Source organism: Algoriphagus confluentis, assembly GCF_036245625.1.
Lineage (GTDB): Bacteria > Bacteroidota > Bacteroidia > Cytophagales > Cyclobacteriaceae > Algoriphagus > Algoriphagus confluentis.
The window spans coordinates 340,010-455,352 of the sequence record NZ_BTPD01000001.1 but is presented as its reverse complement, the minus strand read 5'-3'; the positions used below and the strand labels follow the sequence as shown (position 1 = coordinate 455,352).

Genomic DNA, 115,343 nt, shown 5'->3' with positions numbered 1-115,343 from the left:
ATGGATACATTGGATTCCTCCTTTGTTTCCTCAGTGGGGGCCTACGTGGATTTGTCTGAGAAAATGATGGCTGATATCAGCCAGACAAAAAAAGCTGTTGCGGTGGTCAATGGAACGGCGGGATTACAAATAGCTCTTCAACTGGCAGGAGTGCAAAAAGGGGATGAAGTGCTTACCCAAGCGCTCACTTTTGTGGCCACTGCCAATGCTATTCATTATAACGGAGCAGAACCTGTATTTTTGGATGTGGATTATGATACCATGGGCCTGTCGCCAAAAGCAGTCTCGGATTTTTTGGAAGAGTTTGCGGAAAAAAGGGAGGCGGGTACTTACAATAAAAGAACAAATAAAAAGATCTCCGCCTGTGTGCCTATGCATACGTTTGGGTTTCCGGTCCATTTGGATAAAATGCTAGAAGTTTGTGAAAAATGGAACATCCCTGTGGTGGAAGATGCAGCAGAATCTCTGGGAAGCTACTATAAGGGAAAGCATACAGGTGGTTTCGGGCAACTTGGTGTTTTTTCCTTTAATGGAAATAAGTTAGTAACCTCTGGTGGAGGAGGAATGATCGTTTCAAATGATAACGATTTAGGAATAGTTGGCAAACATTTAACCACGACCGCTAAAGTTCCTCATCCTTATGAATTTTATCATGATCGGTTAGGCTATAATTTCAGGATGCCTAATTTGAATGCAGCACTAATTTGTGCTCAGCTAGAACAATTAAATAGCTTTTTGACCAATAAGAGACAGCTGGCTAATGATTATAAGGCGTTTTTTAAAACTCAAAGGATAATTTTCAGACAGGAACTTGAAAACACGAAGGCGAATTATTGGCTGATGTGTGTGGAACTTGATAGTCTAGAAGAACGGAATGTTTTTTTAGAAGCTACCAATGAAGCTAAAACGATGACTCGTCCCATATGGCAGCTGATGTATCGCTTACCCATGTATCAACATTGCTTTAAGGATGAACAGAAGAATGCCGAATATTTAGAAGAGAGGATAGTTAATATACCGAGCAGTGTCAGAGTCTAAATCTGTTTTTCTCTTTGGATACTCTGGTCACGCTTATGTGATTATAGAGTCACTTTTAGATGCTGGATATAGGATAAAAGGATATTTTGATTTTAATGAAACGAAACAAAATCCTTATGGCTTGGATTATTTTGGAAATGAAGATGAGGTAGATGTCAAAAAAATTGTGGGAGATAATCTCGTTTTTCCATCAGTAGGTGAAAATTCTATCAGAAAGAAATTGATCACTCTTTTTTACAAATATCAATTAACCCAATTTGTGATAGTAGATCCTAGTGCTAATGTCTCTAAAACATCCTTTATAAATTCATCAACTTACATAGGGAAAAATGTAGTGGTGAATGCACAATCTGAAATAGGGAAGGGTGTGATTTTAAATACAGGATGTATCATAGAACATGAATGTCAGATTTCAGATTACGTCCATATAGCCCCTGGAGCGATACTTTGTGGTAATGTTTCTGTTGGCGAAAATAGCTTTTTAGGTGCCAATTCTGTAGTCAGGCAGAATCTTACTATAAGTTCTGGGAATGTGATTGGAGCAGGAAGTGTGGTCATATCTGATGTTTTGGAAAAAGGAATTTGGGTTGGTAATAAACTGAGGAAATTATGAGTGCCAAATATGTGATGGTCATAGCCGAAGCAGGTGTCAATCACAATGGGGATATCAATAAGGCTTTAGAGTTAATTGATGTTGCAGCTGAAGCAGGTGCTGATTTTGTAAAGTTTCAGACATTTAAAGCGGAGAAAATAGTAAACCCCACTGCCCAGAAAGCTGCCTACCAAAAGAATAATATGAAAGATGATGAGGATAACCAATTCGGTATGCTCAAGAAGCTGGAAATGGGAGAGGATTGGTATCCGGTCTTGATTGAAAGGTGTCATCAGAAAGGAATAAACTTTCTATCTACAGGATTTGATACTGAGAGTGTTGATTTTTTGAATACATTGAAAATTCCGTTTTATAAGATTCCTTCGGGTGAAATCACCAATAAACCTTATCTGCAACATATTGCCAGAAAAGGGAAAGACATTATCCTCTCAACAGGAATGGCAAATTTGGATGAAGTAATTGCTGCCATAGAAGTAATTATCTATGAGGGAATAGAAAAGGATAGGATAACTGTGCTTCACTGCAATACGGAATATCCAACTCCTATGGAAGACGTGAATTTATTAGCCATGAAACACATTGGTAATGAACTTGGGGTTAAAGTGGGGTATTCAGACCATACGTTGGGAATAGAGGTGGCAGTAGCCGCGGTAGCCCTTGGAGCTTGTGTTATAGAAAAGCATTTTACTTTGGATAGAAACCTACCCGGTCCGGATCATGCAGCTTCCCTTGAGCCTTCTGAATTAATAGCTTTGGTTAAAGCGATTAGGAATATTGAAAAGGCAATATCTGGATCAGGGATTAAAGAGCCTAGTCAAAGCGAGCAGAAGAATATTGCGATCGCAAGAAAAAGTCTTCACTTGAAGCGTGATGTAAAGAAAGGTTACATCTTAAGTGAGGATGATTTTATTGCCCTTCGACCGGGAGATGGAATTTCACCCATGGATATTGAAAATGTTCTTGGGAAGGAACTACTATCAGATCTCTCAGTAGGAACAAAACTTTTATTCGAGCATTTAAAATGATCAGAGTAGGGGTGTTGACAAGTTCTAGGGCAGACTATGGAATCTATTTACCTTTGTTAAAGGCAATGGAGAAGGATGAGGATATTGATTTCAAGATTATTGTTTTTGGAACCCATTTGTCTAAGCTTCATGGTTATACCCTCAATCAAATTGAGTCCGATGGATTCAAAGCATTTCGGAAAATTGAGTCTCTATTGGTGGGTGATACACCTAATGCTCTTGCATCGGCTTATGCTATAACTGCCCTTAAATTCTCAGAATTTTGGGAAAACTACCATGGGGAATTTGATGTTGTTTTCGCTTTGGGAGATCGATTTGAAATGGCAGCTGCAGTTGCTGCCTCGATGCCTTATCAAGTGAAAATAGCTCATCTCCATGGAGGGGAAACTACTCTTGGGGCAATTGACAATATTTATAGGCACAGTATCTCGCTTTCCAGTAGCTTTCATTTTGTTTCGACTGAAGCTTTTAAAAAAAGGTTGATCCAATTATTGGACGACGATCAAGCTGAAATTTTTAATGTAGGCTCACTCAGTTTGGAGAATTTGGTTACCATACCTTTACTTACTATCGATGAGTTTTGGCAAAAATGGGGGATTGATCTTAACATTAACACCATCTTGGTAACGGTACATCCTGAAACGGTTGCTTTTAATCTTAATGATCACTATTGCAAGGAGGTTTGTTTGGCCTTAGAGCATTTGTCATCCAGCTTTCAAATTATAATTACTATGCCCAATCCAGATACTTCGGGTATGGTTTTTAGATTAGCTTTTGAACAGCTAGGTAAGCAGTACACAAATATCAAAGTGATTGAAAACTTCGGAACCCAATCATATTTCACCTGTATGAAGTATTCTAAATTGATGATTGGTAATACATCAAGTGGAATAGTAGAAGCAGCCACTTTTCGAAAGTTTGTTTTAAACTTGGGAGATAGGCAAAAGGGCAGATTAGCTGGAGAAAATGTAATCCATCTAGCTTTTGATTCTGATCAAATTGTTGAAAATGCAATGGCTTATTCCAAAAAGCAATTTGAAGGAGAAAATCTTTATTATAAGCATAATTCGTCTTCTACCATTCTAAGAACTCTAAAAGAAACGTATGCAAACTTTTCGTAGGCATATAACCGATATCAATACCCCTGTTAGGAAAGCCTTAAAGCAGCTTGACACATTAGCATCTGATGCTATTTTGTTTTTGATTGATGATGAAAATAAACTACTGGGTTCCTTAACAGATGGTGATTTGAGAAGAGGCTTCATCAAAGGACTGGGATTTGAAAATCATTTATCAGATTTTATCCAGCCCCACCCTAAATATATCGAACAAGGAAAGTATGACTTGTACGAGATTATTGAGTTAAGGAAAAAGCATTTTTCTGTTTTTCCTGTTGTAAATGCTCAGATGCAGATTATTAATGTAGTCAATTTTAAACATCAAAAGTCATATTTACCGGTCGATGCATTGATTATGGCTGGAGGAAGGGGAGAGAGATTAAAGCCATTGACTGATACGACTCCGAAGCCACTTCTGAAAATCGGAGATAAACCTATTATTGAGCATAATATTGATCGACTTGCGGCTTTTGGTGTGGATGATATCTGGCTATCCCTTAGATATCTAGGGCAACAGCTAGAAGAATATTTTGGAGATGGATCTAATAAGGGTATTCGTTTAAAATATGTTTGGGAGAAAGATCCTTTAGGAACAGCAGGAGCGTTGGGATTAGTAAATGATTTCGTTCATGATCATATTTTGATGATGAACTCTGATCTTTTAACAAATATAGATTTTGAAGATTTCTTTTTGTTTTTTCAAAAGGAAGAGGCTGACCTAGCAGTAGCCTGTATTCCTTATCAGGTTAATATTCCGTATGCTGTAATGGAAACAGAGAGTACCTTAGTTAAAGGATTAAAGGAAAAACCCACTTACACGCATTTTTCTAATGCAGGCATATATTTGATTAAAAAAGAGGTAATTGACTTTCTTCCTAAACAGAAACATTTCAATGCCACCGATTTGATGGAGTTATTAATTTCAGAAGGGAAAAAAGTGGTTGCATATCCTTTGATAGGCTATTGGCTGGATATTGGGAAGCATGAGGATTATCTGAAAGCTCAACACGATTTAAATCAGATTAAATTTTGAAGCCATTAGTTGTTATACCCGCTCGTGGTGGTTCAAAAGGTGTTCCTCGAAAGAATATTAAACTTTTAAATGGAAAACCTTTGATTCAGTATACCATTGATGCAGCAAGAGCTGTTTTTGATGATTCTGTTATTTGTGTATCCACAGATGATGAAGAGATCAAATCAGTTGTAGAATCGGTGGGGTTGAGCGTACCATTTATTAGACCAACAGCATTAGCTACTGATTCTGCTGGAACTTACGAGGTATTGTTACATGCTATTCAGTATTATGAAAACTCCGGTTACAATCCGGACACTTTAATCCTATTGCAAGCAACTTCACCTCTTAGAAATGCTCAACATATCAAGGAAGCAATGCAATTGTTTGATGATTCCTGTGAAATGGTCGTATCCGTAAAAGAAACAAAATCTAATCCTTACTTTGTTTTGAAAGAAGAAAATATATTAGGTTTTTTAGAAAATTCTAAGATAGGGAGTTTTAAAACTAGACAGGACTGTCCTAAAGTTTGGGAACTAAATGGAGCTATTTTTCTAATTGATGTTGAAATATTAAAAATTAAGAGAATTAGTGAATTCACTAAAGTAAAGAAATATGAAATGTCGCAAGAACATTCTATTGATATAGATGAGATGTTAGATTTTGAACTTGCAAGTTTAATATTGAATAAAAATAGACTATGATTAGCGCTTTTCAATCAAAGCTATTTAAAGAAACATCATTTTATACAAGTATAAATATTTTAGATAAAGTTATTCCATTTTTCTTAATGCCAATTTATACCCGGATCATTTCTAAAGAGGAGATCGGTTATTTTGTATTGTATCAAGCCCTTGTACAACTTTTTTTTCCAATTCTCACACTTTCGCTTCAAAATGCTGTTGTTTTAAATTTTTTTAATTTAAAGAGAAAGGAATTTTCAGAATATTTTACAAGTTCATTGTTCTTTTTTCTTATCGCATTTTTGATTATTTCATCACTTTTAATTTATTATTCAGATATATTCATTGCTCTTTCTGGTTTTGTGAAAATTGGTTTTTATTTCATTATTGTAATTATATTTCTCAAATACTTGACTGAATTGAGACAAGGTCTTTGGAGGAATCAGAAAAAGTTGAAGGAGTATGGTGTTTTTACAATCATTCAAACTATATTAAGAAGTTTATTTTCAATAGGGTTTGTTATTTACTTCAATTTGGGATGGGAAGGGATATTATTGGGATATTTCATTGGGTATCTACTTATGTCCATCTATTCATTACTTTCCTTTTTCAAAGATGGATATCTCAATTTCAATTCAGTGTTTTCAACGTCATATGTAAAAGACGCATTTAAAATATCATATCCCCTTTCACTACATAGTATTTCTGCGTGGAGCGGGACTACCATAAATAGGGTGATTATTAATAATGTAATGGGAGCTAAGTTTACGGCTGATTTTGGTGTGGCCTCTACTTATAATGTAATTTCAACTGTGCTATTTGATGCATTAAATAAGGCCTATGTCCCCAACTTATTTGAACGATTAAGTAGAGGATTTGATTTACCAAATCAACAGTTAAAAGGAATGATTCGTTTTTATAATTTTTCTATTATTGGAGTGACCTTGATCATTTCTTTTGCTGGATACTATTCTGTTGGTCTCCTTTTTGGAAAGGAATATTTGGACACAAGAATTTTTATATTTCCTTTAACCTTAGCTTCAGGATTTGTTGGTCTTTATAAGATTCATGTCAATTTCATTTTTTACTCAAAAAAAACACTTTATGTTACTTTAATTACTTTGATTACTGCAATTATAAATTTGCCTATCTCTTTATATCTTATTTTCAAATTTGGTTTATTAGGAGCTGCATATTCAATTTTATTAATTAATTTTTTGTATTTCATTTTGAGTTTATTAATTTCATTAAATTTGAGAAAAAAATATGGGTATTATTAGAGGACTTCTTAACAAAATAAAGACCAAATTTTGGACTCATTATGCTTTGAGAAAGGTCAAACAAAAGGGCGTTAATATTAAAGTAAATGGACCTACCTACTTTACAAACAAAACTGTTTTAGGTAATAATACTCATTTTAATGGATTCAAAGTTATTGGTTCTGGACTATGTAGGATTGGAGATAATTTTCATTCCGGATCTGGCTGTATAGTTATGACTCATTACCATAATTATGAAAGTGGATCTAAAATCCCATATGACAATTCTTATATTGTGAAAGATGTGGAAATTGGAGATAATGTTTGGTTTGGTCTAAATGTTATCGTTTTACCAGGGGTTAAAATTGGAGAGGGTTGCGTTGTTCAGGCAGGTAGTGTTGTAGTGAGTGATTTACCCCCTTTATCTATAGCTGGTGGACATCCTGCAAAAGTGTTTAAGTATAGAAATGAAGAAAGGTACTTTGATCTAAAAAATGAAAAAAAATTTTTCTGAATTGTCTTTTGAATTCCTGCTGGATTTAAATTACAATCTCAAACAAGAATTTAGGGTGTTGGAAAAATTCCCGAAAAGGAAGAAGTCTTTTATTTTATCTGGTATCGGTTTATTTTTTGCCGCATTGCTTAAGAGTTTATTCAATGGTCTTATAAGGTTTCCTGAATTTGATAAAGACGGTTTAATTGTGGCCAGTACTTCCAATAATTCGAAAGTTCTTTTTCCTATTTTTCAATCAAGAAATGATTGTAATTATCTTGGAAATGGATATCATTATCCAATCCCAAAATTTTGGGCGTATTATTTTGGTTTGCCGTATTTTTTTTATCTACTACGAATAATCCCTAATAAAGGTAATTATGAAAGAGAAGTTTATGTTTCCTTTTTTCATCTTTTTTGGCTTTCATACGGTTATTTGATCTTTTGGAGAAAAGCACTTGATAAATGGAAACCTAAATTTGTGATTGTATCTAATGATCACTTACTATTATACAGATCACTCCTTCATGTATGCAAAGAATTAGATATTCAAACAATATATGTTCAACATGCTGGTACTTCAATAAATTTCCCACCCCTTACCTTTACTTATGCGTTTTTGGATGGTCAGCAAACATATGATAATTATCTTTCTCATGGAGAAAAAAATACATCCAAAATATATTTGATTGGTTCTCCTAGGTTTGATAAACTTGTTAATATTAGGCAAAGTAGAAGGTACTCTAGTGTTAAGTGCATAGGTGTTAGTTTGAATTTATTAGATGATCTTGAGAAGGTTCAATATTTTCTTGAGCAGTTGGTTATTTTGAAACGGTTTCAAATTAAAGTTAGGTTTCATCCTGGTTTTAGTCAAATTAAATTGAAAAAATTTTACGATAAATTGACAAATATGGGGGTTCAAGTTAGTTTTCCTTATAAAGAGCCCTTAGATGTTTATTTCACAAAGATTGATTTTCATATTGCAGGTGTTAGTTTTATTCATTTTGAGGCGATATTATCTGGGATTAATTCAGTATTAGGTAGATTTCAAGATTTTAATGATGATCCGTATGCTTTTTCTAGTTCTGGTTTTATTACAGATTTCGATTTACAACAATTTATTAACGGTGAAATTCAATATTGTACTTCGGGACATCAGGAAGCTATATTAATGAATTATGTCTCAAATTATAATGAATTGCTGAAAGGTAAAAGTACATTAGCTTCCTATAATTCAATTATAAATAATATTAATTTTTGATCCCCTTTAGTATTTCAATTTTTGGTTTACTTTGGAGTCGTTTTGATGCGGTTCGATTACTTATTTATCTATTTCTTATTCAATTTTTTTTCCTTTGGCTTGTTTTAAAGTACTTCCCAAATTCATATAGTCTGATGGGGACTGCAAATACTGGTTTTATTTATCTATCAGCTTTGATTTTATTATTTAAGTATAAAAGAATTGTATTACGGTATTTTATTTTCTATTCAGTTTTTATTCTTAGTTTTGTTTTTCTCCTTTTTCTACAATCAAAATTTACGGGTGTGGATTTAAATGGCGGTTTAAGCTATTTTAGGAATTTTTTTCATTCCTTTTTAATTTTACCAATTATCTTGATCTGTGTTTATGAAAGTAATTTTAAATCCTTATTTAACTTCTTAGCCTTATTTTTTATCTTTATTTCAATTTTTTATTTTGTGCAAATTCTTTTTCCTAATATAAAAGATTTTTTCATAATCGAATCAATATATAGAGATGGAGAGTTTGTTACATTAGTTGCTAAACAAGTTGTTGAAGGTAATCCTGCAATAGGAACATTTATACGTCCAGCAAATTTAGGAAATGCTTTAGCTATTTTCTTGCCTTTTTGCTTTTTGTTGTATAAAAAAAATTTTCTGAATATTTCATATGTGTATTTTTGGATATTATATTCATTCGCCATAGTTGTTCTCTTGGGCACTGGAATTAGAACATCCTTTATTAGTTTTTCAGTTTTTCAGATTGGTGTCTTTTTGGTTTTTTATGACAAGAAGATTTTAGTACCTGTCCTTTTGTTATTTTTTGGATTGATTATTTTTTTCTTTTCCGATAGTATTGATGGTTATGATCGTTCTGATTTTTCTAACCCAATTCTTCGAGTATTTTATTTAGTTAATTATTTGGATAATTCTTCAACTCTTATTGAAAGTTCTACATTAAGTCGGTCATCTAATATTTTCTCATACTATAAGAATTTTTGGTTAGGAGCAGGAGTTTATTCAAGTGGTAAATATATTCAAGGTGTTTCTAGTATTACTGATCTTACACTGGCATTTATTTTTATTGAATTTGGTTTTATTGTTTTCATTTCTTCATTAGTTCTTTTTTCATTACCGATTTTACAATCATTTAGTAGAACTGGTTTTACATTGAATAATAAATTACTTTTTTTTGTTTTTCTATCAGTTTTTCTTCAGTCAATTACTGATCAAGGTTTTTTTACTAACTATTCAAGTTATCTTTACTTTGTTGTAGTTGGTTTTTTAATTTCTGAAAATTAGCGATAATATGAAATTCTGTGTGATTGTTCCAATTTATAATGAAGGAAAGTTTTTATTGACTTTCTTAAACTCTATTATTTCGCAAACCATTTTATTAGATAAGGTTATATGTGTAGATGACAATTCAACAGATAATTCGGCTGAAATTGTTAAAGAATTTTCCAAGCGTTTCTCCTTTATTCAATACTTATTTCACAAATCCGGCGACTACAAAGTTCAGGGAAAAAAAGTTATCAATGCATTTAATTTTGGTTTGAATACTATTGATTTGAATGAATTTGATACAATTACCAAGATGGATGCTGATTTAGAGTTGCCAGTAGATTATTTTGAAAAAATCTTTACTGCTTTTCAAATGGATAATAAAATTGGTGTTGCAGGTGGTAGAATTTTAGAGTTTAAAGATGGGGTCTGGTCTTCTACTGTTCAAGCAGATTATCATATCAGAGGGGCATTAAAGACTTATCGTGTTTCTTGTTTTAAAGAGATAGGGGGGCTACAGCCTGTATTAGGTTGGGATGGTTTAGATGAAATGAATGCCATGTACTTAGGGTGGAAAACCAGAATTATTGATTCTGATGTTAAACATTTCCGTCCAGCTTCCTCTGATTATAATAAATTTGATATGGCTTTTAAAATTGGGTATGCGAATTATGCTAATGGCTCCAATATTTCTTTAACTTTAATCCGTTTTTTGACAAAATCTTTTCGATTTAAAAGCTTTAGTTATGGTTTTTATTTTTTGAAAGGGTATTTTACATCCTACTATAGCAAATCTCCAAAAAATGTGGATAATGGTCTCGCTAAATTTATCAATAATTTTCACCTTAAACGCATTTTCAAGTTAAAATGAATTTTTTCATTGATATCAATCATCCTGCCCATGTTCATTATTTTAAAAATCTTATTTTTAAATTAAAGGAAGAAGGTCATTCTGTTTTTGTTAGTAATCGTAAGTCACAATTGATAGATTACTTGTTAGACGTCTATCAGATTGATCATTTTACTAGAACCTCTAGGCCTACTAAAAAATCCAGATTTGCATCACTTCTTTATCTTTTAAAAATGATAAGTGATGTTGGAAAGCTTTCATTTGGAAAGAAAATTGACATTTACCTTGGTTTTGCTTCTCCGGCTTGTGCTTTTTGGGGATGGGTGAGAAGGAAGCCAAGTATAATTTTAGATGATACTGAGCATAATCATTTGAATCACCGGATTTATTCTTCTTTTTGTACCGCTATTCTTACTCCTTTCTATTTTAAGAAAAATCTCGGACCTAAACAGATCTATTTTAAAGCTTACATTGAACAATTGTATCTTCATTCAAATTTTTTTAAGGTAGAGCACAATGAGGAGTTTGAACCCTATGCGCTTTGTAGATTTATTGCCTATGATGCAGCACATGATCGGAATGTACAAGGTCAGCTTTCAAGTGAACAGAAATTTTGCATTGTCGATTTGCTTTCGAAATATATAAAGGTGTTTGTATCTGAAGAATCTTATGAAAATAGAGATCCCAGATTCGATAAATTCCGACTTACTATTAATCCAGAAGATATTCATCAAGTAATTGCCAAGTCTTCACTTTTCATTTCAGAAGGCGCTACAATGGCTTCAGAAGCAGGTATATTGGGTACTAATTTTATTTATTGCAACCCTTTGCAAGTTGGTTATATACTTGAATTGGCTGATAATTTTCCAAATGCTAAAATTGGAACTTTTGATCAGATAGTAAATGTAATAGAAAATTTGGATTTTACATCAATGAATTTCTTTGTTCGTGAAACAATTGAGAATGAGACAATTAACCCCACAAAGTTTCTCCATTGGTATCTCACCACATATCCTGAAAGCCAAAAAATTATAAAAGAAAATCCTGACTATCAGTTCAATTTGCCGGATAATTTCTAATTTTAAAAAAAAATTTTTAAATCATGATTCATTTTTCCCTTGAAGAAGATCGGCAGAATGCTCTGATCTATGACAAGTTGGGTGTCGAACTTTCTGGATTTTGCGAAAAGTATGTCGACTTGTCTAGCTCTTCATTGCAAGTTCTTTCCACCAGTAATGTATTCAATTTGGAAATGCTTCCTTTGTCCGAGTATTCGGCAATTGTGAATCTGGCCAAGATGAATGATCCCAGGCGAATCAATGTCTTTTTGGAAATTTTGAATTCTAAACTTTATTCCAATGGGTATTTCATCGGGTGTGTAGAAACATATGCTAATCGAAGAAAGAAAATTTTTTCTAAGTTTATTCTACCTTTCAATTGGGTAATTTATTTGATGGATTCCATTATCCACAGATTTTTGCCAAAATTTGGACTAACCAAACGGTTTTATTTTTATTTAACTAAGGGTAAAGGAAGAATGGTGTCTCGGGCAGAAATGTTCGGTAGGCTCTATTCTTGTGGATTTGAAGTGATGGACCAAGTAAGTTTAAATAACAAACTTTATTTTGTAGCCAAAAAAATAGGTATTCCATCGTTTGATCATCAGGCTACCTATGGTCCTTTGATTAAGTTAAGGAGAGTTGGGAAAGATGGTAAAATATTTCGGGTCTATAAGCTAAGGACCATGTATCCTTATTCAGAATATTTGCAAGATTACGTTTTCAAGAACCACCAATTAGATGAAGGTGGTAAATTTAAAAATGATTTTAGAGTTTCTCCTTTAGGACGTTTCTTTAGAAAATTTTGGTTGGATGAAATTCCAATGATTTGGAATTTGCTTAAAGGGGACATGAAAATCATTGGTGTTAGGCCATTAAGCAACCAATACTTTAACCTTTACACAAAAGAGCTTCAAGAAAAAAGAATCAGGACTAAACCAGGTCTATTACCTCCTTTTTATGCGGATATGCCCAAAACATTGGAAGAGATAATGGCTTCAGAACTCAAATATCTTGAAGCCTATGAAAAATCTCCACTATCTACTGATTTGAAATATTTGTGGCTTATTCTCAAAAATATTCTTTTCAGAGGTGCTAGGAGCAAATAGTCAATAAATTATGATGTTTTAGTTTCAAAAATCCTGAGCAATCAGGATTTTTTGTTTAAAAGAAGTAGGCTAGTTTAATCTTTGAGGATGTTGAAAATTTGGATACTCCGTTTGCACCATCTAGTCTTTTAGTCATTGGATCTGAGTTTGGTATCCATAAATAATTGTTACTAGTTATCATTCTTATATCAGCAGAAACCATTAAGTTATTGTAAACTTTTTCTCCAAAGATTCCCAAGGATAAATCTACCCAAGGCTCAGCTCTTTGACCACCGTAAATTAAATTTGTGTAAAAGTTTTTTTCTCGTTCTATTCTTTCTAAAATAAAGCCCAAAGAATTAAATCCTTGGCTTTTCCTTATTTCTAAGGTAAGCTGATTTCCACTCTGGCCGATTGAACTGCCAAGAACTTCTCCTCGATGAGTTAATCCTTGATCGACTTGCCCATTGTAATATACTCCTATCCCATCACCTCCTGGCCTTACTATATTGTTAATTGGTGCTTGAGTATGGGTATATTCTGATCGAAAATACCAATAACCCCTGTCTGATTGCAAAATAGCTTTGCTAAATCCTATGAGGTAGGCTCTTGAATGTTCAGGATTCAAAATAAAATCTCTCCAATTTAAAGAATGGTCATTTCTAATATATTCAAAATAAAATTCTGTTTTAGCTTTTGGTATCACATACCTTGCAAATACTGAAAAGTGTTGATCTTCTCGAAGTAGTATATTTTCTATTACCCCTGTTCCCTGTTTCGGCAATGGATCTAGTAAAGGAAACCAAGCACGGAGATTGTTTTCCATATCCTCACGATAAATTTGAAAAGTTCTACTCACCCCAAAGAAAAATCCTTTTACCCATTTTGGGTTATAGGAAAATGATAGTCCTGTGAAATAGCGGTAGCTTTCTTCCTCTTTAATGGGTAATAAATTGATAGCAGTACTATCACTAAAATAAGGCCCACCATAGCCATCCAACCTTCCCATAAAATATTGCCCCTCAAAATTACCTAGGAATGTTTTTGCGGGCTTTGAAGTCCTGATTGTTCCATGAAAAAAACCGTTCGCATTGTCACTGATGTGTAGTTTATTAAACTGGCCTGGACCCCATGAAATATTTTCAGTAGAAATACCTGTCGCAAAAGAACCAAAATTAAAAAGCAAGTTAGAATTGCCAGGAAGAAAACGGAAAATCGGTTGATCTGCGAATCTAACAGGTTTTTCTGTACCTCTGACATCCCTCCTCAATATGCTGAAATATTGGGATGGAGCCTGCTCGGGATACTCTTCAAATGGAAGGTTTTGGGCATAGTGGATTTGGGGAGCAATTTGCATAGATAATTTCCCATACTTCAAAAAAAGTCCTCCGGATAAAAGGTTTTGAACACCTTTGGATGGTATAAGTGCTCCTGATCCACCTCTATAAGGAACTCCCGTATTGACCAATATTGTATTTTCAAGAGGTAAAAGGTCAATTTTGAATTTGGAGGAGGATTTAAATTTAATATTTTTTATTTTGCCTATTGAGTCTTCCTTTAACTCTAGAATTGAAAAAGGGAGAGGCAGATAGTTAAAACTCCAAGTTTCTAAGATATTGCCAAGAGCTTGCTCTCTTCTTACATAATCTTCAATTATTTCTAAACTAGTAGGTATATTTTGAGAAAAGGAATTAGTCGAAGAAACAAAATTTAAGACTACAAATAAGATTAGGATTGGCCTCATCAATGAATTAAGTGTATTATTTACGCAAAATCGACATTTTTTTAAATTTTCTTGGCAACTTTGAGCTAAGTTTTAAGAAATTATTTATTTCAAGTATATGCTTTTTGCTTTTGCAACCTCTTTTTCAATCGGGCTGCTCTTTTTCCCCCCTTTGATTAAGATTTTGAATTCATTGAATTTATCCGATGCCCCCGGAGGCCGGAAAATCCACAAGACCTTTACTCCCTCAATGGGTGGAATCGCATTTATGCTCTCCACCTTTATCGCCTTGGGCATTTGGGGGTGGCAGTATCCTCTTCCGGATATCCGATACCTGCTCGGTGCCATTGCTTTGATATTTTTTGTGGGTTTTCGGGACGATATGGTGGAGTTGAAAGCCAAGCACAAGATTTTGGGTCAGCTGGTGGCTGTGATTCTCGTGGTGGTCGTAGGGGATATCCGGATTCGGGATTTCCATGGATTTTTGGGAGTAGGTGAGCTTCATCTTTGGTTTAGCTATGGATTTACCGCCTTTGTTCTTTTGGCTTTGACCAATGCCTTTAATTTGATTGATGGCTTGGATGGCTTAGCCTCCACCGTCGGCCTGATTACTTTGGCACTGCTGGGTTCATGGTTTTATTTTCAGGGTTTGGATAGCTATGCCGTCTTGTGCTTTACTCTTTTTGGAGGCGTCTTGTCATTTTTGGTGTACAATTGGCATCCGGCCAAAATTTTCATGGGAGATACCGGTTCCCTGACCTTGGGTTTTGCCCTGGGAAGTTTGGTGGTTGCATTTATGGACTACAATGCTGCCCTGCCTGCTGGCGCACCTTTGAAATTTATGCCTTCCTTTACCATGGGTGTGGTTCTGTTGATTTATCCCCTTTACGATATGGCTAGGGTTTTCACCCGGAGAATCCGTAGGGGCAAGCATCCCATGATCGCAGACAAATCCCATATTCACCATTTTTTGATGAGAATGGGATTACGGCATGATCAAGTGGCTTTGATTTTGGGAGCAACCCAATTGGTGCTGATTGCAGCCGTTTTGGGAATGAGTGAATTATCTGACAATCTTGCCCTTCCGATTCTCTCCGGGGTCGTGCTTTTAATGGGATATAGGCTAGATAAGGTGACTCCCAAGTACATCAAAAAGAAGGTGCTTAAAAGTGCCCAAGAGCCTGAGAAGAAATTGGCGGAAAGAAGAAAGAGGCGAAAAATCAAGCTGGAAAAATCAGTCCTTGAACAGGATAAAATCAATCTCAATTGATTATTATTTTAAACTCATTTTTCTGTAGAATAAATACAGATAAATGTCTTTGAAATTTTAACCTTTGGAGGGGTTTTTGTTATGGTATTTTTATAACTTACCCCACATTCTGAACACCCACTGAATGGTATTTAAGATTCCACTTTCCTTTCCTGAGTTTTCTTTGATGGAAGGCCAATACCTGCAGCAAGCGCTTCAATCCGGTCAGCTCGCTACCAATGGTCCGTTTATCCATCAATTCGAAACCAAACTCTCCAAAAGGTTAAAAACCCATCAGGTGGTAGCCTTGAATTCAGGTACTTCGGCCCTGCATTTGGCCTTGGTCTTATTGGGAATCGGACCTGGAGATGAGGTCATTTGCCAATCCTTCACTTTTTGTGCTTCGGCCAACCCGATCGTCTACCTGGGTGCCAAACCCGTTTTCGTGGACAGCGAGTCGGAAACCTGGAATATTTCCCCTGAAATATTGGAAGATACCATCTTAAGTCGAATAGCTCTGGGTAAAAAGCCAAAGGCAATTGTCTGTGTCCATCTCTTTGGCCTACCGGCCAAAATGAAGGAGATTATGGATATCTCGGGCAAATACCAAATTCCTGTGATCGAAGATGCCGCTGAGGCTGTGGGTAGTACGCTCAATGGCCAGCTTTGTGGCACTTTCGGCACTCTGGGAATTTACTCTTTCAATGGAAACAAGATCATCACCAGTGGGGGAGGAGGAGCATTAATCGGACAGGATTCTTCCCTGATCGAAAAAGCAAGATATCTATCGACCCAAGCCCGGGAGGATTTGCCCTATTACCACCATCTGGACATTGGGTACAATTACAAAATGACCAATATGGCCGCTGCGGTGGGTTTGGCACAATTGGAACGCCTCGATGAGATTGTGATGCGGAGGAAGCATATCAATCAGCAATACAAGGAATTGATGGCGGATTTTCCGGGAATCAGCTTTCAGGAAAATTCAGGGGCCACTGATTCTAACTTCTGGTTAACCTCAATTTTGATTGATGAGGAAATTGCCGGATTTACCAATGACCGGTTGAGAGTCGTGCTGCTAAAAAACGGAATTGAAACCCGGTTTCTTTGGAAGCCTTTGCACTTGCAGCCGATTTATAGAGAAGTTCCGTTTTATGGCGGAAAAGTGGCCGAAAATCTCTTTCTCCGAGGACTTTGCCTACCAAGCTCTACGAGCTTATCCCGGGAGGACCAAGAGCATATTGTCAAATTGATTGAGAAAGAATATAAAAAAGTGGTGTAAAGTGATGTATCCCAACCATGGAAAAAGGGCTTTGGACCTGATTATTGCCTCCCTGATGCTTCTGCTCCTATCTCCTTTGTTTTTAATTCTTTTGGTGATCTTGAGTTTTCACCACAGGGGAACCCCCTTCTTCTACCAGGAGAGGCCGGGAATAAACTCCCGGATTTTTTACATTCTGAAGTTTAAGACCATGAGAGATGGCTTGGATGCGGAAGGGAATTCTTTGCCCGATGAAAAGCGGATTACCGAACTGGGAAAATTTGTGCGAAGAAGCTCTTTGGATGAGCTTCCCCAGTTGATCAATGTGATCAGAGGGGATATGAGTCTTGTCGGCCCCAGGCCCTTGCTCAAGGAATACCTCATTCTCTATTCTCAGGAGCAGTCCCGAAGGCATGCAGTCAGACCCGGAGTAACCGGTTGGGCTCAGATCAATGGAAGAAATGCCATTTCCTGGCAAAGAAAATTTGCTTACGACACTTGGTATGTGGATCATGTCTCTCTGACCTTAGACCTGAAGATCCTCTTCATCACGCTTTGGAATGTGATTAGGGGCAAGGGGGTGAGCCAACAAGGTCATGTAACGGTAGGAAGATTTACTGGAAACAATTGAAAATCAGGTAGTCAAATCAAAAGTCTTGCCTTGAGTTCACCAAATTTTATTTTAAATTTCCTTTTGTTTTCAGAAAAAAAAGAATTTTTTTAGTTAAAATTACGCCTATGTGTTTACATTTAGCTGTCACTCTATTGTCCTCGCGTTATTGCTAAGCACGTGGAATACATAAAATTACCCATCCTATGAGTTTTTTATCGAGGTTGAAGATCCTTCCTAGATGGATAATTGTTGTATTGGACTCCTTTATTCTCTTCCAGTGTTGCTTGTTTGGGTATTTGGTCAGATTCAATTTTGACCTAACGGCGGTTTCCAACTACAGCGCTTTTGCCGGTAGTCTTACCTTTATGCTGGGTGGCCTTTTGGTCATGCAGAATACCAAAAGCTATGAAGGGATTGTCAGGCATACAGGTTTCAGAGATGCTGCCAATATTTCAAAAACCATAGTGATAAACTTTGTCATCTTTTTGTTTTTGAACTTCTTCCATGGAAATTTTTTGAATGAGAAGTTTCTTCCTCCTTCCTCTGTTTTGGTCATTGCAAGTTTGGCTGCCTTGATCAGTCTGATTTTCTACCGCCTTTTGGTCAAAGAGATTTTTGTCTATTTAAGAAATGGGGTTTCGGAAAAGAAACTGAGGAATGTGATCATTTTTGGAGCGGGAGAAGCAGGCATAATTGCACAGGAAGCCATCAATCGGGACAGCAAAAGCTTATTGAATATCGTTGCCTTTTTCGATGATGATCCTAAAAAAGAAGGCAAAAATATTGACGGTAAGAGAATTTTTAAAGGCTTGGATCAATTGGAAAGGCTGTCCAATGAATTCAATATCAAAGACTTGATCATTGCAGTCCGATACTTATCCGTATCCCGAAAAAATCAGATTATTGACGAGTGTCTCAGGCTCAACGTGTCGGTTTCCATTGTACCTCCTGTAGATCAATGGATCAATGGAGGGCTTACTGCCGGGGAAATCCGGGAGATAAAAATTGAGGATTTGCTCAGTAGGGATCAGATTGTCTTGGACAATCCCAGAATAGAGGAGGAGTTGCGGGGAAAAGTGGTCTTGGTGACTGGGGCTGCCGGATCGATAGGCTCCGAACTCTGCAGGCAGATCAGCTATTATCATCCCAAGATGCTGGTTCTGTTGGATTTGGCTGAATCACCGCTTTACGATATTGAGCAGGAATTTAAACAAACCTACCCCGCCTGTCCCATCAAAATCATCCTGGGTGATGTGCGAAACAAAAGGAAGATGAAGGAGGTTTTTCGGGATATTAAACCTCAGGTGGTCTTCCATGCTGCTGCCTATAAGCATGTTCCCATGATGGAAAACTACCCTGAGGAGGCCATTCATGCCAATGTGATCGGCACAAAAATCCTTGCAGATTTAGCTGTTTTGGCCAAGGTAGAGAAGTTTGTGTTTGTCTCCACCGATAAGGCTGTCAATCCGACCAATGTCATGGGAGCAAGTAAAAGGGCTGCAGAAATGTATGTGCAGGCCCTCAATGAGTTTCTGGAAAAAAATCACGCAATAACCCACACCAAATTTATCACCACCCGTTTTGGGAATGTTTTGGGTTCCAATGGTTCGGTGATTCCTTTGTTCAAAAAGCAAAACGAACAGGGAGGACCCATTACGGTCACTCATCCGGACATCACCCGCTATTTCATGACCATTCCCGAAGCTTGTCAATTGGTCTTGGAGGCCGGTGTGATGGGAGAGGGAGGAGAAATCTATGTTTTTGATATGGGAGAACCAGTCAAAATCCTGGATTTGGCCAAGAAGATGATTCAGCTTTCAGGCAAAAAGGTGGATCAGGATATCAAGATAATTTTTACAGGACTCCGAGAAGGAGAGAAGCTTTTTGAGGAATTGCTCAATGATTTTGAGACCGTGAAAATCACCCACCATCCCAAAATAAAAATCGCCCAAGTCCTGCCTTCTTCCTTCAAAAAGATTGATGGGCAAATTGAATTGTTTCAGGAATTGATCACTAAAAACAACGAAACCGATATTGTCCGGCATCTGAAGGTTTTGGTTCCTGAATTCATTTCCAACTCTTCCCGCTTTGAGGTTTTGGATAGAATGAATTGAGATTTAAAGTATCAAGTTTCTGCTATCAAGTAGAATAATTTAGAATCAATTGAGCTGCAAGAGATTGCGGCTTTTTTTTTGCCAAAAAATCCGGCACCTTAATAGACCAAATTAACAATAACTGATGAACAATGAACAATGAACAATTACCAATTACCAATGATCAATGGCCAATGACCACCTAATTACCCCTAACTAAATAACGGACACCCAACAACCAATTTCCCGTTCTGCTTTTTACCTTTGCATCTCTTTAAGGATAAATACCTTACCCATGAAAAAAGAATTTTCCCTCAAGCTCAGCCCGGAGGAGGCTTACGATCCTGAGCTATTTCAGCAGACTCTTCTCAAAAGAGCGGGTTTAGCTTCCGATTTTCCTCAGGCTTTTGCCCGACAAACCCGAAGGTCCATAGATGCCAGAGGAAGAAAAGTCATAGTCAATGTGGAGGCAGAGCTTTTTATCCATGAAAAGCCAGGTTCTCTTCTTGATCATTCACCTGATTATCCCTTTGTGGGAAATGCAGAAGCATTGATTATTGTTGGGGCAGGTCCGGCAGGGATGTTCGCGGCCCTAAGAGCCATTGAACTTGGAATCAAGCCTATCCTAATCGAACGGGGAAAGGATGTTCGGGCACGCAGACGGGATTTGGCGGCAATCAACAAAGAGGGAATCGTGAATCCCGATTCCAATTACTGTTTCGGTGAGGGTGGGGCAGGTACCTATTCGGATGGAAAGCTTTATACCCGTTCTAAAAAGCGGGGAGACATTCGAAGAATCATGGAGATTTTGGTGGCTCATGGCGCTACGGAGGAGATTTTGGTGGATGCCCATCCCCATATTGGCACCAACAAATTGCCTGTTTTAGTTGCCAAGCTTCGGGAAAGCATCTTGGAAGCGGGTGGAGAGATTCATTTCGAGACCCGGGTGGAAGATTTGATCATCAAAGAAGACGAGATTAATGGGGTAGTCACCCAAGCGGGAGATCAAATCCATGGAATCGGGGTTATTTTGGCTACAGGCCATTCGGCAAGAGATATTTTTCAGCTTTTGGACAGAAAAAAGGTATTCATTGAAGCCAAGCCTTTTGCCCTTGGGGTACGCATAGAGCACGCTCAAAACCTAATTGACCGAATTCAATACCATTGTGAAGTGGATCGTGGGCCCTATTTGCCAGCCTCATCCTATTCTTTGGTTCATCAAACCCAGTTTCAAGGAAAGCAAAGAGGGGTATTTTCCTTCTGTATGTGTCCGGGAGGATTTATTGTTCCAGCTGCCACGGCCCCTGGAGAATTGGTAGTGAATGGGATGAGCCCTAGTAGGAGAGATTCCCGATTTGCCAATTCGGGCATGGTCGTATCGGTGGAGTTGGAGGATTTGCCCCAATATCGAAAATACGGCGCCTTGGCAGCCATGCACTTTCAGGCTGAAATCGAGCAGAAGGCATGGCAACTGGGCGGTAAAACCCAAACTGCACCTGCTCAACGCATGGTGGATTTTGTGAAGAAGCGGGTAAGTACTTCTCTTTTGGACACTTCCTATCAACCAGGTTTAAACTCGGTGGAAATGCGTGAAGTATTGCCCCCATTTATCGCCGAGCGCATGGCGATGGCTTTTACGGTTTTTGGGCAAAAGATGAAGGGCTATTTTACCAATGAAGCTCAAATCATCGGAGTGGAAAGCCGAACTTCCTCACCGGTAAGAATCCCGAGAGATCGGGAAACCTTCGAGCACCCACAAATCAAGCGGCTTTATCCTTGCGGAGAGGGGGCGGGCTATGCCGGAGGAATTGTCTCCGCAGCCATGGATGGAGAAAGATGCGCGGAGAAACTGATTGAGGCATACGCGAAGAAGTAGGAGAGCTTTGTCCAATGTCCGGTGTCCTATGTCCGATGTTTGGTGAGACGGATGGAGGTAGGATTTTAATGGAAAACTACCCAAAATAAGGGTTGAGGTCCTAGAATAGGTCGTAAATCGTAATTCGTAAATCCTAATTAAATGGGCTTCAAATGACACGAAAATCAAAAAAGGAAGACTGTCATTTTTCGTCAATTAATCCCCAATAAACAGACAAATCCCTACTTTTAGCCATGGAATTTGCCATTGTGGATATAGAGACTACGGGAGGTTCTCCAGCAGGAGGAGGCATTACTGAAATAGCCGTGGTTATTCATGATGGAAAAAAGATCGTGAAGGAGTTTCAGACTTTAATCAACCCTCAGCAGCCAATTCCTTCTTATATCACGGGCCTGACTGGCATAGACCAAAGCATGGTGCAGGAGGCCCCCACTTTTTCTGAAATCTCCGAAGAGCTTTGGAATTTGCTCGAAGACCGGGTGTTTGTAGCCCATCAAGTCAATTTCGACTTTGGGTTTATCCGCGCTGCTTTTCAAAAAGAAGGAAAAAGCCTGGCCAATGCCAAGCTTTGTACCGTCAGGTTGGCCAGAAAGGTATTTCCGGGTCTTCCATCTTATAGTTTGGGCAGGATTTGTGAAAATCAGCGCATCCCTATCCTTGCCCGCCATAGAGCTATGGGAGATGCCAAAGCTACTGCCATCTTGTTTGATCGTATGCTGCATCAGCAGGGAGAAGTGGTCTATTCCTCTTTGAAGAAAAAGGCGGGTGAAAACTACCTTCCTCCCAATTTTTCCTTTACCAGATATCAGGAAATCCCAGAAGCCTGTGGGGTCTACTACATGCTCAACTCCTCCGGAAAGGTGATTTACGTTGGAAAAGCCATTAACATCAAGGAAAGATTTAAGGGGCATTTTTCAGGAAATGTTCATCCTCATCTCAAGCAGCAATTAAAAGCCGAAATCACGGATCTGCGCTGGCAATTGACCGGATCGGAGATGATGGCTTTGCTTTTGGAGGCTTTGGAAATCAAAAAACTTTGGCCCAAGTATAATTCAGCTCTAAAGCTGCCTAAGACACTTTGGGGGATTTTTGATTATCAGGATTCTTCCGGGTATTTGCGGTTTCAGGTGGCCAAGGTGACCAAGAATCTCCGTCCTCTGGAAACCTTTTTTTCTTCAGAAGAAGCCCTTTCCTACCTCAAATCAGGCATTGAATCTTTTCAGCTCTGCAAAAAGCTCAGCGGTCTGCGAAGAGTAATATGTGAGACCGTTCAGGATGAAGTCTGTCAAGGTGCCTGCAAATCCGAAGAATCTCCAAAAAACTACAATGCTCGAGCCAGGGAGTTTATCGATTTGATTCGGAAAAGTAAATTGGACCTGATCATCGAGCTTCCGGGAAGAGAGATAGCAGAAAAGGCGGTTTGCTACTTCGAAAATGGCATGCTCAGCAGATTTGGCTTTCATCCTAATTGGGAAGGGGATATCCAGGCTTTGGAGGTGGTGCCCAAGATTCCCGAGACGTTTTATATTCTCAGGCAGTTTTTGCCCAAGCTCAATCAGGATTCCATTCGGATTTTGGAAGGGGAAGAGATCCCGGCAAAAGGCGAACCCCAACTTGGTTTTGGGTGGAATTGGTAAAATGGGATAAGAAATCAACGTTTTCTTATCCCAGTATTTGATTTCAACAATTATCCGGCTTTTCCTTCCAGTATGAGGAGAAAGGTGTACTCCAAAGCCAATTCTTTCAAAGCATTGAATCTTCCCGATGCTCCGCCATGGCCTGCTTCCATATTCGTGTGAAGGAGGAGGTGGTTGGAGTCGGTTTTCAATTCTCTGAGTTTGGCTACCCATTTGGTAGGTTCCCAATATTGTACTTGAGAATCATGCAGACCTGAGGTCACCAGCAGATGCGGATAAGCTTTGGCCTCTATATTGTCATAAGGAGAGTAGGAGAGCATATACTCGTAGTATTCCTTATTCTTCGGATTTCCCCATTCCTGAAATTCCCCAGTGGTCAAGGGTATACTTTCATCGAGCATGGTAGTGACCACATCCACAAAAGGCACATTAGCAATGACTCCGTGAAACAATTCCGGCCGCATATTGATCACCGCTCCCATCAGTAATCCCCCCGCACTACCTCCCATGGCATAGAGACGGGAAGTACTTGTTATCTTTTCTGCGATCAGCTTTTCTCCACAGGCAATAAAATCGGTAAAGGTATTTCGTTTTTTCAGCAGCTTGCCCTCCTCATACCACGGTCTCCCCAAGTCTTCTCCCCCTCGAATATGGGCTATCGCAAAGACAAAGCCCCTGTCCAGCAAGCTCAGTCGGTTACTGGAAAAATAAGCATCCATACTGAATCCATAGGAACCGTAGGCATAGAGGAGAAGAGGATTGCTTCCGTCCTGGGTGAAAAGGGATTTTTTATAAACTAAAGAAATGGGAACCTGAGCTCCATCCTCCGCAGTGGCCCAGATTCTATGGGCCTGATATCCCGAAGAGTCGTAGCCTCCGACGATTTCCTGCTGTTTGAGCAGGAGTTTTTTTCGGGAGGGCATGTGGTAGTCAAAGGTAGAGTTGGGTGTAGTCAGGGAAGTATACCCAAATCTCAGCATATCTGACTCAAACTCCGGATTGATGCTGATCCATGCGGTGTAGGTTTCCTCTTCAAAATCCAGAAAATGACCTTCCCCTTCCCAAGGTTTGATATGAATTCGTGTCAATCCATTGAATCTTTCCTGAGTGACCAAATAGCCGGAGAAAAGCTCGAAATTTTCGAAAAGGACATCGGATCTGTGCGGAATTTCATCCTGCCAATGAGCTTTTTCGGTCTGAGTGACTGGAGTCTTTACCAGTTTGAAATTAGTCGCCTGATCGTTGGTCCGAATCCAAAAATAATCTCCATAGTGGTCAGCTGCGTATTCCAGATGGGGGATACGAGCCTGCAATAGTTGGAATTCCCCGAAAGGATTATCCGATTTGAGGAATCGCATTTCGGAGGAAATGGTGCTGGAGGAGTGAATGAAAAGGTAGTCCTCCGATTTGGATTGGTGAACTGCACAGGTAAATTCCTCATCTTTTTCCTCAAAAATCAGCACATCTTCTTCAGGCTTTGTCCCTAAAACATGCCGATAGATCTGAAAGGAGCGAAGGGTTTGTGGATCCTGTTTGGAATAGAAGACGGTCTGATTATCCCCTGCCCAAGCCAAATTTCCAGTTACTTGAGGAATGGATTCCCGGAGGATTTCTCCTGTCTCCAGGTTTTTGAAGTGGATGGTGAAAATTCTTCTTCCCACTTCATCTGCTGCAAAGGCCAGCATTTTTTGATCAGGGGAGGCAGAGGTTCCCCCTACCTGGAAATAGGCCTTTCCTTTAGCCAATTCATTGACATCCAAAAGTACTTCTTCAGGGCCTTCCAAGCTTCCTGCCTTTCTGCAATAGATGGGATATTCTGCTCCTTGGGTATATCTCACGTACCAATAAAATCCCGATTTGAAATAGGGCACACTTTGATCCTCCTCTTTGATTCTGCCCTTCATTTCCTCAAAAAGCCGATTTTTGAATTCTTCTTTTGGCTTCATGAATTCTTTCAAAAATGAATTTTCTTCTTCCAGATAAGAAATGACTTCCGGATTTTCCCGCTCATTCATCCAATAGTAAGCATCCACTCGTTGGTGGCCGTGGATTTCCAGAATTTTCTCTTTTTTGTGGGCTTGAGGTACTTTCATTTGGGTGTTTTTTGGACTGCAAGGATAAGGAAAAATTCTACCCTGATGATGCGGTCAATCAGGAAAAAGGACCAATAATGGATAAAAATCAAAGCCAAACTTTTCTTCGGGATCAGATTGCTTCCAATTTCTTCTCTTTTTCTTCCTAAGCCTGGGAAAGGTGAGCAGCGAAGAAATTTCCTGTGTCTTCAAAACCTGATAGAAAGTGAAGTTTCGCTTTCGAATCGGGTAATTGGCCCTTACCCCAGCTATCGAAAGGATCCGTATCTATGATTGGAGTTTTTTTTCCATAATTGGGCAAGAGCCTGTTTATCAGGAAAATATAAATTCCGGAGTGGGTATATTTTCTGAGATCATGCAAAATGAAACGCATTTTTTTGTGGATGTCTGTTATTTAGCTATTTTCCCAATAATTAAACCATCATCAACCTAACCTTTCACCTTATGGGATTAATTAAAGAATTCAAGGAGTTTGCTGTCAAAGGCAATGTAATTGACCTGGCAGTCGGTGTGATTATCGGCGGGGCATTTGGAAAGATTGTATCCTCTTTTGTCAATGACATTATCATGCCTCCAATCGGCCTTTTGTTGGGCGGAGTGGATTTTAAGGATCTTAGTATGGTTCTCAAAGAAGCCACTACAGATGAAGCAGGAGAAGCAGTAGCAGCCGTGACGTTAAACTACGGGATGTTTATCCAAAATGTAGTTGATTTTGTCATCATCGCTTTTGTGATTTTTCTGGCGATCAAAGGAGTCAATCAAATGAATCGCAAGAAAGAGGAAGCACCTGCTCCACCTCCAGCACCTCCAGCACCTACACCTTCTGAGAAGCTTCTTGAAGAAATAAGGGACTTGCTCAAAAAACAGTAAAAAAATGGCCCTGAATAGAAATTCAGGGCCATTTTTTTATGGGCTATAGGGAATAAAAAAAATTATATCCCGATCAAGGTCTCCCACCTCCGCCTCTTTGCCTTTGGTAAAGTTGCCTCGTAAAATCCCTTGCAAGATTATTCAGCATCAGAATCTGTTTGGCGGAAAGTACTCCCGAGGCTTTCTGAACGAATGCCTGTTCCTCACTGAGCAGAACCTGTTGCAATTCAAATCTTCTTTTTATCCGGTCTTTGGCCTGTTCTTCTGAAATGGATTCCGTGTTTCGGTTGAGCTCGGCGATTTCCCTCATGGTAGCTTCCCTTTTGTCATTGTACTCATTGAAAATCGGCCAGAACTTTTCTGCTTGCTCAGGCTTTAAATCAATGCGCGTGGTAATGAAGGCAATTCGGGCAGCCTGAAGCTTTTCCGGGTCGATCTGACTTGGGCGCTGGGCAAAACTTTCCCAAGTGAGCAGAAGTAGGATCAGGGTGATGAGTATAGATTTTATTTTTTTCATTTTAGTTTCATTTAGCTTTTTGATCTCTTTCCTTCCGGATTTTTTTCTCCAACCATGAGTTTGGGTCTTGCCGGCTACGTACCTGATCAAGAGGCTATGTAGGCTTGGAGGGATCATTTTCAAGCAAGCTTGAATTTAAATTACTATTGTTTCTAGAACCAGTTTTCTTCTTCGTATTCAAACAGTCCTTCCAGAGGCATCTCTTCTTGGATGATTTGATCCAAAAGGGAGTTGGGGTCTTCTGCCATACTGAGGACGTCCTCTGCCGTCCACTGATTGCTCTCGATATAGAGTAAGGCTTCTTCCTCCAGGCTGAGTTGCTCATTCTGATTGGAAAGAGAGCCCAGCTGCCACCAACCCAAGGAGAGTATCAGAGCTGCGGCCGCGGCATATTTAATCCATGGATTGGATTTTTTAGCCGAGGTTTTTTCCAGAATTCGGTCCGGAAGCTGCTCAAAGTATCCCTCAGGTGCTTTGAATTCCTTGAATTTAGGTAACTGTTCCATCTTTTTTTAGACCCGTTTGGAGGCCATTGGTTTATTCTTGTAAGACAAAATGCTCAATTTTTTTTACTGCATGGTGAAAGCTCGCCTTCAATGCTCCGACACTTGTCCCGGTTATTTCGGAGATCTGCTCATAGCTGAGCTCCTCTTGATGCTTGAGGTTAAAGACCAAGCGTTGTTTTTCGGGAAGTTGGAGTAGGGCCTTTTGGAGTTTGAGTTGGATTTGATCTCCGCTGAAATTTCCCGGCTGATCCAGATAGGATTCCAGCTTTTCCTGATGGTCCTCAATTGAAAAAAAGAATCGCTTTTTCTTCTTTTCCAGGAAAGTGAGGGTTTCATTCGTGGCTATCCGGTAGAGCCAGGTAAAAAGAGAGGAATTCCTCTCGAATTTTTCCACATGCCGATAAGCTTTGATGAAGGTGTTTTGAGTGAGATCATCCGCATCCTCATGGATAAGGACCATTCGTCGAATGACGTGGTAGACTTTCCTTTGGTAAGTTTCGATCAGTAGCCGGAAACCCAGCTCTCGCGTAAACGGAGAATGAATTTGGTCCAAAATTTTTTGATCGATTTCTTTCATTGACCCCGTTTGGACTGCCTGTAGAAGCTAAGGTTTAATCTGAAAAAAAATGAGTCGAAATTTTCGACTCATGGAACTGGTTTCTATTTAGATCTCCAGAATATAATCCAGAATCCCTGCATTTTTTCCTTTGGGACGGGTGACAAGAAGAGGAAGACTGTCATTGTATTGGATCAGGCGCTCGGCCATACTGCCAATAAATAGGGCAGTGGCGGCTGTTCTCCCTTTGGCACCGATGATGATTCCATCCACATTCTGCTCCAAGGCCATATTTACGATTTCCTGCACCGGATCATCGTCATCGTCTTTGGTGTAAATGGGGATAATTTTCAAGCCTTTGGTATCGATCTTCCGGATAAACTTCTTGTAATTGATCTCGGCATGCATTCGCATGATCTCGGTGAATTCCTCATAGCTTTTGCCTGTGAAATGATATCCAGTGGGCACGCTGAATACATTTTGGCAGATAATCTCCGCATTTCCCCCGTGTTTTTCCACGATCATGATTGCCTCCTCGAGGGCATCTTTGGAGTATTCGGAGAAGTCACTCGGTACCAGCAGTCTGTTGATTTTTGGTTTGGAGCCTTCAGGTACAATCAGGAGGGAACAGCTTGCTCGTCTTGCCAATCGCTGAGAAGCCACTCCGGTACCCGGTAGCTCTACTTTTCTCCCGATCAGAATCATGTCTACAGACTTCTCTTCGGCAAGTTTCAGGATTTTCTTGGAAAGGTTTCCTTCCTTGACCACATAGCTGATGGAGATGCCTCTGAGCTTGGGAAAATGCTCCTCCACCATCTTTTCCATGGCTTCCTTTCTTTCGTTGACCATGTTTTCCACCAGATTGGGAAACTCCTCCAAAATCTCCTTGGGGATAGAAAGGTTTTTGATGACGTTGGTAAAGTAGATCTTTTTGGTTTGGTTGACTTTGGCGATGAATGCAGCATGTTCAATCAGCGTCTGGTCAAGCGGAGTTTGATCGAGGCAAACGATCATTTTTTTAATCAGGTACATGGCAAGCGTGGTTTTGCGATGCAAATTTACATTGACAAAGGGAATCTATTCAGAATTTGGCAAAATATTATTTTGAATTTTTCCTTTCATTTCCAGTCAGGGCCCATTTTTGGGATTTGAACAAGGTTTAAGAAAAAATAAAATTTGGCAGAAAGAAAAGCCACCTTCAGCAAGGGGAAGATTCAACCCCATTCTTTGCTTTAATTTCCATTTGATCCAACTCCTTCTGGTCAAAATCGTATATTTGCAGTATCCGGGCCGTCGACATGTTCGAACTTCACAATTTAAAAACAATTCCGAGTGAAGCCCTCTCCAAAAACAGGCCTCATCCCGCCTCTGCGGGACCTCGCACAAAAAGCAGGATAACAGTGGAAGTTTGCGGTTTTAAGGCAGCTCAAATCTTGTCAATAAAAGAGGTTTCGTAACACTCTAAGGCCCGGATTTTTTAAGCAGTTTTTTTAAATAGTCCCATTCCTCCCTGCCCACCTTCAAAGCCATGGACATCACTCCATAAATCCCCAGGATAAAAACGCTCTTCAAGAAGATATGGGTGACAGGGCCTACACTTTCTACCCCTTGACCGCTTAGGGAAAGAACCATGGATCCGATAAATAAAATCCGAAGTGTATCCCAGCTGAATGGATCCAAACCTAATTTCTGCTTCAGATATCCGTATTTAATCCCATTGAAAACAAGCATGACCAAAGCCGAGCCTATTGCTGCTCCATTTATGCCAAAGATCGGAATCAGCCAATAATTGACCCCGATGATCAATACACTCATGGCGATAGTCAAAATCAAATTGAATCGATAATAGTTGGAAAAGACCAGGATCTCAGAGTTGATGGAAAAACCCACATCGAAGATTTTTCCCAAAGCGATGTAGAAAACCACCCATTTTCCTGCCTGATAGATTTCCCGGTTAGGAACAAAGTGGTAAATCTGATCAATGTTTCCCCAAATCAGTGCAAAAATCAGCAGGCAGATGTACAGCTGTCGGTTGGATATCTGCCGGTAGAGACGGTTGATTTCTTCGATTCGGTCTTTGGCAAAATGATCCGCAATCACAGGCATAGCTACCTGAGATACCGCCCGCCGGGGCAATTCAATTACCAAGGCCATGTAAAAGGCAATCGAGTAAATGGCATTGGCTTCCAAACCCACCATGGCACTGACCATGATGCTGTCGATCTTCATGATAAGCGTAGAAGCAGCTGTAGCCAAAAAGGTGATCAGACTAAACTTTAGAAATGAGCTTCTGAATCCCGTGGGGAAGTTTTTCCATCGGAAATCCAAAACCAGGACTTTTCTCCAAACCAAAAAAATCAGAACACCAAGAAAAGCCAAACCATAGACCCCAATCAGGCCCAGCATCACCTGCTCAAAATCAATCCAATCTAACAGGTACAGGCAAACCAAAACCGAGGTCAAAAAGCGAAGGAAAACCTCACGAAAAAAGGTGGGGACAGCCACTTTCAGATAAGACCGGGCATAGGCATCCATCACGCTACCCAGCAGGGCAAATAGAGTGATCAGCAGGACTATTCCAAGAAAATCCACCACCTCTGGGGAATTGACCGCGAAAAGCTGTACAAGCTCCTCTTTAAACCCCAGAAAAACAGCTCCTACCACCAAGAAACCCATTAGGGAAAAGGCTAAGCCATAGCTCAAAAAAGCAGATTGCCGGGATTCGAGTTTGGGGAAATAACGGGTAATTCCATGCCCCACACCCAATTGGGCAAAGGGAACAAACAAAAGAGCTAAATCCTGAATGGTTCGGAAGATTCCCAGTTCGTTGGCATCAAGTGCGTAGGGATAAAGCCAAAGGACATTGACATAACCGATCAGGACACCCAAGTAAGAAAAAACGGCAGTGAGAATGCTTTGGCTGGCGATTTTGCCCATAGGCTAAATGTATCAAAAAAATCAGAACCTGGAAATTACCCCTTAGGGCTTGGCACACTTGTCACAGCCCGGTTGGGTTTTGGGTTTGACCAAAAACTTCCGCACCACAAATGCTGCCGCTGCTAAAACCAAGATTCCGACGATTATTTCCTGCCACATAGCTTAAGATAGGATTTGGTAGGTGATCAATGCCATCAGATAGGCCAATCCAGACATATAAATCGTCTGTAAGATAGGCCATCTCCAGCCTTTGGTTTCTCTTTTTACCACAGCCAGTGTACTCATGCACTGCATGGCAAAGACATAAAACACCATCAGGGAGAAGGAAGTTGCAACGGTGAAGGTTTTTTCGCCGGTATAGGAATTGACTTGCTGGGCAAGCTTCTCCCGTATCGTCAGTTCGTCTTCCACGTCTCCTTCAATGCTGTAAATGGTCGCTATCGTAGAAATAAAGACTTCTCTTGCCGCAAAAGAGGTGATCAATGCAATCCCGATTTTCCAGTCATATCCCAAAGGTCTAATTACAGGCTCAATGGTTCTACCCATGATTCCGATGAAGGAGTTTTCCAGAAGCAGAGAACTGGTCTCTGCTTCAATGGCGGTGATTTCTTCTTCTCCGCTTGCTTGTTCGAGCCTAGCTTCCCCTTCAGCCCTGATTTGGTCCATGGTGCTCGGAGGACCATAAGAGGCAAGGACCCAAAGCAGAATGGAAATGGCGAGAATTACTCTTCCTGCTTCAAAAACGAAGGTCTTGGACTTTTCGATCATGGTAAGCCCCACATCTGCCCATCTCGGTAGTCGGTAAGGGGGCAATTCGGAGAGAAGGAAGCTTTTTTCGTCGGTCTTCAAGATCAATTTAAGGAAGAAAGACGTGATCAAAACTCCAAAAATCCCAAGCAGATAAAGACTCAAGAGTGCCAAAGCCTGCAAATTGACAAAACCAAGTACTACCTCATCCGGTACGGTCAAGCCGATCAAAATGATATAGACCGGAAGTCTCGCAGAGCAGCTCATCAAAGGAGTCACCATAATGGTGATCATTTTCTCTTTCCAATTGGAAATATTCCGAGAAGCCATGATTCCCGGAATGGCACAGGCTACTCCCGAGACCAAGGGAACGATACTTTTGCCGTGAAGCCCAAAGGGTCTCATCCACCGATCCATCAAAAAGACTACTCGGGACATGTAGCCCGTATCTTCCAAAATGGCAAGAAAGCCAAAAAGTAGGGCGATTTGAGGGATGAAGATGACCACACCGCCTATACCTGGGACTATCCCTTCTGCCAATAAGCTGGTCAGCGGGCCTTCAGGAAGCCATCCTACCAAACGGGTGCTGATGTCTGCGAAAAATCCGTCTATCCAATCCATGGGATAGGATGCCCAAGTGAAAATCGCCTGGAAAATCAACAAGAGGATAAAGCCGAAAAGAACATAGCCCCAAACAGGATGTAGACTGAGCTGATCGAATTTCGATTTGGGTTTTACCTCGTTTTTCTTGGCTACAGCCTTGGTCACCAAATCGGTGATCTTCTTGTACCTCAGCTTGGTTTCCTCAAGTTGGGCTTCTTCCAGATTGAAATCGATTGCCTCCAGTAAATCGGAAATCCACTTTCTTTCCTCGAGAGGCATGGCTTTATCCTTGGACCCAAATCGAATCATCTGATAGGCCTGGTAGTCATTTTCCAACCCAAATCTCTGGGTAACCCGATCCAAAATCTCAGCAGGAAGCACCTGTCTGATATCCACAAAAGTGGAGGCTTTGGAGAAATTCTTTTCTCCGATCAACTGCTTGACCTGATCGAGCCCTTTTTGATTTCGAGCATCGGTGGAAACAATAGGTACACCGAGTGCTTTGAAAAGTTCATAGGTTTTGATTTCTATTTTCCGCTTTTCGGCCAAGTCAGCCATATTCAGAATCACGGCAAGATTGACCCCTAGGTCTATCAGCTGAGAAGCCAAAAACAATCCTCTTGAAAGTTGGGAAGAATCAATGACCATCAGCACAAAATCCGGCCGGTCTTCGATGCGGGTATGATTCAGTACCCGATGGGCGATGATTTCGTCTTCTGAATTGGGAAAAAGGCTATAGGTACCCGGTAGGTCGACAATCTCAAAGGTTCCCTGACTAAGGTGAAGTAGGCCTGTTTTTTTATCTACTGTCACTCCCGGATAGTTGCCGATTTTTTGATTGAGTCCGGTCAGGTAGTTGAAAATCGTGGATTTCCCTACGTTGGGATTCCCGATGATGGCTACCTTCTGTGTTCGGGTAGTGGAGGAAAGCAGGGCTTCAGACATGGGCTTCAGATCAGTTCGACTTGGATTAATGCAGCCTCTGATTTTCTGAGCGCTAGTAGGGTTTCTTCCATTCGGTAGGCTTTTGGGCCACCGGAAGGAGCTTCATGCTGCAGGGTGATGATTTTTCCGGGCAGAAATCCCAGCTCCATCAAATTCAATTTCAAGGGAGAAGGAAGAATTTCCACGATTTTTCCGGTTTGATCTATCCTGAGCTGATCAGCTGTCATTGGGTGATATTTGGGCTTAGTGCCGCAAAAGTAGGGGTATTTGGAATGAATCTAAAGAAAAACAAGGAAGATTTTTGTCAGTTTTTTGAACGAACGCTTAAAATCTCATTTGAGATTTGGAATGTCTCTCCATTTTCCAGCACTAGGTTAAAGCTGAGTTTTAGCTCAAGGCTTTTTCCGGGGTCTTTTATCAAGCCTACTTTTAGAAAATCTTCCAATATCAGGGTCAATCCTTCTCCTAGGAACTCGTCAATTGGAACCAGCGAGGAACTGAAAAAACTATTCATCCCAAAGAATTCTGAAAGTTCCTGACCTACTTCCCATCGGGTTCCATCCCCAAGGATTACCTCCTCCTGATTGATGATCCGTAGGTCGATCAGCTGCTTGTCTACCGTAATCGGAGGAGGGCTGCATGCATAGGCTACTCCAAGATTCCAGTTGAAATTGGAAGACTTTTCAGCTGAAGAAATCAGGTCAAAATCCTTGATTCGAAATGCCTTTACCACTTGGTCGTATGGCTGATTTAGACTGGGAGTGATTTGCTGCCCACCGGTGGAAAATGTCAGAAGCTCGAAAGACCGGATTCTGGCACTCTGCTCGGGAAAAGTCGGATTGCATCCACAGGGATTGTTGCAGAGAATCCCACAACCTCCAGGGGCCAAGGCCAAGAATGCAAGCAGAAGAAGGGTCAATCCCGATTTTTTCGAAGCCATCTGTAAATCAGTAAGTAGGTAAAGATAACTTCCTCAAAGGCTTAAAGTTATATTAATACGAAAATTTCTTGAGCTTAGAATGAAGCCTTAAGACTTAAGGTAAAGTTCCTTCCTGGAGCCACGATTCCCGAACTGTATGGTCTGTAGCGCAGATTGCCTATATTTTCCACTCCTCCATTAATTTGCAAAAAGGAAAGGGCCTGATAGGAAGCATTAAGGCTAAAGATCGTCCAAGCCGGTGAAAAAGGATTGCCGTTTCCGTCTTGGGCATAGATGAAGGTCTTTGACTTTTCCTCCTCCGGCAGCTCTTCAAATGAGCGGGCAGCACTGTATTGGGAGGAGATTTCCACCCGTAATTCTTTATGGGAATAGGCCAATCGGGTCAAGCCAAAAGCAGGGGCAGCATGCCGGGAAGGACTCTGAGAAGCATCATCCAACTCCTCGGTTCCTTTTTGCCAGTTGTAGCGGGAAGTAAGTACCAAACGCTTGGATAAAGCCCATTCGAAGCCGGCTTGGAAACCCACGATTTCTGTAAAGGCTGCGTTTTGGATCGCCAATACCTCACTCAACTCGCCATCGTAGATGATCTCTGATTCTCCGTTGAGCTGGAAAGGTCTACGGACCATGGCATTGTCCAAATAGGTGATGAACCCGGTCAGGTCCAGTTTGAATTTGTTCTGGAAATGCTTATTGAGGTTAAGCTCAAAGTTGTAGGCATATTCAGGTTTCAGTTCGGGATTGGGGACAATCACCGCGCCGGGCTCCGAGTCAAAAATTTTCCCCAAATCATCGACATTGGGAGCTCTGAAACCGGTGGAAACCAGAGGAGAGATGGAAAAGGAGGGTTCCGGAAAGAAAATCAAACCGATGTTTCCGGTCACGGAATGGTTCTTTTGTGAACTGCGCTCAAAGGGTAGAGGGAAAAATCCGGTGTTGTTGCTGAAGTCAGCGTTTAGGCTGATGTAATTGTACCGCAAAGCAGTTTGGATTTTCCATCGGGAGGAGAGAACTCCGTGGAAATTCCCATAGGCAGCCCATGAGGTCCAATCGGAATTGGGGTATCGGGCAGAGGCTGCCTGAATGGCCTCACTTTCTATGTTTTTTTCCAAGCCTTCGGATTTCACCAGGTTGGTAACTCCTTCCACCCCGTAGGTGAAATAGTTTTCATTCTTCAAACTTTTGAAAAAGTCCGCATTGAGGGAATAGGCATAGACTTTTTCCTTTCTTTCAAACTCCTGCACATTCCCAAATCTCCGGTCGATTCTGCTTTCTTCAAAATACTGTTGAGCCACCACAACCTTTACTTGATCAAACCATCCGTGATTGGAGCGGTAGGTCCATTTCAGATTATTCATCATCCACACCTGAGGACCGTAATCCCAGCGGGCAAATCTCAACTGACCGTTTCTCTCTTCCAGCAAGCGGTCATACCTCGGGATATCAGAGATTTCGGAATAGTGAAAACCATAGTCCCAAGTAGATCGATCATTGGGTTTCCATTGGACTTTTTGCATGAGGTTCAGTTGCTGATATCCGCTCCCTACCTGCATCAATGGGTCAGGATTGGTGATTTCTACATCTTGTCCGTCAATCTGATCGGTATATTTGAGTCTGAGGTAAGAATCTGGACCTCCTGAATTTCCCATTTTTAGATCGCCATAGTCAAAATGGGTAGCACTGGTGACAAACTTCCACTTTTTACCTCCATAGGACAGGTCTGCATGGAATGTTTTTTCAGAATAGGCAGAGGAAAACCGGCTGACTATATTCCCTGAAAGTCCCTGAGTTTGGGGTTGGAGAGTTTCAAAATTCATCACTCCGCCGATGGCATCGGATCCATACATGACCGAACCGGGCCCAAAAAGAATCTCCGTATTGGCCAGGGAAAAAGGATCGAGGGAAATGACATTTTGAAGATTTCCGCTTCGGAAGATGGCGGTGTTCATTCGTACTCCATCCACGGCGTAGAGGAGACGGTTGGCAGAAAATCCCCGGATCATTGGGCTTCCTCCTCCCAGTTGACTTTTTTGTACAAATACCTCACCGGAAGAGCCCAGCCAATCGGCAGTGGTACTCGGAGCTCGGACAGTCAGATCCTGACTGTCCAATTGCCGTACTTTTCCGGGGATCTCTTGGCTGGATTGTTTCCACCTTGATGCGGCAATCACGGTGACATCCAAGGTGATTTGGCTGGGAGTCAGTTGAATTTCAAAATTGGAGGCGGAGAGACTTTTCCAGGAAAGGACTTTTGATTCGAACCCCAAAAGTTGGATCACAATGGACCTATGGTCTTTGAAGAGACTGATGTCCGCTTCTCCTTCAGATTCAGTGACTACGCTAAGTTGAGGCTCCTTGGAGTAGATCAATACACCTTTGAGCGGAAGTTGGCTTTCGGCATCGGTCACCCGAATCACTTGGGCAATCACAGCCTGTATTCCTGCCCCAAAGACAAGACCAAAGACCAGAAAAATGGTTCTCATACGATTCATTTCCTTACAAAGGTATGGGAAAGCCAAGAAAGAGATCCGACAGAAATTGATGAGCGGACAAGGTTATTATTTCAGGAAAGGACTCTTGATTATTTTTCACCTAAAAAATCCCCTCTAAATATTCTTTAATTCAAAGATTATCAAATAATTATGTTGGTCAATCGCTTGTTTGATACCTTGTCATTAATTAGCTTAGATAGCTATTTTCCGGTTTTCAATCGATTTCTGTGAGGTTTTTTTTGGGAGGAAGAAATCAATTCCTAATTGAAAATAGATTTCTCTAACCCATTACTTTTTTTCTCATGGAAAAAGACAGGATGAATTCCCTTCTTGCTGAAGTTTTCGGACATCTTCAGCTCAGCAAAACTCAAGACGCCAAGCTATGGAACGAAGAACTGCCCTTGTTGGCCCGAAACCTCCTGGCAGCAGAGGACCAAAGCGTTAAGCCGGAGTCCTTCAGTTTCGAACGCTCCCAAATATTTTCCAAAGAGCGGATCAAGCCTGAGCAAATGAAAAAGATTCAGGAATTGGCTGAAAAAGCACAGGTCAAGGATGATAGTCCCGAGCTCAAGCCTTTCATCAGGGAAGTGCCCGTCCGCTCCACGCAGATCAATCGGAGCGTACCGGGTTGGGCAGCCGGAGCAAAACTGGAAAGGACCATAGGACCGCTTACCCGGGATGATGGCAGAATTGTAGCGGTGGATTTGTATCGGGTAGTCAAGCTTTTGGGCATATATCAGCAAAACAGTCCTCTTCCCGTCATTCTGTTTCAGGCGGAATTGAGCGGAAAAAAGCAGCTTAATCTCCCAATAGAAGTAAAAAATAACTACAAAATTTACCCCGGAAGTGTCTGGGTGAGGTGCGATCTCTTGGCTTCCAATGCTCCTGCAGACCGCTATGCGGGCTTCAGTGTAAAAGCCGGAACTATCCAATTGAGTCAAAATCCGGTACTTCAAAACGGAAAGCTGGTGCTAGGGGCTCAGACGGGGGTTCAGGTATCTCTTTCCTTAAATCAAACTTCTGCTTCCTCATTCCCAAAAACAAAGTATGGAGAGGATGCTCGAAAATCAGTAACCCAAACCCCAGAAAGTTTTTCATTTTCTTTTACAGGAGTATCCAAAGCCCAAATTTTTACCCTGGGAAGTGGAGCCGCGAGTCTCTATGGTCAAAAATTTCTTTTTCAACAAATCAACAAGGCTCCAAGCTATTCCAACCAACTCAGCAGGCTGCTGATTCCCATGGCTGCCGATCAGTCCATGATCAACCCGGTGACAGTAGAAAGCAGCTTGGTGAAAATCACGGAAAGCGCTGGCTTAAAATCTGCCGCTTGGGCTATTCCTGCCGCTGAACTCGACGTCAACAACCCCCTTGAAGTAGGAGGTTCGGGAGGGTTTATGATCGAGGGAAAACCAGGTTTGAAGTTTTCCTGGAAAAACTTGGAGGCGAAAAATTTGAAGCTGAAAAATCCAATTTTTCTTGTGGATTCGGATAGGATAGGATTGACAGATTTGGAAGGCGAAGGAGAGGGAGCTTTTCAGGAGTTTGGGCACTGGATGGACGAGCTGAATACCCAAGGAACCAGCTTAAGTGTTTTTTTGGGCAAAAAGGCAGCGCTGATTTACAATTCACTGGCAGAAGGAGTGGAGATGGTAGTTTGCACAGTCAATGCTACCCATCATGTGGATCGTCCACTTTTGGTCAGCGGACTACCTGTTGAGATAAAAACGAAAGACAGCCTGCTGGTTCTGGCAGGGTCAGAGGAAAAAAATCTCCTTTATTTTATCGATGACAATATCCTTTGGGACAATAAACTGCCTTTCGAAAAAGTACCCAGCTTCAAAAGTATTGCCCTTGCTCTGGAAAATGCGCTTTTTACGCTTACACCAGTCAATGGGGCTATGATTTTTGGTGAATGTGATTCCGAGTGGAAGCGCATCGTGAAGGGTCAGACTTTTTTGGTTTTTGGATTGATGGGGTACTTGCCCACCCTTCCTGACCCTTATTTGGCAAATCTTGGGGTACTCAAAAGGCTAAGCGACAAGAAAGGAAAAAAGGGAATAGAGGGGATTATCAGCTGGTTAATTTGCCAGATTTCCCAGACGCCTACTGCTGAGGAGGTGGATAAGGTGAAAGTAAGCTTTCATTTTGGGCTTGGAAGTAATCAAGCCCAAAGCTCCAAGAACACGGAATGGGCGACAAGATCTATGTCCACTAGTATGGTTTCGGAAAGCGTTTTGTCTAGTGAAGTTGCCAAAAAAGCAGCCAAGAAAGCGGAGACTAACTCACCTCTGCCCAACTACGAAGAGCGGCTCGACCCTCATATTGCCAAGTATCAACACGATCATTTCGCGCTTTTGGATGTCAGTTCCAATGCCAATCAGATGGGGGTAAGCTTAGGGAGTCCAATGATGAGACGGGTGACAACCGGGGTAGCTGTAGGGCGTGGCAAAAATGAAGTGCACATCGAACCTTCAGAAAATCAACTTTTTGGAGTCGAAGGTATGGAAGTCGTGGTCAGGGGTTCTGCAGCACGACTATTTATGTTGCCTCAGGTGGCTTGGGAGCCTGTATTTAATTTGACTCCACCCGGAAACAATGTGCAGGGAGACCCTCCAGTTTTCTTCAATTACTACCCCAATGATGGAGGACCTACCCGGCTTGCCAACTACCATTCCGGTCATGTTCCTCTAGCCCCCAAGCCTTTGGTCCAATACACGCTGGAGGAATACAAAAAAGATATCAAGACCGCCGTAGATGCTTTATTTACCTTGCCTTTTGGCCTGAAAGCACTTGCAGAACTTACCCACGAGAAGATCCGAGAGTCAGAACCTCCCGAACTGAAACTGATCGAACCAAATTTCCCCAATAATTTGACGGGGGGAATTCAGATCCGGGCGATTGCAAAGGACTATGGGAAAGACGCAATCGTAGGGGCTGGACCGGATAGCCCAATGTTCAGAGGATTTACCGTGCAGCTGGCCAATATCCTGGGAATGAATGGAGTGCCCAACAATTCCAGTACCTTGGGAAGGAGCGTAACCAAAATTTTTAACGGAGAATTTTTCACAGATGAATCCACTCCGGAAATCCTGAAAAAACGGGGAGTTCCTTTGTCCCAAATAGATTTTACGGGATATGGAGCCAGTACTTTTAGTAATTGGCTAAGTCCCAGAGCGGCGATAGCAGAGACGAGTCAGGCGCGGTTTGACCTGATGCTCGGGAGAACCGGCCATGAGGTGATTCAGGTGAAAAGTATCCTTTACCCATGGGGGATCAGAGTGGTCCGTACGATTACGCTTTTCCGGACAGGTTCCGGATATGTATTCCGGACAGACAGTGGCTGGCAGGCAGAATCAGATGGGCTGTTTGATTTTACTTACAAATACATTGACAAGAGTAAGCCTACTCAGGGGGTCGATGAATCCGGAAATACGATTTACCACACCGAAACAGTGATCCCCTACAAGCTTCACACCGGCCCTATCCGAGGACTTTTCAATGTCACAAATATTCAGGAAGACGGAAATGTGGCTGAATACAACGAGCCCAAAGCGATCAGGATTCCCATCAATGAGTATTACGTGGACGAATTCGGGGAATGGGTCCAAAACAAAACCGGAGCGGAAGTCACCAAAGATGTCATCCTTGCTGCCGTATGGTTTGATGCTGACATCAAAATAGACCATCTTGTTCAAGGCCACAGAAATGGACTAACTCCTTCCAAAAAGATTTTGGGCTATGTGCAGCTTGGGCCGCAAGGGGTGACTATTCCGGAACTTAATTTCCAAGCCTTGCTGAATCTCCAGGGTGGCTCGATCGGAGGAGATGTGGACTGCGTCATGGATTTGAATCAATCCGGGCAGCTGATGCGAATTACCCGTTTTGATATATCTCCATCGGTATCCACAAGCAACAATCCCAATGAGCCCATTTTTGTGGCTGCTGCGAGAGGAAATGCGCTTTTGCCCAAAGATGGGAGTTGGTCGGTAGTTCAGCACGAAACGGGTACAGGAGAAGTGACTCCTCTTCCGACTTATATCCCCATCCCGATCATCAGAGAGGGATTGTGGAAGCCTGGAAACCCCTTGGAAAACGCTGTTCTCAATAATAAGCTTCTCCGAATAGCTCACCCAAAGGAAATTCTCCGTGATCCCGTAGAGGATACGATCAATTTTGGATTTCTTCAGACTACAGCCACTCAGAAGGCACTTTTCCTTACTCCAAGTTTTAGGTTTGGGGTTAAGAAATTATTGAGCAAGACTCCGCCTGCTTTTGCAGATGCCTACCGACTGATGAATAGCAGCAGTATTTTTCCCAACATAGGAGATGGGTACTCCAATCTGGGAAAAGCAGTGGCTTTGGTCAATGGCGTAGATGCGAATGGGGGAGCAGTGGCCGCTTTTCGAATGAATTCAATTTTGGACGGAGGAAGGGAGGTTTTTGAATTATTAGACCTCAAGGTCAAAGAGCAATCCGGTGAAATTGTGGACCGGGGTTTCAAATTGCTCACTGGAGAAGCCAATTCCCTTCTCAACAAGGCTATTGCATTTGACATACCCAATATTGACCCACTTTATTTGGTCAATATGGATTCTCTCAAAATCTATATTGAGTACAAGGCCAAGGAGACCAAGCCCAACAACAATACCTACATCGACTCCAAGTTGAATTTTGACGTGGATTCTTTTGCCAATGACCTTAAGGATACCTGGAAAAGCAGGGTAAATAACGTTGGCATGGTAGTCGATTTGGGCTCTTTTAAACGGTTGATGACTATCAAAGGAAACTTTGATGCCCAAAAAGGAAAGGAATCCGGCTACGAAGGTGGCCCGAATAACCCGAATAAGCTTCAGGGTTTGCCGACACCTGAGATTGAGTTTAGTGAAGATTTGCAGCCGGTTATTGACCTGTTGCAATTGCTGGCCTCCATGTCTACAGGCAACTATGCTGAGGTCCTGAAAAAGGGCCTTCAGATTGCTATGAGCAATGCCGGGGAAGTTTGGGAATACAAATTTGAGGCTACCAAGGAAATTCCATTGGTCAGGTTCCCACCTGAAGATAACCTCTATAACTCCCCTCAATGTCCGCTCAGACTGGAGGCGGGGCTTTCGCTTGGGGTATACTTCAATGCCGCCTTAAAAGTCACCACAGACCCGACTCAACTATTGCCTACCGCAGGAGCATTTATCCAGTTCAAAGGAGGCTTGGAGGTCATGTGTGTCACCGTGGGCGGTGCGACCATTTATGCCATTGGTGCAGTCGAGCTCAAACTGGCCTGCGATACCAAAATAGGACCGAGCCTTTTGATGAAGTTTGGCTTTGGAGCTTCCATTTCTGTGGGATTGCCGGTCATAGGCAATGTCAGTGTGACCTATATGGTAGGCTGCGAGATCTATGCCTCCTCTGAAGTAATTGCGGTCACTGCATTTATGCTCTTCAAAGGCCATGCTAGTCTGGCTGGGGGATTGGTCAGTGTGACCATTTACATCGAAGCCAGCGGCACCGTGAAGCGAATAGGCGGATCCAACGGAAAAACGGACTGTACCGCCTCGGTTACCTTCGGATTGGATATCAGCATCTGCTTTGTGATCAATATCAGTTTTGAAGAAACCTGGCAAGAAAGCCGACAAATCGCCTGATTTTTTTTTCTAAACAACTCAACTATGGAACCAAGAAGAATCCTAACCCTGATGACTTTCCCTCAGCGATTTGAAGGAAATAAATTGACTGTCAATATTGTCGTAGTTCCCCGAAATACCGATCCTTTTAAGCCTTGGCCCACAGGATTGGTTAATCCTTTTCCTACCCAGGTACCCGGATTTGCGAAGCTTCAGCCCAAATTCCAGCTGGCCATCGTCAGGGGGACGGACGACTTTCCTCTCAGCAATGCCCCGGCGGAAAGCCGAAAACCCATTCTCAGGCCAGTAGAAGTGATTCCTGCGACAAAAAAGGACGATTATATCCAATGGGTTGCCAAATCATTTAAAATGCCCATTACAGACGATACAGATCATCTCCCTCCGCCTGTCCATACAAAGGATGCTGGAAAGAGGGGAATCAAAAAATATCTTCCACTTTCCTACCGAGAGCGATTCAATTTTACGGTACCCAGACATCCCAATGCGGTCACGGATGATTCCTACGAATGTGCTGTTAGAGATAAGGTACAGGTAGACAATAATTACACTCCCAGAACTACCCTTTCTTGGGGAAGGGTTTTTGCGACCATTCTGAGACAACCCGTCCTCGCCAAAGTCTGCGGAATGATTTACGAAGTGACTTTGGAGGTAGAACCGGGCTGGTTTGACAATGGGGGATACCTGTATTGTGAAATTGCGGGAGAAAATTATGAATTGGCTCAGCAGGAATTGCTGAATAAAGCGGATGGCCCATTGGTCAAGCGTTATGCCGCAAAAATACCGCCATTGAAAATCGGTGAGAAAAGGCCCGTATTTGCCCCGGTATTATTTCCTGTCCTCTACCAAAAAGCCAGCGACCCAACAGAACCTATCCCTCCGGGACCCTGGGATGAGCTCTTTTTGGAAGCCCAGCTGTACAATGACGGTTTTGCAAAAATCGTCCACGCCAATCAGGCCAAAAGTGGGAACCTACTCAAGGAGAATCCAGATGGACTACCTCCCCAATCTGATTCAGGGATACGTTTGGGTTGGGACGATGAGCAGCTCTTGGTTTGGTATTTAAGGCAGATTATGGAAAATCCCGGGGACGTTCCCGGTTCAAACAAGAGACTCGATTCGGCTTTGGGAGTAATGGGCTACCACATCGATGTCAAAAAAGCCGATGCGATGAGTGAATGGGAAAGCCTGAATGTGGTCCATATCGATAAATCAGGTGATGCCTCCGAGCCCACTTTTGCCTCTCAGCGCGTGGAGCTTCCCTATCAAGTCTATCCTACCAAACTTGCCGGTCCTTTGAGTTCGAGGTATTGGCTGCCCATGTACTATGCATATTGGATTGGAAAAAGCCTGTCCACCGAAGACAAGGATGCGATGGCAATCTACAAAACTGACCAAAATCACGGCAAAGAGCAGAATGGAGCTGAAACCGGAAGGGTAAAACCCAATACTACTCTAGTACCGGGAGAGATCAAAACACTCCTCCGCTATGGCAATACCTACCGATTCAGAGTCCGGATGGCAGATATTTCCGGGGGAGGACCCGCTCTCCATGACGAACCGCTCAATGCTGCCCCAAGCCCTGAAGCCTCGGTGTCATTCAAGCGCTTTGTCAATCCGGGTATGTTACGAATTGATAAGCCTTTGATATTCAGGTCTAATCAGGCTAACTATTTCAACTCCTTGGATTCCGAAGACACAGTTTTTGGAGGAGATAGCGTGCTGCAGATTGAGCGGCCCTTATTGGAATATCCCGCTGTAGTATTTACAGATAAGTATCAGCAGAAAGGCATGGATCCTGTGGCCTTGTTGAAAGCATTAGATGTAGGTGAGGGACTCAAACCTGCGCTTCCCGATCCCGATGTGACAAAAATACAAGTGCTCGTGGAAGTGAAATCCCTGAGAATGGACACCCAGCTCAGTCGCTCCGGACAGGATAGTTACATTCCTCTTTATTCAAAAGAATGGGATTTTCCTGCTGATTTTAATGAGAAAATTGAGCTGCCTGTCAGATTTGTGGATGTACCCGTCCTCAATTTGGGAGAGCCGGCAGATCCTTTCTTGTCCCAAAAGCAACTGTTTGATGAGCTTTCAAAAAGCAACTTGGTGCTTCCTACCGGTCGGCACGTGCGGGTATCTCTAAGAGCGATAGCTACTACAGAGCAGGATGAAATTCAATATTTTGGAATTATTGACTCCGACGAAGAGAAAGACAGTCGATTTGGTAAGGTTCAACAGCTCATGTTCTACAAAGAGACCACCAGTGAGGCTGAACTTCTTTTGCCCTACAAAAACATCCCCCAATTGCAGGCCTTATACCTTAAGCCAGACCCGGTTCCTACCTTCAAGCAGATGACAATAGGAGCCCGGCTAAGGAGGAAATCTGAAAATGATCAGCCCGATGTAGTCAAGCGAATCGCAGATGCGCTGGGACTTGAATCCAAAGGATTAACCTTGATGGCCAGAAAAGGGGAGCGGGTGGCATTTGGATGCAGTTCGAGAATCAGACATTCCTTGGCCCCTGATGGAAGCAGCATCACTTTTGCTACCAAATCAGACCTTTATTATCATTGGGTGACTTGCCTGAGCTACCAGCTGAACAGAGATTGGACCTGGGATGGGCACGAAGATGTCGCATGGGTGATCCAAAGAAAGCATCGGTTTCGGCGAGAACCCAAATCGGAAGTCCGGGAAAATAATTACCTGGACGACATCGAGCTCAAACATACGGTCTCCTTTGAAGCTTTGCAGATGGATTCCTTCGATCGGGTGAACCGCAACTATACCCGGATCATTTACCTCGATGCTTTGGAACCGAAAAATGAACGTTTTCTCCCCAATTCTACTAACCCAAGGTACCCAGATGAGCTTTGGGCTGAATATACTTTGGTGCCAAAAATGAAGAAAGGGCATGCCAATGCAGAACCGGTAAAGACGGATTTGTTGAAACTACCCACAGTTTTGATACCAAACCAAACACCCAAGGTAGTCAGTGTGGGCTTGGCCTTTTCACCCTATGACCGGGCGGAAGATTACAGCAGTACGGAAGCGAGAAGGCGGTTTCTTTGGGTAGAATTTGAGGAACCAATACAGAATCCGGATGATGCTTATTTCTGCCGAATGCTGGCCAATGCTCCGGATCAGCTGATTTCAAATAATGATTGGGATTTGCAGCACATCCCAGAGGAAGCCTCCCTGAGCCTGGATCCTGAGGTGATCCGAAGGATTATTCCCGGGCAAAGCGATGATAAATCAGGTATCGATGCGATGCAGATGATGATCAAGTCCACCGATAGCAACCGACATTACTTACTGCCTCTGCCTCCCGGACTTCATTCGGAGAGTCCGGAAATGTTCGGCTTTTTTACTTATGAATTTAGAGTTGGACATGCCCATTTTATTGATCGGGAAAATGAAGATGCTGAATTGGCAGCAATGAATTTCCAATCGGTCGGCAACTTTATTTTTAACGGCACTGCACCAAAGGGAAATCTATGGTCCACGGCTCAAGCCAGGTTTGGGCGGGAATTGAGAGTCACGGGAATGCAGCATCCTGTCCCTACATTGCTTTGTTCTCTGAATCGCAACGAAAATCACATGTATGTTTCGGCTCCTTTTGCCAAGGCTGTTTTCAAGGGGAAAAATGTGACTTCCAAACCCCCAAGAACCAGCCTTTGGACCCTTCTTTATGCTCAGGTTCATCAGGCAGACGGGTTAGATCATCGAAATATCCTGATTGCCGAGCGAAAAATGCGGATTGATGTGAGAATCAATACGGATCCCAAAGAATTGAAACGGATCAATAATTTGACCCAGCAGACATATTTTCAGCCCAATTTGCAGAAATATTCAAAGGGTAAATTTGAAGTTAATCAAGGCCAGATCTCTTTGTCTGCCTTATTGGCCGAAATAAGGGAATCTCATCCGGTCGGTACAGCGGTCTTTACCTCTCAGGAGATAGCGGGATATTTATCCGATTTGGGACTTCCTGAAGATAGCTCCTTGAGCGTTTTGGTGGTAGAAGTATTTGGAAATATTACCCATATCCGCCAGCATATCAATAACTTGAATGTAAGAGGCCAAAATCAAGTATCCCCCGAATTCCAGGTGGCAGCCAGGCGGGCGATGGACAGTTCTACCTCCATTTCTCGGGACGATCGGGATCAGTTGGGAGATAATTTGGGGCAATTCCGGATTTTGAGGACTTCGCCTTTGACGAAGGTTCCATTTGTCTGCTGTCCTACCTGTGAGTGATAACAAAGAAAACCCATCCCGGGCATTTTTGCCCGGGATGGGTTGTTTTAAGCTTTTCCTCTAAGCATCAGATTCCAGTACATAAAGGGCAATCCGTACTTCTTGAGCAACCACATGCTGTACTGCTCTTTGGTAGTATCAACGAAGGTTGAGATCATTGGATCGCTATCCTTCACATTGTCGTATTTAAACTCGCAAAGTAGCATCTTTCCATAACCGGTGACGATAGGGCAGGAAGAGTATCCTTCATAGGATTTATTTCCTGCTTCCCCAGATTGGATGAGTCTCAGGAGGTTTTCTACAAGGACTGGGGCCTGCTTTCGGATGGCCGCTCCTGTTTTGGCCGTAGGCAGATGGGCCACGTCTCCAATAGAGAAAATATTCGGATATCGCTTGTGCTGCATGGTATGGATGTCCACATCGACCCAACCCTTTCCGGGGCCCTCCTGAATGGAGATTTTGGAATCGCGGATAAACTTTGGAGCGGCTTGGGGTGGGGCCAAATGCAGCATGTCGTAGTGTACTTTTATTTCTGTAGCCCCAGTTAATTCTTCCCCAAGTGGATTTCCTTCCATAAGGGTACAGTTACTTTCTCCAGGCTTGGAATACTGGAAGAAGATTTCCTGCTTTTCCGGATCAATGCGAATAGGGGCATAGAAGGGTTTGAAAATGATGTTCCGGTCGTGAATGATTTTGTTCAGGGTCTTGGCAAACTCCGGTACTCCAAAGATGACCGTTCCAGGGGTAGCAAAGAGGACATTGGTCTTATTACGGATTCCTTTTTTTCGGAAGTAATCCTCAGCCATATACATGATTTTCTGAGGAGCTCCCCCGCATTTGATAGGAGTGGTAGGCTGTGTAAATACTGCATTACCGCCTTTGAAGTTTTGAAGTACTTCCCAAGTATGTTCTGGATCCGTATAGTTGGAGCAGACCACCCCTTTGTCCATGGCCTCTGTAAGTCCGGGCAAAAGTTCCGGTGCCATGACCAAACCGGGAACAGGAATCAGGTAGTCATAAGTAAAGTCACCGGAATTGGCTGTGGACACTTGATTGAGATCTGGATCAATTGCAGTTGCCTCGCCTTTTATCCAATCCACACCTTTGGGGATGTAGTCTGCCTCATCTCTCTCTGTTTCTTTGAAATCGAAGGCACCGGCACCTACCAAGGTCCAGGCAGGCTGATAATAATGTTTTTCAGATGGTTCGATCAATCCAATATTCAGAGAGGAATCCTTTCTTTTCAGTTGGGCTGCGATAGTGATCCCGGCAGTTCCTCCGCCAATGATCAAAATTTGATAATGTTTCATTTGAATAGGGGGTTAGCAGGGTTTGTGCCGGATTTTGAATCGACTTTAGTTCTTCTTGAGTGGTCCGTTTACCACTGGAGTCCTTGAAGTCCGGTATTTTTCTGTTCAGAATTTACTTACTGGGAGTAAGGTACTTAGCCTGTCTTTCATATTTGGTGATAATTATCACCTTATAAAGTGATCTTTTGAATCGGATCCCAGATCTAAAGAATTGATCTTTGCAAGTGACATTTATCACTAAATTACTGATCAATCCTTGACCATTTTTGCAACAGGTATTTGATATGACACAGGAAAATCTCAGACTTGCGATCCCCGAACTGACCGATCCCAAACTCCTTCAGGCTATCCTGGAAAAGGGACAGGTGATGAATTTGCCTTCAGGAAAAATCCTGATGGAACCCGGGCAGTTTATCAAAGCTGTGCCTTTGGTAATCCAAGGCTCGATCAAGATCATGCGTATGGATGAGGATGGAAAGGAATTGTTTTTGTATTACTTGGAAGAAGGGCAGACCTGTGCGCTTTCTTTGACCTGCTGCTCTGCAGCCAAGCCCAGTGAAATCAAAGCGGTGGTGGAGGAAGATGCTACGCTGATATTTATCCCAGTCCAGATCCATGAGCAATGGGTGGATGAATTCAAGCAATGGAAAGATTTCGTTTCCAACACCTATCAGCAGCGGTTTAGGGAAATGCTGATCGCCTTGGATGCAGTAGCCTTTAAGCGAATGGATGAACGGCTGATGCGCTACATTGTCACCAAAATGAAGCAGCTAAAAGCCAATGAACTACACACTACTCACCAAGAAATCGCCAATGAACTTGGGACTTCCCGAGAGGTGATTTCACGCCTTCTCAAGCAGTTGGAAAAGAAAAAATGGATAGAATTGGGCAGAAACGTAATTTATATCCGGGATGATTTTGAGGAGTTGATCAGCAAATGATCAATGCATGATCAGCAAGGGGATATGGGTATGGTATGCCATGGCGATGGATTCACTTTTTTGAAGAATCTGCTTCCATAGATTTTTATGCTGATGACACATGACCAGCATGGTATTGTCATGTTCATCCAGGTAACTTTCCAGGCCTTCAGCCGCTGTTGAAGCATAAAAAGTGTGAATTTTCACCGGAAGTTGAGGGTATTTTTTTTCAAGATATTTCTCCAGTCCAAGGACAATCAGCTTATTCTGGAATTCTTTTTGGGTCTGGACATGCAAAAACTCCAGCCCTAATTGCCAACGCTGGGCCATTTCCACAAGCCAATCGATAAATGGCTCTTCATGGTTGGCAAACTCCAAAGCAAGTGTCACTTTTTGTAATGCCTTAAGCTGGGCCTTGGCTGGCACAATCAGAACAGGGCAATGTGCCTCTTTGATTACATTGACCGCAGTAGACCCGATCAGGATTTTATTGATTCCACTTGCCCCCTGGGTGCCCATGACGATCAGAGTGGCTTGTTCCTCTTCGGCAATTCTTGCAATGTTTACAGCGGGATTGCCTTCCATGAGCTGGTAGCTCATGTTCACTTCATGGGATGCGTAGTTCTGGATTAGGGCATTGAGTTGCTTTTCTCCATCCTTATACATGGACTCTATGGCTACAGCTGCCTGAGAGGCAAAATCATACACCAACTCAATCACGTGGACGAGTTTGATTTGTCCATGTTTTCTATCGGCAATCTGAATGGCCAATTCAAGCGCATTGATCGCATTGGACGAAAAATCGACAGGAACGATGATCTTCATGACTAGGTGGGATTGATCGGTATTAAATTAGGATTTATCCCTCGGTTTTCTCGTTCTTGAAATGAATTTTAACCGAAATTTCATGTCCATTTATTCTAGTACCGAATCGAGAAAAGGGATCGAGTCTTGATTTTCAAAGAGGGGGAGTATAGCTGAGGAACTAGGATCAAGAGCGAATTGGAGGCTAGAAGGATAAAAATGATGCCTGGGGGCTTTTGTTGTCTATCCCTCCAAAAATGGGTGGTTGAGGGCGTGATGTAACATTTGTCACCGCTTACCGACCTTCTTCCCATGTACTTTTGTGGACAGAATAAAATATAAACGACTATGGATTTTGTTGTCCTTATTGGATTTGCTGCCGCAATAGTAATTGGCGTGAGTTTGGGCCTTATCGGAGGGGGAGGATCGATCCTTACCGTTCCGGTTTTGGTCTATATTCTGGGTGTAGATCCGGTTTTGGCTACTGCCTATTCTTTGTTTGTGGTAGGATCGACCTCCTTGGTAGGAGCTGGTACCTACATGAAGAAGGGCTTGGTGAATTACAATACCGCTTTTGTTTTTGCAATTCCCTCCTTTATTACTGTATTTCTTACGCGAAAATTTCTGGTACCAGCTTTGCCGGATACCCTTTTCTCCATAGGTGATGCCGTTATTACCAAAAACATCGGAATTATGGTGTTTTTTGCAATCATCATGCTGGCAGCCTCGTATTCTATGATCCGCAGCAAAAAATGCGTGGATTGTGAAAAGGATGAAGAGATTAAGTTCAACTTTCCGATGATCGCACTGGAAGGTTCAGTAGTAGGACTCATCACAGGGATCGTCGGTGCAGGAGGGGGATTTTTGATTATCCCTGCCTTGGTACTTCTGGCACGATTGCCGATGAAAATGGCGGTGGGAACTTCCCTGCTTATCATAGCAGCCAAGTCCCTGATTGGATTTTTGGGGGACCTATCCACGCAAACCATTGACTGGAATATGCTTTTGATCTTCACCGGACTTTCCATTGTGGGGATTTTTATCGGGAGTGCGCTTTCCAAAAAAATCAATGAAAAAGCCTTGAAAAAGGGATTTGGGTGGTTTGTTCTAGTGATGGGAATCTACATCATAGCCAAGGAATTGATGAGTTTGTAGAGCCATGCTGAGGGACTATTTCACTATCATCTCGGATGGGTATTTGGGATATTGGAATTACTTCCAATCCGAAGTGTCCGATCCTTCCTGGCACAATTACTTTTATTGGCTGATTGGATTATCGCTTTTGGTTTGGGTACTGGAATTGGTTTTTCCCTGGAGGAAAAACCAACCTGCCTTCCGTAAGGATTTCTGGCTGGATGCCTTTTACATGTTTTTTAATTTTTTCCTATTCTCTTTAGTCGTCTACAATTCCCTTTCCAATGTGGCTGTGGAGGCTTTCAATGATTTTCTGGGCCTTTTTGGTGTCAGTAATCTGGTAGCGATTCAGGTAGCATCTTGGCCCGGTTGGGCTCAATTTCTCCTCATGTTTGTGGTAGCGGATTTTATCCAATGGAATGTGCACAGATGGCTGCACAGAAGTCCTTGGCTTTGGGAGTTTCACAAGGTCCACCACTCAGTCGAGCAAATGGGTTTTGCCGCTCACCTTCGCTATCATTGGATGGAAACGATTGTTTACAAATCTGTCCAATACATTCCTTTGGCTATGATTGGGTTTGGACTGGACGATTTCTTCATCCTTCACATATTCACCATTGCCATCGGTCATCTCAACCATGCCAATATCAAAATCACCTACGGCCCATTAAAATATGTCCTAAATAACCCAGTCATGCACCTTTGGCATCATGCCAAGCACTTGCCTGAAGGAAGCCATGGGGTGAATTATGGGATTTCATTAAGCCTTTGGGATTACCTCTTTGGTACTGCTTATATCCCAAATGAGAACGAGAACGAGCCTTTGGGTTTTGAGCATGTGGAGGAATTTCCCAAGACCTTTTGGCAGCAAATCACCTATCCGTGGAACAAAAAGAACTAAACCGAAAAGTCTTCTACAACAGTTGGAGCTTTGTCATCATCCTCTGCATTGCTTTGGGTTTGGCCCCAATTACTCAAGAGCCCCATATCTTGGGCAAGATCCGATGGGTAGCAGGAGGAGCTGTGGGAATGAAGCTGATCGATTGGGGAGACTTGTTGATGCACGGGTTTCCATGGGTATTATTGATTCGACTTTCTTTCTTGGACATAAAAAAGAAATTCTTTCCAGCCAAAGCCTGATTTTTTTTCAAGTGACTTTTATTACTGATAGTCAGTCGATAGGTGGATTAACTTTGAAGAAAAAATAAAACAACCATGTTTGACTTCTTCAAAACCACACCAAAGAATTACGAAGATATCCCCGCAGGTCCATTTCATGACCTGATGCTACAGCCAGACACTGTTATTCTGGATGTACGTACTGCAGGAGAATTTGCAGGAGGCAAAATCCGGGGTGCGAGAAATCTCGATATCATGTCCAGAGATTTTGTGAATCAGATCAAAAACCTTCCCAAAGACAAAACCTATCTCGTGTATTGCCGCAGCGGAAACCGAAGTGGGCAGGCTTGCGGAATAATGGCTGATTTGGGATTCAAAAACTTGAAAAATCTGGCAGGAGGCATCATGAGATGGCCTTTTGAGACAGTATAAATAAATAGGTTGATAGGTTTGGGTTAATGAAAAAGACCGGATCCCTAAGGGTTCGGTTTTTTTTATTTTGGTAAATCCAAAGGAATTATTCACTGCGTATCTGCGGAAAAACCAAAATACGCTTATGAAAAAACAGCTGAATTTTTCCTTGGGCTTGGCCCTTTGTCTAATGGTTGTGGGTTTCTCCTCCTGCGAGGATGGAAGTGACCCCATCGAAACCAATCCGGGGAATCCCCCTATGGTGGACTTGACTGTTTTGGGAGAGGGGAATCAATTGCTCTTTTTTGAAGGTGGTGAGATCAGTGTCCCTGCCAATTCAATTTCCATTACCGGTTTAGGTTCAGGAGAGCGGATGCTTTCCATTGATTACAGACCTGCCACGGGGCAATTGTACGGAGTCAGTTCGGCCAGTAGGCTCTACCTGATCAACGAAAATTCAGGTCTGGCAACACCTCTAGGGAGTCAGGCTTTTTCACCTGCCATAGAAGGATCTTTGGTCTCCCTGGATTTTAACCCCACCGTAGACAGGATCCGATTGGTCACCGAACAAGGCCAAAATCTGAGGCTGCACCCTGAATTGGGGACCGTGGTCGCTGTAGATGGCAGAATCAATGGAGGAATGAATCCGATGATTTCCGGTGCTGCTTACACCAACAGTGTTTCGGGTGCTACTTCCACGGTGCTTTATGACATAGATCTCACTCAGGACAAACTTTACATGCAGATGCCTCCCAACGATGGAGGTTTGGTCGAAGTAGGGAATTTGGGAGTAGATTTTGACGGCCCGACTTCCTTTGATATCAATCCGGACAATTCTATTGCTCTTGCAGTAAGTAAGCCCATGAATGAGGAGTTTAGACTATATCAGATCAATCTGGAATCCGGTCAGGCGACTTGGGTAGGGCGGTTTAGCCAATCTGTTTTGGGAATAGCTCTTAAAACCAATCCGATCGCTTATGGTGCCGACGCTCAGGGAAGATTGTACCGGTTCAATCCCATGAGCAATGATATGTCTATGGTCGATTTTCAAGGGTTGGAAATGGGCGAGGAGGTCGTCGGATTGGATTACCGGCCTGTCAACGGTCAGCTTTTGGCTGTCACCAACCGAAGCCAGCTCTATTCTGTCAATCCTTCCAATGGAACACTGACTAAAATCGGAATGCCTTTTTCACCAATGATTGACGGCATGAAAGTAGGGTTTGACTTCAATCCAACGGTTGATCGAATTCGGCTGGTAACGGAAAATGGGCAAAATCTTAGGCTCCATCCAGATTTGGGAACTGTAGTGGCTGTAGATGGAATGCTTAATCCAGGTATGCCTCAGGTCGACGCTGCGGCGTATACCAATTCTTTTGCAGGTACTACTTCCACTGTTCTATATGTGATCGATTATGCTACAGACATGGTCTACCAGCAAGCCCCTCCAAATGACGGAGTCTTGGTACCGGTTGGGTCCTTGGGGATTGACGTATTGGATGGAAACGGCTTCGATATCGGAGGAACATCTGACATGGCCTATGGCGTCTTCCGGGTAGGAAGTAATGTGGGGGTTTATTCCATAAACTTGACCACAGGACGTGCTACGAAAGTGAGAGACTTAAACTTCAATCCAACAGCCATGGCGCTGGGATTGGGTTTCTGATAGATGAATGGGTTGAGTAATTGGCAAAAAGGCAGATCGGGTGATCTGCCTTTTTTATTCGAACTGAAGTTGGATTATCGCTTGGATAGCTTATTCAAAGTGATGCTCTTTTGCATTCTCGATTTGAATGTGCTCATTTCCTCCGGAGCCTTTTTGGCGTGTTTGGTTGCTCTTCCCTGAACTCTTGCTCTCCACATCTTGAAAGAGCTTCTTTTCATGGTTTTCCGCATCAGGACTATGGTTTCACTTTCGCTGATACCAAATTGAGCCTGAATCGCATCGAAAGGTGTCCGGTCTTCCCAGGCCATCTCCACAATTCTATCCACCTCTTCCTCAGATAAATCTTTCAATTTCTTCATGAATCTCAAACTTTGCCCAGTCCTGAAAGTTTTCTGGTTGTGAAGAAAATCTCCCTGGTTTGGCTGAAAAGAGACCTACGACTGAGCGATCATGCGCCAATGGTGGATGCAATTGACTCCGGCTTACCCGTCCTGCTCGTTTACTGTTTCGAGCCCAGTCTCATTCAGGCACCCCAAAGTGATGACCGTCATTGGAGATTTGTCTGGGAAAGTCTTCAAGATCTTCAAATCCGCCTTAACCCTTACTCCACCCAAGTGGCCATTTTCCATAGAGAGGCTGAAGAAGTGTTTTCTTTCCTTTCCACAAAGTTTACCATTCAGGCCGTTTATTCCCATCAGGAAACGGGGATTGATTTGACCTACAAGCGGGATGTGAGTATGGCGGATTTTTTCAAAAGAAAAGGAATACTGTGGAAGGAATACCTTCAGCAAGGAGTGGAACGGGGAAGAAAAAACCGAAATCGATGGAATAATCTTTGGTTTGGCTTCATGAGCTCCGCCCTTTGCTATCCTAAACTGGATCAGGCATCTTGGGCCTATCTTCCTGAGGGGATTTGGGAAGAATTTCCCCAAAATCCCATCCCGGAGGCATGGAAGATTTCTCACCCTCAAATGCAGCCCGGAGGAGAGACCAAAGGGAGAAAGTACCTGCAAAGCTTTCTTACTCAGCGGGTCGAAGATTACAGCAAGTTTATCAGCAAACCTGAGCTGAGTAGAAAATCCTGCAGTAGGATGTCTCCTTATTTGGCTTGGGGCTGTTTATCCATGAGGGAGGTTTACCAGCTTTCTCAGATCCAGGCTAAAACAGGTAAACAAACACGTAATTGGACCAATTTCCAATCCCGGCTCAAATGGCACTGCCATTTTATCCAAAAGTTTGAAATGGAATCCCGTATGGAGTTTGAGCCGATCAATCGGGGATTTCTTCACCTTCCTCAGGAAAAAAACGAGGAATGGATCCAAGCCTGGGAAGAGGGAAGGACAGGAGTGCCCCTGGTAGATGCTTGCATGCGCTGTTTGAAAGAGACTGGATACCTTAATTTCCGGATGCGTGCTATGGTGGTTTCTTTTTTGACTCATCATTTGGGTCAAAACTGGAAATCGGGCTCCAATCATTTGGCGAGGATGTTTCTGGACTTTGAGCCCGGGATTCACTATCCACAGCTGCAGATGCAGGCTGGAGTCACAGGAATCAATACCGTTCGGATTTACAATCCGGTCAAGCAGTCCCTCGATCATGACCCGGATGGGGTGTTTATCCGAAAGTGGGTGCCGGAGCTCCGAAATTTGCCCAATTCTCTCATCCATACACCCTGGGTTCTCACGCCGTTGGAGCAAAGTGAGCTGAAGATCCAATTGGGAAAGGATTACCCATTTCCCTTGGTAGATTTGGAAAAAGCCGCGGCCCGGGCCAGAGAAATAATTTGGAGTGCGCAGAAGTATCCCGAAGTGCTCCAGGAAGCACAGCGGATTTTGGCCAGACATACCCTATCCAAACGATGGGCCTAGCCCTTTTTAAGAAAAAAGCTGTCAAAATCCCCTATTGATGAAAAAAGAAAATTTGCCTGCTAAAATGTGCCCGGTATGCTCCCGACCATTCACTTGGAGAAAGAAGTGGGAGAAAAACTGGGAAGAGGTCAAATACTGCTCCAAGCGATGCGCAGGAGAAGCCAAATCCCGAAGAAAAACCTAGCGGTAGGCTCCAATATAGAAGGCCAACCAAATAAAAAGAGGAAGAAAATAGGCCAATGCCACCACCACAGTGCTTTCGGACAAGCTCCTTCGGCTGATCATATGATAGCCGTAAACCCAAAAAACTCCATAGAGAATCTCAAATACATTCATCACAGAGAGCGCATAGTGGTACTTTTCATCAAGAGTATCCGGACCAACCAGCCAGAGGGCGGAGAGGGGTTCGAAATTTTGAATTTCCTGATAGGTAATATTGCCAGAGGGATTCATATAAGTCAGTAGGCGTAGGAGTTCGGGTAGAATGAAAATCACTTCTGCGACAAGGGCAAATCTCCACAAAGCTTTAAAATCTGCCTTGTACCCAATCATCAAGCCAATAGACCAAAACAAAAAGGCAATGACTGTAAATTTCCAAAGTAACGCGAAGGGAGTCCAGAGATAGTTCAGGGAGTTGAACAGATGAAAAAACATCAAGTCGCCTTTTCTTTCCAGATCTTCGTATCCCGGTATTGCCTCCAAAATCAAACTATTGGTCAAATAGCGGATCAAAAGAAAAATGAAGAGAAGCAGGAAAAAAAAGACGCGTTTGTCGAAATCAATCAGTTCGCTTAAACGTTGTGCCAAAGGGGAAGCGTGTTTTGCCATAGGAAATGCTAAATCCTCCTAAATCTAAGTGATTGTGGCCAATTCGCTTTAGTTTTGCGAAGAATACCAGTCTAGGATGAAAATAAGAATTATCGGATATATCTATTTCTTTATGTTGATTCTGGGGTGCAACAGACTTCAGGCCCAGCCGCAGCAGCCAATTAATCTGTCCTCCGATTCGGAGTACCTGCTTTTGGATAAGGGCTTGCAGTACCGGATAACCAAGGCGATCAACAGCATGTACAATTTTGACTTCCCTACCGCTGAGCGGGATTTTTTGGTCATCATGTACCAATACCCCGATCATCCACTTCCTGATTTCCTGATGGCCTTGGGTTATTGGTGGAGAATCGAAGTGGATGTGACCAATACCCGTTATGACAACATATTCGTACAGTATTTGGAAAGAGCCAATAAGAAGGCGGAGAAAATGTTTGATGCCAATCCTAAAAACAAAGAAGCCGCATTTTTCCTTGCAGCGGGATATGGATTTATGGGAAGGCTGTACAGCGAAAGAAAGAGTTGGACCAAAGCCACATTTGCAGGAAAAAATGCGTTGAAATACATGGAGCTCAGCAGGGGAGAGGAAGAATTTAACCCCGAACTGCTGTTGGGAGATGCCTTATTCAACTATTTCTCGGTTTGGATACCTGAAAATTACCCCCTGCTTCGTCCTGTGATGGCCCTTTTTCCCAAAGGAAACAAAGAACTGGGAATCCAGCAGCTCGAGACAGTGGCTAGCAATGCATTCTATACCCGGGTAGAGGCTCAATATTTTCTGTTTAGGCTGTATGCCTCCATGGAAAACCGACCTTACGACGCCTTGAGAATCTCCGAATATTTGCACCAAAAATTTCCCAACAATCCTTATTTCCATCGATCCTATGCTAGACATCTCTATTCGGTAGGCAGATGGTCCGACTCCGTCAGGGAGTCCTATGAGATTTTGGATAGGATTGACCAGAAGCAAGCTGGATATGAAGCCAATAGCGGGAGATATGCGGCCTTTTATGTGGCTGAGTATAATTTTAGATCAGGAAACAAAGCGGTAGCCAAGCAATACTACCAAAAAACGGTGGCTTACGGAGAGGAATCCGAATCCCAAGAAAGCGGGTACTACCTGCACGCCTTGATCCAGCTGGGAAAAATAGAGTCTCAGGCAGGCAATAAGGCCAAGGCGAAAGCGTATTTCAATCAGGTGAAGAAATATGCCAAACGAAAACACCCCGCCCACAAGGAAGCCCGAGATTTTATCAAAAAGAATAAACTTTAATTTCAGCCTTCCCGTTAGAACCACTCTAAGGCAAGAGATAATTTGAAATTTTCGCAAGTACCTTGCTGTTTGTAAGGAATTCATTGCCAAATACTCAGAAATACTTCCAAAAAATTTTGAATCCGTTCATCAAAAACAGATTAATCGATTTAAAATTTTAATCAATTATATTAACTTTGCGCCACAGAAAATTTTGTAAAGACGTAGAAACATGGACAATAGTGTAAGAATCAAATTTGATAAAATAGACCGTAGAATTCTGGAGATTCTTCAGGCCAATGCCAAGATTACCAATGCCCAATTGTCCAAGGACATCGGACTCTCTCCAGCACCAACTTTGGAGCGAGTAAAGAAGCTAGAGCAGTCTGGAATTATCAAAAGCTACCATGCAAAGCTGGACCCGGAGAAGATTGGTTTGGGCGTTAGTACCTTTGTTTTGGTTAGCCTGATCGGACACAATAAAGGCAACATTGATGCTTTCATGAAGGAAATCAATGACATTCATGAAGTCATCGAATGTCATCACATCACCGGTACGGGTGACTTTATCCTGAAGATCATTGCCAAAGACATCACCGCTTATCAAAAATTGATGCTGGAGAAAGTTTCCGAAATCAAGGAAGTGGATTCCATGCAGTCCATGGTAATTCTATCTACCTTTAAGGACTCAAAAGTTTTGCCTATTCCTGCCTAATCAGTACACTAATCATAGAAAGGGTGGCAAGTTGCTACCCTTTTTTTTTGAATTGCTATGGAATCAAACCCTTGGAAAACCCTCAAGAAGGAACTAGTCTATGAGAACCCCTGGATCCGGGTAGAGAATCATCAGGTTCTCAACCCGGCTGGGAAAGAAGGATTATATGGTAAAGTCCATTTTAAAAATAAGGCCTTGGCCATCATTCCTATTGATGAAAACCATACTACTTGGCTAGTCGGTCAGTACAGGTATACCTTGGACGAGTATGCTTGGGAAATCCCCATGGGTGGAGGCCTCATCGATCAGGATCCATTAGAATCTGCAAAAAGGGAGTTGAAGGAGGAAACAGGGATATTCGCTGCCAAATGGACCGAAATCATGAAAATCCACACCTCCAACTCAGTCACGGACGAAGTGGGATATATTTATTTGGCGGAAGACCTGAGTTTTGGTGCTACGGAATTTGATGAAACGGAAGTATTGAAGATTATACAACTCCCTTTCAGGGAAGCTTTGGAGTGGGTGATGTCAGGAAAAATCACAGATGCAATCAGTGTAGCCGGACTCCTCAAGGCTGCCCGCATTTTAGGTTATTAGTAAGTCATGACGATTAGGGATCATTTTAAAACGACTTTTATCCTTGCTTACCCGGTGATGCTCAGTCAGCTGGGGCAAGTGGCTGTGGGTGTCGCAGACAGCATGATGGTGGGGCAATTAGGCCCGGTTCCATTGGCAGCTTCCGCGCTGGCCAATAGTATTTTTTTTGTGATCATGATGTTTGGAATTGGGGTTTCCATGGGGATTACTCCCTTGGTCTCTGTTGCTGACGGTAAAAGTAGGCTTAAGCGTATTTCCAGACTTTTCAGTCATGGATTGTGGATCAATGTCACCGCCGGAATCCTTCTGATCGGAGTGATTTTGGGCTTGTCTCAAGGGCTTTCTTATCTGGAGCAGCCCGAGGAAGTGGTAGTTTTGGCTTTGCCTTACCTCTTTATCATTACGGCCTCCCTTCTTCCAATGATGGTCTTTCAGACCTTCAAGCAGCTAGCAGAAGGTCTTTCCCAAACCAAACAGGCCATGTACATTACCATATTCTGTAATCTGGTCAATGTGTTTTTAAACTGGGTCTTCATTTGGGGAAAGTTTGGTTTCCCTGAAATGGGCTTGAATGGGGCAGGCTTGGCCACCTTGATCTCCAGAATTTTGATGATGCTGATGATGGGAGGCTATATTCTTACCTCTTCCCGATACAAAAAGTATCATCTGAAACTGCGCAACCCCCATGCTAGCTTTCCAATGCTCACTCGAATACTGAAAATCGGCATTCCAACCGGCTTTCAGTATATTTTTGAAGTATCCGCCTTTGGAACCGCAGCGATCATGATGGGTTGGATCGGAGTCAATGCCTTGGCGGGACATCAGATTGCGCTTAATCTGGCTTCTATCAGCTACATGATGGCTACTGGGCTATCTACAGCAGGAATGATCCGAGTCAGCAATCAAATTGGCAAAGGCAATTTTAAAGCGATGAGAGAGGCTGGAATGGTGGTGTTTGGGTTGGTGATGGCCTTTATGTTTGGCTGTGCAGTAATCTTTGTGGTTTTCAGGAATTTCTTACCCGAACTCTACATCGACGATCCGGAAGTAATTGCGCTTTCCTCTTCCTTATTGATCATCGCCGGCCTATTCCAGCTGAGTGATGGAGTACAGGTGGTGGGTTTGGGTGTTTTGAGAGGTTTGGAAGATGTGAAAATTCCAACTTTGGTCACACTGATGGCTTATTGGGTTTTGGGTCTTCCTCTGGGCTATGTGCTTGCCTTTGAGTTTGGATTTGACGAAAAAGGGATTTGGTATGGATTGTTGATCGGGTTGAGTATCACTGCGGTGCTACTGTTTTTCAGATTCAATACCCTGAGCAAGAAGAAAATCAGTTCTTCCTTGGCTTCCCATTCTCCGGCTTCGATGGCGGAATAATTGCTTTCCTTTTCGCTCCAATCTCTTATCTTGGAGCTGAAAAACCGCCATTCTTATGAGATTAATGCTTCTTTCGATCCTATGGATCGCTTTTGTTTTTTCTTCTTTAGCCCAAGAACCGGCTGTCCTTACGCAAAGGGAACAGTCTCGGGTTATTGATCAATGGCTGGAAGACAGAATCGGGAATCTCCTTCCCAGCCTGATGACAGAAACCGGCATAGATATGTGGATCGTCATGTCCCGAGAGTACAATGAAGATCCCGTCATCCGTACCCTTCTTCCATCCACTTGGCATGCTGCGCGAAGAAGAACCATCTTGGTGATGTATCAGCCCTCTCCCAATGCTCCTGTTGAATCCTTTGCGATAGCCCGATACGATGTGGGCAAATCCTTCAAAAAAGCCTGGGACCCGGAAGCCCAGCCCGATCAATGGAATGCCTTGATGGAGATCATCCAGGCAAAAAATCCCAAGAAAATAGGGTTAAACTATGCCAAAGACTACGGCCATGCCGATGGACTTACCCATTTTGACTATGAGGAGTTTATGAACCGACTCCCTGATTCATTTCAGAACAAAGTGGTCTCTGCCCAAACCCTGGCGGTCCGTTGGCTGGAAACCCGCACTGCCTCTGAGATGGCAGCATACAAGCACATCCAAGAATTAGCTCACTTCATCATTGCAGAGGGGCTTTCTGATCGGGTGATCACTCCGGGGGTCACTACTACAGATGATGTGGTGTGGTTTTATCGGGAAAAAATAAAAGAGATGAAACTGGACACTTGGTTTCACCCTACAGTGGATATTCAGCGACCTGATCCCGAATCCAATGAAGCTAATCGTTCTTTTGCCGTAAGACCTGATGTGGCAGTCATTATGCCAGGAGACTTGCTCCATATTGATTTTGGGATTACCTATCTGAGACTCAATACAGACACCCAGCAGCTGGCCTATGTCCTCAAAGCAGGGGAAACCGAGGTGCCTGCCTATTTGCAGGATGCTTTGAAGGTCGGCAATCGCCTTCAGGATATTCTCACCTCCAACTATGTGGAGGGTAGAACAGGTAATGAAATTCTCCGGGCCTCCCGTAAGCAGATGGAGGCAGAAGGAATACGGGGAAGCATTTATACCCATCCGCTTGGGTTTTATGGCCATTCTGCCGGACCGACTATTGGTATGTGGGACAATCAGGGTGATACGCCCGGTGCTGGTGATTTTCCGCTTCATGTCAATACCGGCTATGCCATCGAGCTCAATGCCGTAGTCTTTGTCAAGGAATGGAACAAAGACGTACGGATTATGCTGGAAGAAGGGGCCTTTTTTGACGGAGAAAAGGTGACCTACTACAATGGTCGCCAAAAGTCCATTTTGGCTATTCCAAGGGTAAGCAACTACTTGGGCTATTGATGTTGGCTGAATTTTCGATCTCTTTTGGTAAAAATCAAGATCAGAAAGGATAGAAAAGCAAAACCAGCGGCTGTCAGGAAGACCAGTTTGAAATTGGAGGAAGAATTGGCATAGAGCCACCCGGAGACGAGTGCGCCTACACCAATTCCGCTTTCCAAAAAGATATACATGGTAGCCAAGGCCCTGCCCCGGAATTTGTCGAGAGACAAGTCCACCACCCAGGCTGTAGTAGTAGGGCTATACATGCCTACAGCTGCACCAAATAGAACTCCGGAGGCGAGCAAAACCACCTTAGTTTCAGAAAAGGATATGGCAGTCATGGCAGCAACCATGCATAGACTAGCCACCCGCATCACGACTACCCGGCCATATTTGTCTGAGGTACGGCCGGCAATCAATCGGATTCCCAAGCTGGAAAGGGTAAAAACAGCAAAAAATAGTCCCTTATTTTGGATACCCAAATGAGTGGAAAAATCCGGAATGATCGTCAATACCACACCAAATGAAAAAACGGATAAAAACAGAACCACTGAGGGGAGCAGTACTCTTTTTTCAATAATTTCCTCTCGATTCAGCTTAAACAGTCTGGGAGTAAGTTTTTCTCGCTCTACCAAGGTCTCCTTGAGCTTGATCAGAATCAAAATGGAAAAGATAGCCGTGAAAGCTGAGCAGTAGAAAATCCAATCTATACTCCAAAACCCGGCTAACCAGCCTCCTACAGCCGGTCCCGCAGCCATGCCCAAGGAACCAAAAAGAGATTGGATTCCCATGGCTTCCCCTCTTTTCTGGAAAGGGACAATGTCCGCGACATAAGCGGATGCGCCTGTGGGAGTAAACCCTGCCGAGAATCCATGGGCAAATCGGAGAAATAAAAACCCGGAGACAAAGGTGAGCAAAGGGTACAAAAGACCTACTACAAAGCAGACGGATGCTCCAAACATCATCACCGGAATTCGGCCGACTTTATCAGCCAATTTCCCGCTAAATGGCCTGGAAAGCCCGGCCGAAAGGGTGAAAAGGGCAATGATCAAGCCTTTGTAGTCCTCTCCACCCAAAGAGCTCAAGTAGGCAGGAAGCTCCGGTATAATCATATTGAAGCTGGAGAAAAAAAGGAAATTGCTTAAGCAAAGCAGAAAAAAATCAAAGGTGAAAAAGGAGGGTTTGATGGCCATATATCGAAAATTCGAAAAAAGGCCGGAAAATCTCCGGCCTTTGTTATTTACTCTTTATTGGCTTCTTCTTCGCTTTGGGCGAGTAGGAAGGCTTTCATAAACTCATTTAAGCCACCATCCAAGACGCTTTGTGCATCTGAGGTTTCATGTCCTGTTCTGTTGTCCTTGACCAGTTTGTAAGGGTGGAGGACATAGTTTCGGATTTGAGAACCGAAGTCCACTCGGAGTTTGGAAGATTCGATTTTGGCGATTTCCGCGTTTCGCTTTTCCAATTCCATCTGGTAGAGGCGGGATTTAAGCATCTGCATTGCTTTTTCCCGGTTGGCAAGCTGAGAGCGCTCCACTTGGCAGACGACCACGATTCCTGTTGGCTTGTGCGTCAGCTGAACCTTGGTTTCCACCTTGTTCACGTTCTGTCCACCTGCGCCACCGGATCGAGAGGTGTGCAATTCCACATCAGCAGGGTTAATTTCGATTTCGATGGAATCATCTACCTCCGGATAGGCATATACCGAGGCAAATGAGGTATGCCTTCTTCCGCCCGAATCAAAAGGAGAGATTCTCACCAAACGGTGTACCCCGGTTTCGGACTTCAGGAAACCATAGGCCAAAGGCCCTTCAAATTCAAGGGTTGCTGATTTAATTCCAGCCACTTCACCGGGCTGCACATCCACCTCACGGACTTTGAATCCGTTTTTCTCTCCCCACATGATGTACATTCGCATCAGGATGGAAGCCCAATCGTTACTTTCTGTTCCACCTGCACCGGGGTTGATTTCCAGTACCGCATTGAGCTGATCTTCTTCAGCAGAGAGCATCTTTTTGAGCTCCAGCTCCTCTACAGCAATCTTTGCCTTGGTGTATTCTGATTTGATTTCTTCCTCGCTTACCTCTTCCATGCTGTAGAAGTCATACAATACTTCCAGGTCTTGGATGGTCTTGTCGAGGTTTTCAAAATCACTGGTCCAGGTCTTTCTCGCCTGGATTTGTTTCATGGTTTTTTCTGCCTCTTCGGGGTTGTTCCAGAAGTCAGGCTGGGCCGAAACGGCCTCGAGATCTTGGATTTCTAATTTCTTCCGATCGTAGTCAAAGGTACCTCCTCAAAGCCGAAGTGCGGGCTTTCAAGTCTTTCAGTTGTTCTGAAGTCATCTGTCTAAGTTAAAATTTCGGTTGCAAAAGTCTGAAAAAAATCGGGCATATACCAGCAAAGTCCGATTAATCCATACGCATAATGATAATCTGAATCCGATTGTCTCCTTCGTTTTTGAACGTCTTGTACCGTAAAGGCAAAAGTACCAATCCCGTTCCTACCAAAACGCCGGAGAGAGCGGCCACTCCCGAATCAATCTCAAAGGCTTCGTCTTGGTAAAGACTATTCACTGTTTCCACAGAGATCAATAAAACACCAGCTCCCAAGAACAAGCCGGTTAGATTTCTTAGGGTCCCGTTTCTTTTGTCTTTTTGCCTGATGTCGATTTCTTCGATGTCGTTTGGGCTAAGGATATTCTCGGATAGGAAAATAAACTCATCATCCAGTCGCTCGATCTTATCGGTGATAAAATAGCCCAGCTTTTTGCTTTTGTAGGTGATGGTTTCTCCGGGATAATAGCGGATTTGACTTTTTTGATTGCTTCCTCGCTTCAGCAGGATAAAATCTTTGGTTGGGGTCTGTGCATGGCCCAAAGAAGAAAAAAGGAAGAGTAGGAGGATGCAAAGCCGTGCGATCATAAGCGGAAAAAAGAGAGACTGAATCCAGAGTGGAGAAAAACTCTCTTCCTCTCATGGATTCAGCCTCATAGAATTAGATTTTGATGATCCATTGGTGAGGATCAGAGATTTCACCGTATTTGATGCCATCCAATTCCCGAAGAATTCGATTGGAAAAGGCATCACTTCCTTTTTCAGGCAAAGTGTAGGTTTTTCCATTGACTTGGATTTTGGCAATATGGGCAATGGTAGCGGCAGTGCCTACCCCGAAAGCCTCCTCAAGAGTCCCGTTTTCCAAGGCTTCCTGAAGCTCACTGACATTCAAAAAGCGTTCTTCCAAGGGTTCTGACCAATCTTTTGCGAGCTGAATCACGGAATCTCTGGTGATTCCTTTAAGAATAGTCCCCGTATGGGTGGGAGCGGTAATCAATGTATCCTTGATTTTAAACATCACGTTCATGGTACCGCTCTCTTCGATTTTGCTATGGGATTTCCCATCAGTCCAAAGCAGCTGATCAAAGCCTTCTTTTTGTGCCTGAAGGGCTGGGTAGAGGGAGGCTGCATAATTTCCGGCTGTTTTTGCGGCACCGGTGCCTCCTTCTGTAGCTCGGGTCCAGTAGGTTTCTACCTTCACATTGACCGGCTTGCTGTAGTAAGCCCCCACAGGACAAGTGAAAATGATGAATCTATACGTATCAGATGGCTTGACCCCGATGTAGTTGTCCATAGCAAACATAAAAGGCCGGATGTATAAGCTGGAACCCTTTGCGGAGGGTACCCAATTTTTATCCAAGTCAATCAGTTGAGTTAAGCCTTCCATGAAAATCTCTTCAGGCAATGCAGGCATGCACATTCTTGACGCAGATTCATTTAAACGTCTCGCATTGGCATCTGCCCTGAATACCAAAACTTCACCTTTGTCATTTCGGTAAGCCTTCAAGCCTTCAAAAATGGACTGTCCATAATGCAAGGCTGCATTGGCAGGACTCAATTCCAAGGGTGCATAAGGTTCAATTCGAAGGTCTGTCCATTCTCCGTTTCTGTAATCTGCCACAAACATGTGGTCTGAAATTACCCTCCCAAAGGCCAAATTGGAAAAATCGATTTCTGGCAATCGGGATTGCTCGATTTGGGTTACCGGGATAGCTAATGAAGTTTTCATACTCTTGTTGTTTTTGGGTTTGGGAAACCCGGGTCAATTTATTTTGAAAAACTGGCTAAATGAATTAAGATCTGGGTTTCCACGTCACTTCATCCACTTCCAGTTCGGCTGCCATTTTTCGGCCTAATACGAATAGATAGTCGGAAAGTCGGTTGAGATATTGGATCACCAATGGATTGACCTGCTCATACGAAGCGAGTTCTACTACGATTCGTTCTGTTCTTCTGCAGACTGTCCTTGCCAGGTGGCAAAAGGAAACCGATTGATGACCACCCGGGAGAATAAAGGCTGTAAGCTGAGGCAACTCTAGGTCCATTCGGTCCATTTCTTCTTCCAACTGCTCGATGTCTTCCGCATGGAGGTCTGGCTTTTTCACCTTGTCCTTGCCGGGTGCTGTGGCCAAATCTGCTCCTATGGTAAAGAGCCGGTCCTGAATCTCTTTGAGAAAATCGGTTCTTTTCCCGTTGATTTCCTGATCTCTCAAGAGGCCTAGGTAGGAATTGAGCTCATCCACCGTTCCATAGGCATCTATTCTGAGGTCAGATTTTGGTACTCTCAAACCACCCAATAGAGAGGTAATGCCTTCGTCACCGGTCTTGGTATAGATTTTCATTTCAGCCGCTTTTCTAACTCAGGCAAAAATAGCATTCTATTTCGATTTCTTGGGAAAATCAGGCATGAACGGCCATTCCTCGGGTTGGATTGGGGTTTATTTTGTCTGACTCTACTAGTCCGTCTCTGAGTCGGACGATTCGGTGGGCATAGTGTGCGATATCATCTTCGTGCGTTACCATAATTATGGTATTGCCTTTGGAATGCAGCTCATGAAAAAGCTCCATGATGTCGTAGGAGGTTTTGGAGTCCAGGTTACCTGTAGGCTCATCCGCCAGGATAATGCTGGGATTATTGACCAAAGCCCTTGCGATGGCCACTCTCTGACGCTGACCTCCGGAAAGTTCGTTGGGTCGGTGCTTCGTCCGATCTCCTAACCCTACATTTTCGAGGGCTTTGAACGCCATTTCTTCCCGCTCGGATCTGCTGTACCCTGCATAGACGAGAGGTAGGGCGACGTTTTCCAGGCAAGAGGCTCTGGGAAGAAGGTTGAAAGTTTGGAAGACGAAGCCAATTTCTTTGTTTCTGATATCAGCGAGCTCATTTTCGCTCATGTCACTCACATCTTTTCCTGCCAAAATATAGGTCCCTGATGTAGGGGAATCCAAACAGCCGATGATATTCATCAAGGTAGACTTTCCGGAACCGGATGGACCCATAAAAGCAACATATTCTCCTTGCTCTACGCTGATACTTATAGATTTGAGGGCTTGAATGATTTCGGAGCCCATTTTATAGGTTTTGTTGATTTCATGGGTTTCAATGACTCTGCTCATGGTGTACGTGTTAGTTTAGGTTAGTGGTTTAGGTTTTCTTTTTCCAGTTGCTCAAATTACGTGAAAATCGACTAATAGTTAGCCATTTGAAGTTTTTCTATTTCGTCCCAAGTCATCCAGCTGCTCATCTCCTGTATGGCCGCAGCAGCGTAATGATCCAAACCAAGTCTTTTTGCGGCCTGAACTTTCCTCATCCAGAGAAGCGGATCCCTGTTAAACTCACTGCTGGCCTGGAGAATTTCATACTGATTAAGAGGGTCTGGAATCCGGTCTGCGGCACTCAAGATCAAAGGTGTGAGGTAGGGATTCGATGCCAAATCCTCACCCAGATTAAGAAACTTCATGAGGGAGCCTAGAGACTCTGTATTTGCCCAGTCCGGATTGGCTAGGAAAGCCTGCAGAGATTCTGAATAGGGTGTGTTTTCCTCCAAATAGCTGCCTAATTCCTGAATTTGGGCTCTTTTCAGGCCATGGGACTTTTGGGCGATGAGGCGGAACGCCAGGTCTTTCTTCAAATCCGAGCTGGAAAGGTTTTTCCAGTTTTCCCATGCTTTCTCAGCGAGCCACTCATTGAATTGTGGAAGCATAGCTCCATATTCAGGGGAAAGGGTTTGATCCTCAACCTGAAATTTCCGTTCAATTGAATATGCTTGGGATTCCTGTCCTCCATACCTTAAAATGCTCAAATGGTAAGGAGCAAAAGCCCGAAATCCTTTTTCTTCGGCCACGATCAAATCTTTGGCAGCCTTGACGAAATCCAGATTTTGTGCCTGAATCATTGCTGTAAGTTGCAGATAGTAGGCAGCATCTCCGGGATTTCTAAAGGCCAATCCGTTCAGGTTTTTGACCGCCTCCATGATTCGGTCTGCCGCAAGGCTCCGGAGAACGGCCGTCTCCTGTAGGTCAAAGAAGTAATCCAAAAACTCTTCTTTTTTAGAAAGAGAATCCAGAAGTGCCAAGTCCTCCAAAGGATCTTCGATCGTTTTTTCTGTAACCAAATTCCTCCAACCTGCATGAATGAGCAGGGGGGAAGTCTCTCTTTTCAGGTTTTGCCGGATGGACTTGATCAAATCTTCTTCCGGAGTTTTTCCGCTTTTGCGGATGGCAGCAAGGGCATTGATTTGGGTGATCAAATCCACCTTGCCATCTGGAAAGCTGACTTCCTGATTCAGTTTGGTCTGCAGCGCGATGCTGTTGGATCGGGTAACGGGGTGGTTGGAAGAGTGGCTTTCTAAAAGTAGTTGAGCTTTTTCATGCTGTTGGGTAAGCGTGTAATATAGGGCCAGGTTGTTCAACAGGTAGGGGTTCTCAGGAAATCTTTTCAGCCCGTTTTCCAGATAGAAAATGACCTCAAAGGGTTTATTTTCCCGATTGAGCCTTTCGCAAAGCAACAGGATATTGTCCAGCTGAGGTGCTTCCGAAAAGCTTTGCTCTAGATGCTCTTTTGCCAAGCTGGGCTGATTCAGATCAAACAAAAGCTGAGCCGTCAGAAACTTGGCCTTGGGATTTTTACGGTAGCTATCCCAACTGTTTTCATAGAGAATACTGGCTTCCAGTTTTTGTCCGGTCTGGTAATAATAATCTCCCATAATATTGCTGGTCAGGGAATTGAATTGAGCAGCTACCACTGCCTCCATATAGACCATGATGACAAGAATCGCTATCAATCCACCTATCCTAAGATGGTAATAGGGGAGGGAAAAGGGTTTGAACAAGATTCGCTCCACGGCTTTTCCCGAATTCATTACCCCAAGGAAGTTGGTCATCAAATAGACCATGAAAAACAGGGTGAATCCTGCCTGAGTATAGGTCAAAATATGTTTTAAAAGCTCTTCGGCCGGTTGATTTCCCGCAAATCTGACTTTCCAGATCAGCAGTAAAATAAGTCCAAAACCCAGAAAATAGAGGGTTTTTAGAATCTTCGGCCGAGCTGCCAAATCTTCGCTCTGCTGTAGCTTTTCCCTGGTGGAAAACCATCCCAAAATCCCGATAGGAAACACAATCCATAGTGGGGAGAAGGAGTGAAACGGCAAGGTAACCGTACCTCTCAAATCTGCAAGTTGCCCGATCAAAATACCGAAATAGACCAAGGCCAAGATGGAAATCTGAATTGAGATTTTGGTGTTCAAATTTGTGTTGATCCGGGCAAGTACAACGTAGAGCCCGGAAATCACCCCGTGACCTTGCCAAAAGAGCCAAGCAACAGCAAATAGCAAAGCAGGCACCAAGGCCTGTTCGGCCAGGTACACAGCGGGATTAGAAATCGGGCTTGTATAGAGCAGTATCCCGACCGATGCACCAAAACCTAATCCAATCACCACACTTCGGATCAGGAAGGATGCCCGCTCCAACCAAACATGAAAGATCAAAGTGGGTACCAATGATCCCACAATCATTCCTATCAATGGAATATTGGAACTTGGAGCTCCGATATTCAGTCCGTTGACATTGGTCAGGGTAAGGAGCACGATCCACCCCAATCCTGCGCCCAAAAAAGGAAGCTTTTTGAAATGGCTGAATCCTGCCAAAGCTAAGACAGAGACCAAAAAAACAACTAAACCAAATGCCTTGCTTTCAGCAATTCCAAAAGGACTTGATATAGCTTTAAACTCCTGAAATACAATATAATTATCCAAGTAAATCGGAAGTTTTAAATCACCAAAAGATTGAGTGTGAAATGGGACTTCTACCGAATCCAGGAATCCAGCCGGTAAAAGCTGCCGATAAAATCCCTCTTCGTAGGCCAAACCCCAAACGGCAAAAAGCCCTGCCGCCACGAGAAGCAGAAGGGCTGGGATTTGGGATAATGCTTTCTTTTTATCCGAATACTTACTCATTGGATTCCAAAACCTTGGGTACGCGGAAATAATCGGAATCCCGCTGTGGGGCATTTTTAAGGGCTTCTTCATGACTGAGATGGGTTCCGACTTTGTCTTCCCGCATCACATTGACTTCAGAGGACATGGTAGTCAGAGGTTCCACACCTTCGGTATCCACTTCGTTGAGTTGCTCTACCCAATCGAGAATCTGAGACATGTCATTGGACATTTTTTCAGCAGAACTTTCGTCGAATTCCAATCGTGCCAAATGGGCTATTTTTTTGATGGTTTCCTTGTCTATTTTCACGCTTCGCTGGTTTTCAGTGACTTTTTTGGAGGATTATCCTGATGGAGTTGTTCTTGGATGATTTGGTAGCATTGCTCGGAAAGTTCATATTCTGAGCTGAAATTATTTGAGTCTAGTGCCTCGTGCAGGACCATTTTTGCAGGTTTCCAATGAAGCAGGAATTTTCCGTCCTCAGGCAAAATTAGATGATTATAAGATAAGGTGACAGGGATTATGGGGATTTGTTTCTCGACGGCCAATCGAAAAGCTCCGTATTTGAAGGGAACCATATGAGGAGGATTTTGGGTATAAATACCTCCTTCGGGAAACAAAACGATACCACTTCCTTTATCAATAGCTTCTCCGGCTCTGCGCATGGTTTCCGCCCTGCTTTTGACCCGACTTCTGTCTACGGCAATGTGAAGTTTTTTGAAATAGTAACCGAAAAGCGGGGCTTTGCGAATAGATGCTTTTCCCACAAAAAGCACATCTCCCGGTATAAATCCCATCATGGCCACATCCAGATAGCTGAAATGATTTGCCAGGAAAATATAAGGTTGATTCTTTTGAATGGTTCCCTTAATCTCAAGCCGGACAGGCAAGAAGATCAGGGAGAAGTAAACTTTTGCCCAATATCGGTTGATTTTTCGCCCGAACTTTTGCCATCCCGGAACCCAAATGCAGATCAGGAAAAATGGAAAGATCAGAAGAAAACTTATTACAAATAGTACTGCCGCATAGATGGAATAAATTCTGCTTAAAAATTTACTCATGGTTGATCATATGATTAGCCACTTTGATGAAGTACCCCATCATCAATTCCTTGACATTTTGTTCGGGTTCAATTTTATCCAGGGCAGTAAACATGGCATTCAGCCAATGGTCACGCATTTTGGCATCAATTTGCCAGTTGAAATGTCTCTTTCTCAATCTGGGATGACCTCTTTCTTCCGAATAGGTTTGAGGTCCTCCAAACACCTGAAGCAGAAAGAGAAAAAGTCTCCGTTCGGCGGGGGCCAAGTCTTTTTCCGGATAAAGTCTCCTCAGATTCTGATTTTCAGCTACCTCCTGATAAAAGTACGCGGTGAGTTCTTTGATTTTTTCTTCACCTATCAGTTGGTAGACAGACTGGAATGGATTCATGTCACAAACTTATCAAAATCCAGAGTTTAGCCTTCCCATTTTTTGACTTTTAGGCTAGTCCCTTCTGTGGAAATGACGATGATCGGCTCTCCTTGGTCCAAAAATTCCCCTCTGGAATAGGCATCGTAAATTTCTCCTTCGATTTCTACTTTTCCACTCGGTCTGAGTCTGGAATGCACGATTCCAGTCTTTCCCTTTAGGCTGTCTGCATAAAAACTTGACGTGTAGCCTTGTGTGCGTTCTTGTGTACTAGCCAAAGTGATAGTGCTGAAGGCTCCCCATTTGTTGACTTTTGGCGTCAGCCAAAAAACCAATCCCACTGAAGCCAAAGCAGCCAAAATCACGGTCAACAATGCTGCAAACAGCTCCGAGGCAGGGACAAAATCGAAGTTGAAGTCTTGGTTGGGAAGCATACCCAAGACCAGTCCTCCAAGAATAAACACAATGCCCAACACCCCAAAAATCCCGAAGCCCGGTATGACAAACAGCTCAACAGCGAGCAGAATGATTCCCAGGACAAAGACGATGATTTCCCAATTTTCAGCCAGACCGTTGAGGTAGTAAGGGATGAAATAAAGCAGAGTAGCGATAATGGCTGCTAAAAGAGGAAAGCCTACCCCTGGAGTTTGAAGCTCGAAATAAATACCACCGATAATGATGAGGATCAGAATTCCGCTGATGGCAGGGCTTAGGAAAAAGGAAATAATACTTTCTGTTGAGCTTTCTTCATAGGCAATCAATTCGGCATCGGTGAGTCCTTTTGCCTGCAGGATCGCGTCTATTGAGGAGAATTCACCATCACAGAACCCATACTTGATCGCTTCCGATACGGAAAAGGTAATCACCGAACCGGCAGCCGAAATCCCTTCGATTTCGATTTTTTCATCCACCATGGCCTCGGCAATTTTCGGGTCTCTTCCTTTGGCCTCTGCTGTGCTACGCATCATGGAGCGCATGTAGGATTGGTATTTGTCTGGTGCAGCGGCTCCATCGACTCCATTGACGACCGTGGCAGCTCCGATACTTGCTCCGGGTGCCATGTAGATGCTGTCACAGGCAATCGAAATCAAGGCTCCTGCAGATGCTGCATCCTTATTAATAAATACATAGACGGGAATATCAGATTCCAAAATCCGGGTTCGGATCTCATCCGCATCCGTGACCGCCCCGCCGTAGGTGTCCATTTCGATCAGGATGAGATCAGCACCTTTTTCATTGGCCTCTTCCAAAGCCATTTTTACCCGACGATTCATGGCTGGGTCGATGTCTTTATCGATTTTGAATGTGTAGACCTTTTCTGTTTTTTCCTGAGAAAAAACAAAACCGGAAATGAGTCCGAAGAAAAGGAGTAAGTATAGTTTGGATAGATTCATGATTGGGTTAAAAGAACGAAAAGATACTAAGCTAGGAGACAATTCACTAGAAATGACTTTTATTCTTTAAAGCTTCAGAAGTGATTTTTAGCATAATTATTGCCTAAAAGTAGTACAGGATTAGTCCTGAGTTTGTTCTAAAATTAATATCGACCCATGAATACCACTTTCTTCTCTGGCAAAACCCTTCTGGTTCTTTCATTTTTTGCATACTTTCTCACTTTTCAAGGTTCTCACGCTTCCGTTAGGATACTGGGAGATTCTGTCGGTGTGGAGCGAGTAGGAGACAAAACGTTTATCCTTCACCAGGTGACCGGAGGAGAGACCCTGTTTTCCATTTCCAGAAAATACCAAGCATCCGTAGGTGATATTCAAAATGCCAATGAATCCCTGAAGCAGGGCTTGAAAGCCGGACAGACTATCCGGGTTCCCTATATTTCCGCAGCCAAACTTCCTGAAGGGAATTCCCTTCATAAAGTAGCTCCCGGAGAAACCCTTTTCTCCATTTCCAAAAAATATGGAGTGACAGTGGATTCATTGAAGCAGTGGAATAAGTTATTGGGAAATGACTTGAGCGTCGGACAGGCCTTAATAGTCAAAGAGACCAACTCTTCACCCCTTGTGACTGCTAATCCAAGCATAGCTATTACCAATACCACTACCACTACTCCAGTACCTACTTCTACCACTCAGGAAAGTCCAAAATCTGAGCCAGCACCAAAGAAAGAGGAGCCCAAGAAGGAAATTCCTGCTTCAAAACCAGAACCATACAAGGCATCACCCACCGCTGTTTCTGTGGTAAATACTCCTACAACAGCACCGATTGTTCCCGGAGAGTGGATTTCCCATACTGTAAAGTCAGGAGAAACCCTCTTTTCTCTGTCCAATCAATACAATTCCAGTGTGGAAGACCTGATCCGATGGAATGGATTGACGTCCAATAATCTTCGTGCCGGCCAGAGCATCAAAGTAGGAAGAGCTCCTGAAGGTCCTTCCACTGTACCGGTGATAGGAGAACCAAAAATGGCTGTTTCGACTAGTGAAATGAATACTGAGAATACCATCGAAAATACCTCCGGTGGATTTAAAAACATTAAGGAAAATGGACAGGCTGAAGTAATTGAAGGCACTGGAGGCCACAAAAAATATTTGGTTTTGCATCGCACCGCGCCAGTTGGCAGCATTATGCGTGTAAAGAATGAAGAAAATGATATCACCATTTTTGCCAGGGTAGTAGGTACGCTGCCTGAAACAGGAGATAATTCCAAACTGGTGATCAAACTCTCCCAAGCGGCTTATGATCAGCTCAGGGCAGTGAACACTAGATTTCCTGTAGAGGTGTTGTACTAAGCATAAACAGGAAAGTAGTCTGGCTTTTCGAGGTGACTTTGGGATTCTAGTTGATCTGGGGTACCTTTACAGCTCAGTACTATTCCATGAACAAAGTCCAACTTTTCTTTCACCATCTGTTCAGATTTATCTGGAACGGGATTTTTATTATTTCTTATCCCATTCTTGCGAGTTTTGGATTGGTATTTATTGGGTTGACTTTTGTGTTTTCCAAACTTTCCCAGCTCTTGGCCAGCCTTCGACCTGAGGGAAAAAAAGTGGTGATCAAGGATTCGGATTGGGAAGTTTTACCTCATTCCAACGAGCTATTGGAAGCTAAACTTTACAAACAGATTTTATTCGGGCCGTCTGGTTTCCAAATGAGAAGAAAAGATGGGGTACCCTCTGTGCTCAATGATCATGTCTTTGGGAATAAAATCCGGGTCATTGAAGAAGGATTTATTCTGGAAAAATGGAACACCCTGGATTCGAAACATATGCCTGATTTTGATATTTGCCTGTACAATCCAGACGAAGATTCTCTTCGCTCATTAACTCAGATTAAGTCTTTTGATTGGCATGTGTCTGAAAAAGCCGAGAATGAGCTTTCTTTCAAATGGTTTGACGGCACTCAAGGCGGAGAGGTGAAAGTGGCCCTTTGAGCGCATGAATTCACTGAAAGATTTTTTAGAGGAAAAGTATCTTCAATACAATCAGCCGGGATTTATTCCCAATGATCCCATTTCTATTCCCCACCAGTATTCCAAAAAAGAGGATATTGAAATCACCGCGTTTTTTGCTTCGATTTTGGCTTGGGGACAGCGCAAAACCATCATCAACAAGTGCAATGAGCTATTCGGGTTGATGGACAAGGCTCCTCATGATTTTTTGATCCATCATCAGGAAAGCGATTTAAAGCCTTTTTTGAATTTCAAACATCGGACTTTCAATGCTACGGATACGCTTTATTTCATTCATTTTCTGGCAGGATATTATCAAACCCATTCCAGTCTGGAAGAAGCATTTCTAATCGGTCAAACTAACCAAGATGACGCCATGGAAAATATGCTGATCCGGTTTCATGACTATTTTTTCAGCTTGCCGGACGCACCCTCACGCACCCGAAAGCATATTGCTACGCCTGCCCGAAAGGCAGCCTGTAAGCGGATCAATATGTTTCTGCGATGGATGGTAAGAAAGGATAATAAGGGAGTGGATTTTGGAATTTGGCAAAAAATCCAACCTGCTCAGTTGATCTGCCCCTGTGATCTGCATGTAGATCGGGTAGCAAGAAAACTGGGTTTGATTCAGCGAAAGCAGACTGATTGGCTAACGGCCTTGGAATTGACTGATCGACTGAGAGAATTGGATGCTGAGGATCCTGTCAAATATGATTTTGCCCTGTTTGGATTGGGAATTGAGGAAAAATTTTAGGGTTTTTCGTCTCCCTTTTTGAAGTCCATGCTGACCGAATTGATGCAGTAGCGGATTCCCCCTTGATCTTTTGGTCCGTCGGGAAAGCGATGTCCCAAATGCCCGCCGCAGTTTCCACAAAGAATCTCCTCACGGATCATAAAATGGCTATAATCCATCTGCACGTCAATGGCTTCAGGACGAATCGGTTCAGTGAAACTGGGCCAACCACATCCACTGTCGTATTTCCTGGAGGAGTGGAAAATCTCATTTCCGCAGGCTTTGCATTCGTAGATTCCGGTATCCTTGTTGAGATAATATTGGCCTGTGAAAGGTCTTTCTGTTCCTTTTTCCCTCAGCACATGGTAGGATTGCGAATCCAGAATTTCCTGCCATTCTTCCTCTGCCTTTTGGACCGGATAGGCCTTCGCCTCTTTTTTACCTTTGTTTCGATTAAAAATTCCCATAGCAATAACTCAATAAGTCAACAAGTCAATAACACCACTCTAGTCGGCAGGGTTTAAAATCAGCTTGTTATCCGACTTCTTTTTTATCTTTTCCTCGTTCATTTCCTGAGGACGGTACTTTCCTTTGACAAAGAGTTCTTTTTGATCGGCATAGTGCTTACTGAAGCGATTTCCACTATTTCCTGTTGGCAACACAGAAACAGAGTTTTCCAAATCTCCAAAGTCGAGAATAATCCGGATCGCCGGTCCTGCAACTATTTGATAGGTACCGTCTGGCAAAGGTTTCAGCGTCAGCTTGTTTACTGCTTCTTCATTACCGGCAATTGGGCCAGCTTGAACATTGAAGAGTTTATCCAAAGGCTTTTGACTTCCCAAGGGATGAGGATGCTCCAAATGAACCACCTTTTCCCATTTCCAGTCTTTTGGGTTGCTACCCAACTGTTTGGAAAGCTCATCCAAGGAAAGGCTTAGCGCTTCGGACAGGATGTCTTTACGGGTTTCTTTTTCCGGAGAATTTTGTTTGTCCCACCATGGATTATCCGTTTTTGTGATGAAATGATGATTGCTGTTGACCATAACAAATGTCTGCAGAAATGCCTCGAAGCCCTCTTTTCCCAACTCATCTTCTATAGCCAGTCTCCAGGTGTGGATCAGCCATTTGTAGAAAAGAGTGGGCGCAGTTTTTTCAATTTGATGATCTCCATCCCAGGTTTCCAAACTTTCAAGAGCTGCCGAGAATTCCTGATAATCATCGCGGTTGACCTCACTAAGCATGAATTGGGCTAATTCGGGGAATACTTCATTTACGGTCTCCAATTGAAGGCTTTGGAGGGATTTCACATCCCAATCGGAGCGGGAGGAGATGGTTTTGGCTATTCTGTTCCAGCGATCTCCCGGGAAATAGTATCCGGGGAATAAGTGGCCCCCTCTGGTAGAGTCCGGTTGATTGTTTGCCGAGGCTACGAATCCGATGGGAGGATTGACGCTTTTTGGGTTTTCTTCGAAGGGATACCAGCCTTTGGGCTGGGCATTGGGATCCGATCCATCTGCAAAAATCTTGGAATGCACTTTGTCTCCCCGAATCGGAAGCTTGGCCGCTCCCCACCAGGCAATGTTGCCTTCTATATCTCCATACATGATATTCAGACCGGGGGCATGGATGAGGGCTGCCGCATCGGCTACCTCTTGCATGGATTGGGCATGATTCATTTTGTACACTGCCTCAAAGCTTTTGGCAGGTTCGAGTAAATAGACCCACCAAGAAGAGACAGGATTGGTGGTCAATGCTGCAATTTCCTTGACGACAGGATTGATAATGGGGCCGTGAGGAGTCTCTTGAATTTCCCATTCTACGGGTTCTCCACCTTTTACTTGGATGATTTCTTTTCTGGTTTGGATGGGATAAGCTTCCTCCCCAATTAGGATTTCATTCGGGTTTTTGGGGTTTAGTTTTTCTTCGAAAAAGTCCTGATCATCGTTTTCAAACATGGTCAGACCAATGGAATGGTGCCGGTTATTTCCCATAAATCCAAAGGGAATACCCGCCAAATGATTGCCATAAAAGCTAAATCCAGGATACTCTAAATGGGCTTCAAACCATACCGAAGGAGCAGAAAAACCAATGTGGGTATCGTTGCTGAAGACTACCTTTCCGGATTGGGTAAGACTGCCGGAAATCACCCAGGCGTTTGAGCCTTGCAGTTGGGGTACAAGGATTTTTTCTAAAAGAGCAGTTAAATTGGAATAGGTAGAAGCGCTCTGGGAAGAATCGGGATAATGAACAGGAATCATGTGGTGCTCAGGTAGTGTCTCCACTGCGAGAGCGCTGAGGTAGTCAGGACCTAAGTCTCTGGCGATTCGGGTCAGCAAAGGATCCGTTTTCACGGCCATGGCAAAGGTAAAGGACATGTAGCCGATGATGCTGTGCATGTCTTCCAAGGTGTAAAGTCGGGGCTTTTCACCTATAAGCAGATACTCAATGGGGAGTTTGCCATGGGCGATGAATTCGTTTACCCCCTCCACATAGGCTTCGGCAGCTATTCTCCAAGGAGTGTTTCCCTGAGCCAACAGAGCTGCGGTACTTTCCTTAGCATGCTTGGGAATCCCGAGGGTATGAAAAAACTGATCCACTTCTACAAGATCTTTTCCCAAAAATTCCGCCAAAGTACCCGAACCGACTCTTCGGAGCATTTCCAGCTGAAAAAGACGCTCTTTGGCATGGATGTAACCTAAAGCCCGGTAGGCGTCAGTCTCATTTTGGGCATATATATGAGGTATTCCAAACTGGTCAAAGTAGACTTCCACTTTATTTCCAAGGCAGCAGAGCTGGAGCTCTCCATCATAGCTGGGAGATTGCCAAGCGATAAAACCTAGGATTGAGAGCACTACCATCAGAAGAAGGGCTCCAAGGATACTTGCCAGTTTTTTCATTGTGCTTGAATTTTTGGAAAGTTAATGCAATCTAAGGATTTGCAAAAAGAAGGATTTGGTCAAAAAAAATCTCAGTTTGTATGGATGAAGCAGGAATTCACCTTTGCTTATCGGTTGATTTTGAAATAAAAAACAAAAGACCCTATGCCATAGCACAATATGTCCCAATAATCCCGAACATAGTGATCTGAATACCAAGGAAGAATCCCTTCGAAGACGAGAGAAACGTAAAGAAATGCTACGAAGACGTGCTCCTTCTTCAATCGGAAGGTCTCCCGCATTGGGTGGATCCAGCGGTAAATCTGCAAAGTGATTCCAAGAATAACAGGGAGAGCCAAAAGGTCGTCCAAATAGGAGTGGATCCAGGGAATGAAGATTCCAAAACCTTTTTCTAGAACCTGATTTCCTGCAAAAAACACCACAGGAATAAAAAAATAAGGATTTTTGATCACGTGCATTATCCAGGCAAAGCTGCGATAAGCCAAAGTATGAAGGAAACAATTGCCATGAAGATCGTGTAAAAAAAGTTTCCGATTTTCTTGAGGTTCGCCTTCCAAACCGGATCATTTTCATCGATGAAAAACATCCAGTTTTTTTCGTTAGCCTTGATGGTTTCTTCTCTTCGTTGCTGATTTTCAAGGTCTTTTCCACCCAAGGTTTTGCCGCAATGCTCGCAGAGATCGGTGAGACGCATCGTCCAGGTTGACCATTCTCCGCAATGCGGGCATTTTTTTTGTCCCATTTTTTTAGGATTTACGATTAGTTTAACCTGCTTCTCGAATAGCCTGAAGAATTATCTGACAGGCCTGTCTGATTTCTTCTTCGGTAATCACCAAGGGCGGAGCGATCCGCATGGAATCATCGCAGAACAGAAACCAGTCTGTAATCACGCCCAATTCGATGGCCCGGTCAATGATTTTTTTCAGGACTTCAAAAGATTCAAATTCTACGGCCATCATCAGTCCCTTGTTTCTAATGCCCTTGATTTTGGGATGGACCAGCAAGGATTTAATGAGATTCGCTTTTTGCTCTACCTGATCAATCAGCTTTTCTTCCTGGAGCGCCTGAATAGTGGCCAAAGATGCAGCTGCACTCACAGGATGTCCTCCGAAGGTAGTGATATGTCCCAAAATGGGGTTGTTTTTGAACACGCCCATGACTTCTTTGTTGGCGATAAAAGCACCGATAGGCATTCCTCCTCCCATGCCTTTGGCACAAACGAGAATATCCGGTACAATTTCAAAATGCTCGAAGGCCCAGAATTTCCCGGTTCTACCAAATCCAGCTTGGATTTCATCCAGAATCAGCAAGGTTCCTGTCTGGTCACAACGCTTTCTTAATGCCTGAAAGTATTCCCGGCAAGCGACCCGAATGCCTGCTTCACCCTGTATGGTTTCGATAATGACTGCTGCTGTCTCCTGGCTGATTTGTGCAAGGTCCGAGTAGCTTCCGTAAGTAATGTTTTTGATTCCGGGAAGAAGGGGCCGATAGGCTCTTTTGAAGACCTCATTTCCCCCTACGCTGAGCGACCCATGACTGCTGCCGTGGTAGGCGTTGACGCAGGAGATAATTTCCCGTCTCTGGGTATGGCGCTTGGCTAACTTCAAGGCTCCTTCCACTGCCTCCGAGCCGCTATTGACCAGATAGACATTATCCAAATTTGGCGGAAGAGTTTCTGCCAATGCCTTGGCCAGCCGGGTTTGAGGTGTCTGCACATATTCCCCGTACACCATGAGATGAAGGTATTTCTCCACCTGTGATTGGATGGCTTGAATGACCTTGGGGTGGCGATGACCTACATTGCTGACTCCGATTCCGGAGATGAGATCGATGTATTTTTCTCCATTCGGACCAAAGAGATAGATTCCTTCTGCCTTTTCCACCTCGATCATGAGCGGAAAATCAGTGGTCTGGGCTAAATGGGAGAGAAAAACCTGTCTGTTGTTCATCGAATTTACGCAGATCAATAGCTTGAAAACCGATAAAAAATCCCCAAAGGAAGCTTTTTGCCTTGTTTTTCCTCCAGGTACAGTTCGCCTTGCTCTGCGTTTTTCACGTTTCCAAAATTGGATTGGATCAAATTGGCGGCGATAAGGGAAGAAAAGCTCAGAGAGTACATATTGAGCAAAAGAAAATGATCCTTGGGATCCAAAATCGCGCGGCAGGTCTTCAGCATCTCGTTGATTTGCTCTTCCAAGATCCACTTTTCCCCATCAGGACCCCGTCCATAGGCAGGAGGATCCAGGATGATTCCCTGATACCTGTTGCCTCTGCGTTCTTCTCTTTTGATGAATTTCATCGCGTCGTCCACAATCCATCGGATGCCTTCGAGTCCGGATGATTCCATATTGTGCTTGGTCCAAGTGACCACTTGCTTGACGGAATCCAAGTGAGAAACTTCAGCACCAGCGGCTCTACAAGCTACACTTGCTGCTCCGGTATATCCAAAGAGGTTCAATACTTTTGGGCTTTTTCCGGGAAAAGCCTTTACTTTTTGGTACAGGTAGTCCCAATTCACTGCTTGTTCCGGGAAAAGGCCAATGTGCTTGAAGGAGGTTTGGGCCAGATTGAGCTTCATTTTGAGCCCCTCGGAATTGGCATATTGGATTTGCCAATGGTGAGGCATGGATTTCAGCTGTTGCCAGTGCCCTTTTTCAGGGTTGTTTTTTTCTTTGGCAAAATAAGCATGAGCCAGCTTTTTCCATTCCGAGTCGGGTAAGCTTTTGTCCCAGATGGCTTGGGGCTCGGGTCTGCTGAGGATGAATTTCCCGAAGCGCTCCAGCTTTTCAAATCCTCCGGTATCGATCAGTTCGTAGTCTTCCCAAGGGCCTGGGCATAGGGACAAGATGGTCTCTTTCATTGGGACAAAAATAGGGATTCTCGTCCAAGCCGCAATTCTTACTCAAGCGGAGTGTTCATTCGGAAGAATCAGGCCTCAAGTCCTGCAGTGTTTTGAGGCTGTAATTCCAAAGCTCCTCGGCAGGCTTTGGGTCTAAGGCAATCGCAGCGGGGGTTTTTGGCTTTTTTTTATCGAAATAGCCTCCGTTCTTGAGTTGGTCTTTGGGGCTCATCGCGAGAAAAATGCTGGTATTGGCACCTGCTTTAGGACTGATAAACAGGAGCTGGGTGGCTCGGATAATTGCCTTGGCGATCAAGGAAGTCTCTGATCCAAATGCCGTTTTTACCGCTCCCGGGTGAAGGGCATAGGCTTGAATTCCTTGGTCCTCATACCTTCTCTTCAGCTCTTTGGTGAAAAGGATGTTGTAAAGTTTCACCTTACCATAGGCATTAATCGTATTTCCTGCTTTTCTCAATCCCCAATCTGAGTTTAAGGAAGCAGCCAATCGATGGGCCTCGGAGCTGACGTTGATGATTTTTGCCTGTCCATTTTTCAACAAAGGAAGCAATTCCAAAGTCAGGAGGAAGTGACCGAGATGATTGGTGGCAAAAGTCAGGTCCAGTTTCTCCTCTGTGAGTTTGCCTCCGGGATACATGCCTCCAGCGTTGTTGATCAGGACGTGGACCTTATCGGTAGATTTCAAAATATGTTGAACCCCTTCCTGTACCGATTTCATCAAGCTCAGATCCATGGGGATCAGTTGGATCTTGTGTTTTTCGGTCAGAGGATGTATCATTTTTTTAGCTTTCTCCAGGTTCCTTACGGGAAGAAAAACATGGTCAAAATGAGGAAGGAGAGCCTTTAGGGTTTCCCACCCGATTCCGGAGGTACTGCCTGTGAGTACGAGGTTCATGGTAGTTTTTTTTTACATTACTCAAAAAACAGCCCCTTGGTTTTCAATACTCTAGGATTTGATTCTTGATTTGAAATCAGGGAAGGGGTATATTTTTGTAGTTTTAAGCCAAATTTCGGAGAAATTGTTGTTCCTCCTTGATAATTGCTCCCTGTTCATTTCACTCAATGATCAAAAAATACATCGACATCGAGAAAGCTATTGGTTCCAAAAATCCAAAGTTGCTGAGGTGGATGCCTGGCTTTTTGCTCCGCTACATCAAAAGGGTCACCCATGAACAGTGGATGAATGGAGTGATGAACAAAATTCATCATTTGAAGGGGTTGGATTTTGCAGATGCCTTGATTGATGAATTTGGGGTAAAAGTCAAGTTGGTTGGAGGTGAGCATATTCCCGAATCGGGAGGAGTGATTTTGGCAGCCAACCATCCGCTGGGAGGTTTGGACGGGATTGCACTCATTCATGGTGTGGGCAGAATCCGGCCGGATATTCGGTTTCTGGTCAATGATCTTCTTATGACTTTCGATAATTTTCAACCCATCTTTGTTCCGGTCAATAAGCATGGCAAAAACTCCAAGGAAGCCAATCTGAAAATCGAAGAAGCGTATTCCCAAGGGTATGCTGTCCTGATTTTCCCCGCGGGTCTGGTGTCCCGAAAACAGGAAGGAAAAATACGAGACCTGCAATGGAAAAAAAGCTTTGTAACCAAAGCTAGAAAATATAGCCTGGACATTCTTCCTTGTTTTATTCGAGGAAAAAATTCTGAGTTTTTTTACAATCTTGCTTCCTGGAGAAAGAAATTGGGCATTAAAGCCAATGTGGAAATGTTTTGGCTGGTGGATGAGATGTACAATCAGCGGGGAAAAGAAGTGGAAATTACCATTGGACTTCCTATTTCTGCTGCTGAGCTTTCTCAGGAGAAAAATGACGGAAAGTGGGCCGAAGAAATAAAGGAAAGGGTCTATAATTTGGGTGAACCCAAAAAAATGGAAGTATCTGAATAAGTAAGTTTGAGGAATTCTTTTCTCCAAAAAAGGTCAGAAACCCCTTAAAATTGTTTATTTCGTTAAATCCAGACAGTGATTGAATTAATTGGTATTGGAACATCAGATGAAAAAAGAATCAGAGATCATTCCCCCGGTGGATCGGGCTTTATTGAAGAAGGAGCTTTCGGAGGAAAGGTTTTTGAGATATACCAACAACGGGGATAATCTGGTCTATTTGGTCAATTATCATAATTCCCCCCATACTGTTCGGGAGATCGGAAGGCTGAGAGAGCTCACTTTCCGATCCGCAGGAGGAGGTACAGGTATGGAATTGGATCTGGACGAAAATGATACCTGCGAAAACTGCTACGATCAATTGATCACCTGGAATCCTGAAGACGAAGAGATTGTGGCGGGGTATCGATTGATCAAATGCAAAAATGCCATTCAGGAGGACGGTTCGTTGAATCTTTCTACCACCCATCTCTTTGATTTTTCTGAGAAATTTATTCGGGATTATATTCCCCAAACGCTTGAGTTGGGAAGGTCTTTTGTCCAGCCCAAGTACCAACCGAGTCTGGACAATCGAAAAGGAATATTCAGTTTGGATAATCTTTGGGATGGATTGGGAGCTGTGGTTTTGCTTAATCCTGATGTCAACTACCTCTTCGGGAAAGTAACCATGTATCCTCACTACCACAGAGAAGGAAGGGATTTGCTTCTCTTTTTCATGAATCATTATTTTCCTGATCGGGATCGCCTGGTGGTTCCTAAAGAAAAATTGAGCTTGACCTACGAGACGGATATTTTGTCTCTGCCCAATCCGTTTGAAGGATTGGAATATAAGGAAGGCTACAAGCTGCTAAATGGCAGAATAAGAGCCTTGGGAGAAAATATACCTCCGCTGATCAATACCTACATGAATCTTTCGCCTACCATGAGGACTTTTGGTACCGCGCTGAACGACGAGTTTGGAGAGGTGGAGGAGACGGGCATTATGATCACTCTTGCCGATATCTACGAAAGCAAAAAGCATCGGCACATGGACACTTTTGAGCGGGATCGAATCTATGGAAGCCGGCAGGTCTGAAATGAAAAAAACGCTGATTGTCGGAGCCACGGACAATCCCTCCCGGTATGCATTCTTGGCAGCAAGCATGTTTGAGGCGAGAGGGATGGATTTTGTGCCGATAGGGATCAAGAAAGGAAAAGTTTTTGGGCGTGACATCGTGGACTTACGAGAAAGACCTGAATTGGAGGACATACATACCATTACGCTTTACCTTGGCCCTGCAAATCAGCAAGAATGGATTGATTACCTCATCGGGCTTAAACCTCAACGGATCATTTTCAATCCCGGCTCGGAGAATCCCGTTTTTTTCAGCAAAGCAAAGGAAGCAGGGATTGAAGTCTTGCCTGCCTGCAATCTGGTTATGCTGAGTACGGGTCAGTTTTGAAAAATCGTACAAAGCGATCCATGTAGACTACGTGTGGAAAAGAAATCAGGGAAATCAGAATAAAGAAAAGCAATAGCAGCTCATTGGACTCCAAAAAGCGCTGCCCAAAATAGATCATTAAGGCCAATCCAAAAAGGCTGATCAATGAGAAGGGCAGGAGCTGCAGCGTGAATTTTTTCAGGGTATTGTATTTTGGAAAGTTTCTGAGAAAGTCGTATTCCAATTTCATGCTGGGGAAGGCATGCCAAAAGCCGAAATAAACAATAAAACTGATCAGCAAAGGAGAGAAATACAGGAGAGGAGCAAGGAGTAGCAAATCAATCCAAGTAGCGCGTTTGATTTTTTGAAAAACAAGTACTTCCAAAACCATAGACAGGACTAGAAATCCCATACTGATCCATGGTCCATACTCAGAGATGGCTCCTAATTCCAAGAGAGGATCGAGTATTTTCTGTGTCATGGAAAAGTCCCCAAACAATATCACAGCGATATAAAAAGCTCCTCTTGAAACAAATAGAGTGCTGTAAATGAGGGAGTAGGATTTGAGTTCGAAGAAGTGGGATTGGCCAAAGTGATAGGAAGAGAAAAGAAGGAAAAATGCCAAGGAAAGCACAGGGAAAAAAATCCAAAGGATCAGGTAAATGCCGATCATTCCCAAATATCGAAGGAGAAAAATAAGCAATCCTTTTCTGGTGGTGCTGGGTTCTGAGGTCAGATGATCGATGGCACCATGAGGAATTCCCAGGGTGATTAATATCAACCCAGCTATTGTCAGTTCAAGTGCAAGTGGATTTTGCGGAAGGCAAACAAACAGGACACAGATAAGCAGTCCGAATCCCTTCAGCCAAAACTCAGTGCTTTTCATAGTGCCAAAGACTTTTCAAAAAGGGATAAAAGCGAACTTTGCTCAACAGAGATAGCTCTTCCCAGACCCCGGTTTTAGCTTGTAGAAACTGAAGTACATGATCAGGAGAATTGCTGGTGAATAGATTGACAAAGACGTGTTCCAGTTGTTTGGGCCATTTTTTCACGATGTTGAGCAGGATATTGTCGTAGAAATAGTGTCTGCTTGGCATTTTTTTCTGGGTGACAGTTCCTGAAAATTCCAGTTCAGCAACCAATTCCCGGCAGTAATCCTGAATAAACTGAAAGGTAAACCCGGTGGAGGGACGGGACCATCCTGCCCGCGTGCCCAAATTGATCCATCTGGGATGGGGAGAATTCATTTTGAATTGGGTACTCATGGGGATTCTTCCTTTCTCTTCGAAGTAGGGAGTATAGGATATGCTCTCCAAGTGGGAATCCAAGTACTTTTTGAGCCTGTCTTCCAAGAGAGAATAAGGAATTTCTTTTTCAGAATAGCAGGTATATTCTACCAAGGCATGCTTGGTGTCGTAGGGCAGAATGTAGCCAAACGAGAATTGGTCATTTTCTGAAGAAAGAATGTCCATCCAGGTGACGGAGTCCGGATCGAAAAAGGAATAATCCAAGGAGATTTTCCACCCCACAAACTGCTGCTTCAAGACGTTTTGGTCCGTCCAGTCCGCAGACTCAGCACGGGAATCGAAAAAGTAGTCACCGGAGAATTGCTTTCCCCCTTCGCTAGTGACAATAAATCCGGATGTTGAGGTTTGGCAGGAAATTACTTTATCCTGGAAAAAGTTAATGTTGGGATTGCTGTCAAATTCCTCACGGAGATTTCTGAAAAAATCACTCGCTTGAATGTGGTAATAGGTTAATTTTTTGAGTTTTAGGAGCGTTTTTTCTTTTCCTCTTCCAAAAGAAAGTTGGTTCCACTGAACAAGTTGGTTGGGAGGATGGATTTCAAGAGGTTTTTCTGCCCAATAGCACCAGGTTTTTGATGGGTAAGAAGACCCTTGAGGATCAATCACCAAAATGGACTTAGTCTTCAGACTGCTTTTGTTCAGATAATAGATCAAACTAAAAGCAGCACAACCTCCTCCGGCAAATATGTAGTCATAGTGGGTCATTGTGAGATAGAAAAGAGAGGCTGTCTTTTGACCTTGTACTTCAGTCCGGTGAATCAATCGGCTGGTTTATTCAAGCCGGATTGTTCATTTACGATTGTTGAAGGGATTGGACCAAAAAGACAGCCTCAGGGGTGGAAATTATGCAGCAGCAGTTTTTCCTTTGCCTGACTCGGAGATGGCAACTGAATAAATCACCAATCCGAAACCGATTTTGTTGATGGCATCGGCCAAGTTGTAAAACAGGTCGATGGAGCTTACCTCAAATGCGCCTGAAAGCAAATTGCCTGGTAATACCATATATCCGATTGGATAAATGGACCATCCTAGAGTAATGAAGATTTTCAAAAGGAACATGGCTCTTCCTAAAGCCGGACTGTTGGAATCTTTAGCCAATTTGGCCACATCCCCGGCAAATACCTCATACACAATGTAGAGATAACCGATAGTAGAAATGACACCCCACATGATGTTGTTGTCGATTCCGGAGGTTTCTCCGATATATCCTGTCACCAGCATGAGTAAAGAGGCCACGATGAGCTTAAACAAAGTACCACCTTTGGCTCCAAATGGTTTGGTAAGCAGGTAGAATTCAACACACATCAACGGTACCGTGAGAGTCCAATCCACATATCTGAAGGCTGTGGGGCTGGAACCCGTCTGCAGGTAGAAATCCCTCATGTAGTAGTAGTGAACCGCTGCAATACCGGTGATCAACCCGGATACCAAAAGGGAAAGTTTCCACTTGCCGTCCACAGATCCTCTTTCCACAAAAAAGAAGACAGCAGAAGCAAACATGGCCATGTACCCGATAAAGAAGGTAATGGCCACGGGGTCAGAATTGATGATGCGATCTAGTCCCACTAGATCCGCGAGAAGGGTAAGTTTCATGGTAATTTGGTTTTATTGGTGATAGAAATGGTTTGATATTTAGCTAAAGAATAGAGGAGGAATAAAATTTGTTTAATAAAAAATTTAAAAGATTAAACAAAAATAAATGATCTACTGAAAATCAAGGATGTACGAATTCAAAACTGTCATGTATGGATTAAAAAAAATTTTTGTTAAACAAAACTTTACAGAATTTTATTTGGCGAAAAATAGGGTTTCCTCTATTCGGGATTTCTCGATTTGGCTTATAAAAAAATGTGGTTCAGGTCACTTTTTTTGACTAACTTGCGACATCTATCAAATCAGAAAAAATCACCTTTTTAGCCCCATTTTGAAGGGTTTTCTCCAAAAAATATGAGTGACGAAAAAGCAAAGAATCCAGCGGAGTACGGCGCTGGGAATATCCAGGTATTGGAAGGTCTTGAGGCAGTAAGGAAAAGACCGGCGATGTATATCGGTGATGTGGGGATCAAAGGTCTTCACCATTTGATATGGGAAGTAGTAGACAATTCGATCGATGAAGCCCTTGCAGGGCATTGCGACACAATTCATGTGACGGTCAATGAAGACAACTCCATCACCGTAGAAGACAACGGTCGTGGTATACCTACAGACATGCACCCGAAAGAGAAAAAATCAGCTCTGGAAGTCGTGCTGACAGTACTGCATGCCGGTGGGAAATTTGATAAGGACACCTACAAAGTGTCCGGTGGTCTTCATGGTGTGGGTGTTTCCTGTGTGAATGCACTTTCCACCTACCTCAAAGCTACTGTTCATAGAAATGGAGTAATCACAGAGCAGGAATTCAGCATCGGGATTCCAAAATATCCTGCCAGACAAATAGGAGATACGGACAAGAGAGGGACGATTATTCATTTCAAACCGGATGCTTCGATTTTCACCGTAACAGAATTCAAGTACGAGACGATTGCCAACCGATTGAGGGAAATGGCTTATCTCAATGCCGGAATTCGAATTTTCCTGAAAGATTTCCGTGAGCTGGAGGAGGATGGAAGTCCCAAGTCCAATGAATTTTATTCCGAAGGTGGATTGGTTGAGTTTGTCCAGTATTTGGATGAGACCAAAGAAAAAATCATCGAATCTCCCATCTATATCGAGTCGCTCAATCAGGAGGTTCCTGTGCAAGTGGCCATGAATTACAACAGTTCTTACAGCGAAAATGTGGTTTCTTATGTGAATACGATCAACACGTATGAGGGAGGAACACACGTGACGGGCTTTAGACGAGCTTTGACGCGGACCTTGAAAGCCTATGCTGATAAGTCTGGCATGCTGGAAAAAGTAAAAATCGAGGTTTCCGGTGACGACTTCAGAGAAGGCTTGACTGCCGTGATTTCGGTGAAAGTAGCTGAGCCTCAATTCGAGGGACAAACCAAAACCAAATTAGGAAATTCCGATGTAGTTGGTTTTGTGGATTCGGCAGTGTCTGAGGTTTTGCAAAGTTGGCTGGAAGAGCACCCTCGTGAGGCCAAAATTATCGTTGGAAAGGTCATTTTAGCTGCTCAGGCAAGACATGCTGCCAGAAAAGCCCGGGAAATGGTACAGCGCAAAAATGTGCTCGGTGGCGGAGGTCTACCGGGTAAGTTGGCAGATTGTGCCAATTCCGATCCTACCGTTTGCGAATTGTATCTGGTCGAAGGGGACTCAGCAGGCGGATCAGCCAAGCAGGGCAGAGACCGGGAGTTTCAGGCTATTTTGCCACTCAAGGGTAAAATCCTCAATGTGGAAAAGGCCCACGAGCACAAGATTTATGACAATGAGGAAATCAAGAATATCCTTACCGCCCTGGGTGTAAAATTTGGAACAGCTAATGACGACAAGGAATTGGACCTTTCGGGATTGAGATACCATAAAATCATCATCATGACTGATGCTGATATCGACGGTTCACATATCCGGACTTTGATTCTGACCCTGTTTTTCCGATACATGCGTTCCTTGATCGAAAACGGCTATGTCTACATTGCCCTACCTCCTCTTTATTTGCTCAAGAGAGGCAAAGATGAGCGGTATTGCTGGACTGAGGAGGAAAGAAAGCAACTGACGGCTGAAATGGCCAAAGACGGAAAAGAAGACAGTGTGGGGATTCAGCGCTACAAGGGTCTTGGAGAAATGAACCCGGAACAACTCTGGACGACTACCATGGATCCCAATGTGAGAACGATTAAGCAAGTTACGATCGACTCCGCCGCAGAGGCAGACCACCTCTTCAGTATGCTTATGGGGGATGAAGTGGCACCTCGAAGGGAATTTATCGAGCGAAATGCCAAATACGCCAAAATAGACACCTAAACCCAGGGAGCTTTTTTGGCTCCCTTTTTTTATTTTACATGCTTCCATTTGATCCCAGGAAATACAACTATTGACCCAGAATTAATTCAGAATCATGCGATCCACGATAGCCGATAGATACGAATCCACGATCCAAAAAAGTGATCTGGTAAGCCGAGACCTCAGTTGGGTAAAATTTAACGACCGGGTTCTCGATCAGTCCAAAAAGCCCCACCGTTCCATTTTTGAAAAACTCAAGTTTTTGGCAATTACGGCCTCCAACCTGGATGAGTTTTTTATGATCCGCGTGGGTTCCCTTTACAATTACCTGGATTACGACAAGCAGAGGGTGGATTATTCAGGACTGAGGGAAGAGCCCTTCAAGGAAAAGTTGATGGATGCCTGTCAGAATTTTCATCAGGATCAGCATCAGCATTTCACCCAAGTCATTCTGCAGGAAATGGTAGGGGAGGGGATTTCCCTCATCAACGTCAAAAAACTGAGTGAGGAAAATCGGGATAAAGTACGCGAGTACTTCATGAAGGCCATCTATCCCATGCTCACTCCCATGGTCTATGACGGATACCGGACTTTCCCTATCCTGATGAATAAGCTGCTGGTTTTTGGAGTGGTGACCACCAGCCCGGGAGAGCGAAAAGACATGCGGAAGATGAGTTTTGTGCAGATTCCGGCCAATATTCCCAGATTTTTTGAAATCGAGCAGGAAAACAGTCTGTTGTTGATTCCCATCGAGGAGGTCATTCGGGAAAACATTGTTTCCCTCTTCCGGAATGTAGACATTGAATCCATCAGCTTATTCCGGATTACCAGGAATGGAGATTTTACTTTAGAGGAAAGTGAAGACATGGACGCTAACTTTTTGGAAGAGGTGAAGCGAAAGCTCATGGAGCGCAAAACCGGCCGGGTGGTACGAATCGAGATCGAAGAAGGATACTCCAAATGGATGCTTAACTCCCTTTTGGAGCGATGGAGCCTGGGCAAAAACTCCGTGTTTCTGGTCAAAAGAGAAAGTATGATTGACTTTACCGGACTCTGGCAGATTGTGGGAAACAAGCGCTTCCGTGACCGGCTTCCGCAAATCCCCCAACCGGTCAATCCCATTTCTTATCCGGAGGAAGGGAGAGGGGATATTTTTGAAACGCTGAAGGAAAAAGACATTCTCCTGCATCATCCCTACAACAACATCGAGCCTATTCTGGACCTAATCGAAACTGCCGCTGAGGACCCGGATGTGATGGCGATCAAAATGACGATTTATCGTTTGGCCAAAGAAAGCCGTATTACCAAAGCTTTGCTCAAAGCAGCTGAAAATGGAAAGCACGTATCGGTGCTTTTTGAGGTCAAAGCGAGGTTTGATGAGGAAAACAATATCCGGGAAGCGAAAAGACTTCAAAAGGCGGGATGCTTTGTGATTTATGGAATTTCCAATCTGAAAACCCACACCAAGCTGCTTTTGATTGTCAAAAAAGACGCTTCCGAAATCACCCGCTTCGTCCATTTGGGTTCGGGAAACTACAACGAGGACACAGCTCGGCTCTACACAGATATTGGATTATTGACGACCAATGAGGTTTTGGCCAATGATGTTTCTGAGTTTTTCAATGTCATCACCGGGCATTCGGTGCCCAGTAATTACCGAAATCTCATCACCGCCCCCAGAGATATGCGCAATCAGTTGATTGAATTTATCGAGCAAGAGGCCGAAAATGCAAGAAATGGACTTCCCAGCGGGATTTTTATCAAAGTGAATTCTTTGGAGGACTCCGAAATAATCTATGCGCTCTACCGGGCCTCCCAATCCGGAGTCACCATCAAATTGATCGTAAGAGGGATTTGTTGCCTAAGGCCGGGAAGACCGGGTCTGAGTGAAAATATTGAGGTGATTTCTCTTGTGGGAGATTTTCTTGAGCATAGCCGGATTTACCATTTTCACAATAACGGAAATACCAGAACGTATTCCGGAAGTGCAGATATGATGGTGAGGAGCTTTGACAAGCGATTGGAATCTCTTTTCAAAATTGAATCCCCTCTCCTGGAAAAGCAACTGATGAACATTCTTCGGTACAACCTTTTGGACAACTCCAATGCCTACGTCATGCAGGAAAATGCCAGCTATGTGGCAAAAACCCCTCAGCCGGGAGAAGAAGAATTTAATGTGCACAGAAAATTCTTTGACATTACAGCCGAGGAGGTGTTAGAAGTCAAACTGGTAGACTGATCCTCCTACCAAACTCATGTGTCGTCTATCTGAAATGCAAACCTGACTGAGAGGTAATTCCTTTGGATCCAAGCGGTGAAAATGAAGATCTTGATGGCTGTCCTTGATTATTGTTTTCGATAGGTGGGATACCCGATACTGTCCGGTTGGAGGCGGTATTTGGGTGTACCTACCTGTAGTATGACTTGAACAAGGAAGGAAGGTACTTTTTTTAGTCCCCAAAAATCCCAGAACAGGGAAGTTTCCTGCCTGAGAGAGACACCCAAAGAACCGGTAGATCACATCTATCTCTCCATGGATGGGGGTATGACCACATCAAAATCAATTGAGCCTAAGATAGAAAGGCTATTTTTTCTTTTTGCTGACAAACAAAAGAACCACCCCGGCCATCATCACCACTCCTCCCGCATAGGCAGGCCATTCAATGCTTTTTTCTTTATCCGCTGATACTTGAATCGGCCCGGCGTCGATTACCTTTTCCTTGGTGGTAAAATCAAGACCATTTACAAAGAACATGGCTGCTCCGGCAATGATTAAAATAATTCCTAATGCTTTCATATGAGGGTTGAGTTGAGTTAGTCTTCTAGTTACACCTTAATTTTGAATTCAGAAAGGGAAAAAGACAGGGATTAATAGACTGGCCAAAATCCAAAACAGAATATTGAGCGGAGTTCCGACTTTTAGGTAATCCGAAAACCGGTAATTTCCAGGGTTGTAGATCATCGTATTGGTCTGATACCCCATGGGGGTCATGAAGCTTAGACTTGCGGCAAAAGTCACTGCCATCAAAAAGGGACGGGAATCCACCTCCATGGAAGCAGCAATGGAAATGGCAATAGGGGCTAAAAGAGCTGCAGTGGCATTGTTGGACATGACATTGGTGAGCAAAAAAGTAAGTGCAAACAAGGCACTTAATACGACTTTTGGGCCGTATTCTCCGAAGGTTTCCACCACGGCCCCACCGATCAAAACCGAGCCTCCTGTTTTTTCCAGTGCAGCTCCCATGGCCATTACTCCCGCCAGCATAAACACGACTTTCCAGTCAATGGCCTTGTAAGCCTCCTCCGGGGAAATTGATCCCAATAAAATCATGGCTACAGCTCCGGCAGTAGCAGAAAGAGGGATGGGAAGCAGCCCAAAGGCAGAAATCCCGATGACCATGGCCAGAATACCGATCGTGAGCCAAACTTGGGGTTTATTCAGCGATTTGGATTTTTTGGAAGAGACTAAAAGTAAGTCGTTGGATCGATCGATGGATTGAATGGATTCATCGGTAGCTCTGAGCAGGAGGACATCTCCGGGCTTGAGCGATACTTTGGAGAGCAGGTTCTCCAGAAGACCTGCCCGGTGACGGATGCCCAAAACCAAAACCTGTTCATGAAGCTGCCTGAAATTTACCTCTTTAAGGCTTTGATTGATCAGGGAGGAGTTGGGAGTCACTACCGCTTCAAAAATTTTATCTTCTTCGTCAGTAAGGCTGTCAACAGCCCAATCCAGTTCGGCTTTGATTTGGATGCCCTTTGTCTTTTTCAGCCTGTCGAGGTTTCCCTGATCTGTTATCAGTCGAATGGTGTCTCCAAGTAGAATAGGAGTGTTGGGGAATACACGAACCCGATTGCCTGTTTCCCGAATGATCTGAAGTGCTTTTAGAGAGGGATGCTTGAACAGGTCAGTTTTATGGATGGGTTGGTCCAGTTGGTCAAAATCATCCTGCACAGCCACCTCGATCAGGTAGTTGCCTAGGTCGATGGAGTCAGAAAAACCCTGTTTGGCTTCCCGGCTAGGATTGAGCCATTTTCCAATAGTAACCATATACACTGTACCTGCTACCAAAAAAACCAGGCCAAGGGCAGACATTTCAAAAATCCCAAAGGAAGGAAGTCCGGATTGTTCAGCAATTCCGCTGACCAGAATATTTGTGCTCGTGCCCAAAAGGGTACAGATACCTCCCATCAAAGCACCAAAAGAGAGAGGCATCAATAGTCTGGAAGGTGCGATTTGATTTTGTTTTCCCAATTGAATCACCGCAGGCATCAGTAAAGCGACCACAGCGGTATCATTGATAAAGGCCGACAGGAGTCCTGAAGACACCATCAATGTAAGGATAAGCCTGGATTCACTTTGCTTGGCCTGCCCTCCTAGGAATACACTAAATCGGTCAAGGATTCCGGTTTGAAAGATTGCCGTGGAAATGATAAACATCGCTGAAACCGTAATGGTGGCCGAATTGGAAAAGCCGGCCATTCCTTCTTTCACATCCAAGATTCCAAAGACCATAAACAAGACCATAGTGCCAATAGCTACGGTATCTACCGAATACTTCTCTGACAAAAAAAACAACATGGCAACTGCGATGATGCCAAAAACTAGACCTATTTCAAAAGTCATGGATTACATGGTTAAGTAGTTTCCCTTTTTGAGCCTCTTTCTTACCTTGAAGTAACTCAGAAAGCCAATAGCCAAGAAGGCAAAGCTCAAGCCAAAAGCCAAATACCCCAAGTCGCGAATGTGAGAAAGATTTTTCACCTCAAATAAGGCAGTCCCTGACACCAAAAAATAGAGGGCCGTTCGGATGTAAGAAAGCAAAGTACGGTCATTTGCCAAGGTAGTTCTTTGTCGAGCCAAATAGTCCCTGATAATTAGTTCTTGCTCTAGGTCCTTTTCCATGATTCTTTGTATATTTTTAGCTGTTCATTCTAAAACTAATGCTTATGAAAAGGATTTTTACAATTTTTCTTTTATTCCTTACTAGTGGCTTTGTGAAAGGTCAGGATACCGAGGTAGCCCCAAAGGATACAACCTATTGGTTGAAAGAGATTTCCGGAGGATTAAACCTCAATCAGGCTTCTTTTAGCGGCAACTGGAAAGGAGGAGGGGTGAATTCCATTGCTTTCAATGTCTATCTCCTCGGTAGGGCCAATTATGCCAAAGACAAGTGGTCTTGGGACAATACGCTCGACCTCCTTTACGGAGTGGTCAAAAATGACGGGGAAGACGGGAGAAAAGCCAACGACCGAATCTACTTGGATTCTAAAATCGGCTACAAAATAGCTCCCAAGTGGAATATTTATTTTGGGTTGAATTTTCTCAGCCAGTTTGCTCCCGGTTATGATTTCAGTACCGAACCCCGGACCCTTATTTCCAAATGGGCCAATCCCGCGTATCTGACTACAGGGATTGGAGCAGAATACAAGCCGAACGATGAATTTGTTCTCCGTCTTTCTCCCTTTGCACCCCGCTTTACATTTGTGACTGATACCAATCTGTACTTGGCTGTACCGGAAAATTACGGGGTAGAAATAGGCGAAACCGTCAGACAAGAATGGCTTGCCTTCAATCTTCTGGCAGAATGGAATAAAAAATTCACGGATCGGTTTTCTCTGTTGATGCGTTATCAGATGTATGCCAACTTGGAAACTTTAGCCTTTGACACGATTGACCATCGACTGGATTTAGGTTTTGTGGCCAAAGTTACTGAGGCCATCAATGTCAGCCTCACCTCTCTGACCATCTATGATATTGATCAGGACGAAAAAGTACAATTTAGCCAAGGCTTAGCTATCGGCTTAGCCTTCAAAAGAGGTAATTTCCCGGAGAAAAAATAATATTTAACAAATTTTTATTTGGGATTTTGATTTGTTTAGAATTGTATTATTTTTGAATTCATTGTGGTAGTTAAATAATAGTTGGTTTAGTTTTCAAATAAAGGGCAGGAGAAGTTCTCCTGCTTTTTTATTGTCCTGGAAATAAAAAAATGGATTTTTTTAAGATGTTTTGGACTGACTTTGATTTTTCCTCTCGGATAAAATTCAATTTATTTCCGGACCCGTCAGTCCTTAGACTCAGGAAGACTAGTGCTGATTTACCTTGGGTTTGCGGTCGAAAATTCTCAAAGACGGATCAGCAAAAGGCCAAAAATCGGCAACCGCTGGAGTCCTATTTATTTCTTCGATAAAAGTCTTTAACTGAAATCCATTTGCGGATTAAAAAAAGGAACGGTCTGCGGTAGCATCTTCTGCCATCTTGTGGGCAAGTTCTTTGCCCAAGTACCGATCGATCAAGCCATGTCCCAAGTAAAGCAGAGGGGTCAATAGAATCGCCACAGTAAACTTGTACACATAATTGATCAGCCCTACGGCAATAATCTGACTTAGACTCCAATTCCCAAAAACGTAGAAGGCAATTCCCAATACCACGAAAGAGTCAAAAAACTGGGAGACCAAAGTAGATCCGGTAGCTCTCAGCCAAATCATATTGGCCCCGGTGACAGCCCGAAGCCGATGAAAAACAAAAACATCCACCAATTGCCCAAGCAGAAATGCCGTCAAAGATCCGATAATGATCCCCAATCCCTGCCTGAAAATCGTATTGAATGCATAATTGATATCAAATGACTCTCCAGTTGGCGTTTGGGAATTTACTTCGATCCAAAAATCAGCAGGCACCAAGACGGTCACCAAACTGATAATGACGAAAACATAGGCGATTAAGGCTGCAGTCAGAAAGCTGATTTTGCGAACGCCTTTCTTTCCAAAATATTCATTGATGATATCTGTGGTAATAAATACAATCGGCCAAATCACTGCTCCGGCGGTAAGGTTGAAGTCAAGCACATATTCACCAAAAAAGCTCCAGTTGACCGGATCATAGCCTAATGTTTTTTCTCCGGAAAAGATCTTCACGCCGATGATCTCAGCGAGAATAGCATTGGTCAGGAATATGCTTCCCAGAATGATGAAAAGGTTGGTCTTTTTGCTTTCGTCAATTTGGCTCATAATGTGGCTGTATGGAATAGGTATCGCCTTCCTTACTTAAGACCGAACCTGGGAAAATGGTTTTTGCCTCTGCCAACATTTCATCCAAATTACCATATCTGGAGGAAAAATGGCCCAACAGCAGACTTTTTGCTCCGGAAATCCGGGCAATTTCCGCAGCTTGTTTTCCGGTGCTGTGGAAGGTCTCCGTAGCCCTCTTGGCGTCCGCTTCGGTGAAGGTGGATTCATGATAAAGCAGGTCCACTCCCTCAAGGAATCGAACCAAGTCCGGCTCAAACCGGGTATCCGAGCAGAAAGCATAACTTCTCAGAGGAGGAAGGGGATGGGCATAGTCTTCCACCCGGTATTGCTCTCCGGAAGGATCCGTAAAATCTCTTCCCTGACGGATCTCGTGAATGGCTTGCAAGGGGATTTTCTTCTCATGAAGTTTTTCTTTGATGAGATTCCTTAGCCCTTTCTTTTCTTGGATCAAAAAGCCGGTGGTAGGAAGTCGATGTACCAAAGGAAAACTTAAGACCTGAAATCTCGGGTGGTCCAGCAGGAGATGCTTCCCATCGGTTTGTGTTTCCACAAATTCCAAAGGATAGTCAATTTGTGTATTGCTCCAGCGAAAATGGGTAGTGATGATGTCATCCAAGCCTTTAGGTCCAAAGACCTTCAGCGGTTTTTTTCTTTTGGAGAGCTGGTAGCTGGAAAGCAATCCTACCAGCCCCAAGTAGTGGTCTCCATGCAGATGGGAGATAAAAATATGGGTAATCCGGGAGCTTTTGATTTTGTACTTTCGGAGCTGAATCTGCGTGCCTTCTCCGCAATCGAGCAGTAAACACTCCTGCCCAAATCTTACGACTTGGGCAGTGTGATTTCTTCCGTGTACCGGAATAGATGAGGTATTGCCTAGAATGGTAACTTCAAAATCCGGGATCAAGCTTCCTCCTCTTCTTCCCCTCCCTCGATTTCATGAATGAAAATGGCCTCTCCGGCTTCTTCCAGAGAATTGACCAAATTACCAAATTCAGCTTTTTGTCCAGCATGGAGATCTTGAGCAGCTTCATGACGTGCTCCTGTACTCCCGAGATGATAAATATCCCTCCATTTCTTCCAAATTCCCGGTCACCTACCAAAAGTGCACTGAGTCCGCTGGAATCCACATATTTTACATTGCTCAGATCCAGCACGATATTGGAATAGCCTTCGGCGTGAATGGTAAGCAGTTCGGATTTCAGTTTGGGGGCAAGAAGTGAGTCTATTTTTTCCTCCATGGGAGTGAAGACTACGTATTGTTCTTTTTTATCAATGGTGTATTTCATTGTGAGTTGGTTTTACTGGCCTAAATGGGCCATAATTGCTTTTTCTATTCTATTTTCGATTTGGCCGGTATCTGCTTTCACAAATGCCTGGCCGGTGATTTTTTCGAAGAGCTCAATATAGCGATCGGAAATGCTTTCTACAATTTCCTCCGTCATTTCAGGGACATGCTGTCCATCTTTTCCCTGAAAACCATTGGCAATCAACCATTGCCGGACAAACTCTTTGGAAAGCTGTTTTTGAGGCAGGCCTTTTTCCTGATTTTTCTCGTAGCCTTCTGCGTAAAAATAGCGGGAAGAGTCTGGGGTATGGATTTCATCTATCAATAAGATCTGATCACCGAACTTTCCAAATTCATACTTGGTATCCACCAAGATGAGCCCTTTTTCCTGGGCCATTTCCTGTCCTCTTTGGAAAAGCGCACGGGTATATTTCTCCAAAATCAGGTAATCCGCTTCACTGACAATTCCATGGGCCAAAATATCCTCTCTCGAGATATCTTCATCGTGACCCTCGGCTGCTTTGGTGGTGGGTGTGATGATGGGTTGGGGGAGGCGGTCATTTTCCTTCAGTCCTTCAGGAAGTGGTACCCCGCAAAGCAGCCGCTTTCCGGCTTTGTATTCTCGTGCGGCATGTCCTGCCAAATATCCCCTAATGACCATTTCTACTTTAAAAGGATCACATTTTTTTCCGATGGTGACATTGGGATCGGGAGTGGAAGTCACCCAATTGGGGACTAGGTCTGCAGTAGCCTTTAGAAAGCTGGCAGCTATCTGATTCAATACCTGGCCCTTGTAAGGAATGGCTTTTGGGAGTACTACATCAAATGCGGATATCCGGTCCGAGGCGACCACAACCAATTCTTGATCAAACATGTAAACGTCCCTGACTTTTCCTCTGTAAAATCCTTTTTGTCCGGGAAATTGATAGTGGGTTTCTTTGATCGCTTGGCTCATTCCTATTTGGTTTTGGCAAAAATAGGAAAAGCCTTTTTTCCTTGCCTTTCCGTGGGGATTTATTTCTTGATAATATTCCCGTTTTCATAAATTTCTGACAAGAGGAGTTTCCCGTCCGGATCGTATTCCTCACGGGGACCATGGAGTCTTCCCTTGAGATAGGTTCGGAGTTCTTTTAGATTGCCGTTTTCAAAATAGATTTTTACCTCTCCATCCAGCAAATCATTGGAATAAGTGAAGATAGACTGAAGATTTCCATCGGTGAAGTAGTTTTGTTCCCTGATTTTTTGTCCGGAAGAATTGAAAAAAACGCGTTGCCGAACTTCTCCATTTTCATAAAAATAGAGCGAAGGCTGGGAAGGAATACCCTTGGAATACTGGGATTGCATTCTTACAGCGCCATCCGAAAAATATTCCATCAGTTCACCTTCTGGACTCCCCTTTTTATAGGTTCCCTTTCGTTCTATCTGACCATTTGGATGGTAAAGGAGATATTGGCCATCCAAAGCACCGTTAGAAAAAATTCGTTTTGATTTGATGCTTCCCTCTTCGAAATAAGTGATTTCGGGGCCATTGAGGATGCCTTTGCTGTATTGGGATTGGTAGATGAGCTGACCTTGCTCATTGTATTCCCTGAAATCCCCATCGTACTGCCCTGCCAAAAAGTTGGCCTTGGTTCGGACTTGACCATTTTCATAAAAGGAAATAGCCTCTCCGCTGGGTTTATTGGATTTGAAAGTAGTCTGATCTTTGACTTGACCGTTTTCATAATAAGTGGTGACCAATCCCTCCAGCTGGTTGTTGACAAAGTGGGATTCTTGGCTGATTTGTCCATTGGGATAAAAGCTCCTGCTTGGCCCCTGTCGAAGGTTATCCACAAACTCCATGACTCGAAGGGTGTCCCCTGTTTCTGGATCCAAATCATAGAAATAGCCGTTTTTCTTATCATCCTTGAGGTAGCCGACCAAAATCAATTTCCCTTCAGGATCAAACAGCCTCACCGTACCTTGGGCCTTTCCGTTGACCTTGGTCAGGATTTCCTTCACCCTCAGATTTTCTTCATCGTAATACGTCCGCACGGTATCCTGAGCCAAAACAGGAGAAAAAAGCTTGAAAACCAAGGTCAAAAAGAAGATGCCAATCTTGGGATAAGGAGTACCGACCATAGAAAGTGGGAATAAATCGGGGTGCTGTGACTGAAGTTCTCGGAAAGTTAACAGCCCTGAGGGGCAAATTGTCTATTTTTGAACTCTAAAGTTAAAAATATGAAAAGATTTGTCGGGCTGTTTTTGGGAAGTGTATTGATCTTCGCTTCTTGCAAGGAAGAAGTTAAATACAAAGTCTATGAAGGGGAGGTATTTGGGACCTATTACCGGATTCAAGTCCAGGACCCTGGAAAAGACCTTCAGGCTCAATTTGATGCCGTTTTTGATCAAATCAATGCAGCTTCCAATTCTTACATTCAGGAATCGGAAGTTTCTGATTTCAACAATTCCGGTTACCTGAAGAATCCTTCTCCCACCTTTTTGGCTATGATGGATTCAGCCTACCGAATTCATGAGTTGACCGATGGGTATTTTGAACCGACTCTTTATCCCCTGATCAAAGCTTGGGGTTTTTCTTTTGACCAGCGGGAGCAGATGGATTCCCTCAAGGTGCTTGGTCTTATGGATTTAATGGGATTTGAGGATAAAATCATTAGAACGGATTCAGGGTTTTTGGCAGCAAAAGAGGGAGTTCAGCTGGACATCACCGGAATAGGAGAAGGCTTTGCTATCGATCTATTAGTAGAGGTTGTGGAGAAAAACCAAATCATAAATTACATGGTGGAAATCGGGGGTGAAATGCGGGCCCGAGGACTGAATTCACGGGGAGTGGAATGGACTGTTGGGGTAGAAGACCCGGTGCAGGCAGAATTGGGGATCACCAGCAGTATGCTTACCAAAGTGATGATGGACCAAAAGTCCCTGAGTAGTTCAGGTAATTACCGGAAGTTCTACATAGACGAGCAAGGCAACCGCCGGTCCCATATTCTGGATCCCAAAACAGGTTATCCAGTAAGCCACAATTTGGTTTCCGTTTCGGTATTGGCTCCTTCAGCCACTTTGGCGGACGGATTGGCTACGGCATTTATGGCCATGGGAGAGAAAAAGGGGGTGGAATTAGCCGAACGTCTTCCAGGTGTAGAGGCGATGTTTGTTTTGGGGGGAAAGGAAAAGTTGGAACTGGTGTTTACTTCTGGTTTTCCCCAACCGATAGCCACCGAATAAAATAAAAAAAGCAGGCATTTAACCTGCTTTTTTTATCCTGTATTTTTTCGTTTTACATCTTTTCAATCACCAATGCAGAAGCACCTCCGCCTCCGTTGCAAATACCCGCAACTCCGATTTGCCCGGATTTGTGTTGCAGCACCGAATTGAGGGTGGCTATGATTCTGGCACCGGATGCTCCCAAAGGATGGCCTAAAGAAACCGCCCCTCCAAACACATTGATTCGGTCATTGTCCAGCTTTAGCTCACGCTGATTGGCCAAGGCCACAGCAGAAAAGGCTTCGTTGATTTCATAATAAGAGACCTCATCGGAAGAAACTCCGGCGTGTTTCAGTGCTTTTGGAATGGCCAAAGCTGGTGCTGTCGTAAACCAAAGCGGGTCTGTAGCCGCATCGGCAAAGCCCCGGATTTTTGCCAAAGGCTTCAATCCCAGTTCTTCCGCTTTTTCCTTGCTTACCAAAACCAGTGCAGATGCACCGTCATTCATGGTAGATGCATTGGCGGCAGTCACGGTCCCGTTTTTGTCAAATACCGGGCGAAGGGTAGGAATTTTATCGAACATGACGTTTTTATACTCCTCGTCTTCTCCGATCAGGATCTTTTCTCCTTTTCTTCCGGTCATCTCTACGGGGATCACTTCGTCTTTGAACATGCCCTGGGACCAAGCCTCAGCCGCCCGTCTGTAAGATTGAATCGCATAGGCATCTTGATCTTCCCGGGAGATATTCATTTCCTTGGCGGTATTGTCGGCACAGTTGCCCATTGGAAACTTGTAGTAGACCTCAAAAAGTCCGTCTTTTACCAGACCATCAATCAGTTCTGCATTGCCGTATTTATAGCCAAATCTTGCCTTGGGCACATAGAAAGGCACATTGGACATGCTCTCCATCCCTCCGGCAACGACCACATCATTGATCCCGAGCATGATGGACTGCGCAGCAAACATGACAGCTTTCATTCCCGAAGCACATACCTTATTGATGGTGGTGCAGGGGACTTGATATCCAATTCCAGCTCCGATGGCAGCTTGCCTTGCGGGTGCCTGACCGAGATTGGCAGAAATCACATTTCCCATAAAAACCTCCTGTACCTGGTCGGTGGCTACTCCTGATTTGGTGAGGGCACCTTTGATGGCAGTACTTCCCAGTTCGACAGCGGTCATCCCGGATAGATTTCCTCCAAAGCTTCCAAGAGGTGTTCGGACGGCGGACACGATATATACTTCTTTGCTCATGTTTATTTGGGTTTAGTTTTGATCAAATCGTTGGCTTTTACCAATCCGGAAGGCCTCGGTTCGGTCTTTGGGTTGGTTTTTTCTTGTTTTGTTGGATATACCTTAGCTCAGCGGCATTGAGGGATTCCAAAATCTGTTTGGCCTGTTCGGGAGTGAGGTTTAAAGCTTTCAGCTTTTCTCTCATTTCATCCAGTTTTTGTTGACGATCGGCGAGGTTGGCATCCATCTGATCGTTGCTGTTTTCGCCTTGTTCTTCGGATTGTTGAGAAGGATTTTCTCCTTGCTGACCCTCTTTGGCTTTGTCTTCATCAGTTTGCTCCCCTTCTTTTTCCTGGGAGTTGTTTTGTCCCTGTTCTCCTTCGCTGTTCTGACTTTGGTTTTGTTGATTTTGCTGTTGTTGGTCTTGGGAGTTTTGCTGCTGTTCTTGTTCTTGCTCTTTTTCCAGTTTTTCCTTTAGCGCTTTTAGCTTAGCATCTTCAGGGTATTTGCTCAACCCGTTATTGACGGTCTCCAAGGCCTGATCTTTTTGGGTTTTTACATAGGATCTAGCAGCCCTGTTGAAAAAATCACCTGCGGACTGAGCCAGTACGGCACAGCTGATGCCCATGAAAAAAAGAAAGGACAGAATAATGCTTTTACTTTTCATTGATCTCTACTACCTCCTTTAGACTATTGATGAAATCCTGATACGCGGCCACTGTTTGATCTTGTGCCAACGCTTCTTCCATGACATTTAAAGCCTCAGAGAAGCGGAATTGTTCCACCATCCGGTCTGCTTCCGCTTTTTTCCGTTTGGCAAACTCGGAAGGTTCGGGTAGGTTGTTTTCCTGTTGTTTTCTTTCTTCGGCCCGTTGAAGCCACCTTGCCAAGAGCTCATAGTTGTACCGAGCCTCCTCGTTGGTGGGATCCTTGATGAGAGCGGTTTGAAATTTGCTCAACGCGGCCTGATATTCTTTTTTGTTACCCATGAGCACTCCGCTTTGATTGAAGGCGAAGGAAGAAAGCTTTTTGTCTGCGGCAACTGTGGTTTTATCATAAAAACCTGCCGCCACATCTGCCTGATTGGCATGGTGATGGGTGAGTCCCAAATTGAAATCCAAGTAGGGAGATGCAAGAGCAAATTCATTCAAAAGGATCAAATGATCTGTTATGGATTCTTCATACCGTGCTTCAGCATAGCTTTTTTCCGCTTTTTCAATGGCTTCATTTTGTCTGCTTACCTGTGTCCAAGAGGCAGGAATAAACAGGAAAAGGCCAACTATACTTTTACTCCAGCTCATCATAGTTTGATGGTCTTTACGGGTAATATCATGTCTACCAAGGCCAAAGCCAAAGCAGCAAGTAGGAAATAGAAATACTTATTGGAGCTGGTCTCTACCATACGGGTGTTGGATACCCCACCTTTCATCGTGCTTAGGGCAGAAATCAGACTTCCCATTTCTTTGGCCTGGTCAGAAATCTCAAAGTATTCTCCTCCGGTTTCAGCGGCGAGGTATTGAAGCGGAGTCCTGTTGAGTTGGGTCAAGGCCGGCTGCCCGGTTTTGGGGTCCATTACCAATCCGTTGCCCCTGGGCATTTGACCTCCTTCATCGGTTCCCACACCTAGGGAAAACACCCGAACTCCATATTCTTCCATTCGGTCGGCGATCGTTTCCAAGTCATCCCCGAAATGCTCCCCATCCGAGATGAGAATGACCGCTCTTGACTTTACTTCCTTGCTTTCATCCTTTTCAAACTTGTCCAAAGCCATCTTGAGAGGGGTAGTCAAGTCTGTACCCAGATTGGGTACCAGACCGATATTTAGCCCGTCAATGTAAAGATTGAGTACTGCCTGATCATACGTCAAGGGAAGCTGCATAAATGCCTCAGTACTGAAAATAATCAAGCCGATCCGGTCTGAAGGAAAAGACTTGAGCAGTTCTTTCAGCTCAAACTGGATTCTGGCCAGTCTATTGGGAAGGATGTCCGTGGCGACCATGGACTGGGAAAGGTCTACAGCGATAAAAATGTCTTTGCCTTCTTCCTGGATTTCCTTGAATGAATTGCCGATCGAAGGACCTGCCAAAGCGATCAGAAAAAGAATAAAATATAGGGTGCGGAGAATTAGCTTGGTAAACAGCCGTTGCTTCTGAACTTTCAGTCGACGGTTGATTATCCAATATCGGGTGATGTAAAAAAAGTACAACAGACCAAAGATGCCTGAAAGCAGAAGGAGGAGTTTGATGTCAGGATATGCCCAAATCATGGCCTGAAATTAGGAAATAAACCTAATTTTGAAAGCCGGGTTTTTGGGAGCGGTTCTCCAAAGGCACCAACTTTCCCAAGAATTAACAAACATTAAATCCATTTGTCCGTTCGGCAAGGATATCCTTTTCTTCAGATGCCCCTCATTTCTGTTTTCCGAGTCATCACCTTTTGGATCAGTTTTGCTCTGGCTTGGGGGGTTGCCCTTGGCCAATCTGCTCCCAAAATCCGAGGGGAAGTTTTTGATGCGCTGAGTTCTCAGCCACTCATAGGTGCCAATGTCTACTGGGAAGGCATTACAGCCACCGGAGTAGTGACGGGTTTGGATGGGGAATTTGAAATTTCTTCAGCCTTATTACCGGCAAAGTTGGTCATCTCATACATTGGGTATGAGCGCTCAGTGCGGGTCATTCAGCCTAAGGATGGGGAAAAAGGGCTTCGGTTTTTTCTGAAGCCTGAAGAAATGTCTTTGGAAGAGATCATCATCCGGGAAAGAAGGCCTGATGAGCAAATCAAGAATCTGGAAATGGGCAAAGCAAGTGTGCCCATCGAAACGATAAAAAATATTCCTGCACTTTTTGGTGAAGTGGATTTGTTCCGGTCTCTGCAACTTTTGCCCGGCGTGCAAACGGCCGGAGAAGGGACCACGGGGCTGTTTGTCCGGGGCGGTTCTGCTGACCAAAACCTCGTGCAGCTGGACGGAGCACCCGTCTATAATGCATCCCATTTCTTCGGGATTTTTTCTGTTTTCAATCCTGATGCCTTGAGCAAAGTGGACTTGTACAAAGGGAACATGCCGGCCTCGTTTGGCGGACGGGCTTCTTCTCTTATAGATGTCTCGCTTCAGGAAGGGAATAGGAATCAGATTCATGGGCAGGGAGGAATTGGGACCATTTCCTCTAGATTGACTTTGGACGGCCCTCTTTTTGGCAAAAACTCTTCCTTTATTGTGAGTGGTAGGAGGACCTATGCGGATTTGTTTCTGAAACTTTCCCGGGATGAAAACCTCAGAAACAATAAACTGAATTTTTATGACCTGAGCGGAAAATTTTCCTTCTTTTTAGGAGAAAAGGATAAGCTTTCCTTTAGCATCTATGAGGGTGCCGACTTTTTGGGATTGGATGATCAGTTTGGCTTGGGATGGACCAATTGGGTCAATTCTGTGAATTGGAATAGGGTCAATTCAGAGAATTCGTTTTTTGACCTTCAGGGGTATTTTTCCCGCTATCAATACAAAGTAGAAATCAATGATCCCGAAAACGGCTTCGAATGGACCAATCGGCTTTCCGAAACCGGAGTAAAGGCCAATTGGATCAGAATCCTGTCAGATAAGACCACGATCAACTGGGGGATTCATGTCCAGTTTTATCAATTCTCTCCGGTGGACCTCAGTCCTGACCCGGATAGTGGAATCGGTGAAATTGTGACTAATCCCAAAAATGGACTACTCAATAACCTCTTCGTTGGTTTGAACAAGGATTTTTCTCCCAAATTGAGCATGGAAGCAGGGCTGAGATGGGGAATATATTCCCAAGTGGGAAAAGGAGTGGAGTATCTTTACCCTGATGATAAGCCCGAACGGAATGAAGAAATAGGATCGGAAAGTTTTGATGCGTGGGAACCCATGCAATTTTATCAGGGTCTGGAGCCAAGATTGGCATTTCGATATCTGATCGATGAGCAATTTTCGTTCAAAGCAGCATACAATAGAAATTTTCAATACGTACAGATTGCCACCAACAGTTCTGCGGGACTTCCTATAGATCGATGGATGTTGGCAGATCGGTACACCCGCCCTATTCAGAGTGATCAGGTCTCTGCCGGGTTCTTCCGAAATTTTGACAATAACCGTTGGGAGCTGTCGGTAGAAGGGTATTACAAGGACTTGAGAAATGTGATTGATTTGAGAAATGGCGCACAGGTGCTCTTTACCGATCAGGTGGAGACAGAGATACTTTCGGGAGACGGATGGGCTTATGGAGTGGAGACTTTGCTTCGAAAAAACACAGGCAAAACCACCGGGTGGCTATCCTATACTTGGTCGAGGACCTGGAGACAAATCGAAGGAGTCAGCCTCAATCAGGCCTACAATCCCCGATTTGATCGGCCCCACGATGTGACTTTGGTTGTCAATCATGAATTTAATCCTAGATGGTCTGCCGGGTTAACCTTCGTCTACACTTCCGGCTTGGCGGTGACTTTTCCCGTAGGTTCCTATGTAGTGGACAATCAGAATGTCCCGCTTTATCCCGAATTAAGAAATCTGGACCGATTTCCGGATTACCACCGAATGGATGCTTCCATCACTTGGCGAAATGCCGACAAAGGGAGAAAGTGGAAGGGAAGCTGGAACTTCAGCGTTTACAACTTATATGGAAGGAAAAACCCATTTGCATACGAGTTTAGACAGATTTACAACAACGACATTAATTTCAATCCATCGGAGGATGGAGAGATTGTTAGTTCCAGACCCGGCGTAGTGATGACCTACCTGTTTACCGTTTTGCCTTCCATTACCTATAACTTTCAATTTTGATGAGATACACGCTGTTGGGCATATTGGTTTTTGGTCTTTTTTCCTGTCAGGAGGAGGTTGTTTTGCCTTTGGGCAGCAAAGAGGAAATGATTCCTACGATAGAAGCCTTTTGGACTGATCAGGGATCTTATAATGAGGTCAGAATATCCCTGTCCAAGGATTATTACGATTCCCTGCAGACGGAAATTATCCGAGATGCTGAGGTTATGATTACCGTCCAAGGCTCTGATAAGGTCATCCCTTTTCAATTTTTGCCTGGCTTGAATACCTACCGCCCTGTCAACCCTACCGAAAGAGCGGTAGTAGGCGAGCGGTATCAGCTTCAAGTCAAATGGGGTGGAAATATGTACCAATCGGAAGGGATTATGCTTGAGGCCCCGATTTTGGACAGCTTGACTTGGCAATTTGAAGAGGAGCGGATATTTAGAGAGGAGGGATATTACATTAAGGTATATGGAAGGGTGCCCTTTGAGGAGGACAACAATTATCGAATTCGGGTCATTGAAAATGATACCCTGAAAAACCAAAGGGAAGATTACCTGTTGTTTGATGACACTTTTGGTCTGCAGTTTTTTGAACAGGGATTAGAACTTGGATATACCTTTCAGGAAAACGACCGGGTCAGGCTGGAGCTGTTCCGACTCAATAGAGATGCCTACGATTACCTCAATGAGCTGGTCAATTTGCTTTTCAATGATGGGGGGCTTTTCAGTCCTCCCCCACAAAATCCGACTACCAACATCCGGGTAGTTCAGGGGAGACCTGAGGTGCTGGGGTATTTCATGGTTTCTCCGGTATTGGTAAGGACAGTGGTCATCCAGGCAAAGTACGATTAAGGATAGTGCTGACCGCCTAATTCAATCCACTGGACATAGACTCCCAAGAGAATGTGCCATACCAGGTAATGTCCCAACCGAAGCATAAGCGTTGCCAGAAACCCCGCCTGCCTGAAGTAAAGCGCCTGGATGAAATTCATCCCAAACCCGGAAAGCAAAGAATACCCGATAAACCAAGTTTCTCCACCCGGAAGCTGCTCGAGTGGCTCTCTCAAAGAGGATAGTAAAGCTATGACCCAAAAAGCCTGATTTAGGTATTTGCCATGATTGATCTGAGATACGATCAGTAAAGTCAAGGTAATTGGGATCAGTCGGTAAAAAATTTCGATTTCCAAGGCTCCCGAAAAATAGAGCAAAAGAGAATAGGGAAATGGTTGGAGAAAAGGAGGTAGCTCAGAATAGGGCTCAGGATGAAGCACCATTTTTATTATAAACACATCTAAAACGCCGAAAATCAAGCCGAGGCTCAGCGGTTTACAAATGCGGGTTCGAAGGCTAACATGGGGAGCCAAGAACTCGGGAATGTTCACCTTACCTTGAAAAAATACAAAAGGTAGTCCCAGTAAAATCCAAAAAATATTTTCCGCATTCCATACCCTCAGGTGAGGATAAGGATGTACCCAAAAGTGGCCAATCAAGGCTCCTAAAGCTGTTATCGTCACAAAAATCAGGAAGATATAGAGCGATTGAAGGCGGGTTTTCTTATCCATTTTTACTTTTTTTTCATAGGATGCAAAAAAAATATCCAAGTTGTATTGCATATTTTAAAATTAATTCATAGACTTACTAAATAATCGTAAATCTTTAAAACTTAACACCCAATTATGAAAGAATTAAATCAGCACGAAGAGCAGATCATGTCCATTTTCTGGAATCAGGGAGAGCTATTGATCCGTGATGTTCTTGAACTCTTGCCTGAACCGAAGCCGCCCTACACCACTTTGGCATCGACCATCAGGAATATTGAATCTAAGGGCTATCTCTCTCACCGAATGTACGGTACAGTGAACATCTACAAGCCGGCTATCAATCAGGAAGATTACAGCCGGAAAAGCCTGAACCGATTGGTCTCCAATTTCTTTGGAGGTTCGGTGGGTAATTTCCTTTCCTTCATGGTAAAGGAGAAAAATATCTCCCAGAAGGAGGTCAAAGAACTGAAGAAAATGATCGACCAAATGGAGGATAACAAGTAATGAACGAGGTGCTGCTATACCTCTTAAAAGTCAGTCTGGCTCTTGGAATCGGGCTGGGATTGTTCAGAGGATTTCTGAGCGGACTGACTTTTTTTTCCTGGAACAGAGCCGTTCTCCTGCTTATTTTGACGATTGCGCTAATCTTGCCTGCGATTGATTTTTCGTTATTCACGATAGAATCCGCAGGGGTTGGAGAGTTTGTTCTTCCGGTCTTTGAGGTAGGGCAAAATACCGTTCAGATTCAGGATTCAGGATATTCTTGGCTGGATTGGGTTTTTTATGTCTACCTGCTTGGGGTAGTGGTGATGGCCGCAAGAATGATTTTGGGCTTACTAACTGCCCAAAAACAGATCGGAGAAGCCAAACTGACCCAATTTGACAAAAATTGGGTGGCCATCCACCCCGATTTCTCTCCGGCTTCCTTTTTCAGCTACATTTTAATGCCTCATGTTGACTTGAAAGACCCCAAACAACGGCAGATTCTGGCTCACGAATCCATGCACGTTCGTTTGCTTCATAGTTGGGACTTGCTTCTAGTCAATGCAGCAAAAATACTTTTGTGGTTTAATCCAATGATTTACGCCTTTGAAAGTTCCCTGAGAGAAGTACATGAATATCAGGCAGATCAGGGAGTGACTCATCAGGTGTCAAGAAAAGAATATGCCACGCTTCTCCTTCATTTGGTGACAGCACGGCCTTCCTGGCAGTTCATGAACAACTTTAACCAATTTCAAACCAAAAAACGTATCCTTATGCTAACTAAAACCAACTCAACACCACACCAAAAGGCTCGGTTTCTGGCACTGATTCCGGCAGTAGCACTATTAGTTTCCGTTTTCTCCTGTGAAATCACTCCTGAAGAAGAAATGGACGGTCCTACCATGGTGGAAAAGACTGCTTCCATGTCACCTGCCAACTTGATGGCTCGGGTCAATGACCTCGGGAAAGACGGTAAGCAGATTTTTGACGTAGTGGAGAATCAGCCCAATCCAGAAGGAGGATTGGAGGGATGGAATCTGTATCTGTCCAAAAATCTTAGATATCCCGAAGAGGCTCGAAGAATGGGAATCGAAGGAACAGTCATCGTAGTATTTACCATCAATTCAGATGGTTCGATTTCCAATCCTGAAATCCTTCGAGGCATCGGTGGAGGAGCAGATGAAGAAGCACTTAGAGTGGTTTCTGAGGCTCCAAATTGGACTCCTGGATATCAAAAAGGAATTGCTGTGAATTGCAGAATGAGGTTGCCTATCCGATTCAAACTAGGAACTGGAAATCCTGTGTCTATCGAGACCAATTCCACCACTCAATTTGGAGAGGTGATAGAAGTACCAATCAATTCTGTTAAACCACAAGTTACGGTGGTTGGATATAATTAACTATTTGCGAGTTTATTGAAGTCACATGTGGTACCGGCATAATTTTATTCCCCAACCTTAAATTTTGTTGAGATATATTTATCTGTAAATCAAAATAATATGAAAAAACTAATTTTATATCGATTTTTGATCTTTTTGGGAATCCTATCATTGTATTTCCCTATAGATGGATTTTCACAGGAGATCAATAACAAATTTATTGTTGAAGGGAAAGTTGTAAATCCACAAGGTGAAAAAGCTGTGGGTGCTACAGTTGTGATCAAAGGAACTACTATCGGAACCGTCACAGATGTAGATGGTTTTTTCACCATTTCGATTCCTTCTGATGAAGCTACACTAATTATCCAGCATTATAGTACCTCGGAAGTTTGGGAGGACTCCTTTGAGGCTGGAAAGAAGTACATAATTAGACTTGTACCAGATGCTGCTTCGCCGATATATCCTGTTTTTGACCGAGTGGATGAACTTCCCAGACCTGCAATTGGTGACGACGGGTGGTACACCTTTTTGGCAAAAAACATGAAATATTCCAAACTTGACCGTGAAAATGGAGTGGAAGGTACCGTCATCATAGGGTTTGATGTAAGGGAGGATGGTTCACTTGATCGAGTGGCAATTTTGCGGGGTATTGGATGAGAGAGCGACAATGAAGCTCTGCGAGTCATTGAAAACGGTCCCAAATGGGAACCTGGAAAGATAGGTGGGGAGGTTGTGAATACCAGGATGAGTATGCCTGTTAGATTTGTAACTTATAATCCAGCTACAGGTGAATCTTTGAAAAAAAGTAGGGAGAAAATGATTGCTGATTTGTATGGGAGGCATTTAGTCGTTTTTGGATATCCATCGAAGGAAGGGCTTAAATAAACAATATCAGGTGTATTTAATTTTCTCAGTTCTTTCGATCCCATAAAAAATCTTAGATAGCTGCATTAAAATTTCTGATTGGCCATTATTTCCATAATACAAATTCCCCTTGCTCATTGGGAAAGGTGTATGATATGTGAAAACCTATTAAGTCAGATATTAGACCTTTTTCAAATATTTTAATTGGTAAAATATTATATGTGAAATATCTGGTATTCACTGCTAATAAAAATTTAAAACTAACTCAACTAATCATGATCAAACAAATTTCAAAAAAAATCATTCTTGGACTTACTCTTGTTTTAGGCTCTACGCTCTTTTCAATGAATGTATTGGCCCAAGAAACCGTCCACAAGCAAGTAGAGGAAATGCCTTCGCCTCCGGGAGGAATGCAGGGCTTTACCCAATATATGATTGATAACCTGAAATATCCCGAGGCGGCAAAGGAAGCGAATATTCAAGGGATGGTCATGGTAACTTTTGTGGTAAGAGCGGATGGCTCAGTCGACACTATTGAAGTGCTTCGCGGTATTGGGGGAGGATGTGACGAGGAGGCAGTTCGTGTAGTTGCAGAATCCGGAAAATGGACTCCTGGGAAGAAAGAAGGAAATGCAGTCCCAACTCAAATGACTTTGCCGGTACAATTTAAATTGTAAACTAAACCAACTAGATACCAAAAAACCGTCAGGCAGTTTGCTTGACGGTTTTTTTGAATAAAGAGGATTGATTCAGTCTATTTGCATAAATAAATGTGCGATAATTTCACATTTATGCACATTTAAATAGGCTAAAAATCATATTTTTGCATATTAAAAAGTGCAAAACATGGAAGAACTTCTTGAAATATCTAGCCAATTAATTCAAACTACACAGACGGGTTTTAAGCGCTATTTGTATTCCAAAATTGAATGGGACGAAAAATTAATCGGAATCAAAGGTGCTCGAGGTACCGGTAAAACCACACTTTTGCTTCAATATCTGAAGGAGGCACAGCTCCCTGAGTCTCATATCGCCTATTTTTCCTTGGATGAGATATATTTTCTTTCGCATAGTGTAGTAGAGGTAGTCAAAGCCTTTTATCAATCAGGAGGAAAAATTGTTGTTTTGGATGAGGTCCATAAGTATCCAAACTGGTCTCGGGAGATTAAAAATCTTCATGACCGATATAGGGATTTACAAGTCATTTTTACGGGATCATCCATCATTGATATTGCCAAAGAAGAGGGAGACCTGAGTCGTAGGGCTATTATTTATGAACTTCATGGGCTTTCTTACCGGGAATTCCTGAGTTTTCAAAAAGGGATAAACTTACCTATAGTCAAGTTGGAGGACCTGATAAATCCCGGTTTTTCACTTCGAAGCCATTTTCCATCTCATTTCTTGCCTTTAGCTCATTTTCAAGCTTATTTAAGAAGCGGTTATTTCCCTTTTTCAGGAGAGAGCGAGAGAATTTATTTTAAAAAACTTCGGCAGCTTATCCGGACTATTGTGGAATACGATATGGCTGAGATAAAAGGCTTTGACATCCGAAATGGGAAAAAACTTCTTCAACTTCTTTACTTAATCGCTCAGCTGGTTCCATTTAAACCCAACATTTCTGCGTTAGCTGAAAAAACGCTAATTCATCGAAATTCCATGGTTAATTACCTCATTTATCTGGCTGAGGCCCGCTTGATTGATCTTCAATATCCTGCAGGAATTAGTGTTGCTTTATTACAAAAACCTGAAAAAATCTTTTTGAATAATACGAATTATTTATTTGCATTAAGTGAAAATAAGCCGGAAGCAGGAACGGTTCGTGAAACTTTTTTCAACAGTCTGGTGAAAGTTACCCATAAAGTTCAATACTCAGCTTCTGTAGATTTTTTACTTGACGGTAAGTTTCATTTTGAAGTAGGAGGAAAGAATAAAAGCGGAAAGCAGGTTAAAGATGAAATGACTTGGATTGTCAAGGACGATTTGGAATACCCTGTAGGAAAAAGTCTTCCGCTTTGGGTTTTTGGCATGTTGTACTGAAAAATATAGAGTTTTTCAAAAAAAAGCCACTGAATCCCTGATCAAGTGGCTTTTTTTCAAATTCTTGTGCTGAGCTTAGTCAAAGCATCAAATCTCAAATTCCCTAATCCATGTTATCCCCATGGAAAAGGGCATTCAGGAATAGCTTGTTGGTACCGAACCAAGTGCCTCTGAAATTGGGACTGTCAAAGAAGTGAACGATCCGTCCTTGACCTGAGGAAGAAATGACCACTCCGGCACTTAGCTTGAGTTTTTCCAAGTTGGTTTTGGAAATGTATCCTCCCAAGTGAGGATTAGCGGTGTATTTGATCGGGGTCAAATACTTGTCAGCTGATGGCTTGATGAAAATATCCGTATTTCTGTACACGGGGAGATTTTTACGGTGATAGCCATAGGCGATCGGGTGCGTCAAATCCAACTCCGCTAGGTAAATACTTCCACCCACTTCTTTGGCTCCCTCGAAGTCATTTTGGGTATTGAATGGGAGGGAAGCCGGCTCTTTTTCCTCTTCCAACTTCACTGCTTCTTCTTTGGTGATGCCTACTCGGTTGAGCCAAAGGGAGGCGTTTTTCATGGAAATGATCGTTCCGTCACGATTTACCCAATCTTTGAGGTGATTGACCTGTCCCTCAGACAGGGAGTTATAATTTCCGGAAGGAAGAATCAGCGTGTTGTAATTGTGAAGATTCACTCGGCCAAACTGCTCCACGTTCACCTTGGTAATCGGCATACCTACCTGCTGATCGAGCAGATTCCAAATCTCCCCTGCTTCATAAGAATTTACGCCCGTACCCACCATCATCAAGACCTTGGGCTGCTGTACGGCAGAAACCAAATTAGAACCGAGATCAATCCCGCTCAGATTGAGCCCGGTCTGAACGGCGTACACCTGCTGATGGGTTTTGGCGGCGATTTCCTTGATTTTGGCACTGACTTCCTCTGCATTCATTTTCTGGAAGCCCATGGGAATCATCAGGGTTCCTGCCGGAAAATCCACTTTTCCATCCTGAGTTTGGGAGGAAAACGGTCGGTGAACCGATTCTACATGAATTCCCACTTTTTGGAGTTCAAAAAGCATCTTCGGAGCGTAGTAATCCGACCAATCAATCAGATAAGCATAGGCCTTTCCTTCAGGAAATACTAAAGTTGGAGCTTTGACCTCAGCTACTTGACTTCCTGCTTTGGCAGCAGGCGCTGCCGCAAAAGGCATCCCATAGGCGGCAGCCATGGTCCATGCTGAAGCATCGTAAAATACCGAATCGGCAAAATCTTTCACATATTCAAACATGGTCCGCACCATGCGATACTGAGGCTGATTGGTAGGAACTACCCAGGATTTTCCTTTCTTGAAGGATTGACCTCCAGCGCTGAGGTCAGCTGAGTTTTCATAGACCTTGATCTTGTGGTCCAAAAGGAATTGGACAAAAAGTCGGTTGCGGCTCTCATCAAATTCATCTCCGAAAACATAGTTTTTCGCAGGGTCTTTGGCTCCTTCCGTCACCGCACTATCGAAAAACTCTCTGAGGTACTCATGCATGTACTCCCGATTGTCTAAGGCAGCTTCCATAGTCGCTAGGGAGTTGACCACATGATTTCGGATGGTAAAAGCAAAGGTGATCGGTCCGCGTTGGCTATTTTGCACATGACCTCTGGAGCTGGCAGTCTCAAAAACCAAACCCAAGCCCCCGTGGATGTCTGGATAAGTCGATCCGTAGCCCGGATAGCTGTTG

General features: G+C 43.4%; 102 protein-coding genes and 1 pseudogene (2 of these 103 running past the window's edge). 52 read left to right on the top strand and 51 right to left on the bottom strand.

Annotated elements, in window-relative coordinates; translation table 11 throughout:
- The 13 genes from AAA943_RS02010 to AAA943_RS01950 all read left to right on the top strand — a co-directional run.
- A protein-coding gene (locus tag AAA943_RS02010; RefSeq protein WP_338222570.1) for a LegC family aminotransferase crosses the window boundary here: on the top strand, window positions 1–1,038 show its 3' portion. It extends 105 nt beyond the left edge of the window; only the last 1,038 of its 1,143 coding nucleotides appear in the window; its start codon lies beyond the left edge, outside the window; its stop codon occupies window positions 1,036–1,038.
- A complete protein-coding gene (locus AAA943_RS02005) occupies window positions 1,025–1,651 on the top strand; it encodes an acetyltransferase (RefSeq protein ID WP_338222569.1) in 627 nt (208 codons plus the stop codon). The genes AAA943_RS02010 and AAA943_RS02005 overlap by 14 nt, the downstream gene beginning before the upstream one ends.
- Window positions 1,648–2,676, top strand: coding sequence for an N-acetylneuraminate synthase (neuB, locus tag AAA943_RS02000; protein ID WP_338222568.1), 1,029 nt, complete (start codon window positions 1,648–1,650; stop codon window positions 2,674–2,676). Before AAA943_RS02005 ends, neuB begins: the two co-directional genes overlap by 4 nt.
- Entirely contained in the window at window positions 2,673–3,797 is a 1,125-nt protein-coding gene (gene neuC / locus AAA943_RS01995) for a UDP-N-acetylglucosamine 2-epimerase (RefSeq protein ID WP_338222567.1), read from the top strand. Before neuB ends, neuC begins: the two co-directional genes overlap by 4 nt.
- On the top strand, window positions 3,781–4,827 hold the full coding sequence (locus AAA943_RS01990) for a nucleotidyltransferase family protein (protein ID WP_338222566.1): 1,047 nt from the start codon (window positions 3,781–3,783) through the stop codon (window positions 4,825–4,827). Before neuC ends, AAA943_RS01990 begins: the two co-directional genes overlap by 17 nt.
- The gene (locus tag AAA943_RS01985; RefSeq protein WP_338222565.1) at window positions 4,824–5,510 is read left to right on the top strand and encodes an acylneuraminate cytidylyltransferase family protein; all 687 of its coding nucleotides are present in this window, start codon (window positions 4,824–4,826) and stop codon (window positions 5,508–5,510) included. Before AAA943_RS01990 ends, AAA943_RS01985 begins: the two co-directional genes overlap by 4 nt.
- A complete protein-coding gene (locus AAA943_RS01980) occupies window positions 5,507–6,769 on the top strand; it encodes an oligosaccharide flippase family protein (protein WP_338222564.1) in 1,263 nt (420 codons plus the stop codon). Before AAA943_RS01985 ends, AAA943_RS01980 begins: the two co-directional genes overlap by 4 nt.
- Window positions 6,756–7,262: an acyltransferase gene (locus AAA943_RS01975; protein WP_338222563.1), complete on the top strand. Its 507-nt coding sequence runs from the start codon at window positions 6,756–6,758 to the stop codon at window positions 7,260–7,262. The genes AAA943_RS01980 and AAA943_RS01975 overlap by 14 nt, the downstream gene beginning before the upstream one ends.
- Window positions 7,243–8,502, top strand: a complete 1,260-nt coding sequence (locus tag AAA943_RS01970) for a hypothetical protein (protein ID WP_338222562.1) — start codon at window positions 7,243–7,245, stop codon at window positions 8,500–8,502. Before AAA943_RS01975 ends, AAA943_RS01970 begins: the two co-directional genes overlap by 20 nt.
- 134 nt (window positions 8,503–8,636) lie before the next feature.
- A complete protein-coding gene (locus AAA943_RS01965) occupies window positions 8,637–9,782 on the top strand; it encodes a hypothetical protein (RefSeq protein ID WP_338222561.1) in 1,146 nt (381 codons plus the stop codon).
- Window positions 9,783–9,789: 7 nt separating this feature from the next.
- Window positions 9,790–10,635: a glycosyltransferase family 2 protein gene (locus tag AAA943_RS01960; RefSeq protein ID WP_338222560.1), complete on the top strand. Its 846-nt coding sequence runs from the start codon at window positions 9,790–9,792 to the stop codon at window positions 10,633–10,635.
- The gene (locus AAA943_RS01955) at window positions 10,632–11,693 is read left to right on the top strand and encodes a DUF354 domain-containing protein (RefSeq protein WP_338222559.1); all 1,062 of its coding nucleotides are present in this window, start codon (window positions 10,632–10,634) and stop codon (window positions 11,691–11,693) included. The genes AAA943_RS01960 and AAA943_RS01955 overlap by 4 nt, the downstream gene beginning before the upstream one ends.
- Window positions 11,694–11,716: 23 nt before the next feature.
- A complete protein-coding gene (locus tag AAA943_RS01950) occupies window positions 11,717–12,781 on the top strand; it encodes a sugar transferase (RefSeq protein ID WP_338222558.1) in 1,065 nt (354 codons plus the stop codon).
- Window positions 12,782–12,836: 55 nt separating this feature from the next.
- On the opposite strand, the gene AAA943_RS01945 is transcribed toward AAA943_RS01950, so the two are convergent.
- Window positions 12,837–14,504: a capsule assembly Wzi family protein gene (locus AAA943_RS01945; protein WP_338222557.1), complete on the bottom strand. Its 1,668-nt coding sequence runs from the start codon at window positions 14,502–14,504 to the stop codon at window positions 12,837–12,839.
- A gap of 163 nt (window positions 14,505–14,667) precedes the next feature.
- On the opposite strand from AAA943_RS01945, the gene AAA943_RS01940 reads away from it, so the two are divergent.
- The 6 genes from AAA943_RS01940 (at window position 14,668) to AAA943_RS01915 (ending at window position 23,212) form a co-directional block, all read left to right on the top strand.
- Window positions 14,668–15,753, top strand: a complete 1,086-nt coding sequence (locus AAA943_RS01940) for an MraY family glycosyltransferase (protein ID WP_338222556.1) — start codon at window positions 14,668–14,670, stop codon at window positions 15,751–15,753.
- A 124-nt stretch (window positions 15,754–15,877) separates the two neighbouring features.
- Window positions 15,878–17,014, top strand: coding sequence for a DegT/DnrJ/EryC1/StrS family aminotransferase (locus AAA943_RS01935; protein ID WP_338222555.1), 1,137 nt, complete (start codon window positions 15,878–15,880; stop codon window positions 17,012–17,014).
- Window positions 16,986–17,624 carry a sugar transferase gene (locus AAA943_RS01930; protein ID WP_338222554.1) on the top strand — a complete coding sequence of 213 codons (639 nt, stop codon included), beginning with the start codon at window positions 16,986–16,988 and terminating at the stop codon, window positions 17,622–17,624. Before AAA943_RS01935 ends, AAA943_RS01930 begins: the two co-directional genes overlap by 29 nt.
- A 185-nt stretch (window positions 17,625–17,809) precedes the next feature.
- Complete coding sequence (locus AAA943_RS01925; protein ID WP_338222553.1) at window positions 17,810–19,720, top strand: polysaccharide biosynthesis protein; 1,911 nt, start codon at window positions 17,810–17,812, stop codon at window positions 19,718–19,720.
- A gap of 274 nt (window positions 19,721–19,994) precedes the next feature.
- Window positions 19,995–21,575 carry an NAD(P)/FAD-dependent oxidoreductase gene (locus tag AAA943_RS01920; protein ID WP_338222552.1) on the top strand — a complete coding sequence of 527 codons (1,581 nt, stop codon included), beginning with the start codon at window positions 19,995–19,997 and terminating at the stop codon, window positions 21,573–21,575.
- Window positions 21,576–21,808: 233 nt separating this feature from the next.
- Window positions 21,809–23,212, top strand: a complete 1,404-nt coding sequence (locus AAA943_RS01915) for an exonuclease domain-containing protein (RefSeq protein WP_338222551.1) — start codon at window positions 21,809–21,811, stop codon at window positions 23,210–23,212.
- 50 nt (window positions 23,213–23,262) lie between these two features.
- Here AAA943_RS01915 and AAA943_RS01910 read toward each other — a convergent pair whose 3' ends face one another.
- Window positions 23,263–25,305, bottom strand: coding sequence for a S9 family peptidase (locus tag AAA943_RS01910; protein WP_338222550.1), 2,043 nt, complete (start codon window positions 25,303–25,305; stop codon window positions 23,263–23,265).
- A gap of 444 nt (window positions 25,306–25,749) precedes the next feature.
- Between AAA943_RS01910 and mscL the strand changes: the two genes are divergently transcribed.
- A complete protein-coding gene (gene mscL, locus AAA943_RS01905; RefSeq protein ID WP_338222549.1) occupies window positions 25,750–26,175 on the top strand; it encodes a large-conductance mechanosensitive channel protein MscL in 426 nt (141 codons plus the stop codon).
- Window positions 26,176–26,248: 73 nt separating this feature from the next.
- Here the strand turns inward: mscL and AAA943_RS01900 are convergent, their stop codons facing one another.
- The 10 genes from AAA943_RS01900 to AAA943_RS01855 all read right to left on the bottom strand — a co-directional run bounded on the left by AAA943_RS01900 (window position 26,249) and on the right by AAA943_RS01855 (window position 36,406).
- Window positions 26,249–26,692 (bottom strand): hypothetical protein, encoded by a 444-nt coding sequence (locus tag AAA943_RS01900; protein ID WP_338222548.1) that lies wholly within the window; start codon window positions 26,690–26,692, stop codon window positions 26,249–26,251.
- Window positions 26,693–26,844: 152 nt separating this feature from the next.
- Entirely contained in the window at window positions 26,845–27,198 is a 354-nt protein-coding gene (locus AAA943_RS01895) for a hypothetical protein (protein WP_338222547.1), read from the bottom strand.
- Window positions 27,199–27,229: 31 nt separating this feature from the next.
- Window positions 27,230–27,775: an RNA polymerase sigma factor gene (locus tag AAA943_RS01890; RefSeq protein WP_338222546.1), complete on the bottom strand. Its 546-nt coding sequence runs from the start codon at window positions 27,773–27,775 to the stop codon at window positions 27,230–27,232.
- 87 nt (window positions 27,776–27,862) lie between these two features.
- Entirely contained in the window at window positions 27,863–28,786 is a 924-nt protein-coding gene (locus AAA943_RS01885; protein WP_338222545.1) for a universal stress protein, read from the bottom strand.
- A 429-nt stretch (window positions 28,787–29,215) separates the two neighbouring features.
- On the bottom strand, window positions 29,216–30,691 hold the full coding sequence (locus AAA943_RS01880) for a lipopolysaccharide biosynthesis protein (protein ID WP_338222544.1): 1,476 nt from the start codon (window positions 30,689–30,691) through the stop codon (window positions 29,216–29,218).
- A 42-nt stretch (window positions 30,692–30,733) separates the two neighbouring features.
- Complete coding sequence (locus AAA943_RS01875; RefSeq protein ID WP_338222543.1) at window positions 30,734–30,850, bottom strand: FeoB-associated Cys-rich membrane protein; 117 nt, start codon at window positions 30,848–30,850, stop codon at window positions 30,734–30,736.
- Between the two features lie 3 nt (window positions 30,851–30,853).
- Complete coding sequence (feoB, locus tag AAA943_RS01870) at window positions 30,854–32,986, bottom strand: ferrous iron transport protein B (RefSeq protein ID WP_338222542.1); 2,133 nt, start codon at window positions 32,984–32,986, stop codon at window positions 30,854–30,856.
- 5 nt (window positions 32,987–32,991) lie between these two features.
- On the bottom strand, window positions 32,992–33,213 hold the full coding sequence (locus AAA943_RS01865; RefSeq protein WP_338222541.1) for a FeoA family protein: 222 nt from the start codon (window positions 33,211–33,213) through the stop codon (window positions 32,992–32,994).
- Window positions 33,214–33,290: 77 nt separating this feature from the next.
- Window positions 33,291–33,926 (bottom strand): hypothetical protein, encoded by a 636-nt coding sequence (locus AAA943_RS01860; protein ID WP_338222540.1) that lies wholly within the window; start codon window positions 33,924–33,926, stop codon window positions 33,291–33,293.
- 74 nt (window positions 33,927–34,000) lie between these two features.
- Window positions 34,001–36,406 (bottom strand): TonB-dependent receptor plug domain-containing protein, encoded by a 2,406-nt coding sequence (locus AAA943_RS01855; RefSeq protein ID WP_338222539.1) that lies wholly within the window; start codon window positions 36,404–36,406, stop codon window positions 34,001–34,003.
- A 311-nt stretch (window positions 36,407–36,717) separates the two neighbouring features.
- Here AAA943_RS01855 and AAA943_RS01850 point away from each other — a divergent pair, with 311 nt between their 5' ends.
- Both AAA943_RS01850 and AAA943_RS01845 read left to right on the top strand, forming a co-directional pair.
- Window positions 36,718–42,054, top strand: coding sequence for a hypothetical protein (locus AAA943_RS01850; RefSeq protein ID WP_338222538.1), 5,337 nt, complete (start codon window positions 36,718–36,720; stop codon window positions 42,052–42,054).
- Window positions 42,055–42,078: 24 nt separating this feature from the next.
- On the top strand, window positions 42,079–46,305 hold the full coding sequence (locus AAA943_RS01845; RefSeq protein ID WP_338222537.1) for a hypothetical protein: 4,227 nt from the start codon (window positions 42,079–42,081) through the stop codon (window positions 46,303–46,305).
- 47 nt (window positions 46,306–46,352) lie between these two features.
- Here the strand turns inward: AAA943_RS01845 and AAA943_RS01840 are convergent, their stop codons facing one another.
- A complete protein-coding gene (locus AAA943_RS01840) occupies window positions 46,353–47,615 on the bottom strand; it encodes an NAD(P)/FAD-dependent oxidoreductase (protein ID WP_338222536.1) in 1,263 nt (420 codons plus the stop codon).
- Between the two features lie 284 nt (window positions 47,616–47,899).
- Between AAA943_RS01840 and AAA943_RS01835 the strand changes: the two genes are divergently transcribed.
- Window positions 47,900–48,556, top strand: coding sequence for a Crp/Fnr family transcriptional regulator (locus AAA943_RS01835; protein WP_338222693.1), 657 nt, complete (start codon window positions 47,900–47,902; stop codon window positions 48,554–48,556).
- On the opposite strand, the gene AAA943_RS01830 is transcribed toward AAA943_RS01835, so the two are convergent.
- A complete protein-coding gene (locus AAA943_RS01830; protein ID WP_338222535.1) occupies window positions 48,557–49,360 on the bottom strand; it encodes a universal stress protein in 804 nt (267 codons plus the stop codon). It abuts the gene before it with no gap.
- Between the two features lie 327 nt (window positions 49,361–49,687).
- Between AAA943_RS01830 and AAA943_RS01825 the strand changes: the two genes are divergently transcribed.
- The 5 genes from AAA943_RS01825 to AAA943_RS01805 all read left to right on the top strand — a co-directional run bounded on the left by AAA943_RS01825 (window position 49,688) and on the right by AAA943_RS01805 (window position 53,666).
- Complete coding sequence (locus AAA943_RS01825; RefSeq protein ID WP_338222534.1) at window positions 49,688–50,494, top strand: sulfite exporter TauE/SafE family protein; 807 nt, start codon at window positions 49,688–49,690, stop codon at window positions 50,492–50,494.
- Between the two features lie 4 nt (window positions 50,495–50,498).
- Window positions 50,499–51,374 (top strand): sterol desaturase family protein, encoded by an 876-nt coding sequence (locus AAA943_RS01820; RefSeq protein ID WP_338222533.1) that lies wholly within the window; start codon window positions 50,499–50,501, stop codon window positions 51,372–51,374.
- Window positions 51,356–51,613 (top strand): hypothetical protein, encoded by a 258-nt coding sequence (locus tag AAA943_RS01815; RefSeq protein WP_338222532.1) that lies wholly within the window; start codon window positions 51,356–51,358, stop codon window positions 51,611–51,613. The genes AAA943_RS01820 and AAA943_RS01815 overlap by 19 nt, the downstream gene beginning before the upstream one ends.
- A 75-nt stretch (window positions 51,614–51,688) precedes the next feature.
- Window positions 51,689–52,024, top strand: a complete 336-nt coding sequence (locus AAA943_RS01810) for a rhodanese-like domain-containing protein (protein WP_338222531.1) — start codon at window positions 51,689–51,691, stop codon at window positions 52,022–52,024.
- A gap of 124 nt (window positions 52,025–52,148) precedes the next feature.
- On the top strand, window positions 52,149–53,666 hold the full coding sequence (locus AAA943_RS01805; RefSeq protein ID WP_338222530.1) for a DUF4394 domain-containing protein: 1,518 nt from the start codon (window positions 52,149–52,151) through the stop codon (window positions 53,664–53,666).
- A 74-nt stretch (window positions 53,667–53,740) separates the two neighbouring features.
- Here AAA943_RS01805 and AAA943_RS01800 read toward each other — a convergent pair whose 3' ends face one another.
- A complete protein-coding gene (locus tag AAA943_RS01800; RefSeq protein ID WP_338222529.1) occupies window positions 53,741–54,025 on the bottom strand; it encodes a TIGR03643 family protein in 285 nt (94 codons plus the stop codon).
- Between the two features lie 39 nt (window positions 54,026–54,064).
- On the opposite strand from AAA943_RS01800, the gene AAA943_RS01795 reads away from it, so the two are divergent.
- Together AAA943_RS01795 and AAA943_RS01790 are read left to right on the top strand one after the other, a co-directional pair.
- On the top strand, window positions 54,065–55,534 hold the full coding sequence (locus AAA943_RS01795; protein ID WP_338222528.1) for a cryptochrome/deoxyribodipyrimidine photo-lyase family protein: 1,470 nt from the start codon (window positions 54,065–54,067) through the stop codon (window positions 55,532–55,534).
- Between the two features lie 37 nt (window positions 55,535–55,571).
- A complete protein-coding gene (locus tag AAA943_RS01790; protein WP_338222527.1) occupies window positions 55,572–55,718 on the top strand; it encodes a DUF2256 domain-containing protein in 147 nt (48 codons plus the stop codon).
- Here the strand turns inward: AAA943_RS01790 and AAA943_RS01785 are convergent.
- On the bottom strand, window positions 55,715–56,362 hold the full coding sequence (locus AAA943_RS01785; RefSeq protein WP_338222526.1) for a sulfate ABC transporter permease: 648 nt from the start codon (window positions 56,360–56,362) through the stop codon (window positions 55,715–55,717). The two genes, AAA943_RS01790 and AAA943_RS01785, sit on opposite strands and share 4 nt — an antisense overlap.
- A gap of 76 nt (window positions 56,363–56,438) precedes the next feature.
- Between AAA943_RS01785 and AAA943_RS01780 the strand changes: the two genes are divergently transcribed.
- From AAA943_RS01780 to AAA943_RS01760, 5 genes are all read left to right on the top strand, one after another.
- Window positions 56,439–57,635, top strand: coding sequence for a tetratricopeptide repeat protein (locus AAA943_RS01780; protein WP_420915580.1), 1,197 nt, complete (start codon window positions 56,439–56,441; stop codon window positions 57,633–57,635).
- 211 nt (window positions 57,636–57,846) lie between these two features.
- The gene (locus AAA943_RS01775) at window positions 57,847–58,329 is read left to right on the top strand and encodes an Lrp/AsnC family transcriptional regulator (RefSeq protein ID WP_338222525.1); all 483 of its coding nucleotides are present in this window, start codon (window positions 57,847–57,849) and stop codon (window positions 58,327–58,329) included.
- A 57-nt stretch (window positions 58,330–58,386) separates the two neighbouring features.
- Window positions 58,387–58,929 carry an NUDIX domain-containing protein gene (locus AAA943_RS01770; RefSeq protein WP_338222524.1) on the top strand — a complete coding sequence of 181 codons (543 nt, stop codon included), beginning with the start codon at window positions 58,387–58,389 and terminating at the stop codon, window positions 58,927–58,929.
- Window positions 58,930–58,935: 6 nt separating this feature from the next.
- Window positions 58,936–60,306: an MATE family efflux transporter gene (locus AAA943_RS01765; RefSeq protein WP_338222523.1), complete on the top strand. Its 1,371-nt coding sequence runs from the start codon at window positions 58,936–58,938 to the stop codon at window positions 60,304–60,306.
- Between the two features lie 55 nt (window positions 60,307–60,361).
- Window positions 60,362–61,711: a M24 family metallopeptidase gene (locus AAA943_RS01760; RefSeq protein WP_420915579.1), complete on the top strand. Its 1,350-nt coding sequence runs from the start codon at window positions 60,362–60,364 to the stop codon at window positions 61,709–61,711.
- Here AAA943_RS01760 and AAA943_RS01755 read toward each other — a convergent pair.
- The 11 genes from AAA943_RS01755 to AAA943_RS01705 form a co-directional block, all read right to left on the bottom strand.
- Window positions 61,705–62,883, bottom strand: a complete 1,179-nt coding sequence (locus AAA943_RS01755) for an MFS transporter (RefSeq protein WP_338222522.1) — start codon at window positions 62,881–62,883, stop codon at window positions 61,705–61,707. The two genes, AAA943_RS01760 and AAA943_RS01755, sit on opposite strands and share 7 nt — an antisense overlap.
- A 47-nt stretch (window positions 62,884–62,930) precedes the next feature.
- Window positions 62,931–64,032, bottom strand: a protein-coding gene (gene prfB, locus AAA943_RS01750) for a peptide chain release factor 2 (protein WP_338222521.1) whose coding sequence is annotated in 2 segments (ribosomal slippage) — window positions 62,931–63,971 and window positions 63,973–64,032 — 1,101 coding nt in all. Because the reading frame shifts where the segments join, the coding sequence is not laid out codon by codon here.
- A gap of 66 nt (window positions 64,033–64,098) precedes the next feature.
- Window positions 64,099–64,611 carry a hypothetical protein gene (locus AAA943_RS01745; protein WP_338222520.1) on the bottom strand — a complete coding sequence of 171 codons (513 nt, stop codon included), beginning with the start codon at window positions 64,609–64,611 and terminating at the stop codon, window positions 64,099–64,101.
- A gap of 73 nt (window positions 64,612–64,684) precedes the next feature.
- Window positions 64,685–65,752: a branched-chain amino acid aminotransferase gene (locus tag AAA943_RS01740; protein WP_338222519.1), complete on the bottom strand. Its 1,068-nt coding sequence runs from the start codon at window positions 65,750–65,752 to the stop codon at window positions 64,685–64,687.
- Window positions 65,753–65,816: 64 nt separating this feature from the next.
- The gene (locus AAA943_RS01735) at window positions 65,817–66,365 is read right to left on the bottom strand and encodes a cob(I)yrinic acid a,c-diamide adenosyltransferase (RefSeq protein WP_338222518.1); all 549 of its coding nucleotides are present in this window, start codon (window positions 66,363–66,365) and stop codon (window positions 65,817–65,819) included.
- 58 nt (window positions 66,366–66,423) lie between these two features.
- On the bottom strand, window positions 66,424–67,140 hold the full coding sequence (locus AAA943_RS01730) for an ABC transporter ATP-binding protein (RefSeq protein ID WP_338222517.1): 717 nt from the start codon (window positions 67,138–67,140) through the stop codon (window positions 66,424–66,426).
- Between the two features lie 71 nt (window positions 67,141–67,211).
- Window positions 67,212–69,977 carry a tetratricopeptide repeat protein gene (locus tag AAA943_RS01725; RefSeq protein ID WP_338222516.1) on the bottom strand — a complete coding sequence of 922 codons (2,766 nt, stop codon included), beginning with the start codon at window positions 69,975–69,977 and terminating at the stop codon, window positions 67,212–67,214.
- A complete protein-coding gene (gene gatC, locus AAA943_RS01720) occupies window positions 69,970–70,266 on the bottom strand; it encodes an Asp-tRNA(Asn)/Glu-tRNA(Gln) amidotransferase subunit GatC (protein ID WP_338222515.1) in 297 nt (98 codons plus the stop codon). Before gatC ends, AAA943_RS01725 begins: the two co-directional genes overlap by 8 nt.
- A complete protein-coding gene (locus tag AAA943_RS01715; protein ID WP_338222514.1) occupies window positions 70,263–71,018 on the bottom strand; it encodes a lysophospholipid acyltransferase family protein in 756 nt (251 codons plus the stop codon). The genes gatC and AAA943_RS01715 overlap by 4 nt, the downstream gene beginning before the upstream one ends.
- The gene (locus AAA943_RS01710; RefSeq protein WP_338222513.1) at window positions 71,011–71,388 is read right to left on the bottom strand and encodes a globin domain-containing protein; all 378 of its coding nucleotides are present in this window, start codon (window positions 71,386–71,388) and stop codon (window positions 71,011–71,013) included. The genes AAA943_RS01715 and AAA943_RS01710 overlap by 8 nt, the downstream gene beginning before the upstream one ends.
- Before the next feature lie 26 nt (window positions 71,389–71,414).
- Window positions 71,415–72,761, bottom strand: coding sequence for an NfeD family protein (locus tag AAA943_RS01705; protein ID WP_338222512.1), 1,347 nt, complete (start codon window positions 72,759–72,761; stop codon window positions 71,415–71,417).
- 156 nt (window positions 72,762–72,917) lie between these two features.
- On the opposite strand from AAA943_RS01705, the gene AAA943_RS01700 reads away from it, so the two are divergent.
- From AAA943_RS01700 to AAA943_RS01690, 3 genes are all read left to right on the top strand, one after another.
- The gene (locus AAA943_RS01700; RefSeq protein WP_338222511.1) at window positions 72,918–74,111 is read left to right on the top strand and encodes a LysM peptidoglycan-binding domain-containing protein; all 1,194 of its coding nucleotides are present in this window, start codon (window positions 72,918–72,920) and stop codon (window positions 74,109–74,111) included.
- Window positions 74,112–74,197: 86 nt separating this feature from the next.
- Window positions 74,198–74,752 carry a hypothetical protein gene (locus AAA943_RS01695; protein ID WP_338222510.1) on the top strand — a complete coding sequence of 185 codons (555 nt, stop codon included), beginning with the start codon at window positions 74,198–74,200 and terminating at the stop codon, window positions 74,750–74,752.
- Between the two features lie 4 nt (window positions 74,753–74,756).
- Window positions 74,757–75,524, top strand: a complete 768-nt coding sequence (locus AAA943_RS01690; protein WP_338222509.1) for a TIGR02757 family protein — start codon at window positions 74,757–74,759, stop codon at window positions 75,522–75,524.
- Here the strand turns inward: AAA943_RS01690 and msrB are convergent.
- The 7 genes from msrB to AAA943_RS01655 all read right to left on the bottom strand — a co-directional run bounded on the left by msrB (window position 75,521) and on the right by AAA943_RS01655 (window position 82,152).
- Window positions 75,521–75,970, bottom strand: coding sequence for a peptide-methionine (R)-S-oxide reductase MsrB (msrB, locus tag AAA943_RS01685; protein ID WP_338222508.1), 450 nt, complete (start codon window positions 75,968–75,970; stop codon window positions 75,521–75,523). The two genes, AAA943_RS01690 and msrB, sit on opposite strands and share 4 nt — an antisense overlap.
- A gap of 39 nt (window positions 75,971–76,009) precedes the next feature.
- Window positions 76,010–78,400: a penicillin acylase family protein gene (locus AAA943_RS01680; RefSeq protein WP_338222507.1), complete on the bottom strand. Its 2,391-nt coding sequence runs from the start codon at window positions 78,398–78,400 to the stop codon at window positions 76,010–76,012.
- Between the two features lie 107 nt (window positions 78,401–78,507).
- Window positions 78,508–78,885, bottom strand: a complete 378-nt coding sequence (locus AAA943_RS01675) for a magnesium citrate secondary transporter (RefSeq protein ID WP_338222506.1) — start codon at window positions 78,883–78,885, stop codon at window positions 78,508–78,510.
- Window positions 78,858–79,142: a hypothetical protein gene (locus AAA943_RS01670; RefSeq protein ID WP_338222505.1), complete on the bottom strand. Its 285-nt coding sequence runs from the start codon at window positions 79,140–79,142 to the stop codon at window positions 78,858–78,860. Before AAA943_RS01670 ends, AAA943_RS01675 begins: the two co-directional genes overlap by 28 nt.
- Before the next feature lie 22 nt (window positions 79,143–79,164).
- Window positions 79,165–80,349, bottom strand: coding sequence for an aspartate aminotransferase family protein (locus AAA943_RS01665; RefSeq protein WP_338222504.1), 1,185 nt, complete (start codon window positions 80,347–80,349; stop codon window positions 79,165–79,167).
- A gap of 14 nt (window positions 80,350–80,363) precedes the next feature.
- Complete coding sequence (locus AAA943_RS01660; RefSeq protein WP_338222503.1) at window positions 80,364–81,260, bottom strand: class I SAM-dependent rRNA methyltransferase; 897 nt, start codon at window positions 81,258–81,260, stop codon at window positions 80,364–80,366.
- Window positions 81,261–81,315: 55 nt separating this feature from the next.
- The gene (locus AAA943_RS01655) at window positions 81,316–82,152 is read right to left on the bottom strand and encodes an SDR family NAD(P)-dependent oxidoreductase (protein ID WP_338222502.1); all 837 of its coding nucleotides are present in this window, start codon (window positions 82,150–82,152) and stop codon (window positions 81,316–81,318) included.
- A 167-nt stretch (window positions 82,153–82,319) separates the two neighbouring features.
- Between AAA943_RS01655 and glsA the strand changes: the two genes are divergently transcribed.
- The 3 genes from glsA (at window position 82,320) to AAA943_RS01640 (ending at window position 84,595) form a co-directional block, all read left to right on the top strand.
- Window positions 82,320–83,156, top strand: a complete 837-nt coding sequence (gene glsA, locus AAA943_RS01650) for a 1-acyl-sn-glycerol-3-phosphate acyltransferase (protein ID WP_338222501.1) — start codon at window positions 82,320–82,322, stop codon at window positions 83,154–83,156.
- A gap of 106 nt (window positions 83,157–83,262) precedes the next feature.
- Window positions 83,263–84,228, top strand: coding sequence for a glycine N(alpha)-acyltransferase GlsB (gene glsB, locus AAA943_RS01645; RefSeq protein WP_338222500.1), 966 nt, complete (start codon window positions 83,263–83,265; stop codon window positions 84,226–84,228).
- Between the two features lies 1 nt (window position 84,229).
- Complete coding sequence (locus AAA943_RS01640; protein ID WP_338222499.1) at window positions 84,230–84,595, top strand: CoA-binding protein; 366 nt, start codon at window positions 84,230–84,232, stop codon at window positions 84,593–84,595.
- Here AAA943_RS01640 and AAA943_RS01635 read toward each other — a convergent pair.
- The 3 genes from AAA943_RS01635 to AAA943_RS01625 form a co-directional block, all read right to left on the bottom strand.
- Window positions 84,570–85,460, bottom strand: coding sequence for a Brp/Blh family beta-carotene 15,15'-dioxygenase (locus AAA943_RS01635; RefSeq protein ID WP_338222498.1), 891 nt, complete (start codon window positions 85,458–85,460; stop codon window positions 84,570–84,572). The genes AAA943_RS01640 and AAA943_RS01635 overlap by 26 nt on opposite strands.
- On the bottom strand, window positions 85,447–86,643 hold the full coding sequence (locus AAA943_RS01630; RefSeq protein WP_338222497.1) for a lycopene cyclase family protein: 1,197 nt from the start codon (window positions 86,641–86,643) through the stop codon (window positions 85,447–85,449). The genes AAA943_RS01635 and AAA943_RS01630 overlap by 14 nt, the downstream gene beginning before the upstream one ends.
- An 81-nt stretch (window positions 86,644–86,724) precedes the next feature.
- Window positions 86,725–87,474: a bacteriorhodopsin gene (locus AAA943_RS01625; RefSeq protein WP_338222496.1), complete on the bottom strand. Its 750-nt coding sequence runs from the start codon at window positions 87,472–87,474 to the stop codon at window positions 86,725–86,727.
- Window positions 87,475–87,828: 354 nt separating this feature from the next.
- Here AAA943_RS01625 and gyrB point away from each other — a divergent pair, with 354 nt between their 5' ends.
- Together gyrB and ppk1 are read left to right on the top strand one after the other, a co-directional pair.
- On the top strand, window positions 87,829–89,787 hold the full coding sequence (gyrB, locus tag AAA943_RS01620) for a DNA topoisomerase (ATP-hydrolyzing) subunit B (protein ID WP_338222495.1): 1,959 nt from the start codon (window positions 87,829–87,831) through the stop codon (window positions 89,785–89,787).
- Window positions 89,788–89,881: 94 nt separating this feature from the next.
- Window positions 89,882–92,005, top strand: coding sequence for a polyphosphate kinase 1 (gene ppk1, locus AAA943_RS01615; protein WP_338222494.1), 2,124 nt, complete (start codon window positions 89,882–89,884; stop codon window positions 92,003–92,005).
- Between the two features lie 345 nt (window positions 92,006–92,350).
- Here ppk1 and AAA943_RS01610 read toward each other — a convergent pair whose 3' ends face one another.
- The 3 genes from AAA943_RS01610 to AAA943_RS01600 are packed head-to-tail and all read right to left on the bottom strand — an operon-like array spanning window position 92,351 to window position 94,672.
- Entirely contained in the window at window positions 92,351–92,563 is a 213-nt protein-coding gene (locus AAA943_RS01610; protein ID WP_338222493.1) for a hypothetical protein, read from the bottom strand.
- 48 nt (window positions 92,564–92,611) lie between these two features.
- On the bottom strand, window positions 92,612–94,393 hold the full coding sequence (locus tag AAA943_RS01605) for an SLC13 family permease (RefSeq protein ID WP_338222492.1): 1,782 nt from the start codon (window positions 94,391–94,393) through the stop codon (window positions 92,612–92,614).
- Window positions 94,394–94,396: 3 nt separating this feature from the next.
- Window positions 94,397–94,672, bottom strand: coding sequence for a YidH family protein (locus AAA943_RS01600; protein WP_338222491.1), 276 nt, complete (start codon window positions 94,670–94,672; stop codon window positions 94,397–94,399).
- A gap of 44 nt (window positions 94,673–94,716) precedes the next feature.
- Here AAA943_RS01600 and AAA943_RS01595 point away from each other — a divergent pair, with 44 nt between their 5' ends.
- On the top strand, window positions 94,717–95,610 hold the full coding sequence (locus AAA943_RS01595) for a DUF3078 domain-containing protein (RefSeq protein ID WP_338222490.1): 894 nt from the start codon (window positions 94,717–94,719) through the stop codon (window positions 95,608–95,610).
- Between the two features lie 378 nt (window positions 95,611–95,988).
- Here the strand turns inward: AAA943_RS01595 and AAA943_RS01590 are convergent, their stop codons facing one another.
- The 5 genes and pseudogenes from AAA943_RS01590 to AAA943_RS01570 form a co-directional block, all read right to left on the bottom strand.
- The gene (locus AAA943_RS01590; protein WP_338222489.1) at window positions 95,989–96,780 is read right to left on the bottom strand and encodes a queuosine precursor transporter; all 792 of its coding nucleotides are present in this window, start codon (window positions 96,778–96,780) and stop codon (window positions 95,989–95,991) included.
- Complete coding sequence (locus AAA943_RS01585; RefSeq protein ID WP_338222488.1) at window positions 96,767–97,705, bottom strand: ribonuclease Z; 939 nt, start codon at window positions 97,703–97,705, stop codon at window positions 96,767–96,769. Before AAA943_RS01585 ends, AAA943_RS01590 begins: the two co-directional genes overlap by 14 nt.
- A pseudogene (locus tag AAA943_RS01580) lies at window positions 97,702–98,087 on the bottom strand (STAS domain-containing protein). The gene AAA943_RS01585 and the pseudogene AAA943_RS01580 overlap by 4 nt, the downstream one beginning before the upstream one ends.
- A gap of 12 nt (window positions 98,088–98,099) precedes the next feature.
- Window positions 98,100–99,041 carry a phosphoribosylaminoimidazolesuccinocarboxamide synthase gene (locus AAA943_RS01575; protein ID WP_338222487.1) on the bottom strand — a complete coding sequence of 314 codons (942 nt, stop codon included), beginning with the start codon at window positions 99,039–99,041 and terminating at the stop codon, window positions 98,100–98,102.
- A gap of 59 nt (window positions 99,042–99,100) precedes the next feature.
- Window positions 99,101–100,207 carry a toxin-antitoxin system YwqK family antitoxin gene (locus AAA943_RS01570; RefSeq protein ID WP_338222486.1) on the bottom strand — a complete coding sequence of 369 codons (1,107 nt, stop codon included), beginning with the start codon at window positions 100,205–100,207 and terminating at the stop codon, window positions 99,101–99,103.
- 99 nt (window positions 100,208–100,306) lie between these two features.
- On the opposite strand from AAA943_RS01570, the gene AAA943_RS01565 reads away from it, so the two are divergent.
- Window positions 100,307–101,311, top strand: a complete 1,005-nt coding sequence (locus tag AAA943_RS01565) for an FAD:protein FMN transferase (protein WP_338222485.1) — start codon at window positions 100,307–100,309, stop codon at window positions 101,309–101,311.
- A gap of 52 nt (window positions 101,312–101,363) precedes the next feature.
- On the opposite strand, the gene AAA943_RS01560 is transcribed toward AAA943_RS01565, so the two are convergent.
- The 4 genes from AAA943_RS01560 to AAA943_RS01545 are packed head-to-tail and all read right to left on the bottom strand — an operon-like array spanning window position 101,364 to window position 104,790.
- Window positions 101,364–102,545: an acetyl-CoA C-acyltransferase gene (locus tag AAA943_RS01560; protein ID WP_338222484.1), complete on the bottom strand. Its 1,182-nt coding sequence runs from the start codon at window positions 102,543–102,545 to the stop codon at window positions 101,364–101,366.
- 37 nt (window positions 102,546–102,582) lie between these two features.
- Window positions 102,583–103,191, bottom strand: a complete 609-nt coding sequence (locus AAA943_RS01555) for a hypothetical protein (protein WP_338222483.1) — start codon at window positions 103,189–103,191, stop codon at window positions 102,583–102,585.
- Entirely contained in the window at window positions 103,181–103,828 is a 648-nt protein-coding gene (locus AAA943_RS01550; RefSeq protein ID WP_338222482.1) for a hypothetical protein, read from the bottom strand. Before AAA943_RS01550 ends, AAA943_RS01555 begins: the two co-directional genes overlap by 11 nt.
- On the bottom strand, window positions 103,825–104,790 hold the full coding sequence (locus AAA943_RS01545; RefSeq protein WP_338222481.1) for a VWA domain-containing protein: 966 nt from the start codon (window positions 104,788–104,790) through the stop codon (window positions 103,825–103,827). Before AAA943_RS01545 ends, AAA943_RS01550 begins: the two co-directional genes overlap by 4 nt.
- Window positions 104,791–104,925: 135 nt before the next feature.
- Between AAA943_RS01545 and AAA943_RS01540 the strand changes: the two genes are divergently transcribed.
- Together AAA943_RS01540 and AAA943_RS01535 are read left to right on the top strand one after the other, a co-directional pair.
- The gene (locus AAA943_RS01540) at window positions 104,926–107,325 is read left to right on the top strand and encodes a TonB-dependent receptor (protein ID WP_338222480.1); all 2,400 of its coding nucleotides are present in this window, start codon (window positions 104,926–104,928) and stop codon (window positions 107,323–107,325) included.
- Complete coding sequence (locus AAA943_RS01535) at window positions 107,325–108,161, top strand: DUF4249 family protein (RefSeq protein WP_338222479.1); 837 nt, start codon at window positions 107,325–107,327, stop codon at window positions 108,159–108,161. Before AAA943_RS01540 ends, AAA943_RS01535 begins: the two co-directional genes overlap by 1 nt.
- On the opposite strand, the gene AAA943_RS01530 is transcribed toward AAA943_RS01535, so the two are convergent.
- Window positions 108,158–108,922: a hypothetical protein gene (locus tag AAA943_RS01530; protein WP_338222478.1), complete on the bottom strand. Its 765-nt coding sequence runs from the start codon at window positions 108,920–108,922 to the stop codon at window positions 108,158–108,160. The two genes, AAA943_RS01535 and AAA943_RS01530, sit on opposite strands and share 4 nt — an antisense overlap.
- 63 nt (window positions 108,923–108,985) lie before the next feature.
- Between AAA943_RS01530 and AAA943_RS01525 the strand changes: the two genes are divergently transcribed.
- From AAA943_RS01525 to AAA943_RS01505, 5 genes are all read left to right on the top strand, one after another.
- A complete protein-coding gene (locus tag AAA943_RS01525) occupies window positions 108,986–109,354 on the top strand; it encodes a BlaI/MecI/CopY family transcriptional regulator (protein WP_338222477.1) in 369 nt (122 codons plus the stop codon).
- Window positions 109,354–110,733, top strand: coding sequence for a M56 family metallopeptidase (locus AAA943_RS01520; protein ID WP_338222476.1), 1,380 nt, complete (start codon window positions 109,354–109,356; stop codon window positions 110,731–110,733). Before AAA943_RS01525 ends, AAA943_RS01520 begins: the two co-directional genes overlap by 1 nt.
- Before the next feature lie 99 nt (window positions 110,734–110,832).
- On the top strand, window positions 110,833–111,369 hold the full coding sequence (locus AAA943_RS01515) for a carboxypeptidase-like regulatory domain-containing protein (protein ID WP_338222475.1): 537 nt from the start codon (window positions 110,833–110,835) through the stop codon (window positions 111,367–111,369).
- Window positions 111,370–111,851: 482 nt separating this feature from the next.
- Complete coding sequence (locus tag AAA943_RS01510) at window positions 111,852–112,253, top strand: energy transducer TonB (protein WP_338222474.1); 402 nt, start codon at window positions 111,852–111,854, stop codon at window positions 112,251–112,253.
- 169 nt (window positions 112,254–112,422) lie between these two features.
- Complete coding sequence (locus AAA943_RS01505; RefSeq protein ID WP_338222473.1) at window positions 112,423–113,613, top strand: ATP-binding protein; 1,191 nt, start codon at window positions 112,423–112,425, stop codon at window positions 113,611–113,613.
- A 103-nt stretch (window positions 113,614–113,716) separates the two neighbouring features.
- Here AAA943_RS01505 and AAA943_RS01500 read toward each other — a convergent pair whose 3' ends face one another.
- Window positions 113,717–115,343: the 3' portion of a M14 metallopeptidase family protein gene (locus AAA943_RS01500; RefSeq protein ID WP_338222472.1), read on the bottom strand. Its footprint extends 914 nt past the window's final position; 1,627 of the gene's 2,541 nt are visible here — the last part of the coding sequence; its start codon lies off the right edge, out of view — the gene reads right to left on this strand; the stop codon is at window positions 113,717–113,719.

Bases quoted from the DNA above. Each gene is read 5' to 3' on its own strand.
- AAA943_RS01955 (WP_338222559.1), top strand. From the start codon at position 10,632: ATGAATTTTTTCATTGATATCAATCATCCTGCCCATGTTCATTATTTT.
- AAA943_RS01550 (WP_338222482.1), bottom strand. From the start codon at position 103,828: ATGATGAGCTGGAGTAAAAGTATAGTTGGCCTTTTCCTGTTTATTCCT.
- AAA943_RS01700 (WP_338222511.1), top strand. From the start codon at position 72,918: ATGAATACCACTTTCTTCTCTGGCAAAACCCTTCTGGTTCTTTCATTT.
- AAA943_RS01520 (WP_338222476.1), top strand. From the start codon at position 109,354: ATGAACGAGGTGCTGCTATACCTCTTAAAAGTCAGTCTGGCTCTTGGA.
- AAA943_RS01800 (WP_338222529.1), bottom strand. From the start codon at position 54,025: ATGAAGAAATTGAAAGATTTATCTGAGGAAGAGGTGGATAGAATTGTG.
- AAA943_RS01895 (WP_338222547.1), bottom strand. From the start codon at position 27,198: ATGGAACAGTTACCTAAATTCAAGGAATTCAAAGCACCTGAGGGATAC.
- AAA943_RS01975 (WP_338222563.1), top strand. From the start codon at position 6,756: ATGGGTATTATTAGAGGACTTCTTAACAAAATAAAGACCAAATTTTGG.
- AAA943_RS01945 (WP_338222557.1), bottom strand. From the start codon at position 14,504: ATGAGGCCAATCCTAATCTTATTTGTAGTCTTAAATTTTGTTTCTTCG.
- AAA943_RS01560 (WP_338222484.1), bottom strand. From the start codon at position 102,545: ATGAGCAAAGAAGTATATATCGTGTCCGCCGTCCGAACACCTCTTGGA.
- AAA943_RS01845 (WP_338222537.1), top strand. From the start codon at position 42,079: ATGGAACCAAGAAGAATCCTAACCCTGATGACTTTCCCTCAGCGATTT.
- AAA943_RS01515 (WP_338222475.1), top strand. From the start codon at position 110,833: ATGAAAAAACTAATTTTATATCGATTTTTGATCTTTTTGGGAATCCTA.
- AAA943_RS01590 (WP_338222489.1), bottom strand. From the start codon at position 96,780: ATGAGCCAAATTGACGAAAGCAAAAAGACCAACCTTTTCATCATTCTG.
- glsA (WP_338222501.1), top strand. From the start codon at position 82,320: ATGATCAAAAAATACATCGACATCGAGAAAGCTATTGGTTCCAAAAAT.
- AAA943_RS01545 (WP_338222481.1), bottom strand. From the start codon at position 104,790: ATGATTTGGGCATATCCTGACATCAAACTCCTCCTTCTGCTTTCAGGC.
- AAA943_RS01900 (WP_338222548.1), bottom strand. From the start codon at position 26,692: ATGAAAAAAATAAAATCTATACTCATCACCCTGATCCTACTTCTGCTC.
- AAA943_RS01655 (WP_338222502.1), bottom strand. From the start codon at position 82,152: ATGAACCTCGTACTCACAGGCAGTACCTCCGGAATCGGGTGGGAAACC.
- AAA943_RS01505 (WP_338222473.1), top strand. From the start codon at position 112,423: ATGGAAGAACTTCTTGAAATATCTAGCCAATTAATTCAAACTACACAG.
- AAA943_RS01635 (WP_338222498.1), bottom strand. From the start codon at position 85,460: ATGAAAAGCACTGAGTTTTGGCTGAAGGGATTCGGACTGCTTATCTGT.
- AAA943_RS01525 (WP_338222477.1), top strand. From the start codon at position 108,986: ATGAAAGAATTAAATCAGCACGAAGAGCAGATCATGTCCATTTTCTGG.
- AAA943_RS01935 (WP_338222555.1), top strand. From the start codon at position 15,878: ATGGTATTTAAGATTCCACTTTCCTTTCCTGAGTTTTCTTTGATGGAA.
- AAA943_RS01725 (WP_338222516.1), bottom strand. From the start codon at position 69,977: ATGAGTAAGTATTCGGATAAAAAGAAAGCATTATCCCAAATCCCAGCC.
- AAA943_RS01565 (WP_338222485.1), top strand. From the start codon at position 100,307: ATGAAAAGATTTGTCGGGCTGTTTTTGGGAAGTGTATTGATCTTCGCT.
- AAA943_RS01965 (WP_338222561.1), top strand. From the start codon at position 8,637: ATGGGGACTGCAAATACTGGTTTTATTTATCTATCAGCTTTGATTTTA.
- AAA943_RS01735 (WP_338222518.1), bottom strand. From the start codon at position 66,365: ATGAAAATCTATACCAAGACCGGTGACGAAGGCATTACCTCTCTATTG.
- AAA943_RS01865 (WP_338222541.1), bottom strand. From the start codon at position 33,213: ATGACAGCTGATCAGCTCAGGATAGATCAAACCGGAAAAATCGTGGAA.
- AAA943_RS01530 (WP_338222478.1), bottom strand. From the start codon at position 108,922: ATGCAATACAACTTGGATATTTTTTTTGCATCCTATGAAAAAAAAGTA.
- AAA943_RS01775 (WP_338222525.1), top strand. From the start codon at position 57,847: ATGGACAATAGTGTAAGAATCAAATTTGATAAAATAGACCGTAGAATT.
- AAA943_RS01830 (WP_338222535.1), bottom strand. From the start codon at position 49,360: ATGAAGATCATCGTTCCTGTCGATTTTTCGTCCAATGCGATCAATGCG.
- AAA943_RS01605 (WP_338222492.1), bottom strand. From the start codon at position 94,393: ATGACTTTTGAAATAGGTCTAGTTTTTGGCATCATCGCAGTTGCCATG.
- AAA943_RS01745 (WP_338222520.1), bottom strand. From the start codon at position 64,611: ATGATCGCACGGCTTTGCATCCTCCTACTCTTCCTTTTTTCTTCTTTG.
- AAA943_RS01885 (WP_338222545.1), bottom strand. From the start codon at position 28,786: ATGTACCTGATTAAAAAAATGATCGTTTGCCTCGATCAAACTCCGCTT.
- AAA943_RS01840 (WP_338222536.1), bottom strand. From the start codon at position 47,615: ATGAAACATTATCAAATTTTGATCATTGGCGGAGGAACTGCCGGGATC.
- AAA943_RS01860 (WP_338222540.1), bottom strand. From the start codon at position 33,926: ATGGCTTCGAAAAAATCGGGATTGACCCTTCTTCTGCTTGCATTCTTG.
- neuB (WP_338222568.1), top strand. From the start codon at position 1,648: ATGAGTGCCAAATATGTGATGGTCATAGCCGAAGCAGGTGTCAATCAC.
- AAA943_RS01805 (WP_338222530.1), top strand. From the start codon at position 52,149: ATGAAAAAACAGCTGAATTTTTCCTTGGGCTTGGCCCTTTGTCTAATG.
- AAA943_RS01570 (WP_338222486.1), bottom strand. From the start codon at position 100,207: ATGGTCGGTACTCCTTATCCCAAGATTGGCATCTTCTTTTTGACCTTG.
- AAA943_RS01825 (WP_338222534.1), top strand. From the start codon at position 49,688: ATGGATTTTGTTGTCCTTATTGGATTTGCTGCCGCAATAGTAATTGGC.
- AAA943_RS01665 (WP_338222504.1), bottom strand. From the start codon at position 80,349: ATGAACAACAGACAGGTTTTTCTCTCCCATTTAGCCCAGACCACTGAT.
- AAA943_RS01680 (WP_338222507.1), bottom strand. From the start codon at position 78,400: ATGAAAAAACTGGCAAGTATCCTTGGAGCCCTTCTTCTGATGGTAGTG.
- AAA943_RS01835 (WP_338222693.1), top strand. From the start codon at position 47,900: ATGACACAGGAAAATCTCAGACTTGCGATCCCCGAACTGACCGATCCC.
- AAA943_RS01770 (WP_338222524.1), top strand. From the start codon at position 58,387: ATGGAATCAAACCCTTGGAAAACCCTCAAGAAGGAACTAGTCTATGAG.
- AAA943_RS01915 (WP_338222551.1), top strand. From the start codon at position 21,809: ATGGAATTTGCCATTGTGGATATAGAGACTACGGGAGGTTCTCCAGCA.
- AAA943_RS01820 (WP_338222533.1), top strand. From the start codon at position 50,499: ATGCTGAGGGACTATTTCACTATCATCTCGGATGGGTATTTGGGATAT.
- AAA943_RS01920 (WP_338222552.1), top strand. From the start codon at position 19,995: ATGAAAAAAGAATTTTCCCTCAAGCTCAGCCCGGAGGAGGCTTACGAT.
- AAA943_RS01910 (WP_338222550.1), bottom strand. From the start codon at position 25,305: ATGAAAGTACCTCAAGCCCACAAAAAAGAGAAAATTCTGGAAATCCAC.
- AAA943_RS01960 (WP_338222560.1), top strand. From the start codon at position 9,790: ATGAAATTCTGTGTGATTGTTCCAATTTATAATGAAGGAAAGTTTTTA.
- AAA943_RS01880 (WP_338222544.1), bottom strand. From the start codon at position 30,691: ATGGGCAAAATCGCCAGCCAAAGCATTCTCACTGCCGTTTTTTCTTAC.
- AAA943_RS01730 (WP_338222517.1), bottom strand. From the start codon at position 67,140: ATGAGCAGAGTCATTGAAACCCATGAAATCAACAAAACCTATAAAATG.
- AAA943_RS01980 (WP_338222564.1), top strand. From the start codon at position 5,507: ATGATTAGCGCTTTTCAATCAAAGCTATTTAAAGAAACATCATTTTAT.
- AAA943_RS01970 (WP_338222562.1), top strand. From the start codon at position 7,243: ATGAAAAAAAATTTTTCTGAATTGTCTTTTGAATTCCTGCTGGATTTA.
- AAA943_RS01595 (WP_338222490.1), top strand. From the start codon at position 94,717: ATGAAAAGGATTTTTACAATTTTTCTTTTATTCCTTACTAGTGGCTTT.
- AAA943_RS01625 (WP_338222496.1), bottom strand. From the start codon at position 87,474: ATGAAACTTACCCTTCTCGCGGATCTAGTGGGACTAGATCGCATCATC.
- AAA943_RS01925 (WP_338222553.1), top strand. From the start codon at position 17,810: ATGAGTTTTTTATCGAGGTTGAAGATCCTTCCTAGATGGATAATTGTT.
- AAA943_RS01535 (WP_338222479.1), top strand. From the start codon at position 107,325: ATGAGATACACGCTGTTGGGCATATTGGTTTTTGGTCTTTTTTCCTGT.
- AAA943_RS01780 (WP_420915580.1), top strand. From the start codon at position 56,439: ATGAAAATAAGAATTATCGGATATATCTATTTCTTTATGTTGATTCTG.
- AAA943_RS01810 (WP_338222531.1), top strand. From the start codon at position 51,689: ATGTTTGACTTCTTCAAAACCACACCAAAGAATTACGAAGATATCCCC.
- AAA943_RS01575 (WP_338222487.1), bottom strand. From the start codon at position 99,041: ATGAGCCAAGCGATCAAAGAAACCCACTATCAATTTCCCGGACAAAAA.
- msrB (WP_338222508.1), bottom strand. From the start codon at position 75,970: ATGGGAATTTTTAATCGAAACAAAGGTAAAAAAGAGGCGAAGGCCTAT.
- AAA943_RS01850 (WP_338222538.1), top strand. From the start codon at position 36,718: ATGGAAAAAGACAGGATGAATTCCCTTCTTGCTGAAGTTTTCGGACAT.
- AAA943_RS01855 (WP_338222539.1), bottom strand. From the start codon at position 36,406: ATGAGAACCATTTTTCTGGTCTTTGGTCTTGTCTTTGGGGCAGGAATA.
- AAA943_RS01715 (WP_338222514.1), bottom strand. From the start codon at position 71,018: ATGAGTAAATTTTTAAGCAGAATTTATTCCATCTATGCGGCAGTACTA.
- AAA943_RS01610 (WP_338222493.1), bottom strand. From the start codon at position 92,563: ATGAAAGCATTAGGAATTATTTTAATCATTGCCGGAGCAGCCATGTTC.
- AAA943_RS01875 (WP_338222543.1), bottom strand. From the start codon at position 30,850: ATGTGGCAGGAAATAATCGTCGGAATCTTGGTTTTAGCAGCGGCAGCA.
- AAA943_RS01705 (WP_338222512.1), bottom strand. From the start codon at position 72,761: ATGAATCTATCCAAACTATACTTACTCCTTTTCTTCGGACTCATTTCC.
- AAA943_RS01890 (WP_338222546.1), bottom strand. From the start codon at position 27,775: ATGAAAGAAATCGATCAAAAAATTTTGGACCAAATTCATTCTCCGTTT.
- gyrB (WP_338222495.1), top strand. From the start codon at position 87,829: ATGAGTGACGAAAAAGCAAAGAATCCAGCGGAGTACGGCGCTGGGAAT.
- AAA943_RS01760 (WP_420915579.1), top strand. From the start codon at position 60,362: ATGAGATTAATGCTTCTTTCGATCCTATGGATCGCTTTTGTTTTTTCT.
- neuC (WP_338222567.1), top strand. From the start codon at position 2,673: ATGATCAGAGTAGGGGTGTTGACAAGTTCTAGGGCAGACTATGGAATC.
- AAA943_RS01670 (WP_338222505.1), bottom strand. From the start codon at position 79,142: ATGGGACAAAAAAAATGCCCGCATTGCGGAGAATGGTCAACCTGGACG.
- AAA943_RS01660 (WP_338222503.1), bottom strand. From the start codon at position 81,260: ATGAAAGAGACCATCTTGTCCCTATGCCCAGGCCCTTGGGAAGACTAC.
- AAA943_RS01790 (WP_338222527.1), top strand. From the start codon at position 55,572: ATGAAAAAAGAAAATTTGCCTGCTAAAATGTGCCCGGTATGCTCCCGA.
- AAA943_RS01785 (WP_338222526.1), bottom strand. From the start codon at position 56,362: ATGGCAAAACACGCTTCCCCTTTGGCACAACGTTTAAGCGAACTGATT.
- AAA943_RS01950 (WP_338222558.1), top strand. From the start codon at position 11,717: ATGATTCATTTTTCCCTTGAAGAAGATCGGCAGAATGCTCTGATCTAT.
- AAA943_RS01555 (WP_338222483.1), bottom strand. From the start codon at position 103,191: ATGAAAAGTAAAAGCATTATTCTGTCCTTTCTTTTTTTCATGGGCATC.
- AAA943_RS01695 (WP_338222510.1), top strand. From the start codon at position 74,198: ATGAACAAAGTCCAACTTTTCTTTCACCATCTGTTCAGATTTATCTGG.
- AAA943_RS01540 (WP_338222480.1), top strand. From the start codon at position 104,926: ATGCCCCTCATTTCTGTTTTCCGAGTCATCACCTTTTGGATCAGTTTT.
- ppk1 (WP_338222494.1), top strand. From the start codon at position 89,882: ATGCGATCCACGATAGCCGATAGATACGAATCCACGATCCAAAAAAGT.
- AAA943_RS01510 (WP_338222474.1), top strand. From the start codon at position 111,852: ATGATCAAACAAATTTCAAAAAAAATCATTCTTGGACTTACTCTTGTT.
- AAA943_RS01600 (WP_338222491.1), bottom strand. From the start codon at position 94,672: ATGGAAAAGGACCTAGAGCAAGAACTAATTATCAGGGACTATTTGGCT.
- AAA943_RS01740 (WP_338222519.1), bottom strand. From the start codon at position 65,752: ATGAAAACTTCATTAGCTATCCCGGTAACCCAAATCGAGCAATCCCGA.
- AAA943_RS01690 (WP_338222509.1), top strand. From the start codon at position 74,757: ATGAATTCACTGAAAGATTTTTTAGAGGAAAAGTATCTTCAATACAAT.
- AAA943_RS01990 (WP_338222566.1), top strand. From the start codon at position 3,781: ATGCAAACTTTTCGTAGGCATATAACCGATATCAATACCCCTGTTAGG.
- mscL (WP_338222549.1), top strand. From the start codon at position 25,750: ATGGGATTAATTAAAGAATTCAAGGAGTTTGCTGTCAAAGGCAATGTA.
- AAA943_RS01710 (WP_338222513.1), bottom strand. From the start codon at position 71,388: ATGAATCCATTCCAGTCTGTCTACCAACTGATAGGTGAAGAAAAAATC.
- AAA943_RS01755 (WP_338222522.1), bottom strand. From the start codon at position 62,883: ATGGCCATCAAACCCTCCTTTTTCACCTTTGATTTTTTTCTGCTTTGC.
- AAA943_RS01765 (WP_338222523.1), top strand. From the start codon at position 58,936: ATGACGATTAGGGATCATTTTAAAACGACTTTTATCCTTGCTTACCCG.
- AAA943_RS01640 (WP_338222499.1), top strand. From the start codon at position 84,230: ATGAAAAAAACGCTGATTGTCGGAGCCACGGACAATCCCTCCCGGTAT.
- feoB (WP_338222542.1), bottom strand. From the start codon at position 32,986: ATGTCTGAAGCCCTGCTTTCCTCCACTACCCGAACACAGAAGGTAGCC.
- glsB (WP_338222500.1), top strand. From the start codon at position 83,263: ATGAAAAAAGAATCAGAGATCATTCCCCCGGTGGATCGGGCTTTATTG.